The organism is Lysinibacillus telephonicus, assembly GCF_003966145.1.
Taxonomy (GTDB): domain Bacteria; phylum Bacillota; class Bacilli; order Bacillales_A; family Planococcaceae; genus Ureibacillus; species Ureibacillus telephonicus.
Map to the genome: position 1 here is coordinate 1 of NZ_RXNR01000004.1, position 115,343 is coordinate 115,343.

The window sequence follows — 115,343 nt, forward strand, 5'->3', positions numbered from 1 at the left end:
TTCATTTGCACGTATCACCTTTCATTGCTTGTTTCTCGACAATTCAAGTATATAGAAATCGGTGATTACGTGCTTTTTTATTTATGAAATTTTTTCAAACCCCAACAAATATTATAGAGCCATTATTTTTACAGCTCCTCACGCAAAATTAGTTGAACAAGTAGCTATTAATAATAAAAAAGAAGATATTCAAATACCTTTTATTATTAAGGAACAAGCTTACAGTAAATCGAAATGCTGAAATAAGTTGGACTTGGCTCTTTTTGCAGCAAGAATTGTGCTTTTTCTTCATGAAAAGGGCTATAATCTTGAATAATACTCTGTAATCAAATTGGATATTTATGTTAAAATAGAGGCGTAAAGGGATGCACTTAACATAACTGGGAGGATACTTGAGAATTATAGGGGGAGTTACTGATAGATTTAAAAGTTAATAAAAATTATAATTGGTATATTTCGCAATAATTAAAAGAATAATAGGTTGAAAAAGTTCTATTGACATAATTATATTTTAAATAGTTTTTAATAAAAAGAAGGATGGTCGAGTGAGTGGATGTAATTGGTGAATATATAATTTGGTGCTTTAGGGAAGAAAACTTTAATATCTTTATTCAGTTAATTTTCCCATTTATTGCAGGTACTATTGGGGGTTGGCCTCATATGCTATTATGAAGAGAGATGGTGAATCTTTCGATCCAAAAAAACTAGATGGTAGCAAATCCTTACACGTTTGGTTAGGTGGTTTAGCTGGATTTCTTGCTGTCAATCTTTTAAATCCTAGTGGAAATATCGGGCAGGTACTTGTACTTGGTTTCGTGGCTGGATTAAGTGGAGTTACTTATTTGAAAAGAAATGCATTGGTTGAGTCACTAGAAGAAAAGAGGATGTTTGGTAAAGAAAAAAGTAAGTTAATTCAAACTGTACGTAATTTGAATCAGGGTGAGGTACCTACGCCGGATATTGATAATGAGGAAGAAGAATCTTTATTGAGAGAAATCGATGCTGAAGATGACTTTTCAAACGATGTATTAAAAAGAGAATGTGAACCAAAAGCCAATGATTTAAAATGTGATGAACAACCAGATGATGGTGAAACAAAATCTAGTGAACAATCAGAAGAGCAAACAGAAAATGGTGAACTAAAAGCGAATAATTTAAAACCTAGGGAACAACCAGATGATAAAAAAGAAAAAATAATGAATTAAAGATGAAAAATTTTGTGTTTTTAGGTTAAAATGAAGTTATAGGAAGGGGAGATGTTTAAATGACAGTTTTAGAAAAAGAAAAACCAACATTTAAGCCTTCAAAATATCTTTCAAACAACGATAGAGAAAAACTAAGACTACTTGAACTGGCTATTTTACAAAGTGAAAGTCTTAGTGAACTTAAGCAATATGAGAAAGAATTAGAGCGGTTAATTAAAAAGGCGTATTTAAGAAAAAAAAGACGTATTTCGGAATAGGAAAAGCATTAGGTTTTAGATTAATTAATAAACTATAAAAAGAATCCGTCTACTTTATAAAATTAAAGATAATGTACATCACATATATTAGTGGTGTACTTTTTATTTTGTAGCCCTCTTATAATTTACTTAAGCAACGGGGCTGTTTAGTTGAACAAAATTTTTAAAAAGACAGAAAATTAAAGGAGCGTGGTCTGATTATAACCACTTTATCCTCAGTGCTTATAACTTTTTTTATAATGGCTTTCATTCTTACTTTTAAACGTTCTTGGACAATTAATTTTATGATATGGGGCGTGTTCTTAGCGATAATTTTACGCCTATATTCACTGTTGCTGGTTCATTCATTTATAGAGACATTACACAAGATGGATTTGCAGGAATAGGATTTCTGTTTGTATTCGTGCCTCTTGAAATAATTGCAATCCTAATGTTTATTGTTGGATGTGTAGGAAGTATAACGAAAAAAATAAATAAGAAAAAGAAACAAAATGAAAATCCATCTAATGTTCCAATATAATTACTTAATTAAAATAATAGGATCTATAGTCCAATAAGGAAATGTAATTAACATCATCAGCAATCGGGCGCAATTTACAGCAAGAATTGTGCTTTTTTTCATGAAAAGGGCAGATTGTTCACTTTAACTTGACACAAATTAGAATTTACTCTAATATGCAAGTATCCACTTGCATACATAATATAATGAGGAGTTAATCATGGATACTCGTGAAAGAATTTTACAAGCAACTATAGAATTAATAATGGAAAAAGGATTTAAAGGAGCAACTACACGTGCAATTGCACAGAAAGCAGGTGTCAATGAAATAACATTGTTTCGCCATTTTAATAATAAGATGGGTATTGTAAAAGCTGCTTTTGAAAAAGTATCTTACGTTCCTTCTCTTTCAAAGGCCATAAAGGAAAATGTTGAATGGGATTTAGAAAAAGACTTATTGATGTTTTCAAAATTGTATCAACAACTTTTATACGAAAACCGTGATTTAATTATGATTAGTTTAAAAGAAGCGGCCTTACTTTCTGAACTTCAACAACATATTACAGATATTCCTCGGCAATTGAAAGAAAATTTAATTGAATATTTTAATTCAATGAGAGAAGCAGGGAAATTAATTGAGACAAATGTTGAAGCTCAAGCATTGGCATTAATATGGATGAATTTTAGTTTTTTTATGTCTCGATCACAACACGATAACAAGATTACTGATTTAACTGAGGAAGAATTTTTAAAGAATACTGTCAGGGTTTTGGCTAGAGGGTTAACACTCTAGTTAATTTTTTTATTAAAATGCAAGTATGCACTTGCTTTCAATTTATCGAAAGAAGGGGGAATAACATGTTTGAAGTAATACTTATGTCTGTTGAACGGTTTTTACTGGCTCTTATTGTGGGTGGAGGGATTATTATGGCGGTATGTGTTCGTCCACTATTGTTACAAAATTTAAAACAGAAAGATAAACTAGCGTTTGTTAACTTAATTGAGGGGATTTCCATTAATGTATGGAATCGGTATAACATAGTGGCATTTGTAGCTACAGCCATTATGCTGGCTTTGGACATTCTTAGAATTATAATCAGAATTAAATACTCTTATTGGGAGCTAGTCTTAGAAACTATAATTTTATTTTTGTTATTTTTAAAAATCACTTTAGATAAATCATTAAAGAAAAGGCTTTTGGAGTATGGAAATTCTGCTATTAATAGTTCAGAGCAAAATAAAGGGCATCAACTAGTAGAGTTGTTATCTAAAGTTATTCTTTTATTAGCAATAATATTATTGATTATACCACTTCAAATATGAAGTTCTTTCTAATAAGAAAGAAGAAGTAGTAAATCATAAACTTTCTTTAGGGGTAATCTGTTTACTGAACAATCGGCGCTTTCCTTGAATAAGGAAAGTGTTTTTAATAAAGGGCCATATTGTGGTGCAATTTCTTTAAAGGAAAATTGATGTCTTCTAAAAATTTTTAATTAAGATAATAAAATTATGTAGTTAAAAGAATGCGTAGTTCTAGTTGAATAATAGACAAAAAAGACATTCATTTCGAATGTCTTTTAACTGATATTTTCTTTAGTAGCAATATCCTTCACAACATCTTCTAGAGTAAGACTTTTTAAAACCTTCTCCATTGCTAATTGAGCCGATGTAAATAATGGTTCAATTGCATTCTGAATGTTTCTACCTACAGGACATTCAGGATTTGGATTATCATGGACAGTAAATAACTCTCTTTCCTGTACAACATTCACTGCCTTATATACATCAAACAGTGTAATTTCAGATAATTCTTTTGCGAGTTCAGCGCCTGCAACACCTGGTCGGACGTTTACCAATCCTGCCGTTTTAAGCATGCCCATAATTTTCCTGATCACAGCAGGATTTGTATTTACACTTCCTGCTAAAAACTCTGAAGTACTTATTCCACTTTTATTTATCTCAATAAGAGCTAATATATGAATACCTACAGAAAATCGACTACTAATTGACATTTTATCACCTTTCATCATACATAGATGTAACATAATAATACACCTGTAATTCATTTTATTACAAGTATAATTCAAGCCGAATTAATAATGAATGAGCGAATAAAGTAATATGGAATTGAAAAGAATAATAAAAGTGTTGACATGTATATTAAATGTAATTAATATGATTACAGGTAATCGAATAGGTTACAACTGAATAGGAGGATTTTAAAATGAAAATTGCAATTATTGGAGCAAGTGGTAAAGCGGGAAGTCTTATTTTGAAAGAAGCTGTTAGTCGTGGACATGAAGTGACGGCTATTGTAAGAGATGCTTCAAAACTTGATGATAAAAACGTTGCGATTATTGAGAAAACTATATTTGATCTTACATCCAATGATGTGAAAGAGTTTGACGTAGTTGTTAACGCATTTGGTGCGCCTCTTGGTGAAGAGCAAGCACATGTTGATGCTGGGCATGCATTAATTGAGACGCTAAAAGGAACTAATACAAGAGCAATTATTGTAGGCGGAGCTGGAAGTCTTTATGTAGACGAAAACAAAACAGTTACAGTAATGGAAACACCTGATTTCCCAGATATATTTATCCCAACAGCAAAAGGACAAGGACGTAATTTACAAGAATTGCGGGAAACTTCTAATATTACATGGACGTTCATTAGTCCTTCTGCTATGTTCGATGCGGAAGGAAAAAGAACTGGTTCATATAAGTCTGGCAAAGACCATCTTTTGGTTAATTCAAAAGGTGAAAGTTATATCAGCTATGCAGACTATGCTATTGCAGTAGTGGATGAAATTGAAAATCCTCAACATATAAATGAACGTTTTACAGTTGTCGGGGAAGCAGAATAAGTATTTACAATTGGAAAATAATTAAGTGCCATTAGTGTTTACGCTAGTGGCATTTTGCTTTCTCGTTATGGTGTTGGATTAAATATCTATCGGGGAAAGTTAGAGAAAAATGGGATGCCAAAATTACAAGAGGATTCAATTTACCAACACGTTTTGTATTGCATATGTTTGACCGGTTGTTCCGAGAGGTAAAACTCTAACACGCGACAAAAAGATGAATAAGCATCTTGTTATATCTTTTGCCTTGAATTAGCTAATGAGGTTATTCTATAATACATTTGCTTTTCGTAAAATATCAACAGGAGTAATTTGAACTTCCTAAAACAAAAAGCAGCTCACATTGCGATTGATACTGTAAATGATTGACCAGAGAGGGTTAATTAAGAATAAGTAATTATAAATGGAGCCATATTTTAGTTATTCCATTGAAGGACGCTTTTCTGAAAAATAAAGAGAGCGTCTTTCTTTATAAATAGGGCCATATTGCGGAGTAAAGTAAACACTATTTTATATAATGCAATCAGGATTGTAAAGGATTACACTTAAACTAACGGGACAGCTTAGTTAAACAATCAACTTATAAACTAATAATTTTGTAGTGAAGTATCTGAATATGATTTAATTTTTGTTAAGGGCTATATAGGACCACTATTTGAGTAAATTGGAACACATAGTTTTCTACAACATTAAAGAAGGGAGGGGTTATATGGAAAGCGACTGGATCAAAGCTATTGATTCTCTTTCCAAAATTAAAGTTTATTCAAATCCAAATAACGAGCCAGTTACCATAAATGGTGACGCTGATGATATAAAATGCATAGGTATCGGTACAGATGCCGCCGTTTTTCAATCACTTTCTGCCCCAGCTTATGCATTTAAATTATATGCCAAGGACAAAATAAACAAAGTAAAGGTTGAAGCTAATGTTTATCAAATTTTAGGGGATTCACCTTTTTTTCCAACATGTTTTGCTTCATACGACGAATACCTAGTTTTAAGTTACGAGAAAGGGAAAACACTCTTTGACTGTATTTTACAAGGTATTCACATTCCGGAACAGGTTGTAAAAGATGTGGAGGTTGCAAGAGAATATGTTCGGAATAAGGGACTTAACCCACGTGATATTCATTTGAAGAATATTATACTGCAAAATGGAAGAGCAAAAATAATAGATGTCTCTGAATACACAATGTCAGGTAATGATTTTCGATGGGAGCATCTAAAAAAAGGTTATGAGCAATACTATCACTTAATAGATGGAAATTCCGTTCCTTTTTGGCTAGTAGAAACGATTCGAAAGTGGTATAACAATCGGGTGGATAATTCATCTTCATATGAAGAGTTCACAAAAAATATTTTAAAACTTTTATATAAAAAATAGGTGAACTTGCTCTATTCAAAACATTTGTTCAAGAATTTTGATTATTGAATGCGGGGCTTTGTTGAGCTAAGATCTTGGGCGTATTTCTCTAAGAAATGCGTCTATTTTCATATGATAACCATATTTGACAGCGAAATTTATAGTTTATTTAACCAAAGAAGTTAGTATATAACGAGGATTTTAAAGTAACGGAAAAGATGAGACTCCACAATTGAGTGCTATTGTGGAGAAACAGAAGTAAAAATAATCGAACCTATTTATAAAACCTAAATTGCTAAAAATAACCCATTTTGAACAATCTTTTTTCAAAGTGGGTTGTTTTTATTTATCATAAAATGTAGTTTACAAGACATTTTTAATCAAACCTCATTTTAAAGCTACAAATAACGCTATTATTGAAAAGTGAAATATAAAATTTAATTTTCTGAAATTTGAGAAAAAAGAGTTGACGCAAAAATTACAAATCATTAGAATGTAATTAAGCTACAAATATATTTATATTTTTCTGTAGTTTAACTACATGAAGAGTTAGGTGATTTAGGATGGACAATGGGTTGGAACGTATTAGACAAGGTATTCCAATATTAAAACCATCAGAAAAGAAAGTATCAGATTATATTTTGAACAACCCAAAAGACGTTTTGCATATGCCGATTGCACAATTATCTAAAGCAACGAATACAAGCGAGGCAACCATTATACGTATGTGCAAAGCTCTTCAGTTTAAGGGATACAGGGATTTAAAGCTAAGTATTGCTGCTGCAATTCCGCAAAATAAACCGATTGAGCATAACTACCAAGAAATTTCTGCTGAAACAAGTCTTTCTGAAACAATTCAACAAATTGTCTCTAATAATATTTATTCCATTAAAAATATTACTGCAGTCAATGATGAAGAAGATTTAAAAAAAGTAATTCATGCATTAAATACTGCAAGGAAAATAATCATTATTGGCGTAGGTGCTTCAGCGATTGTTGCACTGGATTTTGAACAAAAATTAAAACGCATTAATAAATGGTGTGAAGCATTAACAGATAGCCATTCACAATTAGTATCAGTAACGAACTTAAATAAAGAAGATGTACTTTTTGCAATTTCATATTCAGGAGAAACAAAAGAAATACTTAATTCAGTAAGTATAGCGAAGGAAAATAATACGAAAATAATTTCACTAACTAGTTATAGTAATAACACATTACAAAAAACTTCAACATTCACTCTATTTGTAACCTCAACAGAAAATACAATACGAAGTGCTGCAACCGCCTCTAGAATTTCACAACTTACCCTAATCGATATTTTATATACAGGAATAGCCTCTATACATTTTGATGAATCAGTAAATTATCTAGAGAAAACTAGAGAAGTAATAACAAGGTTTTCAAAATAACAAAATATTAATATTGTAAGCCAAAACGTTTAAGTTTGTTTAATTGGTATTAACCATTAATCACTACAAAACTATTATTCTATTTTGTAGTGAATAACAGGTTTACATAAATTGAAAAAGAGGTGTTGAAATTGAAGAATTCGGTTTACAAAAAAAGCTGGTTATTTTTGCTCGCTGCACTTCTTCTCTTTGTTCTAGCTGCATGTACTAATGATACAACCTCAGAGGATACTGAAACAGAACAACCAGAAACTACAGATGAAGGAACGGAAGAAGCAGGCTCTGGCGAAATTTCAGGACAATTAGAAATACAATATTTCGTAGGTGGATATGGAGATGAATGGTGGAAAACAGTCATCGAAGATTTCAAAAAAGCTTATCCTGATGTAGAAGTTATTGAACATGCTGGTCCAGATATTAATACAGAAATGAACACAAGATGGATTTCGAATGATCCACCTGATGTAGTTTACATTGATGGAAATGGCTCTAGTGAAACACAAATGATTAGTGAAGGGCAACTAATGGATATTAGTGAATGGGCTAAAGGCATCACTATGGAAAATGGAACGCCATTATTAGATAGCTTTATTTCGCCAGCTGAGGAATTAGATGGCGGGAAAATTTATAGTTTACCTCTTGTGTTTGATACTTGGGGCGTTTGGTATGACGGTAACTGGTTTGAAGAACAAGGCTGGGAAGCACCAACCGACTTTGATAGTTGGATAGAATCCATGAAAACTATAAAAGAAGAGGCTGGTATTGCACCATTTATTACGACTGGTCAATATGCTCAATACTTCCAACGAGGCGTCCTATATCCTGCCTTTGCTGCTGCAGGTGGTGAAGAGCTTCTAAATAATTTATCAAATGGCGTTGTTGAGGCATGGGAAAGCGAAGAAGCGTTAGAGGTTATGAAGAAAGTTGAAAAAATTGTAGATGAAGGTTTAGTAGATGAAGGTTTTGCAGCATACAGTCATACACAATCACAAATGAATTTCTTGCTGCATAAAAATGCCTACATTCCAGTTGGCTTCTGGCTGCCAAATGAAATGATTAACGATACACCTGAAGGATTTGAATATTCATTTGTACCAACACCAATGAATGATTCTGGAAATCCAATGGCATTAATCCCAGATATTCGTCCTGTTGCAATTGCACAAGAAGCAGATAATCCTGAAGCGGCAAAAGCCTTCCTTGAATTTATCTTTACAGAAAAATATGCTCAAGCATTTGCTGAATCAACTGGCGCTATTATGAACTTAAAAAATATTGATCTCTCTGCAAATAATAACGTTCCTTCATTTTTAAAAGGAATTAATGAGATGATTAATAACCCTGGAGCAATTCAAATTTACGAAAGAAATACTCCGGTAGATGCTAAAGAACAGGAAATAAATGTTGAAATAACTAATGAAATCAAATTACAAATTGTCGAGATTTTAATGGGCAGAATTGATGCAGAAGAATTTGTTCAAAGAATGACAAATAAAGCAAAAGAATTACGGGGAAGTTAATCTTTTTAAATAGTGCTACTAGAAACTAAGAAAAGTAGCAATTAATGTTGAAAGATGATAAAAATCTGCAGGACTCTACAGGAAAAGCGTGCGGCTGATACCCCACAGGCTCACGGGTGTTAAAAGTGAACGAAGCATATTAACACCACAACCTTGTGGCAACGGCTTTGTGACTAACATCGTGTAGGCCTGAGGAGGCTCAGGCCACGCCTGTGGAAAGGGAGCAGATTTTTATCAATCTCTACATAATTTAATAGAAAGAGGTGATGGGTGTGGTTCAATCAAAAAAACAAAAATATCTCTTTTTGTCTTTTTGTTTACTCCCAACCTTTATAGTGTTCTGTATATTTACTGTCTACCCGATGCTAGGGGGGCTTTATTTTTCTTTCTTTGATTGGTCAGGTACTAGCTCTGTAAAAGAATTTATTGGATTAGACAATTATAAGCAGCTATTAAATGATTCTGTAATTCCAAAAGCGATATTAAACGATTACTTTTTCGTATTCGTAAAGGTTTTTGGAATAATGATTTTATCACTTTTTTTCGCTGTAGCATTAACACAGCTTCGTATTAAAGAGGCACCGTTTTATCGAATTGTGTTCTTTTTTCCGAATATAATGTCTGTCGTAGTAATAGGGATATTATGGCAATTTATTTATGATCCGAATATTGGAATTGTAAATAGCTTATTAAAAGCAATTGGTCTAGAACAATGGGCAAAACCATGGTTAGGGGATATGACATGGGCATTGCCAAGTATTGCGATACCTGCAATTTGGGCAGGGATAGGACTATTTATGCTATTGTTAATGGGCGGCATTACGAGTATTTCAAAGAGCTTATATGAGGCCGCGGAAATTGATGGAGCTAGCGAATGGCAGCAGTTTTGGAAGATAACGGTTCCGTTAATTTGGCCGCAAATCAAAACGTCAATTATCTATATTGTTATTACTTCTTTAAATGGATCCTTTGTTCTTGTTCAAGTTATGACTGGTGGAGGACCTGGAATTGCAACAGAAGTTTTAGGATCTTATTTATATCAAAGGGCATTTGAAGATTTTAAATTTGGTTATGGGGCTGCGATTGGCGTATTAATTCTAGTTATATCACTTTTAACTGTAATCATTTTGCAATTCATATTGAAAAAGGAAAAAGTTGAGTATTAGGAGGGAGGTCATAAATATGATTAGGGCTTTATCTAGATTAGCTGTAAGAATTCCATTATTGATTTGGTCTTTTATCGTCGTTTTCCCTCTAATATGGATGTTTATTGGTGCATTTAAAACGAATGCAGAAATTTTTGCTTCACCATGGGCTTTACCCCAAAAGCTAAACTTCCACAATTTTGTCTCTGCTTGGTCGGATTACAGCATTGGAAGTGCCTTTGCAAATAGTTTGTTTGTTACCCTTTTAGGAACATTGTTATGCTTAGCCTTTTCCATCCCAACAGCATATGCACTTGAAAGATTGCGTTTTAAAGGAAGCGAAATCTTACTGAACACTTATTTAGCCTCAATGATGATTCCTTCAGTTTTAGGATGGATTCCTTTATTCTTTTTACTATTAAAATTTAACATGCTGGATAATTTATGGGCATTGTCTTTAATTTATGCTGTATCCCATATTCCATTCACTATTTTCATTTTAATTAGTTTTATGGGAAATGTACCAAAAGAATTGGAAGAAGCAGCAGCTATTGATGGTATGACTCCTTACGGTATTCTTTTTAAAATTGTAACTCCGTTAGTAAAATCAGGTATTATAACAGCTTCGATTTTAAACGCCATATCCTTCTGGAATGAGTATTTTATGGCTTTAATTTTATTGCAGGAAGATAGTAAAAATACTTTGGGTGTCGCAATGGATTTATTAAAAACAAATGCACAATATGAAAGTGCTTGGGGTGTACTGTTTGCAGGTCTTTGTATAGCGGTAATTCCAGTAATTATATTCTATTCTATATTCCAACGCCATATTGTCAAAGGAATGACAGAAGGTGCGATTAAGTAATAGCGAAATAGAATATTAGATAATTGTTACGTTTGGAAGGGGAATGTAATGTTTCAGAAAGTTTCGGAATTTTTAAAAAAAGAAGTACAAGAAGAACATATACCTGGCGTGGTCATTGGCGTTACAACAGCAGAAACAACAATCTACCAACAAGCCTTCGGATATGCTCATTACTCAAAAAAGATCCCCATGACTAAGGAAACAGTTTTCGACTTAGCCTCTCTAACAAAGGTGATTGCTACGCTGCCTTCTATTCTGCAACTGTTGGATAAAGGCGAGCTAGATTTAGACGATTCTTTTGCATACTATTTTCCACAATTTGAGAAATATCATGGGGAACTTACAATAAAGCATTTATTAACACATACGAGTGGTTTTCAGCCTGAGATTAAATTCTATCAAAAGGACATCTCAAAAAATAAAACGGTATCTTTTATATCAAAAGTTAAAGATAAGAAAAAAACAGGGAAACAGGTAATTTATAGTGATTTGAATTTTATGCTTCTTGGCAGTCTTGTGGAAAAGGTTACAGGAATGTCCTTAGCCGAATATACAACTAAGTTCATTTATGAACCATTAGGAATGAAAAAAACATATTTTAATCCTCCGAAAGATGAATTAAATCACATTGCAGCAACTGAATTTATTGAATCCTTAAACGACTTTCAATGGGGAAAGGTTCATGACGAAAATGCCCACTATTTTGGTGGTATAAGTGGACATGCCGGTTTATTTTCCAATCTAGAGGATCTATCTTTATTTGCAAGAATGATTTTAAACGATGGCGTTCATAAGGAAAGTAGGATTCTTTCATCACAATCCATTGCGTTAAGTTCGGAATCATTTACAAAAAATTTAAATTTAAATAGAGGGTTAGGTTGGCAGTTGTATGATACCCCTTCATTTTCAGGGCAATTTTTGCAAAATGGTTTTGGTCATACAGGCTTTACTGGAACATCAATTTGGTTTTCTAAGGAAAGGCATTATGCAGTAATTCTACTTACAAATCGTGTACATTTTGGTCGGAAAACAGATATTAGTCGACTGAGAAGAATTGTTCATAACTTAATAGCACTGGAAACGACGTGAACTTTCAAAATAAAGAGGGAGCGATTATGGAACTTAAAAAAACAGAGAAAAGATGGATTGGTATAGATGGGGGAGGGTCAAAAACAAGTTGTGTAATAGGAGATGAACAGGGACAGATTTTATCATTTGCCTTAGGCACATCTAGCAATATACACTCCATTTCACCTCAAAATGTTTTTCATACTCTAACTCAATTAATTAACAAAGTAATAGAGGAGTCCAAATCCACAATTCATCAGATTGAATCGATTCAACTTTGCTTAGCTGGTGCTGACAGAGAGAATGATCAAAAAGTGATTACAGAATTTTTTAAAGATACTCTATATGAAGAGAAAATAAAGATTAGAAATGATGCAGAAGCTGCTTTAGCTTCGGGTACATGGGGACAATCTGGGATTCTATTAATAGCAGGCACAGGTTCAATTGTTTATGTAATTTGCAATGAAACAAATGAAAGAATGCGTGTCGGAGGGTGGGGCTACTTGCTCGGAGATGAAGGAAGTGGATTTTACATTGGGCAGAGAGCATTGAGAGCAGTTCTGAAAGCATACGACTGCAGAGGCCAAAAAACAGTTTTAACAAATCTAGTATTAGATCATTTTAAAGTACAACAGGTGCCAGAACTCCTAAAGCTGTATTCAGATGAAAATTATGTGCCAGAAGTGGCAAGAATCTCCCAACTTGTATTGGAGGCTGCGAAAAAAGAGGATCCGGTTGCAATAGAGATTTTGCAGGATGCTGTTTTCGAGCTAGTTCAAATGGTGAAGGTGGCTTACCACCATTCTGCATACAAAAAATTAATGCTTGTATTACATGGTGGACTTTTTTCAGATGCGTATTTTAAAAATTTATTTCTGAAAAATTTAAAACCAGTTATTGGAGATGTCGAAATCGCTCAACCAGAATTACCAGCAGTACTTGGTGCGTATTTATTAGCGATTAAAGAATCTGGTCTATTAATTGACGACAAGTTCAAAAAGAATATTAACTTTTCTTGGAATAAGTTAAATCATCAATAAAAGGATGCAGTTTGAAGAGGTGCTTAAGACGCATTCTTAAGTAAAGGAGTTTTATGTATGGAACTATCAAAACTGACGACAGAGAGTAGAAATCCTGCTAGTACAATGTTAGATCAGATGACTATAATGGAAATTTTACAAACAATAAACAATGAAGACAAATCAGTTGCCTTTGCTGTTGAAGAAGTATTGCCAGTAGTAAAAAGGGTTATTGAGAAAACAGTGGAGTCGTTAACAAATGGAGGAAGACTTTTTTATATTGGATCCGGTACGAGTGGCAGAATTGGCATGATGGATGCTTCTGAATGTCCTCCAACATTTATGACTTCTCCAGAAATGGTACAAACGATTATGGCAGGTGGGAATAAAGCCTTTTTTCAAGCGGTTGAAAATGCAGAGGATGACGAGAATCAGGGAGAGATCGATTTAATTTCAAGAAATCTAACGAAAAATGATGTGGTCATTGGGATAACTGCTAGTGGTAGAACTCCTTATCCTATTGGTGGTATTAAATATGCTAAAAAAATTGGTGCATTTACTGTAGGACTTTCAAGCAATACCAACTCACTCATTAATCAATATACAGATGAGGGGATTGAGGTTGTAGTAGGTCCTGAAGTATTAACGGGTTCGACAAGAATGAAAGCAGCAACTGCTCATAAATTGATTTTAAATATGATAAGTACAGCAACAATGGTGAAACTAGGGAAAGTATACGAAAATCTTATGGTCGATGTTAATGCCAATAATTTCAAGCTAAAGGAAAGAGCGAAAAATATCCTTATGGAGACTACCCACATTTCCTATGAAAAAGCGGAAAACGTATTAGAGGAAACAAACTACGAAGTAAAACCTGCAATCGTTATGATGAAAACCAATTCCAGCTATCAACAATCACAATCTGCTCTACAAATTTGCAATGGAAATGTAGGGCAAACGATAACTTATTTGTTAAACAATAAGACCATTGAATGATTGAAGAATGATAGAAGAACCTTCTTACTTTACAAAAAACTTAGAGAATTGTATGGGTAAATCCTCATAAAGAAAGGGTAATAATTAATGACACAACAAATGGACCATATTCTAATTAAAAACGGAACTGTTTATTTAGAAAATAGTATTTTAAAAAAAGCTTCTATTTTAATAGCAGAAGGAAAAATTACAAAAATTATTTTGGATGATGTTATAAACATTGAAAATTTAACTGTTGTTGATGCCACTAATCTTTATATTATTCCTGGTTTTATTGATGGACATATCCATGGAGCGCGCGGTTTTGATGTGATGGATGCTACAGAAGAGGCACTTGATACAATTGCGCAATATTTACCTCAGGAAGGGGTAACGAGTTTTCTTGCTACAACGATTACCCAGTCACATAAAAATATCGAAAAAGCATTAGTAAATGCAGCACAATACAAAAATAAACCGAAGCAGGCAGAAATGATTGGAGTGCATCTGGAAGGTCCATTTGTAAATGAAAAAAAAGCTGGTGCACAACCAAAGAAATATATCGAATTGCCAAGTATTGAACTATTTAAAAAGTGGCAAGAGCTTGCAAACTATAAAATTAAAACAATTACTTTAGCACCTGAACTAGATGAAAAGGGAGAATTTATCCGTTATTTATTTAATGCGGGTATAAATGTTTCAGCAGGACATACTGATGCAAGTTTTCATCAAATAAAAACGGCAGTTGAGCGTGGAGTTCGACAACTAACTCATCTGTGTAATGCAATGAATGGAATTCATCATCGGGATATTGGTGCTGTCGGAGCTGCTTTTCAATTAACCCCATTAAGGTCAGAACTAATTGCGGATGGAATACATGTTTCGCAAGAAATGCTGCAAATCGTTTATGACAATATCGGCAGTGAAAGAATTATTCTAGTATCGGATGCGATGAGGGCAAAGTCGCTTGGACCAGGTGACTATGAGTTAGGAGGTCAGCTAGTAAAAGTGATTAAAGATAAGGCTGTTTTAAAAGATGGAACATTAGCAGGCAGTATTTTAAAAATGCAAGATGCTGCTTTACAGATGCTTAGATTAGAAAACGTAACTATTCAAGATATTATAAAAATGACTTCTACAAATATAGCAAAGCAGCTTGGTATTGATGATAGGAAAGGGGTTATCGAAAATGGGAGGGATGCTGATATAGTAATTATTGATTCAAATTTTACAATCAAGTACACAATCTGTCGCGGTCAAATTTCTTACAAGGGAAAATGATGATGAAAATCATAAAAGTTACAGATTATGAAGAGATGAGTCAAACTGCATGTAATATTATTTTGGGTAAAGTAAAGGATAAGAAGCATCTCGTACTTGGATTAGCAACCGGTTCTACTCCTGAAGGGTTATATCGTTGTATGATTCAAGCATATAAAGAAGGTAAAATATCCTTTCAGAATATAGTAACCTTTAATTTAGATGAGTATCTTAATTTACATCAAGATCATCCAAATAGCTATCACCATTATATGAAGAAAAAATTTTTTGACCATATTGATATTCCTAAGAAGAATATTCATTTACCAGATGGAATGGCAACGAGCTATATTCAAGAGTGCCAACAATATGATGAAAAAATTCGACGTGCAGGGAATATTGATATCCAAGTCCTTGGTTTAGGCGTAAACGGACATATTGGATTTAATGAACCAGGCACTTCTTTTAAAATTAGGACACATGTTGTTAATTTAGATCAAATTACACGAAAAACAAATTCAAAGTTCTTTCGAGATATTCAAGATGTCCCAAAAAAAGCAATCACAATGGGAATTGCAAACATAATGGAGAGTAAAGAAATACTATTGCTAGTTTCAGGGAAAAAGAAGGAGTTGGCATTAGCAAGGTTAATAAACGAGGAAATTAGTGAACAATTTCCAGCGTCAATATTGAAAAGACATCAAAATGTGACAATAATCGCTGATCGTGCTGCACTACCCAATTTGTGCAAAGAAAATAGGCACTAGTTTTTATAGTGAGTTAAACACTAGTATGAGAGGAATGATAGAATGGCAGAATTACGTCTTGAAAATATTCAAAAAAAGTATGGCAAAGATGTATTAGCGGTTGAAGATTTTAATCTGCATATACAGGATAAAGAATTTATAGTTTTTGTTGGTCCTTCTGGCTGCGGGAAATCTACTACTCTACGAATGATTGCAGGGTTAGAGGAAATTTCAAGTGGGGAGTTGTACATCGATGGAATGAAGGTGAACAATGTACCACCAAAGGATCGTGATATTGCAATGGTTTTTCAGAACTATGCCCTTTATCCGCATATGAATGTTTATGATAATATCGCATTTGGTTTGAGATTACGAAAGTTTAGTAAAAAAGAAATCGATCAACGGGTGAAAAAAACGGCAAAAATTCTTGGGTTAGAGGAATATTTGAAAAGAAAACCAAAAGCATTGTCAGGTGGACAACGTCAAAGGGTGGCATTAGGACGTGCGATTGTACGGGAAGCAAAAGTGTTTTTAATGGATGAACCGTTATCAAATTTGGATGCAAAATTACGTGTGCAAATGCGTACAGAAATTTTAAAATTGCATCAACAATTACAAACAACAACGATTTATGTTACACACGACCAAACAGAAGCGATGACGATGGCCACACGAATTGTCGTAATGAAAGGAGGGAAAATACAGCAAATTGGAACGCCGAAAGAAGTTTATGACCATCCAAACAATGTATTTGTAGGCAGTTTTATTGGATCGCCTCCGATGAATTTCCTGCACGGTCGATTTGAGGATAACCATTTCTTTGTAGATGATATCCAAATAGAAGTGCCTGTAGAAAAAAGAAAATTGCTTCAAGACAAAGGCTATTCAAAGAAAGAAGTAATTTTGGGATTTCGTCCAGAAGATATACAAGAGGAAGCTGATAATGTTGTGAAGAATAGTTCTAAAATACAAGCAATCGTAGAAGTTGCTGAATTATTAGGAGCAGAAACATGCCTCTATTCCAAAATAAAAGAACAAGAATTTATAGCACGAGTAAAAGCAAATACAGAGATATCTAATGGGGCAACTGTTAGTTTTGTAATTAATATGGAGAAAGCACACTTTTTTGATACTGAAACAGAAGAGGTTATAAAATAGGCATTTAACTTAAGCCTCTTCAATATTACAAGCAGCCTTCATATAAAAGCAGAAAAGGAGCGAGTAGATGGGGAAGAAAATACGACAATTAGGAGTGAAAATCGGCAAGATGCCTGTTGGAACTAACAATTGTATTACCGATATTGCTGGAGTGAAAGTAGGGCATGTCACCCTCGACTATCCATTAGATCAAAAAGGTGAATATGCCTGTACAGGTGTAACGGCGATTTTACCTCATGGTGGAAATTTATTTCAACAAAAGGTAACTGCAGCAAGCTATGTGTTAAACGGTTTTGGGAAGACAACCGGGCTATTGCAAGTAAATGAATTAGGTTTAATTGAATCGCCTATTATGCTTACTAACACTTTTGCGGTCCCTGCTGTTACACAAGGAACACTTCAATATATGCTGGATAGGAATGAAGATATCGGTATACATACAGGGACGATTAATATTGTCGTAGGTGAGTGCAATGATAGTTATCTAAACTCAATTAGAGCTTGCCCAGTAACTCCATATCATGCAATAGAAGCAATTCAAAAAGCTTCTGAAACGATTGCTGAAGAAGGAGCTGTTGGTGCGGGTAAAGGGATGATTTGCTTTGGATATAAAGGAGGAATCGGATCCTCTTCGCGAATAGTTGACGTAGAGGGAGAGGATATGTCCTATACGGTAGGATGTATGGTTCTAAGCAATTTTGGAAGTAGCGGAGAGTTTTTGATTGATAACTATGTTTCTTCAAGTCGCCAAATTCTATCAACAATATCTCCAACAGACGGGTCAATTATCATTGTGCTTGCAACAGATGCCCCCCTTAGTAGTCGCCAGCTTTTACGTGTCATTAAGAGATGCGGCATTGGGTTAGGTAGAACAGGCAGTCATTTTTCACACGGCAGTGGGGATATTGTCATTGGCTTTTCTACTGAAAATAAAATTCAGCACTCAACTAACGCGTTATTAGAAACTCGTACACAACTGCGTGAGGATCATCCAGTTATAAACGCACTATTTACAGCGGCGGCAGAGGCAACAGAGGAAGCAATCATTAATTCTCTTTCTCAGGCTGAAACTACTGTGGGTCGTAACGGAAATATTGTTCATGCTTATCAGTTTTAAGAAGGTATTAATGGTACTGCAATAAAGCATTAATGATAATCATCAAATAAAGGAGGAACGAGTATTATGAAAGTATATATTAGTGCGGACCTAGAGGGGATTACAGGTACGACTGCATGGATTGAAACGGAATTAAATACACAGGATATCCAACCATTTTTAAAACAAATGACGAAGGAAGTGGAGGCTGCCATCGAAGGAGCAATCGCCGGTGGGGCAACAGAAATAGTATTAAAGGATGCGCATGATTCTGCACGAAATCTTGATATTTCAAATTTACCTCTAAATTGTAAGGTGATTCGCGGGTGGACAGGTGAACCAATGTGTATGGTAGCAGGTCTTGATGCTAGTTTTGATCGAGCGATATTTATTGGCTATCACAGTAAAGGTGGAAGTCATCGAAATCCATTAGCACACACACTCGTTGTAAATGCTGATGTGAAAATTAACGGTGAATATGTTAGTGAATTTTTAATCAATACGTATGCAGCTGCATTGCATGGTGTACCAGTTGCATTTGTAAGTGGTGATGTGGGTTTAACAGAGGAAATAAAAAGTGTAAATGAAAACATCATCACCTTTGCAACAAAAGAAGGAATTGGAAGCGCAACAATAAACGTCAGTCCGAGGCTGACAATTGAAGAAACGAGAAACCTTGTAGAAAAAGCGATGAAAGTAGATAGAGATTTACTCCATGTTAATTTGCCAGAAAAATTTATCGTGGAAATTATTTACCGAGATCATACACGGGCTTACAGAAACTCATTTTACCCAGGTGCAACTTTTAAGCCACACAATACAGTAGAGTTTATAACAGATGATTTTTACGAAGTATTACGTGTTTTACAGTTTTTAACGTAGGACAATATTTTATTATTCATTTAATAAAAATAGCTGAACAAGAAGAAATATCACTACAGCTTTTTAAACGCCGCTAAAATCTCTGTAATGAATTCTGAATATTAAGATAAATGAATATCTAGATATTCTTATGCTTGTATGAAAAATCTAATTGCTGGTCGTCTACTTCATGGAATATCGAATATCAGATGGGGCTAGAATTGGATTTTCATTATAAAAAGACAATAAAAGTGAGGAGGGGTTAAATGAAAAGGATTTGCTTATTGTTACTAGCTGTTATCTTTGCATCATTTTTAGCAGCATGTAGCAACAAAGATGATGAGTCTTCAGGTGAAATCTCAGAATTCCGCAAAGTTTATGCTGGCGAGATAAAAACATTAAATTACTTAAAAACTGCTGAAGCGAATGAGTTTGCGATGTCTGCGAACCTAATTGATGGGTTAATTGAATACGATAAGTACGGAATTGTGCAGCCAAGCTTAGCAGTAGAATGGTCAGCAAATGAAGATAGCACAGTTTGGACTTTCAAAATTCGTGAGGGAGTTAAATGGGTGAATCATGAAGGGGAAGAGTATGCAGAGGTTGTCGCTCAAGATTTTGTAGATGGACTAAATTATGTGTTAGATGCAAAAAATGAGTCATCTACCGCGTGGATTGCAACAGTTGTGAAAAACGGTAATGCTTTCTACAATGGTGAAATTACAGATTTCTCTCAAGTAGGCGTCAAGGCACTCGATAAATATACATTAGAATACACATTAGAAAATCCGACACCTTATTTCCTTTCGATGTTGAATTATGTCTGTTTCTTCCCGGTAAACGGAGACTTTTTAGCTGACAAAGGTGAAACGTTTGGTACAACTAGGGAAACAACTCTCTATAACGGAGCTTACATTTTAGAAAAATTTGAACCTCAAAATGAACGTGTACTTGTAAAAAATGAATCATATTGGGATAAAGACAATGTGTTCATTGATCGACTCCGCTTTAAATACAACAAAGAGGCTTTAACTGTAGCACCAGAATTGTTTTTACGGGGAGAAATCGATTCAGCAGACATTCCAACATCGGTAGTTGAGGAATGGTTTAATGATGAAGAGAAAAAAACAAAGCTTCGTCAAATTCAAAATAACTTCTACACGTATTTTTATGCATTAAACTTTAACCCACAATACGATGCAGAATATGAACCGGAAAATTGGAAAATCGCTGTCAACAACAAGAACTTCCGCAAATCATTGTTCCATGCACTTGATCGTAAATCCGCAATGTTAACAACTGAACCATTCAATCCAGAAAGTTTGTTGAATAACACAATCACACCGAAAAACTTTGTCGATGTAGAAGGTGTGGATTATACACAACTTGCTCCATTGGCGGATATCTCGAATACAGATTCATTTAATGCAGATTTAGCATTAGAGTACAAAGAGAAAGCATTAACAGAACTTGAAGGGAAAGCTACTTTCCCGGTTAAGGTGGTAATGCCATACAACTCTAGTATGCCAGACTGGGCAAACCGTACACAAGTTGTGGAACAGCAACTTGAGAATCTCTTAGGGGCAGATTATATTGACGTTATTGTAGAACCAGGCCCATCTACTGGTTTTTTATCTGAAGTGCGTCATCCAGGAAAGTATTCATTAATGGAAGTTAACTGGGGACCAGACTATGCTGACCCATCATCCTATACAGATCCATTTACTGAAGGGGGAACATACAACAAGCCAGAACTTGCTGAAGGGTACACAGAAGCAAATGGAAAATCTAAATACCAAAACATGGTAGATGCAGCGAAAGCGGAAATGGATATAGCAAAACGCTATGAACTGTTTGCAGAAGCAGAAAGTTTCTTAATTGAGGAGGCATTTGTCATTCCGTATGCGGTAGGTGGCACTGGCTATATTGCATCCAAATTAAATCCATTTGAGGCACAATATTCACCATTTGGCGTAACTTTAGAGAAATTTAAAGGTCAAAAAGTATTAGCAGAACCAATGAGCAATGAAGAGTTTAAAGAAGCGTTAGCTCAATGGGAAAAAGAGCGTGCCGAAGCATTAGCAAAAGCAGGTAAATAAGAGGAAGGAAAAATAAATTAATTAGAAGGGGATGGCCGAGACCAGCTTTCGCATCTCCTTCATTCTGTTTATCTTAATTGATAGTAGGGAGGGTAAATGGATGTTGTGGTATATAGGAAAACGATTGTTACAGTCAATCGTAACACTATTTATTATCGTTACGATTGTTTTCGCATTATTACGCTTAATGCCTGAAGAAGGGTATTTAGGAGCTGCTGCTGAAAAAATGTCACCGGAACAACAAGAAATTTACTTAACGAACTTAGGACTTCGTGATCCGCTAATCGTTCAGCTTGGAAATTTTTATGCGAGTTTGTTGCAAGGGGATTTAGGAACTTCTGTAACATATCGGACGGATGTACCTGTTACAACAATTATATCTGAAAAAATAATGTACTCATTGTTTTTTGGGTTAGGTGCAGTTGCCCTGTCACTAATTGTAGGAGTGCCACTTGGTATTTTAATGGCTCAAATGAAAGGGCGTTGGCTAGATCGATTGGGAACTGGCTACATCGTATTTGTTGTTGCTGTCCCTGCGGCCGTTTACTATATTTTTATTCAAATGTATATAACAGAAATTTTCAATTTACCGATGCTCTTTGACGAATATAATCCTATCAGTTGGTTATTACCGTTAACTTCAATGGCATTGGCTCCAACCGCTTCCTATGCTATGTGGATGCGCCGCTATATGGTGGATGAGTTAAACAAAGACTACATTAAACTAGCACGTGCAAAAGGTGTGAAAGAACGAACATTGATGTTCAAACATGTTATGCGCAATGCTTTTATTCCTTTGGCGCAGTACTTACCTGCAACCATTTTATTTACAATTATGGGTTCAATATATATCGAATCTTTATATTCAATCCCAGGTATGGGTGGGTTGCTTGTTGATGCTATTCAGCGTCAAGATAATGCCGTCGTACAAGGGCTAGTTTTGATTTTCTCCTCTTTGGGAATCATCGGATTGTTTTTAGGAGATTTAGCGATGGCACTTGTAGATCCTCGAATTAAATTAGGAAAAGGGGAGAGTGTGCGTTAATGGGATTGTACTCAGAGGAAATTTCAAATATTTCAAATAGGGCTAGTGAAAATCTATTTGATTTTGCAATTGTAGATGAAAAGAAAGCAGAACAAACTGGCTACTCTAATTATTCTTATTGGCGTTCAACCTGGAAGTCATTTTTGGAAAATCGTTTTGCTGTTTTTTTATTAATAGTCGTTCTTAGTATCATCACCTTTGTGATTATCCAACCATACTTACCCTATCAAAAATCGCCAACCGAGATTTATATTGATGAACAAACTGGTTCGCAGGCGCGAAACATTGCACCAAATGCTGAGTTCTGGTTTGGCACAAATTCAATTGGACAAGATTTGTGGTCCCGTATATGGGCGGGAACAAGAACCTCCCTTCTGATTGGCTTTATCGTGGCATTAGTGGAAGTAATTGTAGGAATTACAATTGGTGCAATATGGGGATTCTCCCGTAAGCTTGAAGCACCGATTACACAAGTTTATAACATCGTCGAAAATATCCCAACGACAATTGTCTTAATTTTGATGTCCTATATTTTACGACCAAGTATATCGACTATCATCATTGCAATGTGTATTACTGGTTGGGTGGAAATGGCAAGGTTTATTCGAAATCAAGTTGTCATTTTACGGGATCGTGAATACAATTTAGCATCCAAATGCTTAGGTACACCAAGCAGCAGAATTATCTTAAAAAATCTATTACCATATTTAATTTCCATCATTATGCTGCGTATGAGTTTAGCAATTCCATTTGCGATTGGCTCAGAAGTTTTTTTAACATATATCGGTTTAGGGTTGCCTATTAGTGAACCATCTTTAGGTAACCTAGTAAATGAAGGCCGTGTATTAATGATGTCCCCGGATTTACGTTATCAATTAATTTTTCCAAGTGTTGTATTAAGTGTTATTACCATTGCATTCTATATTATTGGGAACGCATTTGCAGACGCTGCAGATCCGAAAAATCATGTGTAAGGGGAGATAACGATGGAAGCCACTCAAACAAAATCTACCATTCTATCAATTCACAATTTAGTAATCAAATTTAAACTACGTGGTAAAGTGTTAACGGCGATTCGTGATATTTCTCTTAATCTTTATAAAGGTGAGAGTCTTGCAATTGTAGGAGAGTCCGGTTCGGGTAAATCAGTTCTCGTAAAATCCATTATGGGCCTGCTGGATAAAAACGGTTTTATCGATCATGGGGCGATTATATACAACGATGAAGATTTAGCACACTTTCAAACAGAAAAGGATTGGCTGAAAATTCGAGGTAAAGAAGTCGCGATGGTAACACAAGACCCAATGACCTCATTAAACCCTTTAAAAACAGTTGGAAAGCAAATTGAGGAATGTGTCATTTTACATCAAGGATTAAGGGGCAAAGCAGCCTACGAAAAAACATTACAATACTTAAAAGATGTTGGGATTTATGATGTAGAAAAACGCTATAAGCAATATCCACATGAATTTTCAGGTGGGATGCGCCAGCGAATTGTAATTGCTATTGCCATTGCATGCAAGCCGAAAATTTTAATTTGCGATGAGCCAACAACTGCACTTGATGTAACAATTCAGGCACAGATTCTTCAGCTATTAAAAAATTTGCAACAACAATATGGACTAACAACAATTTATATTACCCATGACTTAGGTGTCGTTGCAAAAGTAGCGGATCGCATTGCTGTTATGTATGCAGGGGAGATTATCGAGGTTGGCCAAAGCCATGAAGTATTTTTCAATGGAAAGCACCCTTATACATGGGCACTTCTGTCATCGCTGCCCCAATTAGGGACAAAAGGGGAAGAACTTTATTCCATTAAAGGGACACCACCAAATCTGTTTAAAGACATTAAAGGGGATGCCTTTGCACCGCGTAATCCATATGCATTAAACATTGATTACGAGGAACGACCACCGTTTTTTAAAGTAAGCGAAACCCATTATGCAAAAACTTGGTTATTGCATCCAAAGGCACCTAAGGTAGAGCCTCCTCATAACTTGCAGGCATTCTTTGAAGAAGGGAGACACTATACCTATGAGTAACAAGGAAGTATTACTTGAAGTGAAAAATCTAAATGTAGTCTTTGGTAAGGGGAAAAGTAAGTTTCAAGCAATTGATAATGTCAGTTTTCAAATTTATAAAGGTGAAACATTTGGGCTTGTTGGAGAATCGGGCTCTGGTAAGACGACAATAGGCAGGTCCATTATGCGTATTAATGAGATTACAGATGGCGAGATTTTGTTTCATGGAAAGCCTATCAACGGCAAAATCGCAAAAGATTGGGACCGCGAAATCACTCAAAAAATACAAATGATTTTTCAAGACCCAATGGCATCATTGAATGAACGTGCAAAAGTAGACTATATCATTTCAGAAGGGTTAATAAATATAAAGAAATATAAAGATAAAAACAGTCGTAGTCAGAAGGTGCGTAATACGCTGTTGGAGGTAGGATTACTCCCTGAGTTTGCAAGCCGCTTTCCTCATGAGTTCTCAGGAGGGCAGCGTCAACGAATCGGAATTGCTCGTGCACTCGTGATGGAGCCAGAGTTTATTATAGCAGATGAGCCGATTTCAGCTTTAGACGTATCCATTCGTGCACAAGTATTAAACTTATTGTCCAATTTACAAAAACAAAATGATTTAACCTATTTATTTATTGCCCATGATTTATCGATAGTTCGCTTTATTACTGATCGAACAGCGGTTATTTATAAAGGGAAAATTGTTGAGCTGGCTGAAACTGATAAATTATTTTCTAAGCCCATTCACCCTTATACGCGTGCCTTGTTATCAGCAGTTCCTGAACCGAATCCGGTGAAAGAGCAGGAAAAAGTTATTGAGATTTATGATCCAACTCAGCACAACTATGAGGCGGATCCACCTTCCTTCATAGAAATCGAAGAAGGTCACTTTGTGCTCGCAAACGAAGAGGAAATGATACGTTACCGTATTATGTTGAAGATAGGGGTGTAACTTAAGTGAGAATTCCGAAGTCATTGAAAAAAGGAGATACGATAGGGCTAATTAGTGCTTCTGGTGCAACGCCGAAGGAAGCATTACCAAAAGCTGTTGAGGCAGTTGAAAAGCTAGGTTTTAAAGTTGTAATTGGAGAGACATGCCGTGAAAGATATGGCTATTTAGCTGGAAAAGATGTACTCCGTGCAAAAGAGGTCAATGACATGTTTCATGATCCAGCAATTGATGGGATTTTTTGCATTCGTGGGGGCTACGGTGCGACAAAAATATTACCATTACTAGACTATGAAATGATTAGTGAAAATCCAAAGGTATTTACGGGTTATAGTGACGTGACAGCACTTCATATCGCATTTAATCAAAAATGTGATTTTGTCACATATCATACACCAATGCCTTCAACGGAATTTATCAAACCGGAGATGGATGAATATTCTTGGTCATCCTTTATAAAAAGTGTAACAAATACGGAACAAAAAAATTACTTTCTTGAAAATCCTTCTAAACAACAAATGACAACTTTTGTTGATGGTGAAGCAACCGGTCAGCTTGTAGGAGGTAATTTATCTTTAGTAGTGGCATCTCTTGGAACACCCTATGAGATTGATACAAAGGATAAGATTTTATTTTTAGAAGATATTGATGAATACGAACGAAGTATAGATCGTATGCTGACACAGCTTAAACTAGCGGGGAAATTAAATGATGCAGTAGGAATTATATTAGGTGCATGGACAAATTGTGGACCACAAAATCCGAATCATCCAGAGGAAAGTCTCCTCTTACAAACCATTTTTGAAGAGATATTAGCCCCATTAAATATACCAATTTTAATGGATGTCGCTTGTGGACACTGTTTACCAACAATGTCGCTACCTTTAGGGAGAATCATTACAATCAATGGTGAATTAAAAACGATTGAGGTAGTTGAGTAGATGAAAGAGAAAGTTCAAAGATTAATAGAGGAAGTTCGTTTCGATGTAAAAGTAGTTGTATCAGAAGCGAATTCTAATGAGTTTCTGATTGGGATAGGAATTGATGATGTTTTTCAAAGTGCAAGTCTTATCAAAGTACCCATTATGTTAGCCGTACTGGATTATGTTGAAGATAATAATGTTTCACTGAAGCAAGTAATCGCAATTAAAGAAGAAAATGTCGTGGATTTCAGTATGATTACCGAGCAGGGCTTAAAAAATAGCACAATTTATGATTTATTAGTCGGGATGATTATAACAAGTGATAATACAGCAACAAACGTATTAATTGACTTCATTGGGATGGACAATCTCAATCAATATTTTAAAAAAATAGGTTTAACGCAAACGATACTTAACCGTAAGATGATGGATTTTGAGCAAGTTAAAAAAGGACTTGATAATGTTACAACTGCAAGAGATATGTCAGTTCTCTTTCGTCATATCTATCGCCAGGATTTGTTAACTCCAAAAAACTGCGAACTAGCTCTGAACATTTTAAAAAGACAAAGAATATATGAATCACTAAAAAGATATTTAGTGGATGATGTCACCATTGCACATAAAACAGGTAGTCTCGATACGGTTGAACATGATGTAGGAATCGTCTTTAGTCCTCTGAAAGATTATATGATTGGTATTTTTGTTACTAATCATTGTGACAATGAAGAAGCAAAACGATTGATTGGAAGAATTTCAAAGGTTGTTTATCAACATTTTGTAAAAAAGGATGAGGATTCAAGATGAAGGCCATCGTCAAAAAAATGATTGCAAATTTACATGCCAAACCTAGTCAAACATCTGAATTGGTGGATGAAGTGTTGTATGGAATGACAGTAGAAATAATCGAAGAAACAAATCATGCCTGGGTATATGTAAAGACACTCTATCAATATGAAGGATATTGTCAGAAAGATAGTTTGTTAATAGATGATGAAAAAACAGAGTCATGGCTAGAGGAAGCATCATTTGTCATCATTCAAAACTTTGCGGATGTGTTATGTGAGCCGAAAATTCAGACTGCCAAATTGGCAACGCTAGTGAAGGGTTCTATTGTACGATATCTAGGACCTACAGAGGACAGTAAAGAATGGGCACAGATACAATTGGTGACAGGACAAATAGGTTATACGAGAACACAATGGATTCAGCGTAGACTTACGCAAAACATTTTACCAGAGCACAAGTTTCGAGAGAATGTTGTCCAAACGGCTTTAAGCTATTTATCAACACCTTATCGTTGGGGAGGAAAAACACCTCTTGGGATTGATTGCTCAGGACTTTGCTCAATGGCTTATCTACTTAATGGTGTAGTGATCTATCGTGATGCCAAAATAGTTGATGGGTTCCCTATTAAACAAATACCTTTTGAACAAATACAAAAAGGGGATTTAATATATTTTCCTGGACATATTGCAATGTACATGGGAGAGGACCTATATGTTCACTCATCACTTGGTGGAAACCAAGTAAGTACGAATAGTTTAAATAAAGAACATCCCCACTACCGTAATGATTTGGCAACTACTATAATAGCAGTAGGAAGTTTATTTGGATAATTCTGTATGTTGCTTTTCGAAAAAACTTTCAACTAGCTTCTTAACTTAAAACACTATTTATCGGAGTGATATACGTGCTATCATTGAAGCCAAAGCAAAGAAGCCCACTTAGAATTTTCTTTGGAAAAATTTATTTCCGTCTCAAGAGATATATAAAATGGGTGAATGGTAAACAAAAATTTGCGTTAGAAAACCATTCAACTAACTTGGACCATCTTATATTCACACATCGCTCATTACTCCTTCGTGAATTGAAAGATGTAGATATGTGGATGCAGCATAATAAGGTGAAGAATCTAAAAATCGCTGTAAAAAAGTTAAATAGAGTCGTCATTAAGCCTGGAGAAACCTTTTCCTATTGGCGGTTGCTAGGGAATACAACAAAGAGAAAAGGTTATGTAGATGGAATGGTACTATTCTATGGACAGGTCAAAAAAGGTACAGGCGGGGGATTGTGCCAATTATCCAATTTAATTTATTGGATGACTTTGCACACGCCATTAACAGTTACGGAAAGACATCGCCATAGCTATGATGTCTTTCCAGATTCTAAAAGAACTCAGCCATTTGGCAGCGGGGCAACCTGCGCTTACAACTATCTTGACCTGCAGATTAAAAATGAAACAAATAATACGTACCAGTTAGTAGTCTATTTAACAGATTCTCATTTAGTGGGAGAGTGGCGGTCAGATGCTTTAGCGATTAGAAATTATGAAGTATATGAAAAGGAACATTGGATAACTCACGAGTATTGGGGAGGCTACGTAAGACATAATAAAATCCATCGCAAAGTATTTAACATAGATAAAATACAAATTGGTGATGAATATATTACCGAAAATCATGCCATTATGATGTACGAACCATTTTTGGAAGTAACAAAATCTTTGTAAATGATGAAACACTTTATTCCAAAGTGCTAAAAACCTAAAGAACTTATAAAAGGAACTTAGAATTTAATCCAAGTTCCTTTTTAAAGTGAGTGTAATCAACGTTGTTGTGTTTTATGATTTATCTATTAAATGTTTCGTATCAAACTGCTTATCTTATTCTTCTTCATTTTATTATTGTTTGTTTTGTTCTTGTGGTTCACCCCTTTGAGGAAGTTCTACCCCAAGTTCCTCCATCTGTGCTTGAGCTTCTTCTTGAGTGATGACTCCGCTTCGTTCCTGTTCCATAATGCTTTGGACTTTTTGTCTAGTTTCTTCATCTAAATTTGAGAACATATCGCCTCGATTTCCTCCTGCACCACCAGGTCCGCCCATTCCACCATGACCTGTATTTGCTTCTGTTACTCCTGTTTCATTTAGCCATGTAACGGTATCGGAAACCGTAAAGTCCACTACACTTGTTCCGCCTTGATAGTCTCCATCTGAAAATAATCCATTGCTTTCAGACCCCGTCGCTGTCCCTCCTGAGTAAAGAGTGTAAGATGCATCTTTAGTCAAAAGTGGTGAACTTATTACGACTGATTGATAGTCTTTATCAGGTGCAAAGGTTATAACTGTGTTTCCTTCGCTATCTTCAAGATGTAGGAGTGTTCCAGCCGTTTGTGTTTCAGGATAAGTCATCATTATAGTGTTTTGTGTGGATTCTTCAGACGTTGCCATTGCCATTCCGGAGCTGCCAGAGGCAATAAGCAAGCCCCCACTAATTTCAAAATTTTGATCATAGTCTAAAGAACCATTGTTATTATTAGTAGGTCCATTTACGATAACAGTTCCGTCCGTCATTGAGATTGAACCATTTGAGTCGAGTCCATCGCCAGTGGCATTTACATAAACAAAGCCTCCATTAATAGAAAGCAAGTTCTCTTCGGTATTTTCAGTCGCAGCAAAGTCCCTGCCTGAACTGTCGTTTCCTCCACCAACGTTAATGCCGTCATCTACCGCATTAACATGAATTTCTCCATCGGCTATTGTGATGGTTTTACTTTCTATACCTTCATAACTCTTCGTAACATTGATACTGCCACCTTTTGTTAAAATAGATGTATCAGCATGAATTCCATCATCACCGGTAGCCACTTTTAAATCGCCTCCGGTAATAGTTATCGAGTTGTTGCTGTGAACAGCATCATCTAAGGAATCAATAGTGAAACTTCCTCCGCCGATTGCTACTTCTACCGAAGCTTTCAGTCCTTTTGTACTTCCAGTTACTTCTTCCGTTTCTGCTGCTGTTTCTGTTTCAGTTTGTGTTTCGGGGCTGGTAGCAGCTGCATTTAGATCTGCCTCAGCAGGTGGTGTCATTTCGCTTGATGGCATTCCTCCAGGCGGTGCCATTCTATTGTTTTCATTTGTTTCGATAGTTTCTGGGCTTCCACCACCGGATGTAATAGCGAATTCTCCGTCTGCAATTAACAGTGAAGTTTCTGCCTGAATTCCGTCATTTGCTGATTCAATGTCAAATTTACCGCCTTCAATTGCGATAAGAGCTTTTGAAGAATCTTTGTCATTTGTGGATTTTATCCCATCTCCACCAGCTTTTATAGTGATATTTCCATCTTTAACTGCAACGAGGTCACGGCCCATTAAGCCATCATCCACCGCATCAATTTGAATTGTTCCACCAGTTATTCTTAATTCATCTTTGGAAGCTATTCCATTATTATAATTACCGTTTACGATCAATGTTCCACTACCATTAATCGTCAAATTGTCTTTACTGAACAAGGCGGCATTGGGCTCATCATCATCTGAATTCTCATACACATATTTTTCCCCATCAGTTAATACGTTTTTCGTTCCTTCTTCTAGAGAAACAATTGTTTTTTCTGCATTTTCTATATAGATAGGAGCATACGTCGAAGAATTAATTTCCACTCCATTAAGGATAAGTTGAACAGTTTCTTCATCTTCAGCATTAACATGAATTTGTCCATCATTCAGCTTTCCGCTAATTTCATAAACCCCAGAAGTCCGAATTGTGATAGTACTTCCATCAATAACGACTCCTCCGTCTCCTTCATAAGTTGCACTGTCTCCATTAAGCTTAATAGAAGTTGCATTATCCCATTCACTATAAAAGTCCTCATCGGAATAAGCTACTTTCTCGCTTATAACACTCGCTACTTCCTGATTGCCGATAGTACTTAAGCTTTCTGCATTGGCTACTGCTGGATTACTAGTAGAGTCAACATCTTCTGTATTATTGCTGCAACCAAATAATAGCCCAGTGCACATAAGAGGTGCAGCTACTTTAAAAAGTTTTGATTTTTGTTTTTTCATAAATGTGTCTCCTTTATGTTCATTTTACCTTTTTGAAAGATAAGTTTCTTATGAGACCCATTATTAAGGATCAACCTTAAACAAACCTTAAAATCAATTTCGCTTTAGCTAACCAGCGTCCGAATTTCGGACTCGTGTTTGGGCCAATATGGTGTTGGTCAGTTCATTCAGCAGGGCTTGGTCCCAATTAATGAAAAAAGAAAAGTTTGCATTTATTGTAAATGGTCCTATAATCAAACGTAGCAAATTAATTAGACAAAAAGGGAGATCGGTTTATGAAGTTATTAATTATTGAGGATGACAAATATCTCTCTGATTCAATATGTGAAACAACAAAAGAATTGTTTCAAGCAGAGCAGGCATTCGATGGAGAAGAAGGGTTGTTTCTTGCAGAACAAAATATCTTTGATGTCATTATATTAGATATTATGCTGCCAGCTATGAACGGATATGAAGTATTGAAAAGCTTAAGGAAGCAAAATATAATGACCCCAGTAATTATGCTGACAGCAAAAGATGGGATTGATGACAAGATTCAAGGGTTTAAAGTTGGTGCCGACGACTATTTGGTCAAGCCCTTTCACCGAGAGGAATTGTTGCTGAGACTTGAGGCGATGGTCAGAAGGAATGGAGGATTATTAAAGGAGAATGTCATTACTTTTAAGGAAATTAAATTGAATATTAAAAACAAAACGGCTGAGATTAATGGGGAAATTCTTAAACTGAACGGCAAGCAATTCGATTTGCTGGAGTACTTGATTAATAATAAAAATACGATTTTAACAAAAGAACAAATTTTTGATAGAATATGGGGATTTGAGTCAGACACTTCAACAACGGTAGTAGAAGTGTATGCAAGCAATTTAAGGAAAAATCTTAAAAAGCATGGTTACGACCAATATATCAAGACGTTCCGTGGGCTAGGGTATATGCTGACGGATAGCGGTGAAGAAGATGTTTAATAAATCCATTTTCACGAAACAGCAACTGAAATTTATGCTCCTTAATTTAATTGCTTTTTCAGTAATTTTTACGATTTTTAGCATCATTATTTTCGGTCAAGTACAAAGAACGCTATATTCCCATGCAGATGAGGAGCTTTTATTATTTAAAGAGAGATTAACTAACAATATGTTTGATAATGAAGCGGCTGGATTTAGGCCACAACTAGGAAATGAAGGTCAAAATAAAGTATTTCCTCCCAAAGATAAAAAAGAAAATCCAAATCCTAGGATTACCGTTATTCATTGGGGCTATGGTGGGAAAATTGTAAATAAAGATGAAATTGGAACCTTATTCTACGAAAATTATCTTCAGGATTATCAGCTTGATAAAACTAAGATAGACGAAATTACGACGACAACTATTAATGATCTGTACGATTTCCGATATATTCTATTTAAAGATACTAATAATCAGGATGATATAGCTTATACACAGCTTTTAATTAATGTGGATGCAGAACAAACAATTATCTCAAATTTTGAAAGGCTAGTTATTATTTGTTCCATCATTTTTACTATTCTTTCGATTTCGGCTAGCTTTATTTTATCTAAAAAAATGATGAAGCCGATTATTCAATCATGGAATAAGCAGGCAGAGTTTGTTGAAAATGCTTCACATGAGCTAAGAACACCGTTAACCATTATTCAAAATAAACTAGAGCTGCTTCTTACATCACCGAATGAAAGAATTGCCGATAAATTTGAAAATATTGCTTTGAGCCTTTCCGAAACACGGCGACTATCAAAACTTACATCAGACTTATTAACACTTGCTAGAGCAGATTCATCTGAAACAGAGCTTACTCTTCAAACTGTTGATGTCGACGCATTTGTGAGGAAAGTATGTGCACCTTATCAGGAAATTGCCGAGTCACAAGAAAAGCATTTTTGGCTAAATTTAAAGTGTCCAATCAATATAAAAGTAGATGAAACCCGTTTTCATCAATTGCTGGTCATTTTGCTTGATAATGCTTTAAAATACACCAGTGAAAGTGACAGTATTGGTGTGAAAACATATGTAGATGACCATAAGGCTGTGATAGAGGTTACAGATACGGGAATCGGAATCAAAGAGAAAAATCTCCCGTATATTTTTGACCGTTTTTACCGCGAGGATAAAGCAAGATCCAGAGAAACGGGTGGTGTAGGTTTAGGATTATCGATTGCCCAATGGATAGTTGAAAAACATAAAGGGTCGATAAAAGCAGTAAAAAATAAAAATAAAGGAACGACTTTTATTATTAAGCTTCAAAAGTAAGTGAGATCACAAATTTGTGGTCTTTTTTTATTTTCCTAAGTTATTTTAAGGTTTGTTTAAGGTTTGTTTTTAATAATGTTATTCGTAAACAATACAGCAAAGGAGAAAGATGACATGGAGGCCATGCGATTAAACGGCGTGATGGGTCGAACTGAATTGAAGCATGAAATTACAAAGATGGATTGCTACCTTTTAAGAAATAAATTAAAGCATTTCATGAAAATAGATCCCCATGCTAAAGAGAATGGAAAATATTTAATTCGCAGTGTTTATTTCGATAACTTCGATAATAAAGTGTTAACTGAGAAAAAGGAAGGATTTTTTCAGCGAGATAAATTTCGAGTAAGATTATATGATTACAACATGGATTTCCTTAACCTGGAAAAGAAGAGTAAGAGGAATAATCTAACGTTTAAACAAAAATGCTCTTTGACTGCGGATGAATATGAAAGAATTAGAATCGGTGAGATTGCGTGGATGGAGAATGATCCGAGACAGCTTATCCAGGATTTATATATTCAAATGAATTTATTTCAAATAAAACCGGTAACGGTCGTTGATTATGAAAGGGAAGTGTTTATATATGATCAGGGCAATGTCCGTGTAACCTTCGACAGTAATATTAAAACAAGCTTTAGAAATAACGATTTGTTAAATCCCGATTTAGCAATGGTTGAAACGAATCCAGAAATCGTCATTCTTGAAGTAAAGTATGACGAATTTTTACCAGATGTTATTAAATTTTTGCTTCAGCTAGGAAATAGAAGTAAGGGAACTTATTCAAAGTATCAAATTAGCAGAATGTTTGGCTAAGTTATAGAAATTAATTGGAGGAATTACGATGGAAACAGCAAATTTTAATGATATTTTTAAATCCAGCATTTTAGAAAAAACAAGCAATTTTTCAATAGTCGATTCACTAGTTGGATTACTAGTTGCTTTTTTAATAGGGTTATTTATTTATTATGTTTATAAAAAAACTTTCTCAGGTGTGATTTACTCGCATACTTTTAATATATCTTTAATCATCATGTCTATGGCGACAGCTTTAATTATTATCGGTATCTCATCAAATGTACTATTATCACTAGGAATGGTTGGAGCATTATCAATTGTACGTTTTAGAACACCGATAAAAGACCCGATGGATATCGTATATCTTTTCTGGGCTATTGTTTCAGGTATTTTATGTGGAGCAGGATTTATTCCACTCGTTATTATTGGTTCGATTTTAATTGGTACAGTGTTAATTCTTTTTGGCAACCGTATAAAAGTGGAGAATCCTTATTTATTAGTTGTTCGCTATGATGAAACTTCTATTGAAAACCTATTGGAACATGTGATTTCTGAACAAGTAAAAAAACATTCAATTAAATCAAAATCTGTTATGCCTGGAAATGATTTTGAGGTAACTTATGAAATTCGTGTTAAAGACAATGATATGAGTTTCATTAACAATATTTCAAACTTAGCAGGAGTAAAATCTGCGATTATGCTAAGCTATGATGGAAACTTTACAGCTTAATTAATATAGGTAGATTACCTTAACAAGTCCCAAGTGGAATTCCTTCACTTGGGATTTTAATTTTTCCCTACTTATTCATCGTTAGGTTTAAATGTAGAAACCGTTCCAGAATCTATTAGTTAAGCATATATAAAATTAAATTGGAAAAAAAGTGAATCTTTTCCTTGTCCTAATCGTTGATATGAATGAGAGGTGAAAGTATGAAAAAATGGATTGGTGGAAGTGTTTTACTTCTTTTATTATTGGGATATGGTTATTACTTTCTTGGAACTGAAATTGAAAAAGGAAAGGTGCCTACAGCGGATGGATCAAATGATTATTTAATCATATTAGGTGCGAAAATCAAACCAAGTGGTATTCCATCACTCGCCTTAAAAAACAGGCTAGATGTTGCAATAGACTACTTAAATCAACACGAACATGTTCAAGTGATTGTTTCGGGCGGACAAGGTCATGATGAACCTGCTTCAGAAGCTTCTGTTATGGCAAAGTACTTGATAGATGCTGGGATTGATCCGTTAAGAGTTCAATTAGAGGAGAATTCTACATCGACCTATGAAAACTTGCTATATTCTAAAGAACTATTGCCAGAGGAGGTAAAAGAAATCACAATTATTTCGAATGATTTTCATTTAGCGAGAGCTAAGTATTTGGCAAAGGTAGTCGGCTTGGAAGCGGATGTAGTGGCAGCTCCTACTCCCAAAAGTGTAGAAATAAAATCAAATATACGTGAACGACTTGCTTTACTGAAAACCTATGTCGTTGGAAAATAAAATTAAACACCTTTAAATCTGAATATTAAATAGATTTATAGGTGTTGTTTTGTGAAATATATTAATCACCTCCTCCGCCTCCATCACCCCCGCCACTATCACTAGAACTGCTAGCAGAGTCAGAAGACCACCAAGAGTCAGAGGAACTTGAGTTGGAATTATAGTTGCGTCTTCTTTTTCGTTTCTTTTCTCTTTCTTTTTCATAGGGAGCCAATCTTAGCCATTTAATCCAATTGATAATACTTATTAAAAGTCGGAAAATTAGAAAACAAGCGAGAAAAATTAAATACCCAGAGACAACAATTGCAAAAATACCTAGGATGATACTCATAAGCTCCACCTCAAGTCAGTCCTTTTACTAAATTGTAACAATTGTTTATTACTCTCTTCCAATACATATAGTCCTAAAAGGTGAATAGGGTATAAATTACTACCGATAGTTAGTCAGTAACGATTAATAGCATGATTATCTGAATAGTTATGATATGGATTATCCACGTAATATTGTTATCGAGGTTTAAAAATCAATTTATGCTTTAGGGGTAGAAAAATGAAGAAAATATTAACATTTTTTATCGTAATTGTATTGGCTGTTTGGATTGCTGAATATGTACAAACGGTCATTTTAATATAAAATCTTGATCCATTAAAACCAATATCAGAATTCACTTCCATCTTAGATTTTACACCACTTATTTGATATAACATAACAACAATTTTGGTAATGATTTTTATTTGGGCTGCAAAAAAGGGAATGCTATTGTTTAAGAATAAAAAGGCTTAAGATTAAATTTTTACTTTACCTTTTAAATAACTACTTGGCCAGGAGTTTATGGTAGAAACAGATGACATTAGTCAAGGACTGGTAATACATTATCATTGTATTGTAATAGGGGGAATAGCGGTTAAAGACGGTTTTTTTAAAATAGGTAATTAAAGATATAAAGTTGCAACCGAAAAAATAAAAAGGAGTGAATCCAAATTAAAACTAAAATAAATCACCCATTTATATATTTTTTTCTTGAACCGAATAAAGTTTTTGTATATCGAATTGAGTCGCAAACAAATGTAACTGCACCTGATTTAACAAAAGGTAATCAATGGGAAGTCTATGAAATAAATAATGTTGATGAATTTAAAATATTTAATCATTATGAAAAGAAACCGATAGAAGAGAGTGGAAGAAGTTTTTTTATAAATATGGATGAACTAAATATTATGATAGATGAAATAAACTCACATATTAAAAAGTATCATTGTAAATCTAAATCGGAACAAGAGAGCGATGTTCATATCGTTATTTCAGAATTTACGGCGGGTTCCTTAAGGGTAGCCCTTAAACGACCGAAAAAAGTAATTGGATTTCCAGACTCTTTTTCCATTGGGCCATTATGGAGGTTAAATGAAAAAATAGGTCAATCCTTCCGGAGCCAATGGTTATATGAAAATATTAACGATGAGCTGGATGATTATGAATATGAACAAAAATTTATTAATACATTGCTTGAAATTGAGAATATCTCAGAGCATGTTCCTATCTATCTCTGGTATGGCAATAATGCAGAGGAGCAGACAGGGCTGCGCTTTATTCTCTATTTATTGAAGGATAAAAAAAATGAGATTTATCTTATTAACTCAACATTAGTTTATGAAAAGGTAACAGCTTATAAAATTGAGGAACAGCCAATTTTTCATACAGGGCAGATTGAACCGGAATTTTTAAGGCTAATATTTGACGAAACAACAAAGAATATACCATTAACAGTAGAAGAACGTATCAGATTTCATAAAGAATGGAAATCATTATCCAAAAGTAAGGATGTGCTTCGTTTATTTATTGAGGGTGAAATTCGAGAGGTGCCCGAGAATTATTTTGATTCCATTATTTTAGAAACTATTGACAATTTACATAAAAAACAAGGCAGCAAGGAATTTCTGAAGACTGGTGATGTAATTGTAGAAATTATAACCAAAATGGATGAGATGGTAAATTTGTATTTTTTAGAATATCGGATTCGATATTTAATATATAGTGGAGCACTTGAGTTGCAAGGAATACCAAAATCGATAAGGCACTATCGCGTAAAACTTCCTGATAAAAAATTAAAAAAAGACTGATTTTAAATGGTCATGATTGTATAAAGTTGCACTGAAATTAGAGATATACAATTTGGAATAAGTCAATCAAGAATGAAGCAATCTTTTAAATTCCTCATATAGGTTATAATCCTCTATTTCTCTAGAAGCGAGAATTTTCGTTTCTCGCTTTTCTTGTTTTAATCCCGAATAATCTCGCTCCTGTAATAATCTGATAAATAATTATATTTCTATCTATTTTAGGAAATAGTATAATAATATTTTAGCTAAAGTGTCGAATTTGTAGTTTAAATCACCTAGGAGATCTCTAAATGCAAAAACTAAGTGAAAGATTAACATTAAAACATTTATTTATTGGTGTACTGTCATTAGCTTTTTTGTTATCTGTAGTTAGTAGTATGTATAGTAGTTATCAAGGAAATGTTAGGTTATTAGAAGAACAAACATTAGAAAAGAATCGAGTATATGCTCTAAAACTTTCTCAAATGGTAAATTTGTATTTATCGGAATCTTTAAAAAGACTTGAATACAGCGCTTTAAAAATTGCAAATAACATGAATGATAAAGAAGCATTATTAGATGAGGCAAATCGTCTACTGCTTCAGGAAAATACATTTAATTCTGTTATCATTGCAAACCCCGAAGGCTTAATCATAGAAGGTGCACCTAGCGAGTTTGGTCTTAAAGGAAAACAGATCATATCCAAAGAGAGATTGGAAGTTATTCGAAATCAAGAACCATTTATCTCGCCCCCTTATAAATCGATTACAGGTGAGTATTTGATTACGATATCACAACCGATTTTTTCAAGTGCAGGGGAGTATCAGGGGGTAATTAATGGCAGTATTTACATTAATGAATCGAACTTTTTTCATAAAGTATTAGGAGAGCATCATTATCAGGATGGTTCTTACGTATATGTAGTAGATTCAGAAGGTCACATTATTTACCACCTAAATAAAAATCGGACAGGAGATAATGTATACGAAAATGAAGTTGTAAAAAAATTAACGCTTGGTGAAAGTGGTGCACAGCTTGTAAAAAAAAACATGGAGTGGACATGCTTGCGGGTTTCAGTACAGTCGAATTGACTGGATGGGGAGTTGTAACGCAAACACCGAAATCTGTAGCGATCGATTCAGTGGATAATCAGGTTATAAGTATGCTTTTAATTGAACTTCCACTTATTATTTCGTCAATGATTATCGTCTTTATAGTTGCAGGACTAATCGTAAAACCTTTACAAAATATTGCTATCATTGCCGAAAATAGTATCCAGGAAAGCGAAATGAAGGAACTAAAGCAATTAAATGTATTTTACTATGAAGCACTTCAAATTAAAAATGCATTAATTCAAAGCTTTTCTTTCTTACATAATCAAGTGAGTTTTCTAAAGGATCAATCTACTATTGATCCACTTACCAGTTTAACAAATCGCCGTACATTAGATACTGTTTTACAATCTTGGACATATCAAGGAAAAGAATTTTCTGTCATTATGATAGATATCGACCATTTTAAATTAATTAATGATACAAAAGGGCATGCAATTGGTGATGAAGTTTTAAAATTCTTCTCAGATCAAATGAAAAAGGTGACACGGGAAGAAGATATTTGTTGCAGATTCGGCGGCGAAGAATTTTTGATTTTACTGCCAGAAACAACAGTAAAACAGGCTTATAATATTGCGGAATATTTTCTTAAAATATTAGCTGATACCGAGAGTCCATCTGGCCAACCTTTGACATTTTCAGCAGGCATTGCTTCATTCCCAAGACAAGCTGCAAATTCAAAAGAGCTAATAGAGTTTGCTGATAAAGCCTTATATGCTGCAAAACGAGCTGGCCGCAATCGTATTATTATTGCAAATCAAAAAAATACACCATTAAGCGATTTCCTTAGTTAAAATTGCATTTCCTTATAAATATAAAAATCGTCCCACTTTTAAAAAAACGAGGACGATTTTTTATTTATATGAAGTTTAAATTGAAATTAATTATCTTTAAGTAAGTTTTTAACATCCTCAATTAACTCAATGCACGCATCTTTAGTAGTAGCCCATGAAGTAACAAATCGTATAGCTATTTTATTTTCTACTTCTTCCCAAATCTCAAAGTCGTATAGTGTACTTAATTTCTCAACGATTTCCTTGCTGAAAATTGGGAAAATTTGATTCGTTGGTGATTCACTTAATAGTGGCACTCCTAATTGTTTTAATTGGCTGCTTAAAAAATAAGCTAGTTCATTTTCATGCTGTCCCATTTTAAAATAAAGGTCGTCTTGAAATGCTCTTTCAAATTGAATGCCAAGTACATAGCCTTTTGCAAGCATGGCCGTTTTATTTTTAATATGGTATCTAAAATATGGTTTTAAATGATCGTTGAATATGACGATGCCTTCACCGCTTAGCATCCCAATCTTCGTTCCCCCAATATACATGACATCGCAAAGATCCTTCAGCATATTGAATTGCACATCACTTGCAGCAAGTCCGCTAGAGAGGCGTGCTCCGTCTATATATAAATACAAGTTGTTTTCTTTGCAGCATGCATATAATGCCCTTAATTCCTCAGTACTATAAACAGTTCCAATCTCCGTAGACTGCGAAATATAAACTAAACCAATTTTAACCATATGTTCATCTTGATGTATTTTCAGTGCTTGCAAAATATCAGCTGGATAAAGCTTTCCTTCATGCCCAACGCTTGTATAAACTTTATGACCTGTTGCTTCTATAGCCCCAGTTTCATGTACATTAATATGACCAGTGCTCGGTGCCAACACTGCTTCATAAGGACGTAAAATATGAGAAATCACTGTAGCATTTGCTTGTGTACCCCCAGTTACAAAGTGAATATCACAATTATCACTGTGCAATTTTTCTTTAATTAATTGCTTCGCGTTTTCTGTATGTTTATCTAATCCGTACCCAATATTTTGTTCTTTACTTGCGTTCATAAGCGCAGATAAAATTTCTGGATGACAAAGCTCACTGTAATCATTTCTAAAGCTATATTTCATAGTATTCCCTCATTTACTTATTATTTGAATATAAAATAGTATATCACCAATTTAATAAATTGGAGTGTTGATTGTTTTTTAAGAAATATGAAGGCTATCATCGTTGCAATGTTCAATTAATATTGCTTCTTGTGATAATGCCAATAGCAACACCACTTTCAGAGGTAAATTAAAATTAATGAGATGCTTCGATTAATCTCTCAGCAAAATGTTTTATAACTTTTTAAAATTACATCTCTATTAAGGCATTAAAGAAGGCAATAGAAGTAGCCAATAACAATAAGGGTGAATTATATTTTAATCAATGTAGTTGACACGAAATCATTCGGATCCCTTTCAGCGTATGATTTAAAATATGCCGACAAATTAAAAGAAGAAAATCTTCGAGAAATTAATAAGCTTAAGGACACAGCACATAAAGCAGGGGGAGCAAATGTTGAAATAAAAGCTGAGGCAGGATTCCGCAGGATTACCAATTGAAATTTTAACCGAGCCTTCGGATGTAAACTTACTTATTTGTGGTGCGACAGATGTAAGTGAAATAGAAAAAAGTTGATAGGATCAGTAGCTGAGGGCATCATTCAACATGCAAAATATGATGTGCTAATTGTCCGCTAACTAACAAATAACGTTGTATAGTAAATCTACCTAATTTACAATACAACGTTTTTTATTTTGAAAAAAATGTAGATAAATCTTACTGGTAAAACTGATTGTTGAATAATAATACTAATTTTTTATCGCTATATTTAAATTATTATAATATAATAAATCTCTATTTCTTTCTAGAGCGTGTTTATAACTCATTTAGTTTGTTGTTAAACAATCATTAGTCATGCGAAATAGTATTGTGAAAATGAGTTTCTCTTTTATTAAACAATATTCTATTTTATGTTCGAAAATTTCTTAATTAATTCGAGTGCTAAAAAGCTTGTATTTCATGCTTTATTATATGGATTTCCAAAAAAATAATGGATTGGAAGTTGAAATCTAGGTATTTTTTTATGATTTTAATATAATTTTAAATAATCTTTTATAAATAGGGATAACGAACAGAATATTGCGTTTAGATACATATTTTCTGCTTGTTGCGAAAAAAATCTACTTTTTTTAAATAATTTTTTTAATAAAACTATTGATTTTCATATTTTGTAAATGTTATCTTGGTAAAGTAGTTGTCACAACTTCTTCACATTTAGAAAGAAAGAGGGTAAAAGAGAAGATATGAAAAAAAATCGATGGTTAATTGCACTTTCTGCAATCGCAATCCACCTTTCTATCGGTGGAGCTTATGCCTATAGCGTTTATAAACTTCCAATCGTAACAGAAATGGGTTGGAGTGAAACAAATGTAACAGTTGCATTTACGATTATGATGGGGCTTGCAGGTTTTGCAGCAGCGCTGTTTGGTAGTTTAGTAGAAAAAATGGGTCCAAGAAAATCGGCAATGGTTGCTGCAGTTCTATTTGGAGCAGGACAAGCTGGTGCTGGTGTAGCAATATTAATGGATTCAGTTGTTCTTTATTGGTTAACTTATGGATTATTAAGTGGATTAGGGATGGGAATAGGATATATCGCACCTGTTTCAACTTTAGTAAAGTGGTTCCCTGATCGACGCGGTTTAGCAACTGGTATGGCAGTATTGGGATTCGGTTCAGGATCATTACTTACAGCTCCAATTGCTACTAGCTTAATGGAGAATGTTGGTATTTCAACTACATATTTTATTTTAGGAGCAAGCTATTTTATTTTAATGATTTTAGGTGCTTCTTATATCGCTCCGCCGGCTGCAGGATATATGCCTGAAGGAATGAAAAATCAAGTTGAGGCTGGTACTAAAGTAGTAAAACAAGACTTAGCTCAAATGATGGCTAAAGAGGCAGTGAAAACAAAACAATTCTGGATGTTATGGTTAATGCATTTAGTGAATGTTACAGCTGGTTTAATGATGATTTCTGTTGCATCGCCAATGGCACAAGAAGTAGTTGGATTATCCGTTACAGCAGCTGCTGCAATGGTTGGTGTTATGGGACTATTTAATGGTGGTGGACGTTTACTTTGGGCTGCTGCTTCAGACTACATCGGTCGTCAAAATGTTTTCGTAATCTTTTTCGTTATTCAAGTTATTACATTTGCGGTATTACCACATACAACAAATATTTTATTATTCCAAGTGTTTATTTTCTTAGTAGTTAGTTGCTATGGTGGTGGATTCTCAAACCTGCCTGCATATGCAAGTGATTTATTTGGTACGAAACAGCTTGGCGTAATCCATGGCTACTTATTAACAACTTGGTCTCTAGGTGGAATCTTTGGTCCAATCATAGTGAATACAGTTAAAAATATGACAAATAGTTATATCCCTGTGTTCTATATTTTTACAGTATTAATCGCTATTTCTTTACTGATTGCATTATTGCTTCGTGCTGATGTAAATAAAAGAAAGAAACAAATTGAAAAAGATAAAAAGGATAAAGTTGGAGATCTCTCAACTATTTAAATTAATAACATTAAACAAGAAAAAATTGCCGAATAATTGTCATTTCCCACATGACATTATTCGGTTTTTTATTTTGAAATAAAAAGTACTCATTGTTATATAACAAGAATCGATTCTTTATTAAACTGTAATACAGTTTGCTATTTTCGTCAACTTGACTGTAAAAAATTCTGGGGAATTCCTACTGAAACAGCATTTTTATGTTTAAAAGTGTATAAGGGTTATTTTATTTTTATGAAATTGGGTGCAGGTATGATAAATATCATTCCAATTTTATTACATATTGCTCTATACAAATTTCACCTTCGTGACATAATGAGTACAAGAGGTGAATGAAATGGCGCAAATGGTTGCTGTAGAAAATGGGTATAGTAAAAAAGAGGAGTTTTGGAATGCACTGACACATGGAATTGGAGCTATATTGACAATTCCTGCTACTATATTATTAATTCTAAAAGCTCAAGTCTCCAGCTCGAAAATGGAGCTGATTAGCTACATAATATTTGGTATTTCGATGTTTTGTTTATATGCTGCATCAACCTTGTATCATTCTTGGCCAACACATAAAAGCTTTTTTAAAAAGCTGGATCATAGTTCAATTTTTCTTTTAATTGCCGGTACTTATACACCAATCGCTTTAGTAGCAATTGGAGGACGAACTGGTTGGATGTTATTTTTTATTGAATGGGGTCTTGCTTTAATCGGAATCGTGTTAAAACAATTTTTTGTTCATCAATATAAAGTTCTTTCTTTGCTTGTTTATATCGGGATGGGATGGCTTGCTATATTTGTTTACAAGCCAATTGTTGAGTACATTACTATAAATGGATTTTTAACATTATTAGCCGGTGGGCTTATTTATACTATTGGTACGTATTTTTATAAAAATAAAAAAATCCCATACAATCATGCAATTTGGCATGTATTCGTAATGGGAGGAAGCTTCTTTATGTTTCTTGCTGTCTATCTTTATATTTAAGGAGATTTATTTAGAATATTTAACTTGAGGCTGGGACAAAACTAAAAGACGCCATTTTTCTTGATGAGAAAAATGACGTTTTTTTTGCTAGGTGGAAAATTGATTTCCGTTCCGGGGACGCGCATCCAGGGCTGGCCCAGAGCCTCCTCGTTACTACGCTCCTGCGGGGTCTCGAGTCACGGGCTGTTCCCGCAGGAAGCTTTGTACCTGACGCTTCGCTTTCGGTACAGAAAAACATTGCTCTGTAGGAAAAGCGCAGCCGGCAGCTACACTCGCCCCTTCACTTCAATCAATTTTCAAAATATATCAGATTCTTATTAATGATAAAAGCGAATTCTTACAAAAAATCCACTTATGTTCTAGCCCCTTTTTTATTTGTAAATGGAATTAATTTGGGTATTATTTCATATTTCAACTACTGATTTATAGAAAAAAAGTCTATAATTCTAGTTTTCTTGAATTAATATGGGAAAATACAAGCCTAGTAATAAAATTTTTGATATGATGGAAACAGAGGAAAATAATACAAAAAATATAAAGGGGTTTTAACGTGAGATTTAAAAAAAGTATAACCACTTCAATTGCTGCCGTATTACTTGCTTCTGGAGCTACTTTTACACAAGCAGAGGATATTGCATTTACTGATGTAAAAGAAAGTGATTGGTTCTATCCATCCGTACAAAAACTTGTTCAATTTAACATTATTAATGGATATGAAGATAATTCTTTTAAACCAAAAGAAAATATTAACCGCGCTCAAGCAGCTGCTATAATTGCAAGAGCACTTCAATTAGATTTAACAAGTGTAACGAATCCTGGCTTTACAGATGTATCTGAAAATTATATACACTATAGAGCTATTGCCAAATTGACAGAGCTTGGCGTATTTACCAAAGGTGAAAAATTTAATCCAAATGAAAACTTAACACGCGCTCAAATGGCGAAAATTTTAGTTGTTGCTTTTAATTTAAATGCAGCTCAATTAAAATCATTTGAAGATGTGCCTGCTGATGACTGGAGCTACACATACATCGGTACACTTGGCGGCTTAAATATTACAACAAATGATGGTCAATTTAATCCGAAAGATCCAGTTGGACGTGCACATTTAGCTGCATTTATCGAACGTATTATTAATCTTAAACGTAGCGATAACACTGCTGACATTTGGGATACATGGAAAGGATGGGGTGGTGAAGTAAATCCAGAAACTCCTGCCGAAAATCCAAATACAACTCCTGATAAAACAGATGATAAAGACAAAGAAGATGTTGTTAATTATGTCGAGCTTGATGATGACGAAATAGAAGCATTAATTGATAAGTTAGACGACGCAATGGATGCGATCGATGAAGATATGGATGCCTTAGATAAAGTAATCGAAGACTACAAGGAAATTCTAGGTGATAGAAAGTCTGATGAGGATGACTATTCTAGAGGTGAAGATAAAGTAGAAGATGCACAGGATGACTTGGAAGATTCAATTTCAAAAGCTCAATCAGAACTTAATAAAATCCCTAACGTGAAAGACAATAAAGTACTAGATTCGAAATCTAAACTTGAAAAGTTAGTGAAACAAGCAAAAGAGAAAGTTGAAGATGCTAAAAATGTAATAGTGGATATTGAAGACCTTAAAGACGATTTAATTGACTATAAAGAGGACTTAGATAAGTTAGTAAAAGAAGCTGATGCTGCTATTGATAAAGAAGATAAAGATGATATGGAAGATGTCTATGATGAATTAGACGAATTAATAAAAGAAGCAAAAGAAGTATTTTCAAAATATGAAGCAAATCCAATCAAGGTAATTGAAGATGAAGCAGATGATTTTGAACGTTCACTAGATAAAGCGAAAGATATTTTAGAGGAATTAAGTGAAGAATTAGGTAATCTAGAAGGAGATTATAAAGAGGACATCGAAGAAATGATTGATGATTTAGAAGAATCTTCTCGTCTATTGGATGAAGCGGTTGATGACAAAGATAAAGAAGATATTGCATACTTCCAAAAAAGATTACAAAAATTAATCGACGAAGCTGAAGATTTATATGATGATGTTGATGATCTAAAAAGTGAAAAATTAGAAGATGATTTAGAGGATTTAGAAAAAGCAATTGAAGATGCTGAAGAAGTTCTTGATGATTCGAAATAATCATTGCTTCTAACTTATTTGCTCTAAAAATTAAAAGAAATAGAAAGCCCTTCAAACGAATTGTAAGGTTTGAAGGGCTTTTAGTTTATTCTAAATTAATTAAAAATTTAATCACTATTGATCTTACTCTTCATATATCATTTTCTTCGTCATCCCGCCATCAACCGTTAAATTAATTCCGGTAACAAAGTCATTACGATCATCTGTTAAGTAGAAGCATGCACGTACGATGTCGCTCGGTTTGCCAACGCGTCTTGAAAAATGCTGTTCATGATCAATCGGACGTAAAGCATCATAGTCCTTTGTTTCTATCCAACCAGGTGAAATACAATTTACGCGGATATTGTCTGGACCGAGTGATGAGGCTAAAGCATGTGTTAGAGCAACAATTCCACCCTTTGTTGCCGCATAGGACTCTGTATGTGGTTCTGACATAAACGCTCGGGTTGATGCCATCGAAACAATTGCCCCGCCCTTTTCGTTTAATCTCATAAACTTTGCAGCTTCTCTTGAGCACATAAAAACGCTTCGTAAATTTGTGTGTATCACATCGTCCCATAAATCCATCGTTATATCGTAAGGGGAAATTGGGCGGAAAATTCCAGCGTTATTAATTAAAATATCAATTTTTCCATATTGGTGAATGGCACTTTTCATTAATGACACGACATCATTTTCTTTTCGCACATCAGTCTGCACAAAAATGGAAGAATAACCTTCACTAACAATTTCTGAACATACTGCCCGTCCTAACTCATCATTTAAATCAGCTAATACAACTTTTGCGCCTTCTTTTGCATATCCTACTGCAACCGCTTTTCCAATTCCTTGAGCAGCACCTGTAACAATAACTACCTTGTTTTGAAACATAAGAAACCTCCTTAAACTTCCATCGACAATTTAGTGATGTTTAATATAATAGAAAAATTCATATGTAGAATTGTTATCTGTATAACAATAATAACAAAGGATAGAAAAACAGACATTTCATCTGTTTCTCTATCCATCTTTTTATTAGCTCCAACTATTTATGAAATTCGAAAATTGCAAGAGATTTTATTATCTTTCGTCGTGTGGACCAACATGTAGTGGTGGTGGCACTAACCAACCTTTACTTTTGTTTAGACGTAAAAATTTTGCTCCAAGCTGTGCTTTTGCCATATGGAATTGTCCATACATATAAGCAATATCTTCACGAGTACATAACCCCATAGCTGTACTGCAAGCAACTAATCCTTTAGCAAGGTTCCCTGCTATCATAGCACTGATTTCTGGGTCATTATATCTAGCGCCGACTGGTATATCTTCAAGTCGTGCATTTGGACGTTCAGGAGGTGCTGGCGGTAGTCCAACACCATTTAATTTTAATATTTCTTTTAATTGTTTATTTTCTTCTTCCATTCCAACAATAGATTCCTCAACAAGCTTTGCTAATTCACGATCTCCCGTATGATTGTACAGCGTTTGATATGCTGCAATCATTCCGTTATTTGATAAAATATTAGTCCAAATTGTAAAAATTTCGCCATAGTGTAACGGTTCATCTTTTGGGTTTCTGCTCATTACTCCCATTTGTTGCACTCCTTAATATTGTTATTTTATTACTAGGACTAGAATGGACAAGAATAAAAATATTATTCATTAGCAAATAATTGTAACAAGAATTTAACAATATCTATTAAAAAAGGATCTATCATCCCGATCGATAGGTATTTCATATGATGATTTCAACCCTAAGCAACTAAGTCTCTTTGCTGTGTTTTTTCGCTTATTCTCATTCGATTAAAAATAAGAAAGGAGGGTAAATACTTTGAGCAACAATTATATTTTTTGAATTGTGTTGTTCAGAAATTCAATAAAAGGTAAAATAACATCAAATGAAGAGGTATTATTCATTGTGACATCCGGGAGTGAGACGTTTGAAAAGAAAACAGAAAAAATTAACAACATTTAATAATGTCGTACTATTTCCTGGGGTAGTTGAAAAATTAGTTGAGCAGGCACATGAATATGTGGAGAATTATCAATATGATTTAGCGAATCAAAAATTTGAGGAAGCCTTGAAATACAGTGAAGGCGATGAGTTAACACTTAGTGTTTATGCGTATTCTTTGTATGAAGCAAAATCATTTGAAAAAGCAAAAGACGTTTGTGAACAACTTTTAAGTATAGGGCCTTCGATGTATCTTGAAGTTATGGAATTATATTTAACTATTTGTATGCAATTAAAGCAGTATAAACAAGTAGAAAGTATTATAAGTTCCTTATTAGAAGAAGGGGCTATTCCGCAAGATCAAATCGAAAAGTTTGAAAGACTTAAAGATATAAACGCAAACATTGCTGGAAACATGGAAAAGCAAGAGGAATTAGAAAATCATACGATTGAAGTTAATCTTGAAACATTTTCACTTGATTATTTCATGACTCTTTCTCCAAATAAACAGCTTAATGAGGTACATGAGCTAACATCAAGAAATATTCGACCGATTGTTCCCCAATTAAAAATGATTATTGAGAATGAGACGACACATCCATTTATAAAAAGCATTATACTTATTTTACTTGTGGAGCAGGAAGTCGATATAAAGATTACGATTAGCAAATTTGGAGAGGAAATGAATATCAATCCATCCACTTTATCTCTACCAACAAAAATGCCTCAGTTCAATCATATATCGAAGATTGTAATGGATAAATTAGATAAAGATCCTTCAACCTTAGAACTTGTTGAATATTTAGTTGCGAAGCATGCAATCGTCACATATCCATTTGAATGGTTGCATTATGATGCAGAGGATGTTGCTCTTAGTTATATAGATTTTGTTCGTACAATGTTTGGCAGTGTACATGAAATGGATTATGAAATTGTGGAGTTTTTGCAAAATCTTGAAAAGCTAACGGAACTACAATAAGTATGAAAAAAGTTGAAACTCATGCTAACTATGATATACTAAAATGGTTGTCAAAATCGTATAAACGAGTGGTTTGTCTAACAATTGTAAACTATTTTTGGAGGTAATATAATGTCAGCAAAATGGGAAAAACAAGAAGGAAATATCGGTACTCTAACAATTGAAGTGCCAGCTGAAGAAGTAAATAAAGCATTAGATAAAGCTTTTGCAAAAGTTGTAAAAGAAATTAATGTACCTGGTTTCCGTAAAGGTAAAATGCCACGTCAAATTTTTGAAAAACGTTTTGGTGTAGAAGCACTTTATCAAGATGCTTTAGAAATTCTTGTTCCTGATGCATATTCAAATGCTATCGATGAAACTGGTATCGTTCCAGTTGATTACCCTGAAATCGACGGTACTGAGTCTTTCACTAAAGGTGAAAGCTTCACATTCACTGCAAAAGTTACTGTAAAACCTGAACCGAAATTAGGCGAATACAAAGGCTTAGAAGTGAAAAAATTAGAAACTGAAGTAACTGACGAAGAAGTAGAAGCTCAAATTCAAGAGCAATTAAACCGCAAAGCTGAGTTAGAAGTTAAAGAAGACGAAGCAATCGTAGAAGGCGACACTGCTACAATCGATTTCGAAGGTTTCGTAGGTGACGAAGCATTCGAAGGTGGAAAAGGTGAAGACTATCCACTAGAAATCGGCTCTGGTTCATTTATTCCAGGATTTGAAGAGCAATTAGTAGGCTTAAAAGCTGGCGAATCTAAAGATGTAGTTGTAACATTCCCTGAAGAATACCATGCAGCAGAATTAGCTGGAAAAGAAGCTACTTTCAAAGTAACTGTTAAAGAAGTAAAAACAAAAGTTCTTCCAGAATTAAATGATGAATTCGTTAAAGAAATCGACCCAGAAGTTGATTCTGTAGAAGCTTTACGTGCAAAAATTAAAGAGCAAACTGCTGAACAAAAGAAATCAGAAGCAGAAAGTGCACTTCGCGATGAATTAGTAGAAAAAGCAGCTGAAAATGCTGAAATGGACATTCCAGAATCTATGATTCATAATGAAATTCACCGTATGATTGATGAATTTGGTCAACGTTTACAAATGCAAGGTATGTCTTTAGATCTTTACTACCAATTCTCTGGTCAAGACGAGCATGCTTTACATGAACAAATGCGTCCAGAAGCTGAAAACCGTGTACGTGTTTCATTAACTCTTGAAGCGATCGGTAAAGCTGAAAACATTTCTGTAACTGAAGAAGATATTAACGCAGAATTAGAAAAAATGGCTGCTCAGTTTGGTATGACAAATGAACAAATCATTACTGCATTAGGTGGATCAACTGAAATTCTTGAAAACGATATCCGCACTCAAAAAACAGTAGAATTTTTAGTTGACAACGCAAAAATTACTGAATAATTTTCAACTTTCTAGTAAAATGAAAATAACTAGGTAAATTGTTAAATGTTAGATAAATAATTAAATGTAAAACAAGGTACGGCGTTTTACCGTGCCTTGTTTTAACATACTAATACATATCAATAAAATGCTTATAATAAATCATATTGTGAGCTTAAACGAAACAACTTATTTGATAAAGATTGCAGAATCTTGTAAGATTGTTGCTTGAATAGGGGTGAAGCAAATTGTTCAAATTTAATGATGAAAAAGGCAATTTAAAGTGCTCATTCTGTGGGAAGCCACAAGAACAAGTACGAAAATTGGTAGCTGGACCTGGCGTATATATTTGTGATGAATGTATCGAACTATGTTCTGAAATTGTTGTTGAGGAATTAGGGATAGAAGAGGAAGTTGAATTTCAAGACATCCCAAAACCGAAAGAGATACTATCAATTTTAGACGAATATGTTATTGGACAAGAGCGCGCCAAGAAAGCCTTAGCTGTTGCTGTGTACAATCACTATAAACGTATTAATTCAAACAGTAAAATAGATGATGTTGAATTATCCAAATCAAATATCGTTTTAATTGGACCAACTGGTAGTGGGAAAACACTCCTTGCACAAACATTAGCCCGTATTTTAAATGTACCGTTTGCTATTGCAGATGCGACATCTCTTACAGAAGCTGGTTATGTTGGTGAAGATGTAGAAAATATCCTATTAAAATTGATCCAAGCAGCAGACTATGATATTGAACGTGCAGAAAAAGGAATTATTTATATCGATGAAATCGATAAGGTTGCTCGCAAATCAGAAAATCCTTCGATTACACGTGATGTATCTGGTGAAGGTGTACAACAGGCATTACTTAAAATTCTTGAAGGGACTGTAGCAAGCGTTCCCCCACAAGGTGGACGAAAGCACCCACATCAAGAATTTTTACAAATAGATACTACAAATATTCTATTTATCGTAGGTGGAGCGTTTGATGGTATTGAACAAATCATTAAGCGTCGCCAAGGCCGTAAAGTAATTGGATTCGGATCAGATTCAGTCAAAGAAGAAGAAAACGTATCACTGCTTTCTCAACTAATTCCAGAAGATTTACTAAAATTCGGTTTGATTCCAGAGTTCATTGGTCGTCTTCCAGTTTTAGCATCTTTAGAACAATTAGATGAAGAGGCGCTTGTAAGAATTTTAACTGAACCGAAAAATGCTTTAGTTAAGCAATACCAAAAAATGCTTGAGCTTGACAAGGTTGAATTAGATTTTGAAGAGGATGCATTAAAGGCAATTGCAAAAGAAGCAATTGAACGAAAAACAGGTGCACGCGGATTACGTTCTATTATTGAATCAACAATGCTGGATATGATGTATGAGCTTCCTTCACGTGAAGACATTGTAAAATGTGTTATTACGAAGGAAACAATTACTGATAAAGCTACACCAAAATTAATTCTTGCTGATGGTACAGAACTAAATAAAAATGACAAAAAAACTTCAGCATAATTAGCTTTAGTTCAGCGTTCAATGACAAGTAGAGAGCTGACTTCGAATTTGCGTTTTCACGCTTAGTCGTAAGTCAGCTCTTTATTCCAATAAAAAAATATTTAAATGCATACATATGAATTGTCTAATTCAAGCTTTTATTTACATAATAAGTAGTGGGGATAATAATCGAACTATTTTACTTATTTGAAAAAATTACTATGATTATGTAAGTGAAATGTTGCATTTTTATCACATACTAACAAAGCGGGTTGATACGGAAAATGTGGATGGAGGTGAATACCCGCATGAGTAAAACAAAAGAGAATATTCCATTACTGCCTTTACGTGGTTTATTAGTATACCCTTCAATGGTTTTACATATTGATGTCGGTAGAGCACGGTCAGTAGCAGCATTAGAACATGCAATGATGAATGAAAATCAGATCTTTTTAGCAACTCAAAAAGATTTGCGTGTAGAACAACCAAATCAAGATGAGCTTTATGATATTGGCACATTAGTAAATGTAAAACAAATGCTTAAATTACCGAATGGAACGTTACGCATTTTAGTTGAAGGAATTAGTCGTGCAAAAATCGTTAATTATGAAGAACGTAAAGACTTTACGATGGTAAATCTTGAAATTCACGAAGATGAAACAGAGAAGGATGTTGAAATTGAAGCGTTAATGCGTACTTTGATTAGTTATTTTGAAAAATACGCAAAATCTTCAAATAAAATCACTACTGAAACAATCGATTCTGTTGTTGATATTGAAGAACCAGGTCGTCTTGCGGATATAGTTGCTTCTCATTTGCCATTTAAAGTTGCTGATAAGCAAGAAGTCTTAAGTATGTTCAATGTAAAAAAACGGTTAGATCATTTAATTATCCGTCTTCATGATGAGCAAGAAGTGCTTAATCTTGAAAAGAAAATTAACTCTAAAGTTAAGCAAGCGATGGAGCGTACTCAAAAGGAATATTATTTACGTGAACAAATGAAGGCTATTCAAGCTGAGCTAGGCGACCGTGAAGGTAAAACCGGTGAAGTAGCGGATTTGCGTAAGCGTGTTGAAGAAGCAGGGATGCCTGAGTCTACAAAGAAGATTGCCATTAAAGAGCTTGACCGCTATGAAAAATTGCCTGCTGCAAGTGCTGAGAGCGGAGTAATTCGAAACTATATTGAATGGCTAATTACAATTCCTTGGACTAAAAGCACTACTGATAGATTAGATATTAATCACGCAGAAGAAATATTAAACCGTGATCATGATGGACTTGAAAAAGTTAAGGAACGAATTTTAGAATATCTTTCTGTACGACAGCTTAAGAATTCCGTTCGTGGACCGATTCTTTGCCTAGTAGGACCACCTGGGGTAGGGAAAACTTCATTGGCTCGTTCAGTTGCAGAAAGCTTAGACCGTAATTTTGTTCGCGTTTCCCTTGGAGGGGTTCGTGATGAATCCGAAATTCGTGGACACCGCCGTACGTATGTAGGTGCAATGCCAGGGAGAATTATTCAAGGTATGAAAAAGGCTGGTACAATTAACCCGGTGTTTTTACTCGATGAAATTGATAAAATGTCAAATGACTTCCGAGGAGATCCTTCTGCTGCGATGCTTGAAGTGTTAGATCCAGAGCAAAATAATACTTTTAGTGATCATTACATTGAAGAACCGTATGATTTATCAAAAGTAATGTTTATTGCTACAGCAAATGATCTAAGTACGATTCCAGGTCCACTTCTTGACCGTATGGAGGTTATCTCAATTCCTGGGTATACAGAAATTGAGAAAATGTTAATTACTAAAAATCACTTGATTCCTAAGCAAATTAAAGAAAACGGGTTAAAGAAATCTCAGCTTTTAATTAAGGATGAAGCGATTATTGACTTAGTTCGCTACTATACTCGTGAAGCAGGAGTGCGTAATTTACAACGTGAAATTGCATCTGTTTGTCGTAAAGCTGCTAAAATCATTGTTTCAGGTGAGAAAAAACGAGTTACTGTTAATTCTAAGGTATTAGAGGATATGCTTGGGAAACACCGTTACCATTACGGCCAAGCAGAAACGGAAAACCAAGTGGGCGTTGCTACTGGTTTAGCATATACAACGGTTGGTGGAGATACACTTCAAATCGAAGTATCCCTTACATCGGGCAACGGAAGGTTACTATTAACTGGTAAGCTTGGTGAAGTGATGAAAGAATCTGCACAAACAGCATTATCATTTGTAAGATCGTTATCAGAGAAGCTTCAAATTGATAATAATTATTTTGAGCAGCATGATATCCATATTCATGTACCTGAGGGAGCTGTACCAAAGGATGGCCCTTCAGCAGGTATTACAATGATGACCGCATTAGTTTCAGCAATCTCAAATAAGCCAATTAAACGAGAAATTGGGATGACTGGTGAAATTACATTGCGCGGTAGAGTACTGCCTATCGGTGGATTAAAAGAAAAATCATTAGGTGCGCATCGTGCTGGTTTAACAACGATCATTATTCCGAAAGATAATGAAAAAGATATTGATGATATTCCAGAAACTATTCGTGAGCAGCTTACGTTTAAACCGGTATCATCTGCAGAAGAGGTGCTGCAATTAGCACTTGTTGGAGGTTTTGATTAATGAAAGTCCATAACGTAGAAATGGTTATAAGCGCAGTCAAACCAGAACAATATCCAATCGATGGACTTCCTGAGTTTGCTTTAGCTGGTAGATCAAATGTAGGGAAATCATCGTTTATCAATCGAATGATTGGTCGAAAATCGATGGCTCGAATTTCATCTAAACCAGGAAAAACACAAACGTTAAACTTTTATAAAATTGAGGAACAATTATTTTTTGTTGATGTTCCTGGCTATGGTTATGCAAAAGTATCAAAAACAGACCGAGAAGCATGGGGAAAGATGATTGAACGATATATAACAGCACGTAAAGAGCTACGTGCTGTTGTACTAATTATTGATTTGCGTCATCCCCCTACAAACGATGATTGCATGATGTATGACTTTTTAAAATACTACAATATACCAACAATTATTATTGCTACAAAGGCTGATAAAATCCCTAAAGGAAAATGGGATAAGCATAAAAAAGTTGTAAAAGAAACGTTAAACATGGATAAAAGCGATCCAATAATTGTGTTTTCATCAGAATCAGGAATGGGAATGGAGCAAGCCTGGGATGAAATAGAGAAGCGGATGTAATCTTTTCTACATAGTTAACAATTAGGCTCGACACAATAAAAGAAAATACACGTAAAACACCGATTTCCTAACTTTATAGGATTCGGTGTTTTTATTTTAACTCTTATTACTGGGAGTTAATAACCATTTTAGGGAGTTAAAGTAAATATTAACTTAATAATGTCGATAAAGTAAATATATTCAGTTTTCATAGAGTAAATCAGATTTTAATAGGGAGAAGATGAAAATGCAGGTTAACTTGAATTACACAGGGGCGCAAAGTGCAATTGCATCTAAACACAGAAAAGAAATTGATGTATTCTCGATGGCAGGCCAAACTATTGAAGTTGAACGAAATGGACAAGCTGTTAAACTTACTTTTTCTGATGAACTAATAGACTTTTCAAGTAAACAGTTGCAGGTAAGTGATTTATACACCCATGAAATAGATGAAAATGACCCGTTTTCCTATAAACCAAATGACCAATGGCTAATTTTTAGTCAGTTTTTACATGATGAAGGTGTCTTTGATGGGAAGACTATAGAAGAAGTAAATTCAATTGAAAATACGTTGCAAAGCATTACGGATGGTCTAGATAGTTTAAGTCATGGAGGCATTAGCTTTTTTGGGCAAATAAAGGAGGAACTAGATTCACATGAAGCACAGCTTGAACTAGGTGCTTCTGTTGCAGCATTACAACTATTTTCCGAAAAATTTTTAACAGGTGAAACAAAAGAAAATTTCTATCGATTAATTGATCAGTATAAAGTGCACAATCAACCAATTGTTGCAAATCATCAGTCATTGCAGGAGAAGTTCTATGCTGTCAGAGCTAAGGTAAAAGGTTTAAATGCGAATTTAACCTCCGAACAGGCAAATGAACTAGCGATTACAAATGCTTATAGCAAACAACAACAACCTGTACAAGCAAAATTACAACAAGTTGAAAAATATCAGTCATTGTTTTCTTCAATTCAAGATCATAAAGATATTAATAAAACAGTAGAAGAAGCGAAATTAATGCTAACAGAATTTGCACTTCAAAATATAAGCAAAAAGGAAAAAGATAAAACGGAAAATTGGTTAGAAAATCGAACACAGGACACATTTTCAAGAATTCAAAACTACTTTATGAAGCTGATGTAAGTTTCATATATTGATAAGCTCCCCTTTTGGTAGACAGATGTTTACCTCAAGGAGAGCTTTTTGTTTGCCCTAATGATGTAATTTCGAAAGACGTGAACAAAACCATGCTTTTTTTATTATAAAATTAAATTAGATTGTAAAGAATTACAAATGATGTAACTGTGCTAACTCAATATAAAACATGTGCAAATTGTCCAGCGATTCTCCATATTAAAAAACTAAGGTGGAATGAAAAAATAATGTTAGAATGCGCAATAATTGGCGGCGGACCAGCAGGGTTGAACGCAGCACTTGTCTTAGGCAGAGCTAAAAGAAATGTGATTCTCTTTGATATTAATCAACCAAGAAATGCAGTAACACAGGAGTCGCACGGGTTCATTACTAGAGATGGGGTTACACCTAGAGAATTTAGAAACTTTGCTCATCAGGATATTCGTAATTACCCATCTGTGAAAATTAAAGAATTCAAAATTGTAAAAGTAAAAAAAGAAAGTAATTCTATATTTCAACTTGTTACTCATGAGGGAGAGGTATATTTAAGCAAAAAAGTCATTATTGCAATTGGTCTTAAAGAAAGATTGCCCAATGTAAAAGGGATTAGAAATTATTATGGAAAGAGTATTTTCAATTGTCCTTATTGTGATGGTTGGGAATTAAGAGAACAACCTTTGGTATTAATCTCTGAAAATAATCATGCTACACATATGGCGAAGGTCCTTTATCAATGGAGCAAGGATTTGGTTGTTTGTACAAATGGCAAAAAGGTAATATCCGATGCTGATGTGCAGTTGTTCAATGAGAAAGGTATTCGGATAAAACAGCAACAGATCATCAAATTGAGTGGGCAAGATGGCAAATTAAAAAAGGTGATTTTTGAGGACGGTACAGAAATTGACAGAGTAGGCGGTTTTGTTACACCAGATCTTGAACAACCGAATAATATTGCGCAAGAGTTAGGGTGTGAATTTAGCGAAAATGGCGGGATTATAATCGACAGTTTAGGCAGAACAAATGTAGAAGGTATATATGCTGCAGGAGATACAACATTGGCTGCTCCTACACAATTAGTCATCGCTGCTAGTGAAGGGAACCGTGCAGCAATGGGAGTAAATTACGATTTGACAATGGAGGAATTTAATTAAAAGATGAAGTTATTAAAAAGTAAATTTAAAAAAACTTAATTAGCAACCCTCGATGTTTATTTTACAAAAGTTAATTTTCCATTTAAATGAAAAGAGCAGAAGTGTCTTGCTCTTTTTTTATATGTAAATATTTTCTCACTCTTTCAATAAAAATAATCCACTTCTTAATCTATAATTCCCACTGATGATAGATTTACTTTATGGTATAATTTACATGTCAAAATAATGCCAAAAAAACCTTGATTTAGCTAAGATGTATCCGATAACTAGTATAGGGGGTGAAGTAGTAGTTTTAGCAATATTTCCAATGATTAATAGATAGGTTCATAGTTGATTTTTTCTACGGAAATATTTCGAAGTAGTTATCTTGGCAAATTGAACAAGTAAATGATTATCGTATCATCTATCTTACTTCACTAATTACTTTAAATTTATATAATACCAATGCTACAGGAGGAGAGCGATTTGGCAAAGAAACTGTCATACATAGTTTGCATGCTGCTGTTAGTTGTTTCAACGTTGTCATTACCTAAAGCAGCAGATGCGGCAACCATTATCAACGGGACATTTGTAGGCGTTGATTATACTGAAACCGTAGCGAAAGACGGTACAGTTGAAAGAAAATTAAGCAAAATAACTTTAGAAAATAGCTCTGGGAGAACAAGTACTTTTAACATTGATAATAGTGCAAAACTATATATCAACAATACGCTAACAACCATCGATGGATTTAAAGCGGGTATGAAAGTACAAGCGACGGTTAACTTGCGAAAAGTAAAGGAGCTTCGAGGTACTTCTGAAATAGAGCAAGGAGCTATTTCTCAAAATAGCAAGGAAAAAGCTGGAGTTGTAACAAAAATTGATCCAAATGGGATGTATATTAGTGTAAAGCTCGACGGCGGAGTTGAAACAACTTACTACATCAACCGCAATACGAATTTCATTAAAGGATCTTCAGCATCTAGGTTAAGTGAATTGTATGAAGGAGACCGAGTAAAGCTTAGATTTTCCAGCGCATCTACTTCTGTCGTTTCAGAGATTGAAATTATTGCCTCTGGTGTAGCAATTGAAAATTTATATAAAGGTTCAATCCAATTAGTCAATTTATCCGGTAATAAACTGACGGTGAAAAATGCGCAAAATTTTGAGAACTGGATGTTTGGTACATCTAATAACAGTAGTTTAACAACATATACTTTCACAAATAATACGGATATTTACGCTGGGAACAAAAAAATTTCTAAAAATGATCTTCGTCAATATCGGGACAGTGAAGTATACTTTGCAACCGTTGAACAGTTTGGGAACGAAGTTATTAAAAAGATTATAGTTCTTGAAAATTATGAACGTTCTTATTACGAGGATATGACGGCAGTTAACACATCATTTAACTTTATTAATTTAAAAACAACTGGCCGTATTTATTTCCATGAGGGGACAATTCTAGTTCGCAATGGCCGCTTAGTAGAGCCTTCGACATTAACAAATGCTGGTACTGCCTATGTTGTAACAGATGGAGTAACGAAGGATAATTATGCACATGTCATCAACATTACAAATGACAGTATGTCGTCGCCAAACTTAGTGAAAGATGGATTGTACTTCGCTGAACTATCATATGTAGATGGTTACTTGGCAGAGTTGCAAGATGTTGTACACCTTGATAACAACTATTGGAAATCTACTAATGATCTGACTCTTTCATTTAGTAATAGTACAAACGCAGAAGTAAATTATAATAACTCAACAATTCGCATTATCCCGAACATGGATTTAATTGCTTATGAAACTTACTATGGTTACTTCTATGTGCAGGATGGTCATATTCAAGCAATCCACTTATTGAAATCATCTACTAAAATGGCTAACCAAGTATTAACAGGGGTCATTGAAAATGTTAATGCATCAAGGGAAGAGATTGATGTGAAAAATGTAAGTCAATGGTTTAACGGTACATGGTTAGATTCAGGCTCTTTAAATAATGTTGAGCTAGAACAAACATTAATAATTAAAGATGGAAAAGTAATCGAACCTTCACAATTAAAACAATCAGACCGTGTTGTATTATTTACAAATAATTCATTTAATACGCATGTATTACTAGTGAACTAAATTTTAAAAGAGATAGGCATGTGGCTCTAACTCCACATGCCATCTCGCTTTTAGGAAAGAGAGGGATTGAAGGATTAATGAAGAAACTTAGAATTGCTTTCTTGTTTTTAACATCTTTCATTTTTTTAGCAACTTTTAAACTTAGCCCTGTAAAAGCTGAAATCGTTGATATTTACGGTGGTATTCAAAATGAATATACATATGAGGAAGTCGTATTCATTACAGGTAAACCAATTGTTTTTACTGGAACGAGCGACGATGTCAAAGTAACTGAAAAGGAAAGTAAAGGAAAACTGACTGAAACTTATAAAATTACTTTAGAGGGTCCAAATGGAGAAAAATTAACACGAAATTTCACCTATGTTTCAGACGTTACAAACTATGATCAAATTGGGCAAAGTACTGCCAATGGTGAAGTAACGAAATATACTGAAAGAATTAAAATCGGTGATGTAACCTATGAATTAGAGGATTATCAGTACTCTAAAGGGAGAATTACTGATAAACGTCCTGCTTCAGATTATTTTTCAGGAAATGTCATTTCTCGTAAAACATATGTGACGAATTCGAAAGATGATCCAGAGACAGTAGTTGTAAATATTGAAAGCCGAAGCTATGGATATGAAAATTTCTGGGGAGCGACAATTACTCAAATTACGGATTATGAATTTCAATATGATAACGGAAAAATTGGCTATGTTCAAAATAAAGCGTCAACTACGAAATCTCGAACATTAAATTATGAAGAAAATACTCCATCCCTTTCTAGTTTTGATGGTGGATATGCTGTAATCAGTGCTGCAAACACAGTTTCCGAATATACATATGATTTGCCTAAAAACAGTGGAAACATCGATTTAGATGCGGAGTATATGTCAAGAATTGAACGATTAATTGTGCCAAAGTTCCGAGATTTATCAGCTCATGGGGCTAAAGATGATATTGAAAAGCTCTATTCTTTAGGCATACTTGATGATCAATCAAACTTCTTCTCTCCAAATACGCCAATGCAGCGCTACGACTTTGCCATTGCGATTGGAAAAGCGGTGGATTTGCGTGTATTAGAGGATAAAAAGTCAACGAAATCAACGACGAGTATTTTTGCAGATGTAAACAGAAATGAAAAAGATTACAACTATTTAGTGTCAGCTGTAGAAAAAGGAATTATTACCGGCACTGAGCCGAACAAATTTATTCCTAACGGTTCATTAACACGACAACAAGCTGCGACAATTTTAGTCCGTGCTTTAGGCTTAGAAAATAAAGCACCAGATCCAGGCTATCAAACAGCATATGCAGATGATGCTAAAATATCAGATTATGCGCGTGATTCAGTGTATGTTGCGACTGAACTTGGGCTTATGTCAGGCAGTAATGGGAAATTTAATCCGAAGGGTGCATTAACACGGGCACAAGCTTCCCAAATTATTATGCGATTCCTTGAATATTTAGAAAATGATTTACAACAAAATTATCGGGATGATATTCTCTTCTTCCAATAAGGGGTGAAAAGCTTTGAATAAGTGTAAAAAAATTGTGATTGTCCTCCTTTGCTGTATGCTGACATTTGCTTGGACGGCACCACTTACGACCGAGGCTGCGACAATTACAGATGTAAAATCTTCCAACTCAAAATATACAGCTGTTAAATGGGCAGTAGATAATGGCATTATGGAAACATATCCTGGAGGAAAGTTTCAAACACATAAACTAGTGACAGAGCAGCAATTATTAACGATGATTGCAAACTTGGATGACAATTATTCATATAGTTATTCATCGGATATGATTTATAATTATTATAGTGAATTAAATATTCCGCTTAATAGCAACCGTTATGCGAATGTATCGAGAGGGCAGTTTGCTAGAATATTTGCAGCTTTAAATGGGCTTGATTTATCTGAGCCTCAAGCTGTTCAGTATTTATATTTAAATGAAATTACAACTGGTACTACTGGTAAGAAGACTTATAATGATTATCAGCCAAATAAAAATATTACACGCGGTGATATCGCTGTGTTCTTCTATCGAATTGCAAAACAAGGTGGTATTGCATCTGAAGGGCTAACAGGAACAGCGACGGGAAAAGATAATAGTCAAATTACCCTGCCAGTAAACTTTATGTCAAATGGAACCGTTGAGTTTGAAAACAATAATGATAATAACCATAATGATTGGTCAAATAATCCTAAGGTTAACAATGAAGTACAAAATATTGAAATTACAAATCCTGAAATTACGGCAAATGGTGTAGATTCTACATTAATTACAATCGATTTAAAAGATAGCTATGGAAATGAAATTTCGGAGGAAGAATCTTTACAATTTAAAGTAACCTCTAAAGCTGGGGCTAAAATTTCTTCATCATCAAACAGTTCAAGTGGACAATCTATTTATGCGTATAGTGATGGCGGTGTATTGTCGGTTTACGTGACAGCGCCAAAACTAACAAAAACAATTAAGGATACTATTACATTCGAATTAGTTAATAATGATGAAGCAAAGTATGCAAGCTATAAAGGTAAAAAGTTTGAAGCAACTTTACGCTATGTACCAAAAGCAGAGCTGCGCATTACTTATGATATTTATGATCCAGAAAATCCAGAATATGCAGGTGGAAATGTTGATTCAGGTGTTAAACCCACTAATCTTCCTGATGATATGGAACCTGGTAAAATAACAATTGTGGAAGTTGATCCAGATGATCAAACTTTTTATGGAAAACAAGGTTCTGATTCAGACAAGTCGATTGACTATGCAAATGCAGAATTAAGAATTGCCAATAAAGAAATTTCTCCATGGCTATTCGAACAAATTGCATTAATAAATTACAACACAACAGTACAGTATTCATTAAATTCGGAAGGTCGTCCTGTTTACAATTTCCATACTGAGGATGTCATTAAAACAGATTACAAGTTATCTATTAGTTCACCAGTTTCAGAGATTGTATTATTTTTAATTGAATTTATTCCTGAGGATGAAGAAGATATTTCACTTTATCTATACGATAGTGTGAAAGCGATACGTGCCATTTATAATAGCTTAAGTTCTTTTGAACAAAAAAATTTACAGAATAATTTTAAGGATGCAATTTCAAAATTAGAGGATGCAGAAGCTGTAGTCGATTCATTAAAGAAAAATCAAGATTTGGCGAATCGACCTGATGACAAGGAGAAATATACAAAGGTAATTGTTTCTTTAGTTGCCCCAGGCGGCAAAATTATTACAGACTATCGTGGTAAAGTTCGTATTAATTACAATGGAGTTAGTGGTGACTTTGAATTCACTACAAACACAAAAGATTATGTAACAAATACGGGACATGCTGGTGCAGCTGTAGCTTATTTCGATTCAGTTATCTATGGAGAAACAGAAGTGACTGCGGAACTCTTGCCGTACGATAGTGAAGATAATTCTTATAAGAAAAGTTTAAAAGATTTATACAATCAAGAAGTAAAAGAAACAATTTTTGCTAATCAACAATTTAAAGAAAATAGCTGCAGTCGTGAAGTTGAGGTAGGTTTTGTTGTTGACCAATCTGGTTCAATGAAGAAAAATGACCCAACTAATCATGTAAGTACAAAAACTAAGCAGTTAATTGAAACAATTGACGCGAAGCATAATAGTGCCGTCCGCTTTAATACGAAAGGAATTCTTGAAAAATCGGGAAGTGCTGAAGTAGTATCTTCAGCTGATATTTTTAAAGCAAGTAATATTAAAGGTGGAACAAACATTGCAAGTGGAATTGATATAGCACTATCAAACTTTACAAGCAGCACGACTACATCGAAATCAATTATTCTAGTATCTGATGGTGTTACAACAGAAAGGCAAATTAACCAAGTAATCCAAAAAGCAAAAAATAATAATGTGAAGATTTATACAGTTGCTGTTGGCAAGCAAGCTGATACGAAATTCTCATCATTAAAACAAATTGCAGACGAAACAGGTGGTCAATTCTTCCACATTTCACAAATAGAGAAATTGCATGATGTATATGAAAATATAGCAGAAGCAATCTTATGTGAAGATTACGATTCGGATAATTTCTGTACTTCTCCGGACTCTATTTTTGATGATGCAGAAGTAGAAATTCGTCGTACAAATGTAACGATGACAGCTACAATTAATACAAATTGTGATAATGTTGACAAGGTAATTGCTCAATTTAACTCTGTTTACGGCAATTATCAATTTGATTTAATTGACCGTGGTCAAAACATTTATAGAGCAACCCAATCTGTATCGAAGTTCCAAAACTTCAATTTATATGAAGATGTTGAATTTTTAGCATATGATGAAAATGGCAATTTAATAGGGTCTAAAACAGTTGAAATTCAATAATTAAAATATAAAAGGTCATCTCCAAATAATGGGACGGCCTTTTACTATTGAATACTTTAAAATAAGAAGTAACAAATTTGTTAAACAATTTAACTCCATAATGAATCAAAACAGCTGAAATACTACTTGCAATAAATATGGAAATACTGCGATTAAATTATTTATGTAGAAATTTTAAATTTTATGGTGAATGATTGTAATAGTAATGTAAAATAATAGAGATAATGAAGAAAAGTATTCAATCATTGAAACAATACATATTTTTTGTTACACTTACTTTAGAATAATTCTAATTTAAAAATTCTTTCATATCATGTTCACAATTTATTATGTGGATAGCGCTTTCTTTATGTTAGAATAGAACTTATGAAATAGATCGTGTGAGGTGTAAAGTTCATGCATACACTTGTAGTAGGCTTGAATTATAAAACTGCGCCAGTCGAAATTCGAGAAAAATTGTCATTTATTGAAAGTGAACTACCGAATGCGATGGCTGCATTAAAAAAAGAAAAAAGCATATTAGAAGATGTTATCGTTTCGACATGTAACAGAACTGAAATATATGCTGTTGTCGATCAATTAAATACAGGTCGATATTATATCAAGCAATTTTTAGCGAAGTGGTTCGATATTCCTGTCGATCAATTCGACAAACATTTATATATCCGAGAAGACGATGATTCACTACATCACCTTTTCCGTGTAACATCTGGAATTGACTCAATGGTGTTAGGTGAAACACAAATTCTTGGACAAGTAAAGAAAAGCTTTTTAGAAGCTCAGGAAATTGGTTCAACTGGAACTATTTATAATCAATTATTTAAGCAGGCTGTTACATTTGCAAAACGTGCTCATAGCGAAACAACTATAAATGAGAATGCTGTATCTGTTTCATATGCGGCAGTTGAGCTTGCAAAGAAAATTTTTGGCTCATTAAAAAATAAACATGTTGCAATTTTAGGTGCAGGTAAAATGGGCGAACTTGCAATTCAAAACCTTTATGGAAGCGGAGTAGGCAAAGTAACGGTATTAAATCGTACATTTGAAAAAGCAGAAAAACTTGCTTCTAAATTTAACGGTGATGCTAAGTCAATGCAGGAATTACAGTGCATTTTACTTGAAGCAGATATTTTAATTAGTTCAACTGGTTCAACAGACTATGTAATTGATTTTGAGTTGATGCAGTTTGTTGAACGTTTACGTAAAGGAAAACCGTTGTTTATGGTAGACATTGCGGTTCCACGCGACTTAGATCCACGAATTGGTGATTTACCTAATGTTTTCTTATACGACATTGATGATTTACAAGGAATCGTAGAAGCAAACTTAGCAGAACGTGAACAAGCTGCACAGGAAATTACAAGTATGATTGAACAAGAAGTTGTTCAATTTAAGGATTGGTTTGCTACTTTAGGTGTTGTACCTGTTATTTCAGCACTTCGTAAAAAGGCTAACCAAATTCAGCAAGAGACAATGATGAGTATTGAAAACAAAATGCCGAATTTAACTGAGCGTGAACGCAAAATTTTAAATAAACATACGAAATCCATCATTAATCAGCTTTTGAAGGAACCGATTTTGCAGGCAAAAGAATTGGCAAATTCGCCTAAAGCAAATCAACAACTTCTGCTTTTCCAACAAATTTTTGGCATTGAGGAAGCTGTTCAAGAAGAAGTGAATACACAGCAGCAAAATGATGCAGTGTCTTTAAAAAGTTCACAAAATGGAACAGTTCTTGAAAGAAAATTGTCATATTAAGTAGAAATAAATTGAGGCGTTTTCGTATCTTTATGGTAAACTATAAGACACGGAAACGCTTATTATTTTACAGATTAGGAAAATAATGAATAATCTAACTTTAGAAAATGAGACATCAAATTTCTTTCATTTAAGAGAAATTTGTATTTTCTAATTAAATTATAGCAAAATTTTTACTAAAATTTGTAAAGGTTAGTATTTCCAAAGTAAAAGTTGTAAAAGATGAAGAAGGGTTGCAAAATGACACAATTAGCAATGGCTTGGCTATACGAGATAATGGTTGTTCTTTACGCAACCGGGATCGTATTTTATTTCATCGATTTTTTTTATAAACGAATAAAGATTCGCCGAATTGCATTTTGGTTTATTTCGATTGTATGGATTTTACAAACAGCTTTCTTATTACTAAATATTGTTGAGACGAAACGCTTTCCGATTCTTTCACTAAGTGAAGGGATTTATTTTTATGCATGGCTGCTAGTGACGCTTTCGATTATTTTACATTGCGTTGCTCGGGTAGATTTACCTGTTTTTTTCATTAGTGTATTAGGTTTTATCTTTGTCACAATCCATTTGTTTGCGCCAGACAGAGTGCAGCATTCACTGGTCGAATCGTTGGAATCTGAAATGTTGTTTATTCACATTTCATTTGCCATACTTTCTTACGCGGCTTTTTCCATATCTTTTGTATTTTCAATACTATATTTGATTTTGTACCGTTTGTTAAAGGAGAAAAAGTATACGAAATTATGGTCCCGCTTACCTAGCTTACATCAGATGAGCAAATGGATGTTCTACTCAATTTTAGTCGGTGTACCGATGATTTTTATTAGTTTGTTATTAGGGCTAGAATGGGCATTTCTAAAATTAGAAGGACTTTCGATGCTTGATATAAAAATTGTAGGATCCTTTATTATTACAATAATTTATTTATTTGTACTAGTATTTCATCATGGCGGGAAAATAACTGGTTTAAATTTTGCATGGGCTCAAATTTATACATTTTTACTCGTTGTGATTAATTTCTTTTTAGGAAGTAAGCTTTCCAACTTCCATTTTTGGTATTAGGCAGAAAGGTAGGTTCATCATGAGAAAAATCATAGTAGGTTCAAGGAAAAGTAAATTAGCTTTAACACAAACAAATTGGTTTATTAACCAATTAAAAAATGCAGGTGCTCCATTTGAATTTGAGGTAAAGGAAATCGTGACAAAAGGAGATCGAATTTTAGATGTTCAATTGTCAAAAGTTGGTGGCAAAGGTTTGTTTGTAAAAGAAATCGAACAGGCTCTTTTCGATAAGGAGATTGACTTTGCTGTACATTCGATGAAAGACATGCCAGCTATATTGCCAGAAGGCTTTGTCATCGGTTGTATTCCACCGCGTGAAGATGCAAGAGATGCATTTATTTCAAAAAATCATGTGAAGTTTACCGACCTTCCAAAAGGGGCTATCGTTGGTACAAGCTCACTTCGCCGTAGTGCTCAGCTATTGCAAGCAAGACCAGACCTTGAAATAAAATGGATTCGAGGAAACGTTGATACACGATTGGCAAAATTAGAATCAGAAGAATTTGACGCAATTATACTAGCTGCAGCAGGGCTAAAGCGCCTAGGTTGGAGCGATGAGGTTGTAACAGAATATCTTGATATTGATCTTTGTTTGCCTGCTGTTGCACAAGGTACTTTAGGTATTGAATGTCGCGCAGATGATGAAGAATTACTTACTGAGCTTGCAAAACTAACAGACAGAACAACTTGGAATGAAGCACATGCAGAGCGCGCATTTTTAGCTGCAATGGATGGTGGATGCCAAGTACCGATAGCAGGTTTTGCTAAATCAAACGGTGAAGAAATCACTTTAACTGGTTTAGTAGCAGCTCCTGATGCATCTGTAGTGTATAAAGAAACATTAACAGGTACAAATCCTGAAGAATTAGGTAAAGAAGTTGCTAAAATTTTGACTGAGCAAGGAGCCTTTGATTTAATTCAAAAAGTGAAGGCTGAGCAAAATGCTTAATTTACCACTAAAGGACAAGATAGTTGTTGTAACAGGAACATCTAGAACAACAACTGTCCTTTCCGAAATTGAAGCTTTAGGAGGAAGAGCAGCTGCTTATCCTCTTATTGAAATAAGAGAAATAATTGAACCAAACGACTCTTTGCAGCTTGAGAAGGCTAAAAATGTTGATTGGCTTATTTTTACGAGCCAAAATGCAGTAGAGATCTTTTGTAATAAACTAAGGCGTTGTCAAATTAGTACTTTTCAGTTAAAAGCAAAAATTGCAGCAGTAGGCGAGAAAACGGCAAAAATCCTCGAGAGCAATCAATTACATGTAGACTTTATGCCCTCTGTTTATAGTGCAGATATTTTTGTTAAGGAATTTCCTGTAGCTGCAGGCTATAATCCTACATGTTTATTTATTAGAGGAAAAAAGGCGAAAGATACATTAAAAGCGGGTCTCCCATTTGCAATACAAGAGTGGAATGTATATGACACTTATGACAATCTTTCATCTATAAAGCCGTTAATTGATACAATTCAATCCAATGAAGAGGTCATTGTAATTTTTGCAAGTCCTTCTGCTGTAGATGTTTTTGCAAAATTTGCTGCGCCGATTGTTGGTTGGACAAAAGCAAAGTATGCTGCTATTGGCCATATTACAGCTGCAAGAATTAAACATTATGGTGCACATGTTACATATAAACCGAACACATATACAATGCAAGCGGTTTTAGATGAAATACAAAATAGAGAGGATGCTTAAATCATGGCACAGCTAAACTTTAAAAGACACCGTCGCCTTCGTACATCTGCTGCGATGCGATCTATGGTAAGAGAAACATACTTACACAAAGAAGATTTAATTTACCCTATTTTTGTTATTGAAGGACAAAATATTAAAAACCCTGTACAGTCAATGCCAGGTGTTTACCAGTTTTCTCTAGATAGATTAGGTGAAGAAATTGATGAAGTAGTAGAACTTGGTATTCCTGCGGTTATTTTATTTGGATTACCTGCTGAAAAAGATGCAATTGGCACTGGAGCATTCCATGATCATGGAATCGTACAAAAAGCTACTCGCTTTGTAAAGGAACGTCATCCAGAGCTAATTGTTATTGCCGACACTTGTCTTTGTGAGTTTACTGATCATGGGCATTGTGGCGTAGTAGAAGGAGATAAAATTTTAAACGATCCTTCACTAGAAATATTAGGACGTACTGCGGTTTCACAAGCACAGGCTGGAGCTGATATTATTGCACCTTCAAATATGATGGATGGTTTCGTTGCGGCAATTCGTGCTGCCCTAGATGAAGCAGGTTTTGAAGATGTTCCGATTATGTCCTATGCAGTTAAATACGCATCAGCTTATTATGGACCTTTCCGTGATGCTGCTGATGGTGCACCTCAATTTGGCGATCGCAAGACATATCAAATGGATCCTGCAAATAGAATTGAAGCGTTCCGCGAAGCTGAATCGGACATTGTAGAAGGTGCGGATTTCTTAATTGTTAAACCTGCCCTTTCTTACTTAGATATCGTACGTGATGTTCGAAATAACTTTACTTTGCCGATTGTTGCTTACAATGTATCTGGTGAATATGCAATGGTTAAAGCAGCTGCCCAAAATGGTTGGATTGAAGAAAAAGCAATCGTAATGGAAACTTTACTTGGTATGAAGCGTGCAGGTGCAGATATGATTATTACTTATCATTCTAAAGACGTTGCTCGTTGGTTGGAGGAAAAATAATATGAGTTCTTATGAAAAATCAATTCAAGCATTTTCTGAAAGCATCAACTTAATGCCTGGTGGCGTAAACAGCCCAGTCCGTGCATTTAAATCAGTAAATACAGATCCAATTTTTATGGAATCAGGGCTTGGTGCCATTATTAAAGATATCGATGGTAATGAGTATATCGATTATGTATTAAGCTGGGGGCCTCTTATTTTAGGGCATTCACATCCAGAGGTAGTGAAAGCAATTCAAGAGCAAGCAGCAAAAGGCTCTTCATTTGGTGCGCCTACTTTACTTGAAAATGAACTAGCTAAATTAGTGATTGACCGAGTTCCTTCAGTTGAAATGGTACGTTTTGTTTCATCAGGAACAGAAGCGACAATGGCAGCATTACGTCTTGCGCGAGGCTATACTGGTCGTGATATCATTTTAAAATTCGAAGGTTCGTACCACGGACATGGTGATTCATTATTAATTAAAGCAGGTTCTGGTGTAGCAACTCTTGGTTTGCCCGACAGTCCTGGCGTTCCTGCTGATATCGCTAAAAATACAATGACTGTTGCTTATAATGATTTAGATTCCGTAAAAGCTGTATTTGAAAAATTCGGTGAGCAAATTGCGGCAGTTATCGTTGAGCCTGTTGCAGGAAATATGGGCGTAGTACCTCCAAAACCAGGCTTCTTAGAAGGATTACGTAAAGTGACAGAAGAAAATGGTGCACTTCTTATTTTTGATGAAGTAATGACAGGTTTCCGTGTGGATTATAATTGTGCTCAAGGCTATTTTGGGATTCACCCAGATCTAACTTGTTTGGGTAAAGTTGTTGGTGGGGGACTTCCAGTAGGTGCCTTTGCCGGTAAACGTGAAATTATGGAGCAAATCGCACCAGCTGGCCCTGTATACCAAGCAGGAACATTGTCAGGAAACCCACTTGCAATGACTGCGGGTATTGAAACATTATCTCGTTTAACTCCTGAAACTTATGAATACTTCAAAAAGTTAGGAGATCAATTAGAAGCAGGGTTCCGTGAAGCAGCAACGAAATATAATATACCACATACTGTAAATCGTGCAGGTTCCATGATTGGTTTCTTCTTAACAAATGAAGATGTAGTGGATTTTGCAACTGCCAAAACTTCAGATTTACAATTGTTTGCAGAGTACTATCGATTAATGGCAGAAGAAGGAGTGTATTTACCTCCTTCACAATTTGAAGGTTTATTTATTTCTACTGCTCATACAGAAGAACATATTGCCAAAACAGTTCAAGCGTTCTACACAGTTTTTGCGAAGCTGGCTCGTTAATAGTAGTTATTGTACTTAAATAAAAAATCTGCTCATTGTAGTCTTTATACATGAGCAGATTTTTTTGTTTATTAATAGCTCTTTTCTGATTGGAATAGAAAATAACTTTCTGCTTTTGACCTTAGTCATCAAAAATATTTGGAACGAAAATTAACAACTCCGTAATGAAAAATAAAATTGCGAATGTAAATTGTTTTATTATTTACTTTTCGACATCGATACTCTTTTTAGCATACTTTAATTTCTCTCGCATATTGTAGAAACGGGAGGGATATCATATGCAAAATATTAACTGGGAAATGATGACTCAATTTGTTTTTCCTGAACAGTGTGGCATTGTTGAAGAAATTATTTCTGTTGATATAAAACCAATTTGGCAGCAAATCGAAACGGACGATTCTATTCGATTAGTTGGTATATATCATATTGCTGCGGTTGCGCGTTTTAATCCAAAAGAGACCCCAGAATATTGTGAAGGAACGTTAATTGATCAATTAGAATTTGATGGTCATGATGGTTATTTTGAATATGCACTGCCATTAGAAGTTGATTTACCTCGAGATAAAGTTGCTGAAAAAAATCAGCCTCAAGTTTGCGTTAATGATGTCTCGTTTTTCGTTTATGATGGCTCGAGTTGCACATTTAAATGGGAAGTAGACTGTGAATTTGAAGAATCTGTTGAAGGTGCTTTATTTAAACACGAACCAACTGTTGAACCAATGCCAGTGTTGGAGAAACCAAGCTTACCAGAATCCTCTTCTAAAAAAGAAGAACTTAAATTTACTCATGAAGAGGCAGCACAACAGGAACCAATAGTGACAGAAGAACTACGATTTGGCTATGATGCGATATTTCCGGAACAACCAAAATTACCAGAGTTAGAAACTGTAATGGAAGAAGATAAAAATACAGTTGAATCTTTAAATTCTGTGGGACAAACAGTACCTGAGGAGCCGTCCTATGTTGAAGTGTATAAATTTGTAGAACCGATAATTGAAAGCAGTAGTAGCAGTAGTAGTATGAAAATGGCTCCAGAGTTTGAACTTAGCCGTGGTACAGTAGAAGAAATTGAAGAACCACAAGCTAGTCAGCCAAAAGTTAGTGAACAACAGAGAGAGAAATTGGTCGAGTCAAATCAATATTTCCCGACAGATACAGATGATTTTTATAATGAATTGACAGAATCATATACTTTATTAAACATTTCAAATAAAATCCGTTATGAATAAATAACATAGCAAAGCGAGCAGTAGCAAAAATAGAAAGTCTCCAGTTGTTGGCAAAAATAAAGTTCTTAATCCTTGGAAAACTGTAATGGGGATAATAATTTGCTTGCAAAAAAATCTTGTTTTCCTTAGCCAAGGCGGCAATAAATAAGGATTATAGCTTCTGCCTTTAAAGCCCCTTTTTTTCAAAAAGTTCACACGCCTTTCATTATATTCGTTGTCACTTGAAAACTGTTGTTGTAATATTATACAATAAGACCAGTTAAAATTTGCTTAACTTATTTTATAAGTTAAACAAATTTAGCCTCCGGCGGATGTCACAGATTTTGAAAGGAGTATGTCGTGCATGCACGACCAAAATCTGGACGGCATGTATCTGCACCGATAGCTTACAGCAGATGCAAATTCGTACGGCGAATTTGAATATTTGATGCAATGAATAGGAAGAGTAGAATGATAATTGCTTGCACAAGAGAGGGAACGGTAGCTGAAAAGTTTCTGCTTGCAACCATTTGAATGTAGCCTTGGAGCAGCTTTTGTGAAATAACAGTAGCAAAACGCCGGTGAAAAGCCGTTATTTAAATGAGAGCCATTGAGATTAAAGCTTGTAAATCTCATGGAATAAAGGTGGTACCGCGAATGATTATAAACTCCTTCGTCCTTTTTAGACGGAAGGAGTTTTTTATTTTGTCTTAAAACAGGCATTAATTTAAGGAGGAAAACTATTTATGTCAGAAGAACAACAAAACATTTCGATGCCAACGAAATACGATCCGCAAAGTATCGAAGCTGGTCGCTATGAATGGTGGCTGCAAGGTAAATTTTTCGAAGCTCAGCCTGAAAGTGGCAAACAGCCTTATTCAATCGTTATTCCACCGCCAAACGTTACAGGGAAGCTTCACTTAGGCCACGCTTGGGATACTACATTACAAGATATTCTTGTTCGTATGAAGCGTATGCAAGGATATGATGCATTATGGCTGCCTGGTATGGACCATGCCGGTATTGCAACTCAAGCAAAGGTTGAAGCAAAACTTCGTGAAGAGGGAGTGTCGCGCTATGACCTTGGCCGTGAAAAATTCCTTGAAAAAACATGGGAATGGAAGGAAGAATATGCTAGTCATATTCGACAACAATGGGCAAAGCTTGGGTTAGGACTTGACTATACTCGTGAGCGTTTTACCCTTGATGAAGGCTTATCTGATGCTGTAAAAGAAGTATTTGTTAAGCTATATGAAAAAGGACTAATTTACCGTGGTGAACGTATCATTAACTGGGATCCAGCTGCGAAAACAGCTTTATCTGACATTGAAGTAATCCATAAAGAGGTAGAAGGTGCATTCTATCATATGGAATACCCATTAGCAGATGGCTCTGGTGTTTTACGTGTAGCTACTACACGCCCAGAAACAATGTTAGGCGACTCAGGTGTTGCTGTACATCCGGAAGATGAACGATACAAACATTTAATTGGCAAAACTGTTATCCTTCCAATTGTAGGTCGCGAAATTCCAATCGTAGCCGATGATTATGTTGATATGGAATTCGGTACAGGTGTTGTAAAAATGACGCCGGCTCATGATCCGAACGACTTTGAAGTTGGTAATCGTCATAATTTAGAACGCATTCTTGTAATGAATGAAGATGGCACAATGAACGAACTTGCCGGAAAATATGCTGGGTTAGACCGCTTCGAATGCCGTAAGCAAATCGTAAAAGATCTACAAGAAGCAGGCGTTTTAGTTGAAATTGAACCACATACTCATCAAGTAGGCCACTCTGAACGTTCAGGTGCTGTGGTAGAGCCTTACCTTTCAGCTCAATGGTTCGTAAAAATGGGACCTCTTGCAGAGCAAGCATTGGAAATGCAGAAAAATGAAGCGGAAAAAGTTAACTTTGTTCCAAATCGTTTTGAAAATACGTACAATCGCTGGATGGAAAATATCCATGATTGGTGTATTTCTCGTCAACTATGGTGGGGTCATCAAATTCCGGCATGGTACCATAATGAAACTGGCGAAATTTATGTTGGTAAAGAAGCACCAGAAGATGTTGAAAACTGGACACAAGATGAAGATGTACTCGATACATGGTTCTCTTCTGCATTATGGCCATTTTCAACAATGGGCTGGCCAGATGCTGAAAATGAAGAATTTAAACGTTACTATCCAACAAATACACTAGTAACAGGGTATGACATTATTTTCTTCTGGGTAAGCCGCATGATTTTCCAAGGTAAAGAATTTACTGGCGAACGTCCATTTAAAGATGTATTAATCCATGGTTTAGTCCGTGATGGTGAAGGACGTAAAATGAGTAAATCGCTTGGTAATGGTGTAGATCCAATGGAAGTAATCGCACAATATGGCGCCGATTCACTTCGCTATTTCTTAGCTACTGGTTCTTCTCCAGGCCAAGATTTGCGTTATACAACTGAAAAGGTAGAAGCTGTTTGGAACTTTGCAAATAAAATTTGGAATGCATCACGCTTTGCCCTCATGAATATGGATGGCTTAAAATACGAAGAAATTGACTTAACAGGCAATTTAAATGTTGCAGATAAATGGATTTTAACTCGTTTAAATGAAACAATTGAACGTGTAACAAGCCTAGCAGAGCGTTATGAGTTTGGTGAGGTTGGCCGTGAACTTTATAACTTCATTTGGGATGATTTCTGTTCATGGTATATCGAAATGGCTAAACTTCCACTATATGGTGAAGATGAGCAAGCGAAGAAAACAACTAGATCTGTTCTTGCATATGTTCTTGACAACACAATGCGCTTACTGCATCCGTTAATGCCATTTATTACAGAAGAGATTTGGCAGCACTTGCCTCATAGCGGTGAATCTATTACAGTAGCTGCATGGCCAACTGTAAAAGAAGAATTCAACTTTAGCAATGATGCAGCAAGTATGAAGCTTCTCATGGACATTATACGTTCTGTGCGAAACATTCGTGCAGAAGTAAATACACCTATGAGCAAAAAAGTAGAGCTATTCATTGCAACTAAGGATGCAGAAACTACAAGGGTTTTAGAGGAAAATAGAGCATATGTTGAGAAATTCTGTAATCCTGAAAGCTTAACAATTGGTGAAAACATTGAAGCACCTAGCCAATCCATGACTGCAGTTGTAACAGGGGCTGAATTATTCTTACCTTTAGCAGGTTTAATTAATTTAGAAGAGGAAATTGCTCGTCTTGAAAAAGAACTAGAAAAATGGGCGAAGGAAGTAAAATTAGTTTCAGGAAAGCTTTCAAATGAAAAATTTGTTTCAAAAGCACCGGAGGAACTTGTTGCTAAAGAACGTGAAAAACTGGCAGATTACAAAGAAAAATATGAAGTAGTTGAAAAACGTTTAGCAGAGTTAAAAAATATGTAATATTATAGAAGATGTCCTAGTTTAACTAGGGCATTTTTCGTTGTTGTAGAAAATATAGTATTAATTTTTATTGTTTTCATTTTGTAAGGAGCGCTATTAGTTAGTTACTCCTCCTTTTTTCTAGCTTAGTACACAGTTTATAGTGGCAGGCTGTGCTTTCTTAATCGTTCAACCTGCTTGGACGTGAATATGCAATAGACTAACCAGTAATGAGTACGTACAAGCCCTTACTGATATAAGATGGTATAGTATAGATTAAATATTTTAAAAACAGGAGCAGATTAAATGTTTCAGTCAATAGAACAATGTACAGATTTTATTTTTAAATTGAAGGCAAGCGAATATAAGGGTGAGCCACTGGAAGCAGTTCGAATTATTTTAGAGCAGTTGGGGAATCCACAAAATAGAGTTAAATACATACATTTTGCTGGATCAAATGGCAAGGGCTCCACGTTAAATGCAACGAGGGAAATTTTAATGGGACACGGCCTGTCAGTTGGCGCTTTTACATCTCCTCATCTGGAAAGAGTTAATGAACGAATAACAATAAATAAGGTTCAAATTACTGATGAACAATTTTTACAATATGCCAATATTATTTCAGATGTCATCCAGTCGAAGCTGGATGGGAAATTTCCTAGCTTTTTTGAGATTATGACTGTGCTAGCCCTATTGCATTTTGCGAATGGACAAATAGACGTGGCATTAATAGAGACTGGCATTGGTGGTCGTATAGACTCAACGAATATAATTATTCCTGAGATTTCAGTGATTACGACTATTTCATTAGAACATACCGAAATATTGGGGGATTCAATTGAAAAAATTGCATACGAGAAAGCAGGGATTATAAAGGACGGGAAGCCTGTTGTAGTAGGGGTAAAGCAACAAGAAGCACTGAGAGTAATAAAGCAAAAGGCAATGCAAAGCGATGCTGTAATATACTGTTTAAATGAGGATTTTCATTACGAGAATATTCAACAATCTTTCCCTCAAACGTTTGATTTTAAATCACAGCAGCTTACTTTAAGTAATATACCATTAGCAATGTTAGGCTTGCATCAAGTGGAAAATGCTTCTTTAGCAATTGTAGCTTCAAAGCTATTTGATCGTGATATCTCTGAGAATACAATTAAACAAGCACTTCAAAATGCACGTTGGGAAGGCCGATTTGAAAGGGTTGGCGAGCGAATTATTATTGATGGTGCGCATAATTCAGAAGGAACTGCTGCACTAATTAAAACATTAAAGCAAGTGTATCCAAATAAAAGCTATAAATTCGTATATGCGGCATTAATGGATAAGGATCATGGAAAAAGTATTGCAATGATGGATCAGGTTGCTTCTGCCATGCGATTTACTGAAATACCATTGCCTCGCGCAGCAAAGGCTGATTATCTTGCTTCACAGTCAAAACATCCAAACATTATTTCAAATGAAAACTGGAAGCAATTAATTCAAGATGAAGAACAAAATCTTCTAGAAAATGAACTGTTAATCATTACAGGTTCTCTTTATTTTATTGCAGAAGTACGAACATATTTATCTTCATTCAGCAAAAGACTCCCGCCTCTATAGGGGGGGTGAATGCAAATTTGTTTTTATTCCGTGATGGTGCAAACCTTATTTGGGTAAAGGTAAAGTCTCCGGCCAGTCATTCTTAGGGAAGTTTAGAAAGGAAGTTTAAAATGATTCCGAAACTTGATGAATATAAAAAAAAATGGGAAGTTGAAAGCGATCAAATTATTAAACCGGGACTTGGAGCGATTAGAAGTGCATTAAAAAAGTTAAATAATCCGCAAGAGCATTTAAATATTGTTCATATCGCAGGGACTAATGGCAAAGGTTCTACGCTTACATTTTTAGAGCAAATATCAAAACAGCATGGTCTAACTGTTGGGAAGTTTATGTCTCCTTGTATTGTCGATGTACATGATCAAATTCAAATTAATGGACAGGCGATTTCTGAAAAAGAATTAAATAGTATTTTTAAACAAATGAAAAATGCGAATTTAAGTGGAATGTTAACAGATTTTGAACTGTTAACATGTGCGGCTTTTCTTCATTTCTACCAACAAGAGGTAGATCTTGTCCTGTTAGAGACTGGGATGGGTGGCAGAGAAGATAGCACGAATGTTGTCACGCCAATAGTCTCTATTATTACCAGCATTGCTTTAGAACATACGAGGTTTCTAGGACCGACAATTAAAAGCATTGCTAGTCACAAGGCGGGTATCATTAAGGAAGGTAGACCTATAATAATTGGAAAATTGCCAGAGGAAGCCCTCTATGTAGTTGAACAAGAAGCTTATGAAAAACATGCACCTTTAATAAAGCTTGGCGACCATTTTAATATTGATTGTACGAATGAATTTGGAGATATATATACTAATGATGAAAACGGTCTTTATATAAATGATCTAAAACGGTCACTGCCGGGAGAACATCAGGGCGACAATATGGCGTTGGCAATAACGGCTTTATTTGAGGTAGCGAAGTATTTCCAACTGCCAGTGGATATTGAAAAAATTCGAGAAGGTGTAAAACATGCTACATTGCCTGGCCGATTTGAACAAGTATATCCAAATATCTATTTTGACGGAGCCCACAATCCAGCTAGTGCAATAAAGCTTGCTGAAACAATTCGGCAGCAGTTTCCAAATGAGGTTATTCGCTTTGTTATCGGTATGTTAGCTGATAAAGATGTGAAATCTGTGTTACGGACATTTGAAACCGTTAGTGAAGAGTTTTATTTTGTTGATTTCATGAATGAACGTGCGATGAAGGCAGAGGATATGCTTTCTCTATCAAATGCGTCATCTAAGCAAATCGTAAAAGATTATATTCCTTTCCTTCAAAGCTGTATAAACCGCAATGGAAAAACGATTGTAACGGGCTCGCTATATTTATTAGCTGAGATTAGAGAAGCACTTTTAAATAAATATTAAAGCAAATATCATGTTGAATCGTAGCGATTATTCGTAGTATTTGCGAAATATTTTTTAGCTGAGACGACAATAGTCTCGCTTTTTTTTGTTCTGTATTTGTTACGGTTACAATGAGGTGATGCGAATGAAATTTCCAAAAGGAATCGGACGAAGAGACCTAACATATGCAGCAATTTTAGGTTCAGTGGCAGGCCTAGCAGGAGTACTGTTTTTTATACTATTACTTAGTTCAATGAATACTACAGAAACAGAAACAGCAGAACAGACTAGTCAAGGCAAGGAAGAAGAAGTCATACCAGTACAATCAACAAATAATAATATAGAAGTTGATTCATCAGTGGAATTTTTCGCAAACCAACATGGTGTATTTTCAAGTCAAGCAGCAGCGTTAGAATTTACTTCTGGATATGCCTCTCTTAATACGAGTGCAGTTGTAGAAGTGGATGGGAGTTATTATGTTTGGTCCTCAGTAACGCCGATCAAAGAAGATATTGTTCTATCGGATAATCCCACTTCATTTGTAAAACCATTTAAATTATCTGGAGGAGCCTGTACAAACCCAGAAATTCAAAGTTTGCCCAAGAATTTGCAAAGCAATGATCGTTCAAAATTTTATTTTGAGGAAGGCAATGTCCCTGAAAATATTCCTGAGGATTGGCAATCAATAACATCAGCAATATCAAGTCTTTCAGATGATTTAGGAGTTGCCAGGCTGCATTTAATTGCTCATTATATGACTAAAAATGACTGCTTGAAAATTGAATTTTAATAGATGGTTTTTAGGGAGAATTCTAGTTTTCTATGGTTCGCTAAAAATTTTCAAATTTCGTTTCCTCAGCTATTATATAGACAGGAGGAATGGAAATGAATTTAATTACAGATCACGAAATTGTGTTGGCATCATCTTCACCAAGACGAAAGGAACTATTTTCAAAATTAGGTATTCCTTTTGAGGTTATTACAAGTAATGTGGTGGAGACATCGGTACAAGCAGAATTGATGGAAGAGTATGTTAAAGAAGTAGCTTTGCTAAAATCACGTGATGTTGCAAAAGTAGCTGTTGGAAAAACAATTATTGGTGCAGATACAGTAGTCGTTTATGAGGACACACTGTTACATAAACCAAAAACAAAGGAAGAAGCGATAGCTCACTTGCAAAAACTCTCTAATAATGTTCATCAAGTCATGACTGCGGTTGCAATTATTCAGCCCGATGGAACAGAAGAAATTTTTGTGGAAAAGACCTTCGTATATTTTAAGAAACTTTCACTTGAGCTAATTAATTTTTATGTAGAAACGGGCGACCCTTTTGATAAAGCGGGTGGCTATGGCATCCAAACACTTGGTGCCCTATTGGTAGATCGAATTGATGGAGACTACAACAATGTAGTCGGATTACCTTTAGCAAGTGTGTTTGAAAAATTAGTTGCACTAAATATTATTAAAATTTAAGGGAAGTGAAGTTGAATGACCATTGCGATCTTTCCGGAGCTTATGATACGTGATGTTCATGCAGAAGACCGGCCGCGTGAACGGCTAATCCGGCAAGGTGCACAAAGTTTATCGAATCAAGAGTTAATTGCGATCTTATTACGTACAGGAACAAAGCAAGAGTCTGTGCTTGCGCTTGCAAATCGTGTATTAAATTATTTTGAGAAATTGCATGGGCTAAAACATGCAACACTCGAAGAAATTATATCGGTAAAGGGGATTGGCGAAGCAAAGGCGGTACAGCTTTTGGCAGCTATAGAACTTGGCAGGAGGCTTGCGCAGAAGCAAGTAGACTCTCGTTTCACAATCCGTTCCCCACAAGATGCAGCCACTTATTTAATGCCTGAAATGTCTTCATTGCAGCAAGAGCATTTCGTCGTTTTATTTTTAAATGTAAAAAATCAAGTATTGCACAAACAAACAATTTTTATTGGCAGCTTAAATTCCAGCATTGTCCATCCACGAGAAATATTCCGCGAAGCTGTTAAACGTTCTGCAGCCTCTATTATTTGTGCACATAATCATCCATCTGGAAACGCAGCGCCCAGTCCAGAAGATATAGAAGTGACGAAGCGTCTGCAAGAAGCAGGGTATATCATCGGCATTGAACTTGTTGATCATGTTATCATTGGAGATCATCAATTTACGAGTTTAAAAGAAAAGGGCTATATGTAATAAAGTTATCTAAACAGACGAAAATCTATTTTTTATGGATTTCCGTCTGTTTTTTGTTTGATTTTAAATACGAATTGCTAAATTAATTTTTTTAGTTTTAAGTTGAAGCTGAAAATTATCAAGATTACTGAAACTTTTTGGATAATATTTCCGTATGTTTGTAAAGAAGTAAATTCGAAAAAGAATTCAATGAGTAAGTTTAGTGAAATATTAATTTTTTCGAATCCCGGATTTGATTCGACAAAATGAGGAGGTGTTGAAAATGAATATTGAATCTACGTTCGATGTTGTTGCTACAGTCTTCAATATAATAGCTTGGAGCGGTATACTTTTTTGGGTGTACAGAGTTTATAAAAAACAAATCATAAAGCCTGAAATATGGAAAATGTTGATTGTCATGATTGTAGGGCTATTCTCCTTTTCAATTAAATTCAATTTGTTTCAATCAATAATAAATATTCCGATATTGCCTCTTGGTGTATGGATTCTGTATTTCATTTTAAAACCACGGGAGGAGAGCTGGCAAAAGTATCGTTCATTTGCTTGGGTTGGTTTTTGGGCAAATTTTATTTTCTTAGCTGCCACATTATTAACTTTACCGATTCATTATTTAATATATCCTAACGATAAACTTTCTACATATATTTCCAACATTGAACATGCAGCAATTGTAACGATTCATCCATCAGGGAATGGGCAACCTCTCGTGAAAGATGATCTATTAAATCAATTGGAAACAATGGAAAAACAAAAGATCAATAGTAGCGAGTGGTACCAAGACATAGTAATAAATTCTGATACGAATGAGAGAAATGAGCGGTTCCCATATCAACTTGTTGGTACATTTCCTAAATGGGGGAGCGGCCTTCATTCAATTATTTATATAGAGGAGGATGGAAAGGGAATCCTCGTATCGACGCCAAAAGAGCAACTTTATTTTCGCTCTGAAATGTCCTTGATAGAAAGGGTGGAATAGTTCATGAAAAAAAAGTCATTTCTTATGACTGGAATAGCAGTAGCTGTTATATTATTCGCAATGATTTACTGGTTTGAATTTTCTGAGCCTAATCCCTTTCCACCGATTGAACAACTTCTTGAAGAGATAAATAATAGCTATCCCGAAGTGACAGCAAAACTCATCCAAGATACATCTTTTGTTGATGAGCGTCATGTCGTAGTACCGTTTATTTCAAATGAAAATATGTATGGTCTCAGCTATTGGGTTTGGAAAAATCATGAGTGGCAAATTGCAGAGATAGATACAAGTGGAATACCGAGGCTATTCAAAGCGAATAAAAATAACCCTTCATCCTATTATTTTGTTTGGAATATTCACCCGGGAGATGCTTTAGGTTCAATTGAGTTTTATTTCGTAAGAGATAGAAATTTCTATGTTTCAGATAATATCCATACCTATTCACCAAAAATTCAAATGATGAAAGAAGTTTCACTAAAAGACAAATCTTATGGTGTAATGCAGCTCCCAGAAGAATGGGTAACAATAATAGAGGAATTTTCAAAATCACAATTAGCAAATAAACCAAGTCCTTCTTTCCAGCATTTTTTTCCTGATCAATCGATGTATTTTGGATGGATTCCATATGATGAGATGAAGCGCGAATCTTACCCAGAACTATCAAGTAATGGGGGTGGCTTTTCTACCGGTGATGACGTGGAATTAGAGCATGTCATGATATTCAATCGAGTAGATGTGGAATATCTTAAATGAAATTCATTAGTCCTATAGTCAAATTGATTTCCTTTTTTCTTTAACAGATAAATTATAATGAAAAAATAATTTTGATAGAATTCAGTATTAATGTTGGCTTAACTGTAATAAATAGAATAATAAATAATTTCTGAAGCGAGTTGGGTTCAATATGGGTTGAACCTTCTTTTTAGATTTATCAGAAAATATACATTAACAATCGTTCGTATTTAAGGTAAAATTTGTATATATATTCAAACTTGAAACCTGGTTTATTTGGAGAAAATTCTTCTAAGTTAACATAACATTACTACACTTAAAAGGGTGGGGCTAAGTGATTAATCGGACTAGGATTTTTATAAGTTCTGCGTATGAAGCTGATTTAAAAAGTCCAAGAAAAATTATAAAAGAATGTTTGGAAGAAAGTGGTCATGAAGTGCCGATATTTGAAACAGGTGACTTTGGAACATGGGAAACAGACACACTTGAGCAGTGCTTGCAAGTGGTTAGGTCAAGTGATATTTTTATACTTTTAATCAATAGAAAATCAGGTGCAAGTCCTAATCTAATGTCGGGAAATATAACAGCTACATATCGTGAATACCAAACAGCTAGAAATGAAATGAAGCACATACTAGTTTTTGTTTCACCAGATATCAAAAGGAACTTCGATATTTTACACCCTCAGCTAAAAGTTTTATATCAGGAATATTTAAACGAAAATCATCGAATACCCAAATCGCCGTATGATCCATTTCAATATTGGATAGAGAATTGTAAAGATGTAATGGCAAAGGAAATATTATCAAATGCAGATCCTTTTGTTTGGGCTTTCTTATTCGATATTTATAGTAACAGGGAGTGGCTTTATGAATTTGATTTTTCTGATACTCCAAGTAATGCTAAAATAATCTCACAGATGTTAAGTACATCTTTTCGTTCAGTAGTAAGTTTGATTTCAGAAAAAGATCGAATAAATCAGTTAAAGAAACAAGCCTCGTATTTATTAAGTTATGCTGATTATACTATAGAACTTCTCCATGAAAAAAATTTAATTATGGAGAACTTAGTTCATTCTAAAGAATATAATGTTGATAGTTGGTCAAACTTTTTAGAAAAAGGTATCAAATTTTTAAAACAGCCAAGGGATATAGTTCAAGCACCTAATTTTAATCCAATAAAAGTAAATACAATTACTTGCTTTGCGGCTTCACTTTATTTATATAATGAAGATAAAGAAAAGTTTTTGCATCTTGTGGGTACTACAGGCGAAATATCCGCACCGTATTATTTTTCAATTGATGAAGAAGACATATTTGTAGTTGAAGCATTTACTAAAGAAGAAAGAATTATTGCTTTTCGGGAAGAAAAACAAACTATTTATCTAACAGAACCTGTTGGAAATTATGTATTTTGTTTGCATTTTTCACTTGATACTTACTGGACAGGTAATAATGTTATGGCTTACGTAGAAGAGATTGAAAGTGCTATAATAAATGCAAAAGAAGAAGAGTACTTCTTTGAATATTTTAAATCAATGATAGGAGGGGTATTATGAGTAAAGAATCTGTTAATTATAAAATACAAGGTTCTGTAGTTGTAAAAAGATCCTCCGCAGTCTCTGGAAGAAAATTAGGTAAGGTAGATAAAATAAATAAACACGGTGGATGGATTATAAGAGATGCAAAAACTGGAACATTTCGAGAATCAATGACAGATAACATCAATTCTATAGATAGAATTCTTATTGAATCCGAAAAAATAATGCCACGTCCTCAAAACAGAAGAAAATAATGATGTTTTGTTTCTAAAGGCAAGAGTATTCTTTTTTAGAAAAGAGTACTCTTGTTGTGTTATTAATTATTAACTTTTGATAAAGCTAAAGTTCACGTTTAGGCATAGTCGTTACTGTCGAATGAATAAAATAACATGTCCGATATCCGTTTCGTTTTTCATAAACAGTCGAAATCTATTTATTATGGATTTTCGACTGTTATTTAGTGCAAAATAAAAATGTGTAATACTATAATTACAAGTTAGTAACAGTAATAAGGAAAAATGTGTTTTATATTAAATTTGATACATACTATTACAATTAGTTTTTTAAAGAACCTATTTTTATTTTTTTCGTCATGTGAATGGAGCAGTTGTTACATGAATGTAAAAACTTACATAATTATTTTATTTGTTTCATGGCAAGAATCGAAATAAAATGAAAAATGTCGATAAAAATTGATTGTAGTAAAACAAATATGATAGAACAGTACATGTAACACTATAATTTTTCGAGCTTTTCCGCTATAATAATTCTTATGATTTTAAGCATTGTAAGAGAGAACGGCTTAAACAGAAAGGGAGTACAAAATTTGTTTGGATTAGGAAATAAAGATGTCGGGATTGATCTTGGCACAGCGAATACATTAGTTTTCATTAAAGGTAAAGGTATCGTTTTACGCGAACCTTCAGTTGTAGCAAAAAATACAAAAACTGGTGACATTGTTGCGGTTGGTAACGATGCAAAAAATATGATTGGCCGAACACCAGGATCAATCGTTGCAATTCGTCCAATGAAAGATGGCGTAATTGCAGATTTTGATATTACTACAACAATGATTCAGTATTATTTAAAGCAAGCGTTAAAAAATTCAGGCTCTAATTGGAAAAAGCCTAATGTGATGATTTGTGTACCATATGGTATTACATCAGTTGAACAACGTGCGGTTATTGATGCAAGTCGACAAGCGGGGGCAAAAGAAGCATTTACAATTGAAGAGCCTTTTGCTGCTGCGATTGGAGCAGATTTACCTGTTTGGGATCCAACAGGCTCGATGGTAGTTGATATTGGTGGAGGTACTACTGAGGTTGCTGTAATTTCATTAGGTGGCATCGTAACAAGTGAATCTGTTCGCATCGGCGGCGATGCAATGGATCAATCGATTACTACTTATATAAGAAAAACATATAATTTAACAATCGGTGAACGAACAGCTGAAAAAATTAAAATTGAAATCGGTACAGCACGAGTAGATGATATAAATGAAAAAATGGAAATTAGAGGACGCGACCTATTAACTGGGTTGCCAAAAACAATTGAAATTACTGCCGAAGAAATTTCAGATTCGCTTCGTGAAGCAATAACGGCAATCATTGATGGTGTAAAGAAAACATTAGAACAAACACCTCCAGAACTTTCTGCAGATGTTATGGAAAGAGGTATTGTTTTAACTGGTGGTGGAGCACTTCTACGTAATCTTGATAAAGTTATAAGCGATGAAACAAATATGCCTGTATTTATTGCTGAAAACCCACTTGATTGTGTTGCACTAGGTACAGGTAAAGCATTAGAACATATCGATTTAGTTCGTTCACAACAAATGAGAGGGTAAGGGGGAATTCCAATGCCACATTTTATGAACAAGAAATTAATATTGCTGCTAGTTGGCATGATTTTCCTTGTGGCATTGATTAGCTTCTCATTACGTGATCGCCAAAATGCTAGTCTTCCTGAACAATTTATTAAAGACACTGTTGGCTTTGCACAATCTATTGTAGCGAAGCCAGCAAATTACATAACAGGTATTTTTAATAATATTAATTCTTTATTAAATACGTATGAAGAAAATAAACGTCTAAAAATGCGTTTGGAAGATTTTGCTGTTCTCCAAGCAGAAGTTAATACATTGCAATCTGAAAATGAATCTTTAAAAGAGTTAGTAGATAAAGAGAGTAGCTTAAAGGATTACGATCCATTAAACGCAACAGTAATTGCCCGCAATCCAGACCAATGGGAAGAAAAAATTATTTTAAATAGGGGATCATCCCAAGGCGTAAAATTAAATATGGCTGTCATGTCATCCCAAGGGTTAATTGGGAAAATCAGCTTGGTAACACCTTTTACTTCCGAAGTGGAGCTGCTTAATACAAATAATCCAAATTATCGTGTTTCGGCAATTGTTCAGGGAGAAAAAAAGGATGTTTTTGGGTTAATAGAAGGATATGACGTAGAGCGTAATGAATTAATATTAAAGAGAATCGACTCAAGTTTTGAAGTGAACGTAGGAGAGCTAGTAGTATCATCAGGTTTAGGTGGAATTTTCCCAAAAGGGATTTTAATTGGAGAAATAACAGAGGTTACAACAGATGATTTTGGTCTAACGAAAATGGCGTATGTTAAACCGGCAGCAGACTTTTCAATGCTAGAGGATGTTATCATTGCAAAAAGAAATGCAACAATCATTGATGGTTCTGATGGTGAAGGCACAAATAAAGACCTTACGAATAAGACAAACAGTGAATCTGCAAATGAAGGTGAAGAATAAATGATTCGTTTTCTAATTCCCTTTGTCGCAGTCGCGTTGTTCTTATTGGAACCGGAATTTGCACTTTTTTCACCTATTAGCTGGGGAGACGGTGTTGTCTATTTGGTGCCTCGCTTTGTCATTCTCTATTTAATATTTCTTTCGATTTATTATAGTCGTAAGCGAGCTTGTATTTACGGTTTGCTTTTTGGACTCTTGTATGATGTGTTTTACATTGATATTATTGGATTATATTCCTTTTTATACCCCCTTGTTTGCTTTATAGCAGGATCAAGTGTGAAATTTATTCACCAGCATTTAAGTGTAACAACTATTTTGTCATTAGTTTTAGTCGCACTTATGGAACTTGTCTTATATTATTTTTTCTATTTTATTAATTTTACAACGATTCCGTTTACAGATTTTTTAAGTAATCGTTTACTTCCAACCATGATAGCTAATTTATTATTTTTAATTATGCTTGGTTGGGCATTTAAATATTTAATCAATGCGCGGCTGTTACAGCGTGCACGAGATATTTCTTAAAAATGAACGCGTGAGGTGTCGCTTTTTTATGAAAAAACAGCTTGTCCATATTAAAGGGACAAAAGAAGGGTTAGTACTTCGGCTAGATGATCAGTGCGCCTACGCAGAACTTGTAGAGGAACTTGAACGCAAAGTTTCCGAAGGCGGTATTGATGGGAAAGTAGATGTACAGCTCCACTTAGGAAACCGTTATCTTTCAAACGAACAGCAAACTGAGCTAATCGAAATTGTACACCGCCCCGGCAACATGCATGTTTCTAAAGTACTGAGTGACGTTATTTCAATCCAAGAAAGTACCAATCAACGATTAGTTAATCAATGTGAAACGTATGTTGGAATAGTTCGTTCTGGTCAGATTTTAAAAGCATCAGGGGATATAATTGTTCTTGGAGATGTAAATCCCAATGGTAAAATAGAAGCAGGTGGAAATATATTCGTACTTGGTAATTTAAGAGGAATAGTACATGCAGGGATAAATGGAAATAATGATGCAATTATCGTTGCTTCACATTTTAAACCAACCCACGTTTTAATTGCTGATAAAACAGAAATTATGTCAAATGAAAAACCCTTTATTATAGAACATGCTGAACAATTGTTCGCATATATTAATAGAGATGGCATTATTTCATATGAGCGTTTACAAGAAGTAAGAAATATACGACCATTATTAAGTGCATTTAAAGGAGGAAGCTAATGTGGGAGAAGCGATAGTAGTAACTTCAGGTAAAGGCGGTGTAGGTAAGACTACAACTACTGCCAATCTGGGAACTGCATTGGCCCTTCAAGGGAAGAAAGTATGCTTAGTTGATACAGATATCGGCTTACGTAACTTAGACTTAGTGTTAGGATTAGATAATCGCATTATATATGACCTAGTCGATGTCGTAGAAGGTCGCTGTAAAATTCATCAGGCCCTTGTGAAGGACAAGCGTGTTGACGAAAAACTATTTTTATTACCTGCTGCTCAGACTACGGATAAAAATGCTGTAACACCTGAACAAATGAAAAATTTAGTTGAAGAGTTGAAACGTGAATATGATTATGTTTTAATTGATTGCCCTGCCGGAATTGAACAAGGATATAAAAATGCAGTAGCTGGCGCTGATCGTGCAATTGTTGTAACAACGCCTGAAATTTCAGCAGTGCGTGATGCAGATCGCATCATTGGTTTATTGGAACAAGAAGAAATTGAGCCGCCAAAGTTAATCATTAACCGCATCCGAAAAGATTTAATGAAAAATGGGGATGCGTTAGATATTAATGAAATAACTGCACATTTATCAATTGATTTACTAGGCATTATCATCGATAGTGAAGAAGTAATTAGCTCATCTAATAAAGGTGAGCCAATTGTAATGGATCCGAATAATAGAGCTTCATTAGGGTATCGCAACATCGCTCGAAGAATTCTTGGAGAATCAGTTCCATTAATGGCATTGGAAGATGATCATAAGGGAATGTTTAAGAAATTGATTTCTATTTTTTCTAAGTAAGTTAATAGGAAGAAGCTATTGAATCAGTGAATTCAATAGCTTTTTTTTTTATTTTTGAAGAAGATTAGCATCTATTTTAAAAAGAAAATTGTAGCTTTGATTAAGCTTTATAAAAAACGGCTTTTTTAATTCCTGTTTGTATAAGTGGGAAACAGGGGTCTTACTATACGATAACTACGGCAAAAGCGAATGTTACTTAGTATTGTTTTTTTACCTAGCTGAGATTTTACTTATATACGATTAAAGAGAAATACAGAGTATTTTTATATAACCGAATCATATGTTACGCATTACAAAAAATCGATGTTTTACGACAGTTCTTTTTTCTATCTAGTTGAATCGTAATTTCATATTTTTCATATACTATGAAAAAGAGAATGGATGAGGTAGTGAACAAAAAATGGAAATGGATTGCAGCTTTTGTTCTCTGTGCGATTGTGTTGGTCGGAAATCGCTTGCAGGAAAATGGACAATTAAATGTAGATGTAAAAAAAATTGTATATAGTTCAGAGGATTTGACTATGATGCGTAATTTGTTAAGAGAGGTATTTGGAAGTGAAACGGATACGACAATAACTGTATCATCAGAGACTATTAATCAAGAATTATTGTCCTTTGTTGCTGTAAAACCATTTGATAATGGATATTTGTTAACTTACGAGCAGGCGATTCCAATTCTTGCTATTGAAAATGGTCTTGTAGTGTATACAGGACATTCCAAAACGACAGGAAAAACAATTTCGGTTTTCTATGAAGACGATACAACGATTACTTATGGAAACGTGGATTCGTTTTCATTGTTGCCATATACATCAATTGAAAGAGGAAGTACAATTGCTAATAAAGAAATAGGTGACTTGTATATTAAGATTGAAAAGGATGGGAAGGTTTTAAATCTTGAGGAGACTTTAGAATGGATGAAAGAGCATACGCAATCATGATGCGTATGACAATTCATCCATTATTTTTGCCGATTTTGTTTGGTATGGTCTTGTATGGAAATGTTTCTTACTATGCACTTATTTTATCATCATTAATTGTTCATGAACTAGGACATATAATTGCTGCCTATTTTTGTAATGTCAAAGTTGAACGTTGTGTTATTATGCCGTACGGGGGAGAGATTGAATTACGGGGAGGGATGGCAATTCCCCCAGGGAAACAACTTATAATTGCACTTGGCGGCCCAATTGCAACAATTTGTTGTATTGCTATCACTCCTTTTTTAGATCCGTTAGTTGCGGATTTATTATTGAAAATTCAACTTGTCTTATTAGCTGTAAATATTATTCCCATTTGGCCGCTTGATGGTGGTAGAATAATGATGGCACTAATTTTAATCATTTATCCACGTGCTAGAGCATATGAATTATACTTAACCATTTCGTTAATTTTAATTTTATTAACAGTTATAATTACATTTATTTTATTGCCTAAAACTTTATTTTTACTAGTACTAAGTATTTTTTTACTTATAAAGTTAATTAGTGAATGGCGTTATCGGAAATATAGATTAGCTTTTGAGAAACATGTAATGAATAGGTTGACGTGACTATATTGCTATGATAATATTGTAATGTTATTGTTTGTAGCACCCGTGCTACAACCGCTCTGGGAAGGTTTTTAAGCATCTTTAAGATCACCTTTCATAACAGGCGAGTCTGAGTCTAAGAGGAGGTGCAGGTAAATGTACGCAATTATCGAAACTGGTGGGAAACAAATCAAAGTAGAAGCTGGACAAGAAATCTATGTTGAAAAATTAGGTATTCAAGCTGACGAAGTAGTAACTTTTGATAAAGTTTTATTCGTAGGTGGAGAAACAGTAAAAGTAGGTGCCCCTACTGTAGAAGGCGCTACTGTAACAGCTAAAGTTGTTAAAGAAGGTCGTGCTAAAAAAATCACTGTTTTCAAATACAAAGCGAAGAAAAACTACCGTCGTAAACAAGGTCATCGTCAACCTTACACAAAATTAGTTGTTGAATCTATCAACGCTTAAGAACGAGGTGAATGGAATGATTACTGTTACGATTCACCACGATGAAAATAGACATGTGTCTGCATTTGAGTTTACAGGTCATGCTGGCTATGATCAAACAGGAAAAGATTTAGTATGTGCTGGTGCATCAACTATTGCCTTTGGTACTGTTAATGCCATTTATGCACTATTGCAAATCGAACCTAAAATTGAACAAGCAGCAGAAGAAGGAGGCTACTTACGAGTAGATCTTCCTACTGATATTGACGCGGAAGTCGATGCAAAATTACAGCTTATTGTCCAAGTGATGACTGCTCAAGTTTACTCGATGGTTCAAAGCTATGGTCAATACATTCAAATCAACTACAACTTAGTAGGAGGTGGAACGAAATGAAATTGTTATTAACTTTAGACCTTCAATTTTTCGCTTCGAAAAAAGGAGTAGGTTCTACAAAGAACGGACGTGACTCTGAAGCAAAACGCCTTGGTGCTAAACGTGCTGATGGTCAATTCGTAACTGGTGGTTCAATTCTTTACCGTCAACGCGGTACAAAAATTTACCCAGGAACAAATGTAGGCCGTGGTGGTGATGACACACTTTTCGCTAAAGTTGACGGCGTTGTAAAATTCGAACGTTTAGGTCGCGACAAGAAAAAAGTAAGTGTTTACCCAGTAGCTCAAGAAGCTTAATTTTATACAAAATTTAAGGACTGCTAGTCAGCAGTCCTTTTTTAATGAATTAGAAAGTATAAAATTTTTAAATAAAATCTTGTACCAAAACTATATTTCGACTTGCTCTGTATCCCGATTGAAAATACAATGGTGATTTTAGCTAAAGAACTAATAGCTTGAAGTTCACGAAAGTGGGGCAATCTGTTCTAAACATGTGGGTGCTACGTTTTTTGCAAGGCGGAGCTAAAGGGAGCTTTTGATTTTTTTTATGAATAACTGGAATTTTCTTATAGTATTTACCTTCACTCAGGAAAGAATGAAGATAATGCCACCAGCGAGAAATGTGATTTCGAATGAGAATGTAAGAAGTTAGACAAAATTTGTTGGACCCATGCGTCAACTGATTTTTTGCTGACCCAATACGAATATGAAATCCATCCGCTGGTTTGGAAGGTGTAATTGAATTAACTAAATATAAGTGATAGGGGAAAAATCTAGTAAAACTTGTTATACTAAAATTCATATCAGTACTATAATTGTTTAGTTTTGATTGGAGGATCCACATGAAAACTCTAGCACTTTCGGTTAATGAAATTATAAGATTTGCCAATCATGATTTTATGAATCAACTTCAACTAATTAAAATGAATTTAGATTTGGGCAATGTAGAAGAAGCAAAATTAATTATTGAAAGAGCTTCAGAGCAGTGTAAAACTATTTCGAATCTCAATTTATTACAACTGCCGAAAACAGTCGAGTGGCTGCAAACTCTACATTGGAGATACCCAGCTTTTGAATTAATACTTAAAAGTAATGTAACAGTTCCAGTTGACATGAAAAAAGATGAGCAAATTGTAGAATACTTAGAAAAGACAGTTATTCATGTCTACGATCGTTTAGATCCATATACTGAGCAACAATTATTCATAAAAATTGATTCTGATGAAAATGGTTTTAATTTGATTTTTGATTTAAAAGGAAATTGGGAAGAACATTTATTTAGTCATCAAGAATTAACCAATTTAACAGTTAAAACATATGAGCAAACAGGTGTTTCTTGGAAATATGTTTTAAGCTTAGAACAGGAGTGAAAGTAATGTTTGTCGATCACGTTAAGATTTATGTGAAAGGTGGCGATGGCGGAGATGGTATGGTCGCCTTTCGTCGAGAAAAATATGTACCTAATGGAGGACCAGCTGGCGGAGATGGTGGTCATGGAGGGAATGTTGTATTTGAAGTAGAAGAGGGCTTGCGTACCTTAATGGATTTCCGCTACAAACGCCATTTTAAAGCTGAACGCGGCGAGCATGGGATGAGTAAAGGGATGCACGGAAGAAATTCGGCTGATTTAATCGTAAAAGTTCCTCCTGGTACGGTTGTTATGAATGAAGAAACAGGCGCAGTCATTGCAGACTTAGTAGAACACGGACAAAAAGCTGTTATTGCTCGAGGTGGCCGAGGTGGTCGAGGAAATACTCGTTTTGCTACTCCTGCAAATCCTGCTCCAGAACTTGCAGAAAAAGGGGAGCCAGGGCAGGAATTAAATGTTATATTAGAATTAAAAGTTTTAGCCGACGTAGGTTTAGTAGGCTTTCCAAGCGTTGGTAAATCAACTTTACTATCTGTCGTGTCAGCAGCAAAACCAAAAATTGGTGCATATCATTTTACAACGATTGTCCCTAATTTAGGAATGGTTGAAACAGAAGATGGTAGAAGCTTTGCAATGGCGGATTTACCTGGCCTAATTGAAGGTGCCCATCAAGGTGTCGGACTTGGGATGCAATTCCTTCGTCATATTGAACGTACTAGAGTTATTGTACACGTAATCGATATGTCCGGTATGGAAGGCCGCGATCCTTATGAAGACTATGTAACAATAAATGAAGAATTAAAACAATATAATTTACGCCTAACGGAAAGACCGCAAATCGTTGTTGCAAATAAAATGGATATGCCTGAAGCTGAAGAGAACTTAAAAGTGTTTAAGGAAAAAGTGGGGGATACTGTAAAAGTATTTCCAGTCTCAGCGATATCACGCCAGGGCTTAAAACCAGTTTTATTTGAAATAGCTGATTTACTTGAAGTAACGCCTCATTTCGAGTTGCATGAAGTAGTAGCAGAAGATAGCGATACAACAGTTCTTTACAAGCATGAGAAAAAAGGTGAAGACTTCGAAATTACTCGAGATGATGATGGAGCATATGTAATTTCAGGATATTCTATTGAACGTCTATTTAAAATGACTGATTTCAGTCGTGAGGATGGTATCCGCCGTTTTGCCCGCCAGTTGCGCGCAATGGGTGTTGATGATGCATTACGTGAGCGCGGGGCGACTGATGGGGATATCGTTCGTTTACTTGAATTTGAATTTGAATTTGTTGAATAACCATATATATTAACTTATTGCTGATTTTGGGGGGAGAGTATGAAAAACGTTGCGAATCAACGGTATTATCTAGTCCGTGAAGACGTACTAACAGATGCGATGCAAAAAACATTAGAAGCAAAACATCTTTTGCAAAGTGGTGCTGTATCATCTATTTGGGATGCAGTAAAGGAAGTGGATTTATCGCGGAGTGCTTTTTATAAATATCGTGATGCTGTTTTTCCTTTTCACTCCATCGTCAGAGAAAGAATCTTAACGATTTTTATACAGCTGCAGGATGAAAAAGGTACATTAGCAAAACTTCTAGAAATAATTACTGTAGCACATTGCAACGTTCTAACGATCCATCAAACAATCCCGATTCAAGGGCGGGCAAATGTCACGCTTTCGTTAGATGTAACAAGTATGGAAATAGAGTTGGATGAACTGCTGCAACAATTAAAGAGGCTAGAATTTGTAGAGTCAGCGGAAGTTATAAGTTCCGGCGCATTATAGTAGTAAATTGAAGGCCGTACATTTACGCTTGTGCAGATCAAAACGCCCTGTCTTATCCTATTCCTGTCAATGTGATATTGACGGAAAAAATTAAAGCAATGGCGACAATGAATTGTACATCTATGTAAATCGAAGAGGGTTTTAAAACATCCATCAACTCATCGAAGGAGCAGCCGCTACCTACAAAAAAATACATTTGAAAGAGAGCAAAAATATTTATTGCTCTCTCTTTTTCAACTAAAACTGATTGAAAATTTAATTTATTTGAAAATTTAGGGGGCATTTAAAAGTGAAAAATGAACAATGGGAGAGACGGATTGCTTATCTAGGACCCGAAGCTTCCTTTACATATTTAGCGACAAAAGGTCTTTTTCCTCATGAGAGGCTTATACCATATACGACAATTCCAGAATGTATTGAAGCGGTATCTAAAGACGCAGTAGACTTTGCAGTTGTACCTGTTGAGAATGCCTTGGAAGGATCAGTGCCTCTTACTGTCGATTATTTGTATCATGAAGCCAATTTATTTGTAGTTGGTGAAGTTTTATCAAAAATTCAACAACATTTAATGGTAAATAAAGCACAACGAAACAATTGGCAAAATGTTGAGGGGATTTATTCTCATCCTCATGCTTTAGCACAGTGTCATAAATATTTATTTTATCGTTTTAGCGGCGTCACTTTGCACCAGTATTCCTCAACAGCAGCTGCTGCAAAGCTTGTAGCAGATAATCCGGATCGTTGTATCGCTGCGATTGGAAATACGTCATCAGCAGAAAAGTACGGGTTGGAAATTGTAGAGCATAATATCCATGATTTTCATTTTAACCATACTCGCTTTTTTGTTTTATCAAAGCAAAATATACGTCTTCCTATAGAAAATTCACAAGGTAACTCTAAAACAACCTTTATGCTAACTTTGCCAACAGATGAATCTGGGACATTGCATCAAGTCCTATCTGTTTTTGCATGGCGTAAATTGAACTTAAGTAAAATTGAATCACGGCCATTAAAGACTGGATTAGGACATTATTTCTTTATCATTGATATAGTTGCTGATGAAAATGAGTCAATGATGAAAGGGGCGCTAGAGGAATTAGCTTCACTTGGCTGCACAGTAAAATCGCTCGGAACATATTATACATATTTAACACCAGAGTGAGAAATGGAGGATGCAATTTGAGTCATATCATTTTATTCGATGGTGAGTGTAATTTCTGCGATCAAACTGTTTTATTTATACTAAAACGGGATCGTCAAAAACATTTTAAATTTGCATCTATTCAAAGTGAAATCGGCCAGGAATTATTTATGAACTATGATATACCAAAAACAGTTGATAGTGTTATTCTCATTGAAGGGAATAGGTATTTTACAAAATCAACTGCAGTTCTGCGTATTTGTAAAAACCTTGATCGATTATGGAAGATGTTTTACTTTTTCATCATCATCCCAGCTCCTATTCGTGATATTGCTTATAATTTTGTTGCAAAGAAGAGATATTTGCTAGGGAAGAAAAATGCTTGTATCATTCCTAAAAAAGAAGACTTAGATCGCTTTTTGTCATGAAAATGAGGGGGCCTTCCGAAACTCTTTACCGAAATGGTAAAAGTGGAATGCCCCCTTCAAATTCATCCCTCAATCAAATAACCCTTTTGTCGTAGCATTTGTTCACAGCGATCAAGTTGTTCACTGGAAGGTGCCGAAATAACGTGTAAATGTGTTCCATTAGTTAAATTAGACAAATAGTTTGCCCTTGTCTCTTTTACACGAGCAAGAAAATTATTTACGTCCATTCGATTTGATAACATCATAGAGGCAGTAATTTCCCCATAAACAGGATGTTCAACAATAACATTTTTAATTGTTACACCGCAGTCGACAATTGTTAGCATTTCGTCTTCTGCTTGTTCAGCTGTATGTAAACAAACAATTTTTCTTTCAAATGTTTCGATACTTTCATCCATCTTTAAATATAGATATCCTTGACTAGTTGCCATAATGGGCTCATTTTTAGCTTTTAATAAATTCATGTCATTTACAATTACTTGTCTAGAGACGTTTGCATGCTTTGCTAAATCCGTGCCAGTAATTGGACCATTAGAATTTTTTAATATTGTTAATAGCTCCTGGCGCCTTTCTTCTCCCAACATTTTTTTCATTGTGACACCTCATTCTTATTAAATTTCATGTATATACAATACTCCATCATACATAGTTTATCACGAGGAACTAAATAAAACGTTGTATTTTTTTGTGTCCTTTTCCTATGAGTCACATATTATAAAACGAGAAAAGGAGGATGTTTGTGCGAATTCATATTGTTCAAAAAGGTGAAACGCTCTGGAGAATAGCGAAACATTATGGGATAGGTTTAGATGAATTAAAACGTTTAAATGCTCATTTAGCAAACCCTGATTATATTGTTCCGGGAATGGAAATCGTCTTACCTGAGACGGCGAATGCTCCTGAAAATCCGGGATCAAAGGCAGGAATGACAAAAGAACAACAGACTGCGCCTATTACATCTAAAGCTGTTGAAACAGCTCCTAAAGAAATCATGACAAAGGAACAACCTAAACCAGTAAAAGAAATTCCTAAAGTTGTAGAAACAGCGCCAATGCCAAAACCAATGCCAGAACCTGTACCAATGCCACAACTAGATTTAACGCCGCAATTCCATTTTGATTTTGCACCACAAATGCATTTCCAACAACCACATGCAGTGCCAGCGCCACAACCACAGCCGATGCCAATGCCGCAGCCACAGCCAATATTTATAGAGATGCCGCAACCAATGCCAATGCCAATGCCGCAGCCTCAGGTCCAACAAGTACAACAAGTAGTTGAAAAAGAAGTGGAAAAAGAAGTAGAATATGTGCCTATTCCACAGCCGCATATTGTATACGTACCATATATTCCACATCCACAACCGCAATATCATCACCCAATGCCATGCGGATGCAAAGAACAACATTTTCATCATCCAAAACCATGTGGATGTAAGGAACAACCGATTTATCATCACCCATCACCATGTGGTTGTTATGAACCGCAGCATATGAGTTATGACTGTGGATGTCAAGGCGGCTACGCACCTCAACAAGTTATGTCTTATAATATGCCGTATTTTGAACCGAATTATGATATTTCACCAGTAATGGATACTAATTATCCAGAAGATGAAGGATTACCTGATTGGTTAGTAGATTCTTCTTCCATGAGCTCAAATCAAAATGAAGATTTAGCTCAATACGTAATGTCAGAGCAGTATGAAGATGATACAGACGATAAAGATTGTGATAAAGATACAAATGTAGCTGGCGTATCAGATTATAATCAAGATATGTACAATTATGATCATGGAGTTCAGCCGTCTCATGCTTACTATGGCAATTATGATATGCAGCAAGTAATGCCGCAACAAGTGATGCCTTACATGATGCCACAGCAGCAATTTATGTATCCAAACTGCCATAAGCCTTATATGAATCCATATTCATCACATTACACACCTTGGAATTATTAAAATGCAAATAAAGAACAATATATGGAAGCATGAGACATCAAAAGGCACTTTATTTATAAAAAAATATGAAAATTCCTCTGTAGCTCAAAAAGTAAAATTAATTCATCAGCAGTTAGAAGCAATCAAGTTTCCATATGTTATTCCCTTGAAAAAAAGCAGGGAACCCGATTTACTTGTTCAACTTTGGCAGCCAAACAGCATGAGTGCAGACTTCTCAAATATAAATCAACGGAAGCAAGCTTTAAAAATTTTAAAATCATTGCATGAGACAGGCGACAAGATAGACTGGAAAAGTCATCTTGTCATACCAAAACAAAATCTATTTCATAAATGGAATGCCCGCCTTGAAAAGTTTATATTGAATGAGGAAGAATTACGCCCGTTTTTACATCACGCATATTATGATATTACACTCTTTGCGAGTAAAGTATTAAAACAAATGCGTAGGCAAAAACAAAAAGTAAGTGGTAAATTGACACTACTTCATGGTGATGTTGTTCATCATAATTTTTTAGTTTGTGAAGATAAAACCATGAAGTTGATAGATTTTGATTTAGCAGTTGTAGGGGATTCTGCTGAAGAAATGATTTTATGGATGCACCGAGCATTGCCAACAATTAATTATGATTTAAAAAGTTTATTAAATGAGCATCCATTTTTATACGATCTTTGTTTGCAAAAAATTTATTATCTTCAATATCCAAATGAATTACTGCGAGAATGGCTATATGTTTTACAACTAGGTGATTATGATAAAGAGGCTTTTTTAGACTATTTAATGCCATTTACTGAAAAAGCATTAAGGCATTGGCCTGATTTGATTAATGAAATTGAAATTTTACAAAGGAAAGATTAATAACAAGATAAATTATGTTAGAATTAATAAAAATCTATTAAATAGAGAATTTAAATGGCCGTCTAAAAAGGACGGTCTTTCTTTTGTAGAATAAGATAGAGAAATTTTTTTGTGTAGTAGGAATTAGGGATCTAACGAGTCATGATGTCGTACGGAGGTAATATTCTCGTTCTCCAACACTACGAGGCTTACTTGCGTTGTACAGAGTTGTTACACGCTTTAATTAATGCCCTCTTGCAGTACAATTGTGCTTCTTTTTTCTAGTATTTTTTGAACCAACATAAAGTAAATAACTGATAGAAAAATTTCGCATGAATTTTTAATGTATTAGCGATTTGATCTTTGAATAAGAAAGTATTAATCATTTGCTTTAAGCCACTCTTTTCGTCTGTGCATGGGATGGCATGTTAGCCAACGTGCAGCTAAATGGGACTTGCTCTTTATAAAGAAGATATTTTGTTCGGGTTAAACGCGAACAGTATGCTATAATTTTAAACAGTGAATGCGAGGGATTTAGATGTATGATTACATAATTGGTCAAATTACTAGAATTACACCAGAATATATAGTACTAGAGCAACAAGGAATTGGATGGCAAATCTACTCGCCTAATCCTTTTGCTTTTCGTCTAAAAGAGGAGCTTCAACAAATATTTGTACATATGCATGTTCGTGAAGATGCTCAAATGTTATTCGGGTTTCGATCGCTTGATGAACGTGAGCTTTTTCGAAAATTAATTCTTGTATCCGGCATTGGTCCAAAAGGAGCGTTGGCAATTTTAGCGAGCGGGAATCCATCCCAAGTGATACAAGCAATTGAATTAGAAGATGAAGCCTTTTTAGTTAAATTCCCAGGAGTAGGTAAAAAAACTGCACGACAAATGATTTTAGATTTGAAAGGGAAACTGGGGGCTTTACTTGAGAAAGTTGAATTGCCGAGTTTGGAAGATGAGTTGCCACTGTTTGGTATAAATCCTAATAAGCACGAATTAGAAGAAGCGATGCTTGCACTAACGGCGCTTGGTTATTCCGAGAAGGAGTTAGCGAAAATTAAACCGAGCCTAGAGGAAAATGAACAGCTTACAACAACAGAAGGCTATATGAAACATGCATTACAGCTATTGTTAAATTTAAAGTAAGAGGGGTGAGTGATGATGACAGAAAGAATCATTTCGAGTGAAGCAAATGAATTTGAGGAACAACTTGAACTTTCACTCCGACCTCAAAGGTTGTCGCAATATATTGGTCAACAAAAAGTTAAGGATAACTTAACTATTTTTATCGAAGCAGCGAAACTTCGCCAGGAAAGCCTTGATCATTGTTTACTTTACGGTCCTCCTGGATTAGGGAAAACTACACTTGCTTCAGTTATTGCAAATGAAATGGATGTAAATATTCGATTAACGAGTGGCCCAGCTATTGAACGGTCTGGTGATCTAGCTGCAATTGTAAGCTCTCTTCAACCGGGTGACGTGTTGTTTATTGATGAAATTCATCGTCTTCCACGAGCAATAGAAGAGGTATTGTATCCTGCGATGGAGGACTTTTGCCTTGATATTGTAGTGGGAAAAGGTCCTGAAGCACGTTCAATTCGACTTGAATTACCGCCATTCACATTAGTGGGCGCAACAACAAAAGCCGGTTCTTTATCTGCGCCTTTAAGGGATCGCTTTGGTGTGTTACTGCGCCTGGATTATTACGATGAAGCGTCCTTAATTGAAATTGTATTACGCAGCAGCCATTTATTTAATGTTGATATCGAACGAGCTGCAGCACGGGAAATTGCAAGACGCTCAAGGGGGACGCCTCGAATTGCCAATCGTTTGCTAAAACGAGTAAGGGATTATGCGCAGGTTATAGGGGATGGTTCGATTTCCTATACACTTGCAAAACAAGCGCTGGAATTATTGCAGGTGGACCCACTAGGACTTGATCATATCGATCGTAAGTTAATGATTAGCATGATTGATGGATTCCGTGGCGGACCTGTTGGGCTTGATACATTGGCTGCTTCAATTGGGGAAGAACGGGTTACAATTGAAGATGTATATGAACCATATTTAATGCAAATTGGTTTTATACAGCGAACGCCAAGAGGACGAGTTGCAACCAAATTAGCATATGATCATTTTGGTTATACTTATCCAGAACAACCTTAAAAAAGCTAGAAAAAGGAAGTATTTAAAATGAAAGTAGAAGATTTTGATTTCCATTTACCAGAAGAATTAATTGCACAAACACCACTAGAGGATCGTACTGCAAGTCGGTTGATGATTGTAGATCGAAAAACAGGTGAAGTGGAGCATAGTCTATTTAAACATATTGTAGAAGAGTTGCATGAAGGGGATTGCCTCGTTTTAAACGATACTCGTGTAATGCCAGCACGATTATTTGGTGAAAAGGAAGAAACAGGTGCCCATATAGAGCTTTTATTATTAAAGCAGGGTAGTGATGATGAGTGGGAGACACTTGTAAAGCCTGCAAAACGAGTTAAAGTTGGCACGGTAATTACATTCGGTGACGGCTTGCTTAAAGCAACCTGTACAGGTGAATTAGATCATGGCGGTAGAATGTTTAAATTCAGCTATGATGGTATTTTTTACGAAATTTTGGACAAATTAGGGGAAATGCCATTACCTCCTTATATACATGAAAAATTAGATAATCGTGAACGTTATCAAACGGTTTATTCAAAAGAAATTGGTTCAGCTGCCGCACCAACAGCAGGCCTGCATTTTACTAACGAATTATTAGATGAAATTAAGGCAAAAGGTGTAGAAATTGTCTTTATTACACTACATGTTGGACTTGGAACGTTTCGCCCAGTAAGTGTTGATTCGATTGAAAACCATGATATGCATTCAGAATTTTATAGTGTAACTGAAGAAGCTGCACAAACAATTAACCGTATAAAAGCAAACGGTGGAAAAGTTATTGCAGTTGGTACAACATCAACACGTACGCTTGAAACAATTGCCCATAAATATGATGGTGAAATTCGAGCTGAGCAAGGGTGGACAAACATCTTTATTTACCCAGGCTTTGAATATAAAGCAATCGATGGGTTAATAACGAACTTCCATCTACCTAAATCAACATTAGTTATGTTAGTTAGTGCGCTAACTTCTAGAGAAATTATATTAAATGCGTATAATATAGCAGTGGAAGAAAAATATCGCTTCTTTAGCTTTGGAGATGCTATGTTTATTCGCCCAATTCGATAAGGATAAAGTTGCTTTTTACTTAAACCAACTATTAATTTTTTGAAGAGTGCAGCACATGCATTGTGGCCTAAAGTCGAGTATGCTTGCCACGAAGGTAAAAATAGCCACTTGTCCTCGGAGATTTTAAGCAGCTCAAGGGCTATGAGGACTCTTGCACTTTTCTTAGAGAGAGGAAATAAATCAAACATGACAAAACCAGCAGTAACTTATGAATTAATTAAAACTTGTAAGCAAACAGGTGCAAGACTTGGAATTGTTCATACACCACATGGTTCTTTTGAGACGCCGGCATTTATGCCTGTAGGTACTCAAGCAACTGTAAAAACAATGTCACCAGAAGAATTAAAAGAAATGAATGCGGGTATTATTTTATCGAACACTTATCATTTATGGCTTCGTCCTGGCAACGATATCATTAAAGAAGCTGGAGGTCTTCATAAGTTTATGAACTGGGACCGTCCAATTTTAACTGATTCTGGGGGATTTCAAGTATTTTCATTAAGTGATTTTCGTAAAATTAAAGAAGAAGGAGTTCATTTCCGCAATCATTTAAATGGAGATAAACTATTCTTAAGTCCAGAAAAGGCGATGGAAATTCAAAATGATTTAGGCTCAGATATTATGATGGCCTTTGATGAATGTCCACCATATCCTGCAACGTACGAATATATGCTGGATTCTGTAGATCGTACAACACGCTGGGCAAAGCGTTGTAAAGAAGCGCATAAACGACCAGAGGATCAAGCTCTATTCGGTATTGTTCAAGGTGGAGAATATGAAGAGTTGCGTAAACGATCAGCCGAGGCTTTAGTTGAACTTGATTTACCAGGATATGCAGTCGGCGGACTTTCAGTTGGGGAGCCAAAGGATATTATGAATCGTATGCTTGAATATACGACTCCATTGCTGCCTGAAAATAAACCAAGATATTTAATGGGGGTAGGGTCACCCGATTCATTAATCGATGGGGCAATTCGCGGCATCGATATGTTTGACTGTGTATTACCTACTCGTATAGCACGTAACGGAACATTAATGACATCAGAAGGCCGTATAGTGATAAAAAATGCAAAATATGCACGTGATTTTGGACCGCTTGACCCGAATTGTGATTGCTATACTTGTAAAAACTATACTCGTGCATATGTGCGCCACCTTTTCCGAACTGAAGAAACATTTGGACTTCGTTTAACAACGTATCATAATTTACATTTCTTATTAAATTTAATGGAACAAGTTAGACAAGCTATTCGAGAAGATCGACTTGGAGACTTCCGTGAAGAATTTTTCGAAAAATACGGGTTTAATAAACCGAATGCCAAAAATTTCTAAAACTTCATATCATGGATAAATAAAAATGCTTAAAATTTTAGTATTTTTGAAAAAAATATGATTATTTTCATAAAAATGATAGTTTCAAATCGCTTTTTCTACTCGTTTTATACTATACTTAATAAGTGAGATTTTTGAAAGGAGGTCTATATATGGGAGATTCATTATTAGGTTTATTACCAATACTTGTTATGTTCGTTGCAATGTGGTTTATTTTAATCCGTCCAGCACAAAAAAGGCAAAAAGCAACTGCACAAATGCAGAGCAGCTTAAAGCGCGGGGATAAGGTTGTAACGATTGGTGGTCTTCACGGCCAGGTAGACGCTATTGAGGATTCAGCAGTTGTTATTATTGTTGATGGAAATACACGTTTAAAATTTGAGCGTCAAGCAATCGGACGGGTAATTACAGATTAATATTTGAAATTCAAAAAGCTTACTAATTTGGACATGCTCCGAATTAGTAAGCTTTTTATTGTATATAGGGCAGTATAAACCTCCCTTAAGAAGTGGCTAGAAGCTACAGCACCTTAAAATGAGATTAACCCCAAAGTTAAAAGTGACATCGATTCTAGTTAAGAAACAATGAGATTTTACCCTTTTCTTATTTTATTGAATAGTAATGAATTGAAGTGCCTACAATGTTTGAAGAGAGGATGTGTACAATGGAAGTATATTTGGAACTCCTTTTTAGAACAGTATTTTTATATATATTTATCTTAATTGTCTTTCGCCTTATGGGTAAGAGAGAAGTGGGCGAATTAAGTATTATGGACTTAGTTATATTTGTTTTAATCGCAGAGTGTGTTGCATTTGCATTAGAGGGTATAGATAAACCAATTTTCGAAAGCATTTTACCGATTATCATCTTATTTGCGATACAATATTTAAATTCACTCATAACTTTAAAAAATAAGCGTATCCGTGATGTAATCGATGGGGATCCTTCTATCATTGTTCGTGATGGCGTCATCAATCAGGAGGAAATGAAAAAGCAAAGGTACAATTTAGATGACTTGTTTCAACAAATGCGTGAAGAAAGAATTCCCTCGATACAAAATATCGCATACGCTTTTCTAGAACCTTCCGGAAAATTATCGATTTTTTTAAAGAATGAAGATCCACTTATTTTACCGCTAGTTGTTGACGGCTTTATTGTCGATAAACATTTAGAGCTAATACAGCAGGACAGGGATTGGCTTATCCAAAATTTAAGTCGAGAAGGTTATGGAAATATTAAAGATATTTTTTATTGTTGCTATGAGAATAACGAATTTCATGTACAATTAAACTCGACGAGAAAGAATTGATCGTAAATAATTAAAATCACTCCATTTAAATTGGTTTGTTAAAATTAACAGCACAGTTAGAATGATTAATGTGATGACACTATTTGTCCAAAAATCAAACGATAATATCGGTAAAATAAATGTTTGAATGATGCATGTGAGAATGAATATACCGTACGGAATAGCAAAAAAGCGGAAGCCTGCGCTGATCATCTTATGTCCTCGAAGTGTTGCAATATGTAAAAATGATGTAACTAAAACACCAAATCCTATTGCAATAATGGCACCTCGTTCTTGAATAAATGGCTGCGAGGCTAGTACAAACATAATAAATAACTTGCCGAGTCCGCCATAAATAGAGTTCATCATAGCAGGGCGGGCTTCGTCAACTGCTTGCAAAATAGAATGAAGCGGGCTCTGAATATAATAAAAATAAAAAATCGGTGCAAGTATTCGCATAAATCCTCTATTTTCTTCTAGATGGAAAAGTCTCATTGCCAATTCGTCTCCATGCAGGAAAAAATAAGTAGCTGCATAACAGCCAATTAATGATGATAAGCGCAAGGAAATACCAATCCGTTCGTTTAATAAATGATGATTGTTTCTTGCAACCGCATCACTAACAGCAGGGATGAGAACAATTGCAAGTGCATTCGGAATAAAAGATGGGAATAACAGTAATGGTATGTGAACACCTGAAATAATTCCGTACAAAGTCGTTGCACCTGCTGCGGTAACACCTGCTACTGTAAGAGCTTTTAAAAAGACAATTGGTTCTAAAAACCAAGTGAATGTTCCAAATAGTCTACTGCCGGCAGAAGGAACTGCTATACGCAATAAAGGCATTGCTGGATAAGCTTTTTTAGGGTCTGATTGTCTAGGCCTTTTTTTCTTAATGTTGTAGTGAATATATAAATAGATAAATGAGAAGAGCTCTCCAATAGCTGTAATAGCCATCGCATATCCAGCTGTTGCAGCAGGATTATCTGGTGTTGCGAAAAATGGCAATAAAAATGTGATTAGGACTATACGTATAACTTGTTCCAACATTTGGGACCAAGCAGTTGCTGAAATGACAGCAATTCCTTGTAGATACCCTCTAAAAAGTCCAGAGAATACGACAATTGGTACAGCACCTAAAGCGATGTAGAGCGTAAACTTTGTTGCTTCATTATGTAAAAGGGTGCCCGCCAAATATGGAATAAAGTAATAAAGTAATGGTGTGAAAATAATGATTGATAGGATGGACCATCGTGTAGCAGTTTGCATAACAGACTTTAATTGTCCATCTCTTCTTTTAGCATGTAGTTCGGCTACAATTTTAGCAACCGCAATAGGGATGCCTAGTTGTAGTACTGAAATGAAAAAAACAAAAGCGGGGTATGACGTCATATATATCCCGACTGCTTCTTCCCCTGCAATCCTCATAAACTGAATTCTATATATGAAGCCAAACAACTTCGACAAGAAAATAACAAACGTTAAAAAAATAGTTCCTTTAACAAATGATCCCATTCATTCAATCCCTTCTCATTTCCAAAAATATCAGATACAATATTTGTATGCTTGGACTTTGCTAGTTAAAACTACTGGTTGGGGTGATTGTAATGATTCAGTACGAACAGCTATACAATAAAGTTTTACCAGTATTACAAAGCAAATTAGATGAAATAAATTATTATGAATATGATGGAATGACTACAGAAGAGATATGGAATTTTTGCATTCAAAAAAAGTGGAGAAAAAAAAGAATTGAAGAACTTCGCTTGTTTGAAATTGTAGAAACTATTTATTCCATAAAACCGTCAGAAATAGTAAGCTATTTTCAAATTCAACAGTTTCAAACAACAAATTGGTTTAATGATATAACTCAAGATGAATTACGCATGCTATTAGAACCTAATTTTTCGAAGGAAAAACAATAATTACTGGATGATTCGGTTTGACAGCTAGACAAAGGTGACTCATAATGAATTTGTTACATAAGAAATAGATGATTTGACTTAGTTCCAATCATTAAAAAGTTTATGCTTTTGTATTATTTTTGAAAGAGAACGCTTTTGCGTTTTTGTGTGTACAAAGCGGGGTACGCACAAACTTGAGGAGGACATTTAGATGAAGTTAAAAAGCCGCATCTTTACTTTTGTACTTATTGCAATTGTTCTGTTTGCTGCAATGGGTACAACAGTAAAAGAAGTTTTAAAAGATGTAAATCTCGGCTTGGATTTACAAGGTGGATTTGAAGTTTTATATGAAGTAGAGCCTTTAGAAGATGGACAAGAAATCACAGAGAGTGTTATGACGGATACGACTACTGCGCTTTCAAATCGTATTAACCAATTCGGTGTAAGCGAACCGAGTATTCAAGTTGAAGGTGACGATAGAATTCGTGTACAGCTAGCTGGGATTGACGATCAATCATCGGCCCGCGAATTATTATCGAGCACAGCTAACTTAACATTCCGTGATGTAAATGACAACCTATTGCTAGATGGTAAAGATTTAGTAGAAGGTGGAGCTGCAGCTTCATTTGACCAGCAAAACCGACCAATTGTTACACTTACATTAAAAGATGCTTCGAAGTTTGCCGAAGTAACAGAAAAAATTTCAAAAATGCCCGCTGGAGAAAATCTTTTAGTTGTATGGTTGGATTTTGAAGAAGGTGTAGACTCTTACAAAGCTGAATCAGCAAAACCAAAACCAAAATTCGTTTCGGCAGCATCTGTAAATCAAGTATTAAATACAACAGATGTTATGATTAGCGGAAACTTTACAGTTCAAGAAACAAAGGATTTTGCCAGTGTGTTAAATGCAGGTGCATTACCTGTAAAATTAACTGAAATTTATTCAACATCTGTTGGAGCCCAATTTGGTGATCAAGCATTAAAAAGTACAGTATTTGCAAGTATCATAGGGGTACTTTTAATATTTGTATTTATGCTATTTTATTATCGACTTCCAGGTTTTATTTCGATTATTACTCTTTCAGTATTTACTTATTTAGTGTTAGTCGTATTTAATGCAATTAATGCTGTCCTAACATTACCAGGTATCGCTGCCCTTGTACTAGGTATCGGTATGGCAGTCGATGCAAATATTTTAACTGCGGAACGTATTCGAGAAGAATTGCGAGTGGGCAAATCTATTAAAGATGCTTACAACCTCGGCTCAAAACAATCGTTGTCTGCAATTATTGATGCACAATTAACAACATTACTTGCTGCAGCTGTATTATTCTATTTTGGTACAAGCTCTGTAAAAGGTTTTGCCACAACGCTTATCATTACAATTTTGCTAAGCTTTGTGACAGCTGTTTGGTTGTCGCGTGTATTAGGTGGTCTGCTTGTAAAGAGCGGATACTTTAATAGTCCATTCTTATACGGTGTTAAAAAATCAAAAATCCATGATTCTTCAGAAGAGTTGGAAACATTGGATTTATCAACGAATTTTGACCGTCTTGATTTCGTGCATAACCGTAAAAAGTTTTATACGTTGTCTGTTGCTATTATGATTGTTGGTATTATAATCATAAGCATCTTTAAATTGAACTTAGGTATTGACTTCTCAAGTGGTACACGTGTCGAAATCCTTACAGAAGAACAAACAACTCAAGAGGAAATGAATGATTATTTAGAAGGTATAGGATTCCCTTCAGATAAAATTGTTATTTCTGGCGAGGATCAAAATACAGCAGTCATTACGTACAAGGATGACTTGAATCAACAAGAAATATTAGATTTAAAAGCTGCTGTTAAGAAGGATTATGGTGAAGATCCAAGTGTTAGTACTGTCTCTCCAACAGTAGGTCGAGAATTGGTGAAAAATGCCATTTATGCTCTAGCATTAGCAGCGCTAGGAATTATTATTTATGTTGCCTTCCGCTTTGAATGGCGCATGGGTGTTGGTGCGATTGCATCGTTACTGCATGACGTATTCTTCATGGTAGCTATTTTCAGCTTCTTGCGATTAGAAGTAGATATTACGTTTATCGCTGCCATTTTAACAATTGTCGGTTATTCAATTAATGATACGATTGTTACATTTGACCGTATCCGTGAAAATATTGTTCGGAAAGAACAAGTTACAACAAAAGAAGAACTTGCAGAAATTGTTAATAAATCGCTTCGTCAAACAATGGCACGTTCTGTTAATACAGTATTAACTGTAATTATTGTTGTTGTGGCACTGTTAATCTTTGGTGCCCCAGCAATCCGCAACTTCTCAATAGCATTGCTTATCGGGTTAGTAACTGGTATGTATTCATCTATTTGTATTGCGGCACAAATTTGGTATACATTAAAATGCCGTGAAATGGATAAAAAAGGCACTGTTGTTGAGAAAAAAGAGAAAAAACAATGGGGTTCTGACGAGCCAGTTGTTTAATAAAACTAATAATAAGAGCTGTTTATTAATCCAGTTCAATATATGATTCACTTACAACTTGCAAAAAAAATCTGCTCATTCTAATTTTTAGACATGAGCAGATTTTTCTTTATTTAGGCTAGCTTTTTATTGATTGGGTGGAAAGTGGATTATACATTTGCTCCTGCGTTACTCTTCGCAAATACATTTAAAGATGAAGTCAATTCAAAAAGGCAACCTTTTCTTTAGGAAAGTTTACCAATCTATTTCATGATTAGTAGTCTATGAAGAATTCCGGTATAATAAAAGAGTTAAGGAAGTGAAAAAAATGATTGAATCAAAAAAGAAATGGATTGTTCAGCAACCAAATGAAAATGATATTGCTCGATTACAAAACGACTTACATATATCATCACTTGCTGCCAAAATATTAGTTGCAAGGGGTTTTACATCGTCTGAAGATGCAAAGTCTATTTTACATACAAATGAAAAAAACTTACATGATCCGTTTTTGTTGCACGGGATGAAAGAGGCAGTGGAAAGAATTGAGGTCGCTTTAGAAAATGGAGAGAAGATTCTAGTATACGGCGACTATGACGCGGATGGCATTACAAGTACGACGGTCATGTTGAATGTCTTATTAGACTTAGGAGCTAATGTCGATTTTTGTATTCCAAATCGCTTCACACATGGCTATGGTCCTCATGAGGAATTATTTCGGAAGGCATATGAAGATGGTGTTCAATTAATTATTACTGTCGATAATGGGATTAGCGGAATTGAACCAATTCGTATTGCAAAAGAGCTAGGTATGGATGTCATCGTAACAGATCATCATGAAGCAGGTGAAGAATTGCCTCCTGCAGATGTTATTGTTCATCCTCGAGTGCCAGAAGGACATTACCCTTTTGGTGAATTGGCAGGTGTAGGGGTTGCCCTTAAATTAGCACATGCATTATATGGTGAAGTACCAGAGCATTTATTTGAATATGCAGCAGTTGGTACAGTTGCAGACCTTGTACCACTTGTTGGGGAAAATCGGTACATTGTACAACAAGGGATTTTACAATTGCGATCATCCTATAACCCTTGGATTCGTGCTTTATGTGAGATTTCGGGTATAAAACAGCATGAAATTGATGAAGATGCCATAGGGTTTTATTTTGCTCCGCGATTAAACGCCATTGGTAGATTAGGAGATGCAGATCCTGGGGTACACTTTTTAATGAGTGAAAATGATAGTGATGCAATACAGGGTGCACAACAATTAAATAAAAAAAATAGTGAACGTAAGGAAATCGTCAATACAATTACAGAACAAGCGATTGATATGATTGAAAACGATCCAGTAATTTCAAATTCTCTAGTCATTGTAGTTGCCAAAGAGGGATGGAATCCAGGAGTTATTGGAATAGTTGCGTCCCGTTTAGTAGAAAAGTATTATCGACCGACAATTGTATTATCATTAGATCCAAATTTAGGGACAGCAAAAGGCTCTGGACGGAGTATTGAAGGATTCCACTTATATAATGAGCTTGCTAAAAATAGAGATATACTTCCACACTTTGGAGGACATCCGATGGCAGCGGGAATGACCTTTGGTATGGAATATGTGGATGAACTGCGTCAACGTCTTCATGAGCAGGCAGAGCAATGTTTAACAGATGACTTATTAGAACCAAAGCTGTTAGTAGATGTGCCATTAGAGATTAGCGAGATTTCAGTAGAATCAATTGAAGAAATCAAAAAGCTTGCCCCTTTTGGTACAGGCTTTGCTAAACCTGTTTATGCATTACAAAACGTTAAAGTTCGCTCGATGCGAAAAATTGGCGCAGCTGATAATCATATAAAATTGGAGCTTGAGGATTCTCATGGTACTATCGATGCGATTGGCTTTAATAAGGGCTATTTGCATGATGAGATTACTTATGGAGTACAATTATCGTTTGTAGGTGATTTACAAATAAATGAATGGCAAGGAAATAAAAAGCCTCAAATAATGATATCGGATGTTCAAACGGATGAATGGCAGCTATATGATTATAGAGGGAAAAAACCTGTTCAAAGGTGGATTAATACATTACCGTTAACACAGTGTGCATTATTAGCATTCCAACAAAATACAGTGGAATATTTTAAAGCAATGATAAATGAACCAATCTATTTAGTAGGTGAGCAAGGGACAGACTATTCGTCTCCTTATATCGTGCTGTTAGATTTGCCTCAAAATGTTGAAATGCTAGAAATGGTAATTAAGCAATATGAGCCGAAAAGAATTTATGCAGTTTTCTTTACGCAGGATTCGCAATTTTTCAATGGCATGCCTACTCGAGAACATTTTGCATGGTATTATACATTTCTAAAGAAACGGCCGGCATTTCATTTACAAAACCATATGCAACAACTATCACAGCACATAGGATTAAATATTGAAGTAATTAAATTTATGACAAACGTGTTTTTTGAACTAGGATTTGTTAAAATAGAAAATGGTCTGACAACTATAAATAGTGATGCACCAAAACGTGCACTCACTGATGCATCAATCTATAAAAAGCGTGTAGAACAATTAGAAATCGAGCAGAAGCTCTTGTATGCACCTTACTTAGAATTGAAACAATGGTTTAATGAACGAATGAAGGAATATCAGTATTCCTAAGGAGGATAAATTGATAATGGATTTAAAGCAATATGTAACAACGGTTGAAAACTGGCCTAAAGAAGGAATTAGCTTCAAAGATATTACGACTATTATGGATAACGGTCCAGCTTTCAAATATGCAGCAGATGAAATCGTAAAATTCGCAAAAGAAGTAGGAGCAGAGATTATTGTTGGTCCTGAAGCGCGCGGATTTATTATTGGTTGTCCAGTCGCATATGCTCTTGAAGTAGGATTTGCCCCAGTACGTAAAGAAGGGAAATTACCTCGTGAGGTAGTTCGTGTTGAATACGGCTTAGAGTATGGTAAAGACGTATTAACAATGCACAAAGACGCAATTAAACCTGGTCAAAAGGCATTAATCGTTGATGATTTATTAGCAACTGGTGGAACTGTGGATGCAACAATCCAGTTAATCGAAAAATTAGGCGGCGTTGTAGCTGGCTGCGCATTTATCATTGAATTAAAAGAGTTAAATGGCCGCGGTAAAATTGGCGAGTACCCTGTAAAAACATTAATCGAATACTAACAAATATCTACCTCTTTCAAAGCTATTAGTTTTGAAAGAGGTTTATTATATTTAATGAATATCTAGCGAGGTTGTGATTACGTATAGATCATTCGTTTTCTGTAAGGATTAGTTAGTAAACTTCTAAAACACTTCAAAAATTGAAATTCCATTAAAACCCAATATTTTCTTTCATCTCCTCTCTTTTAAGTACAATTAAAGGGGGGGATGCCTTTGGTTGTAATTGAACGATTAATGCCATCAAAGATAGCCATATTGGGAAGCATTAAGTCGTAGAGCACAAATGATATGATATCAGGTCTTCTAAAACGTGCTGAAATAGGCTATAAAGGCGAATTAAGAGTTGACGCCTACTGGCATGAAATTGATTTGCCAGAAAATACGTTTTTTTTTCATAATTACGAAACTTTAGGCCATCAAATTGATACATTACTTGCCTGTGAATATTTCATCCTTATCATTGAAATAAAAATGTTTCAGGTTTTATTTGGTATGAAGAAGACAAGCATCAGTTTATACGTAAGAAAAAAACTGGAGAAATTGAAAGCTTCCAAAGTCCGATTGAGCAAGTAAAACGCCATGCTGAATTTATTGAAGGAGTGGTTGGGAAATTAGGATTATCTGTTCCTGTTCACAAAGGAGTTGTCATCGCAGAACCAACAACAGTTATTGGTAAAATACCTGGAGAAATTCCTATTTTCCATGCAATTGGTTTGCGAACAGAAGTGAAGAAGTTATTATTAAAATATAAGAAACCTTTAATTGCAGATGTTCACTTTGAATTATTAAAGCAAAACTTCTTAAATTGTATTATCCGGGTGTCTATAAGCCTCGTTTTGAAATTCCATCTATTCGAAAAGGTGCAATTTGTACTTGTGGCAGAACAATGCAATACAAACGGGGCAAATTTATCTGTTCTTGTGGAGTTGAATGAAAGGAAGCATTATTACAAGTGTTGCATGATTATCGTTTACTACTAAATGAGTGGATTACAAATAGAGAATTTCGAGATTTCTTTTTAATTGAGAGTGAAGATACAGTCAATAAAATATTAAAAAGGCTAGATTTTCATTATGAGGGTAAGAACAAAAATAGGCGCTATTTAATTCGGAAAGACATTTGGCGGATAAATTGATAAAATTGGCGGATAAACCCGAAAATTTGGCGGATATGAGAACAAAAAGGACAACACTCAACATGTAAATTACATATAATGTTCGAAAATTGTTCGAAATTGTCGGTTTTCATGAAGGATTTAAGGCCTTATCTTTACTTTTTATACACATTTTTTATACAATTAAGTTTATATATCTAATCTGAAAATTTTTTAGCAAGGTGGACAACTAATGGCGAAAGAGCAAATATTGACGCCCGAAGATGTATTCGCGAAAGTCAAAGTATATATGAATGAGGAACATGTTGCTTTTGTAAAGAAAGCATACGAAGTTGCAAATGAAGCACATAAAGAACAGCTTCGCAGCTCAGGTGAACCGTATATTATCCATCCTATACAAGTTGCAGGCATTTTAGCTGAACTTCAAATGGATCCGGAAACGGTAGCTGCTGGTTTTCTTCACGATGTTGTAGAAGATACAACAGTTACAAGGGACGATTTAGTTAGAGAGTTTAATGAAGAAGTAGCCATGCTTGTAGACGGCGTTACAAAATTAGGTAAAATTAAATATTTATCTAAAGAGGAGCAACAAGCTGAAAATCATCGAAAAATGTTTGTTGCAATGGCTCAAGACATCCGTGTTATTTTAATTAAACTTGCTGACCGTCTTCATAATATGCGAACATTGAAGCACTTATCTGCTGAGAAACAACGACGCATTTCAAATGAAACATTAGAAATTTTTGCACCACTTGCTCACCGCCTAGGAATTTCGAAAGTAAAATGGGAGCTTGAAGATACAGCATTACGGTATTTAAATCCTCAACAATATTATCGAATTGTCAGCTTGATGAAAAGAAAACGAGTTGAACGAGAAGCCTATTTAGAAAACGTAATGAACGAAATAAAGTCACAGCTTCATGATGTCGAAATTGATGCTGAAATATATGGTCGCCCAAAACATATTTATAGCATCTACCGAAAAATGGTTTTACAAAATAAACAATTCAATGAAATTTATGATTTGCTGGCAGTACGTATATTAGTAGATAGCATAAAAGATTGCTATGCCGTTTTAGGAATTGTACACACATTATGGAAACCGATGCCAGGTCGTTTTAAAGATTATATAGCGATGCCAAAGCAAAATCTATATCAATCATTGCATACAACTGTCATTGGACCTTATGGCGACCCATTAGAAGTGCAAATTCGTACGAAGGAAATGCATCAAATCGCAGAATACGGGATTGCTGCACACTGGGCGTATAAGGAAGGGAAAACCGTTAATAACGAGAAGGAGAGCATCGACCAAAAATTAACTTGGTTCCGAGAAATTTTAGAGTTCCAAAACGAATCGTCCAATGCGGAAGAATTTATGGAATCTTTAAAATTCGATTTATTCTCAGATATGGTATATGTGTTTACGCCAAAAGGGGATGTAATCGAGCTTCCTTCAGGCTCGGTGCCAATCGACTTTGCATATCGTGTCCATTCAGAGGTAGGGAATCGGACAATCGGAGCTAAAGTAAACGGGAAAATGGTTCCTCTAGATACTCTTTTAAAAACAGGGGATATTATTGAAATCTTAACGTCTAAACAATCGTTTGGACCTAGCAGAGATTGGCTGAAAATTGCTCAAAGCTCTCAAGCAAAACATAAAATTAAACAATTCTTTAAGAAACATTTGCGTGAGGAAAATGTTGTAAAAGGCAAAGAGCTCATTGAAAAAGAGATCAAGTCTCAAGATTTTGATAGTAAAGAAGTTCTTTCTCCGGCCAATATGAAGCGTGTACTAGATAAATTAAATTACACGAATGAAGAGGATTTATTTGCCGCAGTTGGTGTCGGTGGTATAACAGCTCAACAAATTGTTAATCGTTTAGCAGAAAAGAAAAGAAGAGAACGCGAGCAGGAAGAAGCGCTTGAAAAAATTGTAAAGGAAATGCAAAACCCTTCAACAAAAAAACGTAAAACAGAATCAGGGGTTATTGTTAAAGGGATTGATAATTTACTTATTCGATTATCACGTTGCTGTACACCTGTTCCCGGCGATGAAATTGTTGGATTTATTACGAAAGGACGCGGAGTTTCAGTCCATCGTGGAGACTGTCCGAATATTCAA

Annotated in this window: 106 protein-coding genes and 2 other annotated features (1 of these 108 running past the window's edge); of the genes, 97 read left to right on the forward strand and 9 right to left on the reverse strand. The window is 35.0% G+C overall.

The window, feature by feature from the left end; genetic code table 11:
• Positions 1-668 precede the first annotated feature (668 nt).
• The 5 genes from EKG35_RS01880 to EKG35_RS01900 all read left to right on the forward strand — a co-directional run bounded on the left by EKG35_RS01880 (position 669) and on the right by EKG35_RS01900 (position 3,284).
• The gene (locus EKG35_RS01880; RefSeq protein WP_185807611.1) at positions 669-1,205 is read left to right on the forward strand and encodes a hypothetical protein; all 537 of its coding nucleotides are present in this window, start codon (positions 669-671) and stop codon (positions 1,203-1,205) included.
• Between the two features lie 59 nt (positions 1,206-1,264).
• Positions 1,265-1,462 carry a hypothetical protein gene (locus tag EKG35_RS01885; RefSeq protein ID WP_126292622.1) on the forward strand — a complete coding sequence of 66 codons (198 nt, stop codon included), beginning with the start codon at positions 1,265-1,267 and terminating at the stop codon, positions 1,460-1,462.
• A gap of 289 nt (positions 1,463-1,751) precedes the next feature.
• The gene (locus EKG35_RS01890) at positions 1,752-1,982 is read left to right on the forward strand and encodes a hypothetical protein (protein WP_126292623.1); all 231 of its coding nucleotides are present in this window, start codon (positions 1,752-1,754) and stop codon (positions 1,980-1,982) included.
• A 199-nt stretch (positions 1,983-2,181) separates the two neighbouring features.
• Complete coding sequence (locus EKG35_RS01895) at positions 2,182-2,754, forward strand: TetR/AcrR family transcriptional regulator (protein WP_126292624.1); 573 nt, start codon at positions 2,182-2,184, stop codon at positions 2,752-2,754.
• Between the two features lie 65 nt (positions 2,755-2,819).
• Entirely contained in the window at positions 2,820-3,284 is a 465-nt protein-coding gene (locus tag EKG35_RS01900) for a hypothetical protein (RefSeq protein WP_126292625.1), read from the forward strand.
• Positions 3,285-3,538: 254 nt separating this feature from the next.
• On the opposite strand, the gene EKG35_RS01905 is transcribed toward EKG35_RS01900, so the two are convergent.
• Complete coding sequence (locus EKG35_RS01905) at positions 3,539-3,973, reverse strand: Rrf2 family transcriptional regulator (RefSeq protein WP_126292728.1); 435 nt, start codon at positions 3,971-3,973, stop codon at positions 3,539-3,541.
• Positions 3,974-4,185: 212 nt separating this feature from the next.
• Between EKG35_RS01905 and EKG35_RS01910 the strand changes: the two genes are divergently transcribed.
• The 23 genes from EKG35_RS01910 to EKG35_RS02020 all read left to right on the forward strand — a co-directional run bounded on the left by EKG35_RS01910 (position 4,186) and on the right by EKG35_RS02020 (position 28,861).
• Positions 4,186-4,824 (forward strand): NAD(P)-dependent oxidoreductase, encoded by a 639-nt coding sequence (locus tag EKG35_RS01910; RefSeq protein WP_126292626.1) that lies wholly within the window; start codon positions 4,186-4,188, stop codon positions 4,822-4,824.
• A 706-nt stretch (positions 4,825-5,530) separates the two neighbouring features.
• Positions 5,531-6,205, forward strand: a complete 675-nt coding sequence (locus tag EKG35_RS01915; protein ID WP_126292627.1) for a serine/threonine protein kinase — start codon at positions 5,531-5,533, stop codon at positions 6,203-6,205.
• Between the two features lie 542 nt (positions 6,206-6,747).
• Complete coding sequence (locus EKG35_RS01920; protein ID WP_126292628.1) at positions 6,748-7,596, forward strand: MurR/RpiR family transcriptional regulator; 849 nt, start codon at positions 6,748-6,750, stop codon at positions 7,594-7,596.
• 131 nt (positions 7,597-7,727) lie between these two features.
• Positions 7,728-9,116 (forward strand): ABC transporter substrate-binding protein, encoded by a 1,389-nt coding sequence (locus EKG35_RS01925; protein WP_126292629.1) that lies wholly within the window; start codon positions 7,728-7,730, stop codon positions 9,114-9,116.
• Between the two features lie 272 nt (positions 9,117-9,388).
• Complete coding sequence (locus EKG35_RS01930) at positions 9,389-10,282, forward strand: carbohydrate ABC transporter permease (RefSeq protein WP_126292630.1); 894 nt, start codon at positions 9,389-9,391, stop codon at positions 10,280-10,282.
• A 16-nt stretch (positions 10,283-10,298) separates the two neighbouring features.
• Positions 10,299-11,126 (forward strand): carbohydrate ABC transporter permease, encoded by an 828-nt coding sequence (locus EKG35_RS01935; RefSeq protein WP_185807612.1) that lies wholly within the window; start codon positions 10,299-10,301, stop codon positions 11,124-11,126.
• 48 nt (positions 11,127-11,174) lie between these two features.
• A complete protein-coding gene (locus tag EKG35_RS01940; RefSeq protein WP_126292631.1) occupies positions 11,175-12,215 on the forward strand; it encodes a serine hydrolase domain-containing protein in 1,041 nt (346 codons plus the stop codon).
• A gap of 26 nt (positions 12,216-12,241) precedes the next feature.
• Positions 12,242-13,234, forward strand: coding sequence for an N-acetylglucosamine kinase (locus EKG35_RS01945; RefSeq protein ID WP_126292632.1), 993 nt, complete (start codon positions 12,242-12,244; stop codon positions 13,232-13,234).
• A 57-nt stretch (positions 13,235-13,291) separates the two neighbouring features.
• A complete protein-coding gene (gene murQ / locus EKG35_RS01950) occupies positions 13,292-14,209 on the forward strand; it encodes an N-acetylmuramic acid 6-phosphate etherase (protein WP_126292633.1) in 918 nt (305 codons plus the stop codon).
• Positions 14,210-14,296: 87 nt separating this feature from the next.
• Entirely contained in the window at positions 14,297-15,469 is a 1,173-nt protein-coding gene (nagA, locus tag EKG35_RS01955; protein WP_246020130.1) for an N-acetylglucosamine-6-phosphate deacetylase, read from the forward strand.
• A gap of 2 nt (positions 15,470-15,471) precedes the next feature.
• Entirely contained in the window at positions 15,472-16,215 is a 744-nt protein-coding gene (nagB, locus tag EKG35_RS01960; protein WP_126292634.1) for a glucosamine-6-phosphate deaminase, read from the forward strand.
• A gap of 42 nt (positions 16,216-16,257) precedes the next feature.
• Positions 16,258-17,352 (forward strand): ABC transporter ATP-binding protein, encoded by a 1,095-nt coding sequence (locus EKG35_RS01965; protein WP_126292635.1) that lies wholly within the window; start codon positions 16,258-16,260, stop codon positions 17,350-17,352.
• Between the two features lie 67 nt (positions 17,353-17,419).
• Positions 17,420-18,469, forward strand: coding sequence for a DmpA family aminopeptidase (locus EKG35_RS01970; RefSeq protein ID WP_126292636.1), 1,050 nt, complete (start codon positions 17,420-17,422; stop codon positions 18,467-18,469).
• Positions 18,470-18,535: 66 nt separating this feature from the next.
• Positions 18,536-19,330, forward strand: a complete 795-nt coding sequence (locus EKG35_RS01975) for a M55 family metallopeptidase (RefSeq protein ID WP_126292637.1) — start codon at positions 18,536-18,538, stop codon at positions 19,328-19,330.
• Between the two features lie 245 nt (positions 19,331-19,575).
• A complete protein-coding gene (locus EKG35_RS01980) occupies positions 19,576-21,408 on the forward strand; it encodes a peptide ABC transporter substrate-binding protein (protein WP_126292638.1) in 1,833 nt (610 codons plus the stop codon).
• A 100-nt stretch (positions 21,409-21,508) separates the two neighbouring features.
• Positions 21,509-22,453: an ABC transporter permease gene (locus tag EKG35_RS01985; protein ID WP_126292639.1), complete on the forward strand. Its 945-nt coding sequence runs from the start codon at positions 21,509-21,511 to the stop codon at positions 22,451-22,453.
• The gene (locus EKG35_RS01990) at positions 22,453-23,427 is read left to right on the forward strand and encodes an ABC transporter permease (RefSeq protein WP_126292640.1); all 975 of its coding nucleotides are present in this window, start codon (positions 22,453-22,455) and stop codon (positions 23,425-23,427) included. Before EKG35_RS01985 ends, EKG35_RS01990 begins: the two co-directional genes overlap by 1 nt.
• Before the next feature lie 12 nt (positions 23,428-23,439).
• A complete protein-coding gene (locus EKG35_RS01995; protein WP_126292641.1) occupies positions 23,440-24,498 on the forward strand; it encodes an ABC transporter ATP-binding protein in 1,059 nt (352 codons plus the stop codon).
• Positions 24,491-25,432: an ATP-binding cassette domain-containing protein gene (locus EKG35_RS02000; RefSeq protein ID WP_126292642.1), complete on the forward strand. Its 942-nt coding sequence runs from the start codon at positions 24,491-24,493 to the stop codon at positions 25,430-25,432. The genes EKG35_RS01995 and EKG35_RS02000 overlap by 8 nt, the downstream gene beginning before the upstream one ends.
• A 5-nt stretch (positions 25,433-25,437) precedes the next feature.
• Positions 25,438-26,370, forward strand: a complete 933-nt coding sequence (locus EKG35_RS02005) for a S66 peptidase family protein (protein WP_126292643.1) — start codon at positions 25,438-25,440, stop codon at positions 26,368-26,370.
• On the forward strand, positions 26,371-27,156 hold the full coding sequence (locus tag EKG35_RS02010; protein WP_126292644.1) for a serine hydrolase: 786 nt from the start codon (positions 26,371-26,373) through the stop codon (positions 27,154-27,156).
• Positions 27,153-27,968, forward strand: a complete 816-nt coding sequence (locus EKG35_RS02015) for a C40 family peptidase (protein WP_126292645.1) — start codon at positions 27,153-27,155, stop codon at positions 27,966-27,968. Before EKG35_RS02010 ends, EKG35_RS02015 begins: the two co-directional genes overlap by 4 nt.
• Positions 27,969-28,042: 74 nt before the next feature.
• The gene (locus EKG35_RS02020) at positions 28,043-28,861 is read left to right on the forward strand and encodes a VanW family protein (RefSeq protein ID WP_410798356.1); all 819 of its coding nucleotides are present in this window, start codon (positions 28,043-28,045) and stop codon (positions 28,859-28,861) included.
• Positions 28,862-29,032: 171 nt separating this feature from the next.
• On the opposite strand, the gene EKG35_RS02025 is transcribed toward EKG35_RS02020, so the two are convergent.
• The gene (locus tag EKG35_RS02025; RefSeq protein WP_126292646.1) at positions 29,033-31,195 is read right to left on the reverse strand and encodes a carbohydrate-binding domain-containing protein; all 2,163 of its coding nucleotides are present in this window, start codon (positions 31,193-31,195) and stop codon (positions 29,033-29,035) included.
• A 275-nt stretch (positions 31,196-31,470) separates the two neighbouring features.
• Here EKG35_RS02025 and EKG35_RS02030 point away from each other — a divergent pair, with 275 nt between their 5' ends.
• The 5 genes from EKG35_RS02030 to EKG35_RS02050 all read left to right on the forward strand — a co-directional run bounded on the left by EKG35_RS02030 (position 31,471) and on the right by EKG35_RS02050 (position 35,755).
• Positions 31,471-32,157 (forward strand): response regulator transcription factor, encoded by a 687-nt coding sequence (locus EKG35_RS02030; RefSeq protein ID WP_126292647.1) that lies wholly within the window; start codon positions 31,471-31,473, stop codon positions 32,155-32,157.
• Between the two features lie 34 nt (positions 32,158-32,191).
• Positions 32,192-33,457, forward strand: a complete 1,266-nt coding sequence (locus EKG35_RS02035; RefSeq protein ID WP_246020131.1) for a sensor histidine kinase — start codon at positions 32,192-32,194, stop codon at positions 33,455-33,457.
• A gap of 114 nt (positions 33,458-33,571) precedes the next feature.
• Positions 33,572-34,270 (forward strand): polyphosphate polymerase domain-containing protein, encoded by a 699-nt coding sequence (locus EKG35_RS02040; protein WP_126292649.1) that lies wholly within the window; start codon positions 33,572-33,574, stop codon positions 34,268-34,270.
• Positions 34,271-34,298: 28 nt separating this feature from the next.
• Entirely contained in the window at positions 34,299-34,982 is a 684-nt protein-coding gene (locus EKG35_RS02045; protein WP_126292650.1) for a DUF4956 domain-containing protein, read from the forward strand.
• 200 nt (positions 34,983-35,182) lie between these two features.
• Positions 35,183-35,755 (forward strand): YdcF family protein, encoded by a 573-nt coding sequence (locus EKG35_RS02050; RefSeq protein WP_126292651.1) that lies wholly within the window; start codon positions 35,183-35,185, stop codon positions 35,753-35,755.
• 61 nt (positions 35,756-35,816) lie between these two features.
• Here EKG35_RS02050 and EKG35_RS02055 read toward each other — a convergent pair whose 3' ends face one another.
• Complete coding sequence (locus EKG35_RS02055; protein WP_126292652.1) at positions 35,817-36,086, reverse strand: hypothetical protein; 270 nt, start codon at positions 36,084-36,086, stop codon at positions 35,817-35,819.
• Between the two features lie 869 nt (positions 36,087-36,955).
• Between EKG35_RS02055 and EKG35_RS02060 the strand changes: the two genes are divergently transcribed.
• The 3 genes from EKG35_RS02060 (at position 36,956) to EKG35_RS02070 (ending at position 39,758) form a co-directional block, all read left to right on the forward strand.
• Positions 36,956-37,873, forward strand: coding sequence for a DUF1835 domain-containing protein (locus EKG35_RS02060; RefSeq protein WP_126292653.1), 918 nt, complete (start codon positions 36,956-36,958; stop codon positions 37,871-37,873).
• 290 nt (positions 37,874-38,163) lie between these two features.
• Entirely contained in the window at positions 38,164-38,943 is a 780-nt protein-coding gene (locus EKG35_RS02065) for a cache domain-containing protein (protein ID WP_126292654.1), read from the forward strand.
• Positions 38,940-39,758, forward strand: coding sequence for a GGDEF domain-containing protein (locus EKG35_RS02070; RefSeq protein ID WP_185807613.1), 819 nt, complete (start codon positions 38,940-38,942; stop codon positions 39,756-39,758). Before EKG35_RS02065 ends, EKG35_RS02070 begins: the two co-directional genes overlap by 4 nt.
• Positions 39,759-39,844: 86 nt before the next feature.
• Here the strand turns inward: EKG35_RS02070 and EKG35_RS02075 are convergent, their stop codons facing one another.
• A complete protein-coding gene (locus EKG35_RS02075) occupies positions 39,845-40,873 on the reverse strand; it encodes a threonine aldolase family protein (RefSeq protein WP_126292656.1) in 1,029 nt (342 codons plus the stop codon).
• A 285-nt stretch (positions 40,874-41,158) separates the two neighbouring features.
• Here EKG35_RS02075 and EKG35_RS20800 point away from each other — a divergent pair, with 285 nt between their 5' ends.
• From EKG35_RS20800 to EKG35_RS02100, 4 genes are all read left to right on the forward strand, one after another.
• Positions 41,159-41,353, forward strand: coding sequence for a hypothetical protein (locus EKG35_RS20800; RefSeq protein ID WP_126292657.1), 195 nt, complete (start codon positions 41,159-41,161; stop codon positions 41,351-41,353).
• A gap of 744 nt (positions 41,354-42,097) precedes the next feature.
• Positions 42,098-43,372, forward strand: coding sequence for an L-lactate MFS transporter (locus tag EKG35_RS02090; protein ID WP_126292658.1), 1,275 nt, complete (start codon positions 42,098-42,100; stop codon positions 43,370-43,372).
• Between the two features lie 337 nt (positions 43,373-43,709).
• Positions 43,710-44,351 carry a PAQR family membrane homeostasis protein TrhA gene (trhA, locus tag EKG35_RS02095; protein ID WP_126292659.1) on the forward strand — a complete coding sequence of 214 codons (642 nt, stop codon included), beginning with the start codon at positions 43,710-43,712 and terminating at the stop codon, positions 44,349-44,351.
• A gap of 550 nt (positions 44,352-44,901) precedes the next feature.
• A complete protein-coding gene (locus tag EKG35_RS02100) occupies positions 44,902-46,503 on the forward strand; it encodes an S-layer homology domain-containing protein (protein WP_126292660.1) in 1,602 nt (533 codons plus the stop codon).
• A 123-nt stretch (positions 46,504-46,626) separates the two neighbouring features.
• On the opposite strand, the gene EKG35_RS02105 is transcribed toward EKG35_RS02100, so the two are convergent.
• The 3 genes from EKG35_RS02105 to EKG35_RS02110 are packed head-to-tail and all read right to left on the reverse strand — an operon-like array spanning position 46,627 to position 48,075.
• Positions 46,627-47,373: a glucose 1-dehydrogenase gene (locus tag EKG35_RS02105; protein ID WP_126292661.1), complete on the reverse strand. Its 747-nt coding sequence runs from the start codon at positions 47,371-47,373 to the stop codon at positions 46,627-46,629.
• A gap of 11 nt (positions 47,374-47,384) precedes the next feature.
• Entirely contained in the window at positions 47,385-47,510 is a 126-nt protein-coding gene (locus tag EKG35_RS21395) for a hypothetical protein (protein WP_281274578.1), read from the reverse strand.
• 52 nt (positions 47,511-47,562) lie between these two features.
• On the reverse strand, positions 47,563-48,075 hold the full coding sequence (locus EKG35_RS02110) for a DUF3231 family protein (RefSeq protein ID WP_126292662.1): 513 nt from the start codon (positions 48,073-48,075) through the stop codon (positions 47,563-47,565).
• Positions 48,076-48,413: 338 nt separating this feature from the next.
• Here EKG35_RS02110 and EKG35_RS02115 point away from each other — a divergent pair, with 338 nt between their 5' ends.
• The 42 genes from EKG35_RS02115 to EKG35_RS02325 all read left to right on the forward strand — a co-directional run bounded on the left by EKG35_RS02115 (position 48,414) and on the right by EKG35_RS02325 (position 95,895).
• The gene (locus EKG35_RS02115; protein WP_246020132.1) at positions 48,414-49,415 is read left to right on the forward strand and encodes a tetratricopeptide repeat protein; all 1,002 of its coding nucleotides are present in this window, start codon (positions 48,414-48,416) and stop codon (positions 49,413-49,415) included.
• A gap of 111 nt (positions 49,416-49,526) precedes the next feature.
• Positions 49,527-50,819, forward strand: a complete 1,293-nt coding sequence (gene tig / locus EKG35_RS02120) for a trigger factor (RefSeq protein WP_126292664.1) — start codon at positions 49,527-49,529, stop codon at positions 50,817-50,819.
• 227 nt (positions 50,820-51,046) lie between these two features.
• Positions 51,047-52,312: an ATP-dependent protease ATP-binding subunit ClpX gene (gene clpX, locus EKG35_RS02125; RefSeq protein WP_126292665.1), complete on the forward strand. Its 1,266-nt coding sequence runs from the start codon at positions 51,047-51,049 to the stop codon at positions 52,310-52,312.
• A gap of 287 nt (positions 52,313-52,599) precedes the next feature.
• Positions 52,600-54,921 carry an endopeptidase La gene (gene lon / locus EKG35_RS02130; protein WP_126292666.1) on the forward strand — a complete coding sequence of 774 codons (2,322 nt, stop codon included), beginning with the start codon at positions 52,600-52,602 and terminating at the stop codon, positions 54,919-54,921.
• Positions 54,921-55,502 carry a ribosome biogenesis GTP-binding protein YihA/YsxC gene (gene yihA / locus EKG35_RS02135; RefSeq protein WP_126292667.1) on the forward strand — a complete coding sequence of 194 codons (582 nt, stop codon included), beginning with the start codon at positions 54,921-54,923 and terminating at the stop codon, positions 55,500-55,502. The genes lon and yihA overlap by 1 nt, the downstream gene beginning before the upstream one ends.
• A gap of 226 nt (positions 55,503-55,728) precedes the next feature.
• Positions 55,729-56,628, forward strand: a complete 900-nt coding sequence (locus EKG35_RS02140) for a hypothetical protein (RefSeq protein ID WP_126292668.1) — start codon at positions 55,729-55,731, stop codon at positions 56,626-56,628.
• 236 nt (positions 56,629-56,864) lie between these two features.
• Entirely contained in the window at positions 56,865-57,770 is a 906-nt protein-coding gene (locus EKG35_RS02145) for an NAD(P)/FAD-dependent oxidoreductase (protein WP_126292733.1), read from the forward strand.
• 465 nt (positions 57,771-58,235) lie between these two features.
• Positions 58,236-59,882, forward strand: a complete 1,647-nt coding sequence (locus EKG35_RS02150; protein ID WP_246020133.1) for a hypothetical protein — start codon at positions 58,236-58,238, stop codon at positions 59,880-59,882.
• A 20-nt stretch (positions 59,883-59,902) separates the two neighbouring features.
• Positions 59,903-61,384: an S-layer homology domain-containing protein gene (locus tag EKG35_RS02155; RefSeq protein WP_246020134.1), complete on the forward strand. Its 1,482-nt coding sequence runs from the start codon at positions 59,903-59,905 to the stop codon at positions 61,382-61,384.
• A 13-nt stretch (positions 61,385-61,397) separates the two neighbouring features.
• Positions 61,398-64,229: a VWA domain-containing protein gene (locus tag EKG35_RS02160; RefSeq protein ID WP_126292671.1), complete on the forward strand. Its 2,832-nt coding sequence runs from the start codon at positions 61,398-61,400 to the stop codon at positions 64,227-64,229.
• A 396-nt stretch (positions 64,230-64,625) separates the two neighbouring features.
• Complete coding sequence (gene hemA / locus EKG35_RS02165; RefSeq protein WP_126292672.1) at positions 64,626-65,987, forward strand: glutamyl-tRNA reductase; 1,362 nt, start codon at positions 64,626-64,628, stop codon at positions 65,985-65,987.
• A 240-nt stretch (positions 65,988-66,227) separates the two neighbouring features.
• On the forward strand, positions 66,228-67,055 hold the full coding sequence (ccsA, locus tag EKG35_RS02170; RefSeq protein WP_126292673.1) for a cytochrome c biogenesis protein CcsA: 828 nt from the start codon (positions 66,228-66,230) through the stop codon (positions 67,053-67,055).
• Positions 67,056-67,074: 19 nt separating this feature from the next.
• Positions 67,075-68,004, forward strand: a complete 930-nt coding sequence (hemC, locus tag EKG35_RS02175) for a hydroxymethylbilane synthase (RefSeq protein ID WP_126292674.1) — start codon at positions 67,075-67,077, stop codon at positions 68,002-68,004.
• Positions 67,997-68,752, forward strand: coding sequence for a uroporphyrinogen-III synthase (locus EKG35_RS02180; protein WP_126292675.1), 756 nt, complete (start codon positions 67,997-67,999; stop codon positions 68,750-68,752). Before hemC ends, EKG35_RS02180 begins: the two co-directional genes overlap by 8 nt.
• A 3-nt stretch (positions 68,753-68,755) precedes the next feature.
• Positions 68,756-69,736 (forward strand): porphobilinogen synthase, encoded by a 981-nt coding sequence (gene hemB / locus EKG35_RS02185; RefSeq protein WP_126292676.1) that lies wholly within the window; start codon positions 68,756-68,758, stop codon positions 69,734-69,736.
• A 1-nt stretch (position 69,737) separates the two neighbouring features.
• Complete coding sequence (hemL, locus tag EKG35_RS02190; RefSeq protein ID WP_126292677.1) at positions 69,738-71,027, forward strand: glutamate-1-semialdehyde 2,1-aminomutase; 1,290 nt, start codon at positions 69,738-69,740, stop codon at positions 71,025-71,027.
• A 278-nt stretch (positions 71,028-71,305) separates the two neighbouring features.
• On the forward strand, positions 71,306-72,256 hold the full coding sequence (locus EKG35_RS02195; protein ID WP_126292678.1) for a hypothetical protein: 951 nt from the start codon (positions 71,306-71,308) through the stop codon (positions 72,254-72,256).
• A 423-nt stretch (positions 72,257-72,679) separates the two neighbouring features.
• Positions 72,680-72,919 (forward strand) — a binding site (T-box leader).
• A 62-nt stretch (positions 72,920-72,981) separates the two neighbouring features.
• Positions 72,982-75,636 carry a valine--tRNA ligase gene (locus EKG35_RS02205; RefSeq protein ID WP_126292680.1) on the forward strand — a complete coding sequence of 885 codons (2,655 nt, stop codon included), beginning with the start codon at positions 72,982-72,984 and terminating at the stop codon, positions 75,634-75,636.
• A gap of 285 nt (positions 75,637-75,921) precedes the next feature.
• Positions 75,922-77,214: a bifunctional folylpolyglutamate synthase/dihydrofolate synthase gene (locus EKG35_RS02210; protein WP_126292681.1), complete on the forward strand. Its 1,293-nt coding sequence runs from the start codon at positions 75,922-75,924 to the stop codon at positions 77,212-77,214.
• Positions 77,215-77,324: 110 nt separating this feature from the next.
• The gene (locus EKG35_RS02215; protein WP_126292682.1) at positions 77,325-78,584 is read left to right on the forward strand and encodes a bifunctional folylpolyglutamate synthase/dihydrofolate synthase; all 1,260 of its coding nucleotides are present in this window, start codon (positions 77,325-77,327) and stop codon (positions 78,582-78,584) included.
• A gap of 124 nt (positions 78,585-78,708) precedes the next feature.
• Positions 78,709-79,353: a hypothetical protein gene (locus EKG35_RS02220; protein WP_126292683.1), complete on the forward strand. Its 645-nt coding sequence runs from the start codon at positions 78,709-78,711 to the stop codon at positions 79,351-79,353.
• A 95-nt stretch (positions 79,354-79,448) separates the two neighbouring features.
• Complete coding sequence (locus EKG35_RS02225; protein WP_126292684.1) at positions 79,449-80,036, forward strand: Maf family protein; 588 nt, start codon at positions 79,449-79,451, stop codon at positions 80,034-80,036.
• A 15-nt stretch (positions 80,037-80,051) separates the two neighbouring features.
• Positions 80,052-80,750 carry a RadC family protein gene (gene radC / locus EKG35_RS02230; RefSeq protein WP_126292685.1) on the forward strand — a complete coding sequence of 233 codons (699 nt, stop codon included), beginning with the start codon at positions 80,052-80,054 and terminating at the stop codon, positions 80,748-80,750.
• Positions 80,751-81,012: 262 nt separating this feature from the next.
• Positions 81,013-81,726, forward strand: a complete 714-nt coding sequence (locus EKG35_RS02235) for a hypothetical protein (protein ID WP_126292686.1) — start codon at positions 81,013-81,015, stop codon at positions 81,724-81,726.
• A 3-nt stretch (positions 81,727-81,729) separates the two neighbouring features.
• Positions 81,730-82,479 (forward strand): hypothetical protein, encoded by a 750-nt coding sequence (locus EKG35_RS02240; RefSeq protein WP_126292687.1) that lies wholly within the window; start codon positions 81,730-81,732, stop codon positions 82,477-82,479.
• 313 nt (positions 82,480-82,792) lie between these two features.
• On the forward strand, positions 82,793-84,016 hold the full coding sequence (locus EKG35_RS02245; RefSeq protein WP_126292688.1) for a DUF4062 domain-containing protein: 1,224 nt from the start codon (positions 82,793-82,795) through the stop codon (positions 84,014-84,016).
• Positions 84,013-84,252 carry a hypothetical protein gene (locus EKG35_RS02250; RefSeq protein WP_126292689.1) on the forward strand — a complete coding sequence of 80 codons (240 nt, stop codon included), beginning with the start codon at positions 84,013-84,015 and terminating at the stop codon, positions 84,250-84,252. The genes EKG35_RS02245 and EKG35_RS02250 overlap by 4 nt, the downstream gene beginning before the upstream one ends.
• Before the next feature lie 572 nt (positions 84,253-84,824).
• Positions 84,825-85,844 carry a rod shape-determining protein gene (locus EKG35_RS02255; protein WP_126292690.1) on the forward strand — a complete coding sequence of 340 codons (1,020 nt, stop codon included), beginning with the start codon at positions 84,825-84,827 and terminating at the stop codon, positions 85,842-85,844.
• A 12-nt stretch (positions 85,845-85,856) separates the two neighbouring features.
• Positions 85,857-86,777 carry a rod shape-determining protein MreC gene (gene mreC / locus EKG35_RS02260; protein WP_126292691.1) on the forward strand — a complete coding sequence of 307 codons (921 nt, stop codon included), beginning with the start codon at positions 85,857-85,859 and terminating at the stop codon, positions 86,775-86,777.
• A complete protein-coding gene (gene mreD, locus EKG35_RS02265) occupies positions 86,778-87,302 on the forward strand; it encodes a rod shape-determining protein MreD (protein ID WP_126292692.1) in 525 nt (174 codons plus the stop codon).
• A 28-nt stretch (positions 87,303-87,330) separates the two neighbouring features.
• Complete coding sequence (locus tag EKG35_RS02270) at positions 87,331-87,999, forward strand: septum site-determining protein MinC (protein WP_126292693.1); 669 nt, start codon at positions 87,331-87,333, stop codon at positions 87,997-87,999.
• A gap of 1 nt (position 88,000) precedes the next feature.
• Positions 88,001-88,798 (forward strand): septum site-determining protein MinD, encoded by a 798-nt coding sequence (gene minD / locus EKG35_RS02275; RefSeq protein WP_126292694.1) that lies wholly within the window; start codon positions 88,001-88,003, stop codon positions 88,796-88,798.
• 365 nt (positions 88,799-89,163) lie between these two features.
• Positions 89,164-89,739: a M23 family metallopeptidase gene (locus EKG35_RS02280; protein ID WP_126292695.1), complete on the forward strand. Its 576-nt coding sequence runs from the start codon at positions 89,164-89,166 to the stop codon at positions 89,737-89,739.
• Positions 89,712-90,350, forward strand: a complete 639-nt coding sequence (locus tag EKG35_RS21185) for a site-2 protease family protein (RefSeq protein WP_246020135.1) — start codon at positions 89,712-89,714, stop codon at positions 90,348-90,350. Before EKG35_RS02280 ends, EKG35_RS21185 begins: the two co-directional genes overlap by 28 nt.
• Before the next feature lie 42 nt (positions 90,351-90,392).
• Positions 90,393-90,471 (forward strand) — a sequence feature (ribosomal protein L21 leader region).
• A gap of 14 nt (positions 90,472-90,485) precedes the next feature.
• Positions 90,486-90,794 (forward strand): 50S ribosomal protein L21, encoded by a 309-nt coding sequence (gene rplU / locus EKG35_RS02290; protein WP_126292696.1) that lies wholly within the window; start codon positions 90,486-90,488, stop codon positions 90,792-90,794.
• A 16-nt stretch (positions 90,795-90,810) separates the two neighbouring features.
• Positions 90,811-91,167, forward strand: coding sequence for a ribosomal-processing cysteine protease Prp (locus EKG35_RS02295; RefSeq protein WP_126292697.1), 357 nt, complete (start codon positions 90,811-90,813; stop codon positions 91,165-91,167).
• Positions 91,164-91,463: a 50S ribosomal protein L27 gene (rpmA, locus tag EKG35_RS02300; protein WP_126292698.1), complete on the forward strand. Its 300-nt coding sequence runs from the start codon at positions 91,164-91,166 to the stop codon at positions 91,461-91,463. The genes EKG35_RS02295 and rpmA overlap by 4 nt, the downstream gene beginning before the upstream one ends.
• Positions 91,464-92,008: 545 nt before the next feature.
• Positions 92,009-92,536 (forward strand): Spo0B domain-containing protein, encoded by a 528-nt coding sequence (locus EKG35_RS02305; protein WP_126292699.1) that lies wholly within the window; start codon positions 92,009-92,011, stop codon positions 92,534-92,536.
• A 5-nt stretch (positions 92,537-92,541) separates the two neighbouring features.
• On the forward strand, positions 92,542-93,831 hold the full coding sequence (gene obgE / locus EKG35_RS02310) for a GTPase ObgE (RefSeq protein WP_126292700.1): 1,290 nt from the start codon (positions 92,542-92,544) through the stop codon (positions 93,829-93,831).
• A 39-nt stretch (positions 93,832-93,870) separates the two neighbouring features.
• The gene (locus tag EKG35_RS02315; RefSeq protein ID WP_126292701.1) at positions 93,871-94,326 is read left to right on the forward strand and encodes an ACT domain-containing protein; all 456 of its coding nucleotides are present in this window, start codon (positions 93,871-93,873) and stop codon (positions 94,324-94,326) included.
• 289 nt (positions 94,327-94,615) lie between these two features.
• The gene (pheA, locus tag EKG35_RS02320) at positions 94,616-95,488 is read left to right on the forward strand and encodes a prephenate dehydratase (protein WP_126292702.1); all 873 of its coding nucleotides are present in this window, start codon (positions 94,616-94,618) and stop codon (positions 95,486-95,488) included.
• Between the two features lie 17 nt (positions 95,489-95,505).
• Positions 95,506-95,895 carry a thiol-disulfide oxidoreductase DCC family protein gene (locus EKG35_RS02325; protein WP_126292703.1) on the forward strand — a complete coding sequence of 130 codons (390 nt, stop codon included), beginning with the start codon at positions 95,506-95,508 and terminating at the stop codon, positions 95,893-95,895.
• Between the two features lie 62 nt (positions 95,896-95,957).
• Here EKG35_RS02325 and EKG35_RS02330 read toward each other — a convergent pair whose 3' ends face one another.
• Positions 95,958-96,488 carry a transcription repressor NadR gene (locus tag EKG35_RS02330; protein ID WP_126292704.1) on the reverse strand — a complete coding sequence of 177 codons (531 nt, stop codon included), beginning with the start codon at positions 96,486-96,488 and terminating at the stop codon, positions 95,958-95,960.
• A 140-nt stretch (positions 96,489-96,628) separates the two neighbouring features.
• On the opposite strand from EKG35_RS02330, the gene EKG35_RS02335 reads away from it, so the two are divergent.
• From EKG35_RS02335 to EKG35_RS02370, 8 genes are all read left to right on the forward strand, one after another.
• The gene (locus EKG35_RS02335) at positions 96,629-97,855 is read left to right on the forward strand and encodes a LysM peptidoglycan-binding domain-containing protein (RefSeq protein WP_126292705.1); all 1,227 of its coding nucleotides are present in this window, start codon (positions 96,629-96,631) and stop codon (positions 97,853-97,855) included.
• Between the two features lies 1 nt (position 97,856).
• A complete protein-coding gene (locus EKG35_RS02340; protein ID WP_126292706.1) occupies positions 97,857-98,711 on the forward strand; it encodes a phosphotransferase in 855 nt (284 codons plus the stop codon).
• A 517-nt stretch (positions 98,712-99,228) separates the two neighbouring features.
• Positions 99,229-99,849, forward strand: coding sequence for a Holliday junction branch migration protein RuvA (ruvA, locus tag EKG35_RS02345; RefSeq protein WP_126292707.1), 621 nt, complete (start codon positions 99,229-99,231; stop codon positions 99,847-99,849).
• Positions 99,850-99,864: 15 nt separating this feature from the next.
• Positions 99,865-100,869, forward strand: coding sequence for a Holliday junction branch migration DNA helicase RuvB (ruvB, locus tag EKG35_RS02350; RefSeq protein ID WP_126292708.1), 1,005 nt, complete (start codon positions 99,865-99,867; stop codon positions 100,867-100,869).
• A gap of 27 nt (positions 100,870-100,896) precedes the next feature.
• The gene (queA, locus tag EKG35_RS02355) at positions 100,897-101,934 is read left to right on the forward strand and encodes a tRNA preQ1(34) S-adenosylmethionine ribosyltransferase-isomerase QueA (protein WP_126292709.1); all 1,038 of its coding nucleotides are present in this window, start codon (positions 100,897-100,899) and stop codon (positions 101,932-101,934) included.
• Between the two features lie 186 nt (positions 101,935-102,120).
• Positions 102,121-103,266 carry a tRNA guanosine(34) transglycosylase Tgt gene (tgt, locus tag EKG35_RS02360; protein WP_126292710.1) on the forward strand — a complete coding sequence of 382 codons (1,146 nt, stop codon included), beginning with the start codon at positions 102,121-102,123 and terminating at the stop codon, positions 103,264-103,266.
• 152 nt (positions 103,267-103,418) lie between these two features.
• Positions 103,419-103,682 (forward strand): preprotein translocase subunit YajC, encoded by a 264-nt coding sequence (gene yajC / locus EKG35_RS02365; protein WP_126292711.1) that lies wholly within the window; start codon positions 103,419-103,421, stop codon positions 103,680-103,682.
• 248 nt (positions 103,683-103,930) lie between these two features.
• Positions 103,931-104,575, forward strand: coding sequence for a DUF421 domain-containing protein (locus EKG35_RS02370; RefSeq protein WP_126292712.1), 645 nt, complete (start codon positions 103,931-103,933; stop codon positions 104,573-104,575).
• Here EKG35_RS02370 and EKG35_RS02375 read toward each other — a convergent pair.
• A complete protein-coding gene (locus EKG35_RS02375) occupies positions 104,552-106,069 on the reverse strand; it encodes a putative polysaccharide biosynthesis protein (protein ID WP_126292713.1) in 1,518 nt (505 codons plus the stop codon). The genes EKG35_RS02370 and EKG35_RS02375 overlap by 24 nt on opposite strands.
• Positions 106,070-106,161: 92 nt before the next feature.
• Between EKG35_RS02375 and EKG35_RS02380 the strand changes: the two genes are divergently transcribed.
• The 7 genes from EKG35_RS02380 to EKG35_RS02410 all read left to right on the forward strand — a co-directional run.
• A complete protein-coding gene (locus EKG35_RS02380; protein ID WP_126292714.1) occupies positions 106,162-106,479 on the forward strand; it encodes a post-transcriptional regulator in 318 nt (105 codons plus the stop codon).
• Between the two features lie 190 nt (positions 106,480-106,669).
• Complete coding sequence (secDF, locus tag EKG35_RS02385) at positions 106,670-108,937, forward strand: protein translocase subunit SecDF (protein WP_126292715.1); 2,268 nt, start codon at positions 106,670-106,672, stop codon at positions 108,935-108,937.
• 307 nt (positions 108,938-109,244) lie between these two features.
• Positions 109,245-111,575, forward strand: coding sequence for a single-stranded-DNA-specific exonuclease RecJ (gene recJ, locus EKG35_RS02390; protein ID WP_126292716.1), 2,331 nt, complete (start codon positions 109,245-109,247; stop codon positions 111,573-111,575).
• 16 nt (positions 111,576-111,591) lie between these two features.
• The gene (locus tag EKG35_RS02395) at positions 111,592-112,104 is read left to right on the forward strand and encodes an adenine phosphoribosyltransferase (protein WP_126292717.1); all 513 of its coding nucleotides are present in this window, start codon (positions 111,592-111,594) and stop codon (positions 112,102-112,104) included.
• Between the two features lie 288 nt (positions 112,105-112,392).
• Entirely contained in the window at positions 112,393-112,677 is a 285-nt protein-coding gene (locus tag EKG35_RS02400; RefSeq protein WP_126292718.1) for a nuclease-related domain-containing protein, read from the forward strand.
• Positions 112,620-113,084, forward strand: coding sequence for a hypothetical protein (locus tag EKG35_RS02405; RefSeq protein ID WP_425462045.1), 465 nt, complete (start codon positions 112,620-112,622; stop codon positions 113,082-113,084). The genes EKG35_RS02400 and EKG35_RS02405 overlap by 58 nt, the downstream gene beginning before the upstream one ends.
• Before the next feature lie 366 nt (positions 113,085-113,450).
• Positions 113,451-115,343, forward strand: the 5' portion of a protein-coding gene (locus EKG35_RS02410; protein WP_126292720.1) for a RelA/SpoT family protein. It continues 306 nt past the right edge of the window; only the first 1,893 of its 2,199 coding nucleotides appear in the window; its start codon is at positions 113,451-113,453; its stop codon lies off the right edge, out of view.

Coding starts and splice junctions, on each gene's coding strand:
- rpmA (WP_126292698.1), top strand. CDS start 91,164: ATGAAATTGTTATTAACTTTAGACCTTCAATTTTTCGCTTCGAAAAAA.
- EKG35_RS02090 (WP_126292658.1), top strand. CDS start 42,098: ATGAAAAAAAATCGATGGTTAATTGCACTTTCTGCAATCGCAATCCAC.
- EKG35_RS02270 (WP_126292693.1), top strand. CDS start 87,331: ATGAAAAAACAGCTTGTCCATATTAAAGGGACAAAAGAAGGGTTAGTA.
- EKG35_RS02235 (WP_126292686.1), top strand. CDS start 81,013: ATGAATATTGAATCTACGTTCGATGTTGTTGCTACAGTCTTCAATATA.
- EKG35_RS02315 (WP_126292701.1), top strand. CDS start 93,871: ATGAAAAACGTTGCGAATCAACGGTATTATCTAGTCCGTGAAGACGTA.
- EKG35_RS02050 (WP_126292651.1), top strand. CDS start 35,183: ATGAAAAAATGGATTGGTGGAAGTGTTTTACTTCTTTTATTATTGGGA.
- yajC (WP_126292711.1), top strand. CDS start 103,419: ATGGGAGATTCATTATTAGGTTTATTACCAATACTTGTTATGTTCGTT.
- EKG35_RS02250 (WP_126292689.1), top strand. CDS start 84,013: ATGAGTAAAGAATCTGTTAATTATAAAATACAAGGTTCTGTAGTTGTA.
- ruvB (WP_126292708.1), top strand. CDS start 99,865: ATGACAGAAAGAATCATTTCGAGTGAAGCAAATGAATTTGAGGAACAA.
- hemL (WP_126292677.1), top strand. CDS start 69,738: ATGAGTTCTTATGAAAAATCAATTCAAGCATTTTCTGAAAGCATCAAC.
- EKG35_RS02210 (WP_126292681.1), top strand. CDS start 75,922: ATGTTTCAGTCAATAGAACAATGTACAGATTTTATTTTTAAATTGAAG.
- EKG35_RS02340 (WP_126292706.1), top strand. CDS start 97,857: ATGCAAATAAAGAACAATATATGGAAGCATGAGACATCAAAAGGCACT.
- EKG35_RS21185 (WP_246020135.1), top strand. CDS start 89,712: ATGGATGAAAGAGCATACGCAATCATGATGCGTATGACAATTCATCCA.
- EKG35_RS02220 (WP_126292683.1), top strand. CDS start 78,709: ATGAAATTTCCAAAAGGAATCGGACGAAGAGACCTAACATATGCAGCA.
- EKG35_RS01980 (WP_126292638.1), top strand. CDS start 19,576: ATGAAAAGGATTTGCTTATTGTTACTAGCTGTTATCTTTGCATCATTT.
- nagB (WP_126292634.1), top strand. CDS start 15,472: ATGAAAATCATAAAAGTTACAGATTATGAAGAGATGAGTCAAACTGCA.
- EKG35_RS21395 (WP_281274578.1), bottom strand. CDS start 47,510: ATGGATAGAGAAACAGATGAAATGTCTGTTTTTCTATCCTTTGTTATT.
- EKG35_RS02215 (WP_126292682.1), top strand. CDS start 77,325: ATGATTCCGAAACTTGATGAATATAAAAAAAAATGGGAAGTTGAAAGC.
- EKG35_RS02195 (WP_126292678.1), top strand. CDS start 71,306: ATGCAAAATATTAACTGGGAAATGATGACTCAATTTGTTTTTCCTGAA.
- EKG35_RS02065 (WP_126292654.1), top strand. CDS start 38,164: ATGCAAAAACTAAGTGAAAGATTAACATTAAAACATTTATTTATTGGT.
- EKG35_RS02370 (WP_126292712.1), top strand. CDS start 103,931: ATGGAAGTATATTTGGAACTCCTTTTTAGAACAGTATTTTTATATATA.
- EKG35_RS01905 (WP_126292728.1), bottom strand. CDS start 3,973: ATGTCAATTAGTAGTCGATTTTCTGTAGGTATTCATATATTAGCTCTT.
- EKG35_RS01975 (WP_126292637.1), top strand. CDS start 18,536: ATGAAAGTATATATTAGTGCGGACCTAGAGGGGATTACAGGTACGACT.
- EKG35_RS01920 (WP_126292628.1), top strand. CDS start 6,748: ATGGACAATGGGTTGGAACGTATTAGACAAGGTATTCCAATATTAAAA.
- EKG35_RS02025 (WP_126292646.1), bottom strand. CDS start 31,195: ATGAAAAAACAAAAATCAAAACTTTTTAAAGTAGCTGCACCTCTTATG.
- lon (WP_126292666.1), top strand. CDS start 52,600: ATGAGTAAAACAAAAGAGAATATTCCATTACTGCCTTTACGTGGTTTA.
- EKG35_RS02040 (WP_126292649.1), top strand. CDS start 33,572: ATGGAGGCCATGCGATTAAACGGCGTGATGGGTCGAACTGAATTGAAG.
- EKG35_RS01965 (WP_126292635.1), top strand. CDS start 16,258: ATGGCAGAATTACGTCTTGAAAATATTCAAAAAAAGTATGGCAAAGAT.
- EKG35_RS02055 (WP_126292652.1), bottom strand. CDS start 36,086: ATGAGTATCATCCTAGGTATTTTTGCAATTGTTGTCTCTGGGTATTTA.
- EKG35_RS01940 (WP_126292631.1), top strand. CDS start 11,175: ATGTTTCAGAAAGTTTCGGAATTTTTAAAAAAAGAAGTACAAGAAGAA.
- EKG35_RS02335 (WP_126292705.1), top strand. CDS start 96,629: ATGTTTGTGCGAATTCATATTGTTCAAAAAGGTGAAACGCTCTGGAGA.
- radC (WP_126292685.1), top strand. CDS start 80,052: ATGACCATTGCGATCTTTCCGGAGCTTATGATACGTGATGTTCATGCA.
- EKG35_RS02140 (WP_126292668.1), top strand. CDS start 55,729: ATGCAGGTTAACTTGAATTACACAGGGGCGCAAAGTGCAATTGCATCT.
- EKG35_RS02060 (WP_126292653.1), top strand. CDS start 36,956: ATGGATGAACTAAATATTATGATAGATGAAATAAACTCACATATTAAA.
- yihA (WP_126292667.1), top strand. CDS start 54,921: ATGAAAGTCCATAACGTAGAAATGGTTATAAGCGCAGTCAAACCAGAA.
- EKG35_RS01900 (WP_126292625.1), top strand. CDS start 2,820: ATGTTTGAAGTAATACTTATGTCTGTTGAACGGTTTTTACTGGCTCTT.
- hemB (WP_126292676.1), top strand. CDS start 68,756: ATGGCACAGCTAAACTTTAAAAGACACCGTCGCCTTCGTACATCTGCT.
- queA (WP_126292709.1), top strand. CDS start 100,897: ATGAAAGTAGAAGATTTTGATTTCCATTTACCAGAAGAATTAATTGCA.
- EKG35_RS01945 (WP_126292632.1), top strand. CDS start 12,242: ATGGAACTTAAAAAAACAGAGAAAAGATGGATTGGTATAGATGGGGGA.
- EKG35_RS01990 (WP_126292640.1), top strand. CDS start 22,453: ATGGGATTGTACTCAGAGGAAATTTCAAATATTTCAAATAGGGCTAGT.
- EKG35_RS02225 (WP_126292684.1), top strand. CDS start 79,449: ATGAATTTAATTACAGATCACGAAATTGTGTTGGCATCATCTTCACCA.
- EKG35_RS02015 (WP_126292645.1), top strand. CDS start 27,153: ATGAAGGCCATCGTCAAAAAAATGATTGCAAATTTACATGCCAAACCT.
- EKG35_RS02000 (WP_126292642.1), top strand. CDS start 24,491: ATGAGTAACAAGGAAGTATTACTTGAAGTGAAAAATCTAAATGTAGTC.
- rplU (WP_126292696.1), top strand. CDS start 90,486: ATGTACGCAATTATCGAAACTGGTGGGAAACAAATCAAAGTAGAAGCT.
- trhA (WP_126292659.1), top strand. CDS start 43,710: ATGGCGCAAATGGTTGCTGTAGAAAATGGGTATAGTAAAAAAGAGGAG.
- tgt (WP_126292710.1), top strand. CDS start 102,121: ATGACAAAACCAGCAGTAACTTATGAATTAATTAAAACTTGTAAGCAA.
- EKG35_RS01915 (WP_126292627.1), top strand. CDS start 5,531: ATGGAAAGCGACTGGATCAAAGCTATTGATTCTCTTTCCAAAATTAAA.
- EKG35_RS01970 (WP_126292636.1), top strand. CDS start 17,420: ATGGGGAAGAAAATACGACAATTAGGAGTGAAAATCGGCAAGATGCCT.
- EKG35_RS01910 (WP_126292626.1), top strand. CDS start 4,186: ATGAAAATTGCAATTATTGGAGCAAGTGGTAAAGCGGGAAGTCTTATT.
- hemA (WP_126292672.1), top strand. CDS start 64,626: ATGCATACACTTGTAGTAGGCTTGAATTATAAAACTGCGCCAGTCGAA.
- obgE (WP_126292700.1), top strand. CDS start 92,542: ATGTTTGTCGATCACGTTAAGATTTATGTGAAAGGTGGCGATGGCGGA.
- hemC (WP_126292674.1), top strand. CDS start 67,075: ATGAGAAAAATCATAGTAGGTTCAAGGAAAAGTAAATTAGCTTTAACA.
- murQ (WP_126292633.1), top strand. CDS start 13,292: ATGGAACTATCAAAACTGACGACAGAGAGTAGAAATCCTGCTAGTACA.
- EKG35_RS02180 (WP_126292675.1), top strand. CDS start 67,997: ATGCTTAATTTACCACTAAAGGACAAGATAGTTGTTGTAACAGGAACA.
- EKG35_RS01895 (WP_126292624.1), top strand. CDS start 2,182: ATGGATACTCGTGAAAGAATTTTACAAGCAACTATAGAATTAATAATG.
- mreD (WP_126292692.1), top strand. CDS start 86,778: ATGATTCGTTTTCTAATTCCCTTTGTCGCAGTCGCGTTGTTCTTATTG.
- EKG35_RS01995 (WP_126292641.1), top strand. CDS start 23,440: ATGGAAGCCACTCAAACAAAATCTACCATTCTATCAATTCACAATTTA.
- EKG35_RS02295 (WP_126292697.1), top strand. CDS start 90,811: ATGATTACTGTTACGATTCACCACGATGAAAATAGACATGTGTCTGCA.
- EKG35_RS02330 (WP_126292704.1), bottom strand. CDS start 96,488: ATGAAAAAAATGTTGGGAGAAGAAAGGCGCCAGGAGCTATTAACAATA.
- EKG35_RS02305 (WP_126292699.1), top strand. CDS start 92,009: ATGAAAACTCTAGCACTTTCGGTTAATGAAATTATAAGATTTGCCAAT.
- EKG35_RS02045 (WP_126292650.1), top strand. CDS start 34,299: ATGGAAACAGCAAATTTTAATGATATTTTTAAATCCAGCATTTTAGAA.
- EKG35_RS02240 (WP_126292687.1), top strand. CDS start 81,730: ATGAAAAAAAAGTCATTTCTTATGACTGGAATAGCAGTAGCTGTTATA.
- EKG35_RS02030 (WP_126292647.1), top strand. CDS start 31,471: ATGAAGTTATTAATTATTGAGGATGACAAATATCTCTCTGATTCAATA.
- EKG35_RS02280 (WP_126292695.1), top strand. CDS start 89,164: ATGAAAAAGAGAATGGATGAGGTAGTGAACAAAAAATGGAAATGGATT.
- recJ (WP_126292716.1), top strand. CDS start 109,245: ATGATTGAATCAAAAAAGAAATGGATTGTTCAGCAACCAAATGAAAAT.
- EKG35_RS01885 (WP_126292622.1), top strand. CDS start 1,265: ATGACAGTTTTAGAAAAAGAAAAACCAACATTTAAGCCTTCAAAATAT.
- EKG35_RS01985 (WP_126292639.1), top strand. CDS start 21,509: ATGTTGTGGTATATAGGAAAACGATTGTTACAGTCAATCGTAACACTA.
- EKG35_RS02105 (WP_126292661.1), bottom strand. CDS start 47,373: ATGTTTCAAAACAAGGTAGTTATTGTTACAGGTGCTGCTCAAGGAATT.
- EKG35_RS02400 (WP_126292718.1), top strand. CDS start 112,393: ATGATATCAGGTCTTCTAAAACGTGCTGAAATAGGCTATAAAGGCGAA.
- EKG35_RS02075 (WP_126292656.1), bottom strand. CDS start 40,873: ATGAAATATAGCTTTAGAAATGATTACAGTGAGCTTTGTCATCCAGAA.
- EKG35_RS02110 (WP_126292662.1), bottom strand. CDS start 48,075: ATGGGAGTAATGAGCAGAAACCCAAAAGATGAACCGTTACACTATGGC.
- EKG35_RS02375 (WP_126292713.1), bottom strand. CDS start 106,069: ATGGGATCATTTGTTAAAGGAACTATTTTTTTAACGTTTGTTATTTTC.
- EKG35_RS02205 (WP_126292680.1), top strand. CDS start 72,982: ATGTCAGAAGAACAACAAAACATTTCGATGCCAACGAAATACGATCCG.
- ruvA (WP_126292707.1), top strand. CDS start 99,229: ATGTATGATTACATAATTGGTCAAATTACTAGAATTACACCAGAATAT.
- ccsA (WP_126292673.1), top strand. CDS start 66,228: ATGACACAATTAGCAATGGCTTGGCTATACGAGATAATGGTTGTTCTT.
- EKG35_RS01880 (WP_185807611.1), top strand. CDS start 669: ATGAAGAGAGATGGTGAATCTTTCGATCCAAAAAAACTAGATGGTAGC.
- nagA (WP_246020130.1), top strand. CDS start 14,297: ATGACACAACAAATGGACCATATTCTAATTAAAAACGGAACTGTTTAT.
- EKG35_RS01890 (WP_126292623.1), top strand. CDS start 1,752: ATGGGGCGTGTTCTTAGCGATAATTTTACGCCTATATTCACTGTTGCT.
- tig (WP_126292664.1), top strand. CDS start 49,527: ATGTCAGCAAAATGGGAAAAACAAGAAGGAAATATCGGTACTCTAACA.
- mreC (WP_126292691.1), top strand. CDS start 85,857: ATGCCACATTTTATGAACAAGAAATTAATATTGCTGCTAGTTGGCATG.
- secDF (WP_126292715.1), top strand. CDS start 106,670: ATGAAGTTAAAAAGCCGCATCTTTACTTTTGTACTTATTGCAATTGTT.
- EKG35_RS02035 (WP_246020131.1), top strand. CDS start 32,192: ATGCTCCTTAATTTAATTGCTTTTTCAGTAATTTTTACGATTTTTAGC.
- EKG35_RS01935 (WP_185807612.1), top strand. CDS start 10,299: ATGATTAGGGCTTTATCTAGATTAGCTGTAAGAATTCCATTATTGATT.
- EKG35_RS02010 (WP_126292644.1), top strand. CDS start 26,371: ATGAAAGAGAAAGTTCAAAGATTAATAGAGGAAGTTCGTTTCGATGTA.
- EKG35_RS02395 (WP_126292717.1), top strand. CDS start 111,592: ATGGATTTAAAGCAATATGTAACAACGGTTGAAAACTGGCCTAAAGAA.
- EKG35_RS02380 (WP_126292714.1), top strand. CDS start 106,162: ATGATTCAGTACGAACAGCTATACAATAAAGTTTTACCAGTATTACAA.